Source organism: Shewanella sp. 10N.286.51.B2 (assembly GCF_041469265.1).
Taxonomy (GTDB): Bacteria; Pseudomonadota; Gammaproteobacteria; order Enterobacterales; family Shewanellaceae; genus Shewanella.
Genome location: NZ_JBFRKH010000064.1, coordinates 1 through 89,396, shown reverse-complemented (window position 1 = coordinate 89,396; position 89,396 = coordinate 1). Strand labels below are relative to the sequence as shown.

Annotated in this window: 73 protein-coding genes, 3 pseudogenes, 1 CRISPR repeat array and 1 riboswitch; of the genes and pseudogenes, 43 read left to right on the top strand and 33 right to left on the bottom strand. The window is 40.6% G+C overall.

Features of this window, described 5'->3' with window-relative positions:
- The first annotated feature begins 664 nt into the window (after positions 1–664).
- Positions 665–1,054: a hypothetical protein gene (locus AB4140_RS16820; RefSeq protein ID WP_372001852.1), complete on the top strand. Its 390-nt coding sequence runs from the start codon at positions 665–667 to the stop codon at positions 1,052–1,054.
- A 552-nt stretch (positions 1,055–1,606) separates the two neighbouring features.
- On the opposite strand, the gene AB4140_RS16815 is transcribed toward AB4140_RS16820, so the two are convergent.
- A complete protein-coding gene (locus AB4140_RS16815; protein WP_372001851.1) occupies positions 1,607–2,503 on the bottom strand; it encodes a hypothetical protein in 897 nt (298 codons plus the stop codon).
- Positions 2,504–3,280: 777 nt separating this feature from the next.
- Between AB4140_RS16815 and AB4140_RS16810 the strand changes: the two genes are divergently transcribed.
- Both AB4140_RS16810 and AB4140_RS16805 read left to right on the top strand, forming a co-directional pair.
- Entirely contained in the window at positions 3,281–3,490 is a 210-nt protein-coding gene (locus AB4140_RS16810; protein ID WP_372001849.1) for a hypothetical protein, read from the top strand.
- A gap of 491 nt (positions 3,491–3,981) precedes the next feature.
- A complete protein-coding gene (locus tag AB4140_RS16805; protein WP_372001847.1) occupies positions 3,982–4,188 on the top strand; it encodes a hypothetical protein in 207 nt (68 codons plus the stop codon).
- Positions 4,189–4,588: 400 nt separating this feature from the next.
- Here the strand turns inward: AB4140_RS16805 and AB4140_RS16800 are convergent, their stop codons facing one another.
- On the bottom strand, positions 4,589–6,256 hold the full coding sequence (locus AB4140_RS16800) for a recombinase family protein (RefSeq protein ID WP_372001845.1): 1,668 nt from the start codon (positions 6,254–6,256) through the stop codon (positions 4,589–4,591).
- A 68-nt stretch (positions 6,257–6,324) separates the two neighbouring features.
- Between AB4140_RS16800 and AB4140_RS16795 the strand changes: the two are divergent.
- The 7 genes and pseudogenes from AB4140_RS16795 to AB4140_RS16765 all read left to right on the top strand — a co-directional run.
- Positions 6,325–6,576 (top strand): annotated as a pseudogene (locus tag AB4140_RS16795) (endonuclease III); the annotation flags it as partial.
- A gap of 99 nt (positions 6,577–6,675) precedes the next feature.
- Positions 6,676–8,001, top strand: coding sequence for a tyrosine-type recombinase/integrase (locus AB4140_RS16790; RefSeq protein ID WP_372001843.1), 1,326 nt, complete (start codon positions 6,676–6,678; stop codon positions 7,999–8,001).
- Positions 7,998–9,644, top strand: a complete 1,647-nt coding sequence (locus tag AB4140_RS16785) for a hypothetical protein (RefSeq protein ID WP_372001842.1) — start codon at positions 7,998–8,000, stop codon at positions 9,642–9,644. The genes AB4140_RS16790 and AB4140_RS16785 overlap by 4 nt, the downstream gene beginning before the upstream one ends.
- Positions 9,641–11,965, top strand: coding sequence for a hypothetical protein (locus tag AB4140_RS16780; RefSeq protein WP_372001840.1), 2,325 nt, complete (start codon positions 9,641–9,643; stop codon positions 11,963–11,965). The genes AB4140_RS16785 and AB4140_RS16780 overlap by 4 nt, the downstream gene beginning before the upstream one ends.
- Before the next feature lie 10 nt (positions 11,966–11,975).
- Complete coding sequence (locus AB4140_RS16775) at positions 11,976–12,398, top strand: hypothetical protein (RefSeq protein ID WP_372001838.1); 423 nt, start codon at positions 11,976–11,978, stop codon at positions 12,396–12,398.
- A gap of 56 nt (positions 12,399–12,454) precedes the next feature.
- A complete protein-coding gene (locus AB4140_RS16770) occupies positions 12,455–12,892 on the top strand; it encodes a VPA1267 family protein (RefSeq protein ID WP_303414789.1) in 438 nt (145 codons plus the stop codon).
- Entirely contained in the window at positions 12,889–15,060 is a 2,172-nt protein-coding gene (locus AB4140_RS16765) for an AAA family ATPase (RefSeq protein ID WP_372001836.1), read from the top strand. Before AB4140_RS16770 ends, AB4140_RS16765 begins: the two co-directional genes overlap by 4 nt.
- Before the next feature lie 446 nt (positions 15,061–15,506).
- Here the strand turns inward: AB4140_RS16765 and AB4140_RS16760 are convergent, their stop codons facing one another.
- The 5 genes from AB4140_RS16760 to AB4140_RS16740 form a co-directional block, all read right to left on the bottom strand.
- Complete coding sequence (locus tag AB4140_RS16760; RefSeq protein WP_372001834.1) at positions 15,507–19,115, bottom strand: ATP-binding protein; 3,609 nt, start codon at positions 19,113–19,115, stop codon at positions 15,507–15,509.
- Between the two features lie 416 nt (positions 19,116–19,531).
- Positions 19,532–19,981, bottom strand: a complete 450-nt coding sequence (locus tag AB4140_RS16755) for a hypothetical protein (RefSeq protein WP_372001832.1) — start codon at positions 19,979–19,981, stop codon at positions 19,532–19,534.
- A 150-nt stretch (positions 19,982–20,131) separates the two neighbouring features.
- Positions 20,132–20,899, bottom strand: coding sequence for a DUF1883 domain-containing protein (locus AB4140_RS16750; protein ID WP_372001830.1), 768 nt, complete (start codon positions 20,897–20,899; stop codon positions 20,132–20,134).
- A 236-nt stretch (positions 20,900–21,135) separates the two neighbouring features.
- The gene (locus AB4140_RS16745; protein WP_372001829.1) at positions 21,136–21,960 is read right to left on the bottom strand and encodes a hypothetical protein; all 825 of its coding nucleotides are present in this window, start codon (positions 21,958–21,960) and stop codon (positions 21,136–21,138) included.
- A 292-nt stretch (positions 21,961–22,252) separates the two neighbouring features.
- Positions 22,253–24,004, bottom strand: coding sequence for a P-loop NTPase fold protein (locus AB4140_RS16740; protein WP_372001827.1), 1,752 nt, complete (start codon positions 24,002–24,004; stop codon positions 22,253–22,255).
- Positions 24,005–24,107: 103 nt separating this feature from the next.
- Here AB4140_RS16740 and AB4140_RS16735 point away from each other — a divergent pair, with 103 nt between their 5' ends.
- Both AB4140_RS16735 and AB4140_RS16730 read left to right on the top strand, forming a co-directional pair.
- Positions 24,108–24,314, top strand: coding sequence for a carbon storage regulator (locus tag AB4140_RS16735; RefSeq protein WP_372001825.1), 207 nt, complete (start codon positions 24,108–24,110; stop codon positions 24,312–24,314).
- Between the two features lie 45 nt (positions 24,315–24,359).
- On the top strand, positions 24,360–24,758 hold the full coding sequence (locus AB4140_RS16730; RefSeq protein ID WP_372001823.1) for a LexA family protein: 399 nt from the start codon (positions 24,360–24,362) through the stop codon (positions 24,756–24,758).
- Here AB4140_RS16730 and AB4140_RS16725 read toward each other — a convergent pair.
- The 3 genes and pseudogenes from AB4140_RS16725 to AB4140_RS16715 form a co-directional block, all read right to left on the bottom strand.
- Positions 24,745–24,882: pseudogene (locus tag AB4140_RS16725) on the bottom strand (site-specific integrase); the annotation flags it as partial. The gene AB4140_RS16730 and the pseudogene AB4140_RS16725 overlap by 14 nt on opposite strands.
- Positions 24,883–24,957: 75 nt before the next feature.
- Positions 24,958–26,367: a DEAD/DEAH box helicase gene (locus tag AB4140_RS16720; RefSeq protein WP_372001821.1), complete on the bottom strand. Its 1,410-nt coding sequence runs from the start codon at positions 26,365–26,367 to the stop codon at positions 24,958–24,960.
- A gap of 5 nt (positions 26,368–26,372) precedes the next feature.
- Positions 26,373–26,909, bottom strand: a complete 537-nt coding sequence (locus AB4140_RS16715; protein WP_372001819.1) for a response regulator — start codon at positions 26,907–26,909, stop codon at positions 26,373–26,375.
- A 131-nt stretch (positions 26,910–27,040) separates the two neighbouring features.
- Between AB4140_RS16715 and AB4140_RS16710 the strand changes: the two genes are divergently transcribed.
- Positions 27,041–27,247 carry a helix-turn-helix domain-containing protein gene (locus AB4140_RS16710; RefSeq protein ID WP_372001817.1) on the top strand — a complete coding sequence of 69 codons (207 nt, stop codon included), beginning with the start codon at positions 27,041–27,043 and terminating at the stop codon, positions 27,245–27,247.
- Between the two features lie 460 nt (positions 27,248–27,707).
- Positions 27,708–28,328 (top strand): DUF6988 family protein, encoded by a 621-nt coding sequence (locus AB4140_RS16705; protein WP_372001815.1) that lies wholly within the window; start codon positions 27,708–27,710, stop codon positions 28,326–28,328.
- 254 nt (positions 28,329–28,582) lie between these two features.
- On the opposite strand, the gene AB4140_RS16700 is transcribed toward AB4140_RS16705, so the two are convergent.
- Both AB4140_RS16700 and AB4140_RS16695 read right to left on the bottom strand, forming a co-directional pair.
- Positions 28,583–29,140, bottom strand: a complete 558-nt coding sequence (locus tag AB4140_RS16700) for a carboxymuconolactone decarboxylase family protein (protein WP_055024802.1) — start codon at positions 29,138–29,140, stop codon at positions 28,583–28,585.
- 18 nt (positions 29,141–29,158) lie between these two features.
- The gene (locus AB4140_RS16695; protein WP_055024801.1) at positions 29,159–29,977 is read right to left on the bottom strand and encodes a peroxiredoxin family protein; all 819 of its coding nucleotides are present in this window, start codon (positions 29,975–29,977) and stop codon (positions 29,159–29,161) included.
- 109 nt (positions 29,978–30,086) lie between these two features.
- Here AB4140_RS16695 and AB4140_RS16690 point away from each other — a divergent pair, with 109 nt between their 5' ends.
- From AB4140_RS16690 to gloA, 9 genes are all read left to right on the top strand, one after another.
- Positions 30,087–30,680 (top strand): TetR/AcrR family transcriptional regulator, encoded by a 594-nt coding sequence (locus tag AB4140_RS16690; protein WP_055024800.1) that lies wholly within the window; start codon positions 30,087–30,089, stop codon positions 30,678–30,680.
- 165 nt (positions 30,681–30,845) lie between these two features.
- Positions 30,846–31,667 carry an AraC family transcriptional regulator gene (locus AB4140_RS16685; protein WP_198589623.1) on the top strand — a complete coding sequence of 274 codons (822 nt, stop codon included), beginning with the start codon at positions 30,846–30,848 and terminating at the stop codon, positions 31,665–31,667.
- A gap of 141 nt (positions 31,668–31,808) precedes the next feature.
- Positions 31,809–32,609, top strand: a complete 801-nt coding sequence (locus AB4140_RS16680; RefSeq protein WP_055024799.1) for an SDR family oxidoreductase — start codon at positions 31,809–31,811, stop codon at positions 32,607–32,609.
- A 45-nt stretch (positions 32,610–32,654) separates the two neighbouring features.
- Positions 32,655–32,966 (top strand): EthD family reductase, encoded by a 312-nt coding sequence (locus AB4140_RS16675; protein ID WP_055024798.1) that lies wholly within the window; start codon positions 32,655–32,657, stop codon positions 32,964–32,966.
- Between the two features lie 120 nt (positions 32,967–33,086).
- The gene (locus AB4140_RS16670; RefSeq protein WP_055024797.1) at positions 33,087–33,731 is read left to right on the top strand and encodes a DsbA family oxidoreductase; all 645 of its coding nucleotides are present in this window, start codon (positions 33,087–33,089) and stop codon (positions 33,729–33,731) included.
- A 65-nt stretch (positions 33,732–33,796) separates the two neighbouring features.
- Complete coding sequence (locus AB4140_RS16665) at positions 33,797–34,240, top strand: YiiD C-terminal domain-containing protein (RefSeq protein ID WP_082419996.1); 444 nt, start codon at positions 33,797–33,799, stop codon at positions 34,238–34,240.
- A gap of 919 nt (positions 34,241–35,159) precedes the next feature.
- Positions 35,160–35,759, top strand: coding sequence for an acyltransferase family protein (locus tag AB4140_RS16660; RefSeq protein WP_372001813.1), 600 nt, complete (start codon positions 35,160–35,162; stop codon positions 35,757–35,759).
- Between the two features lie 28 nt (positions 35,760–35,787).
- Positions 35,788–36,216, top strand: a complete 429-nt coding sequence (locus AB4140_RS16655; RefSeq protein WP_372001811.1) for a hypothetical protein — start codon at positions 35,788–35,790, stop codon at positions 36,214–36,216.
- Between the two features lie 333 nt (positions 36,217–36,549).
- Positions 36,550–36,960: a lactoylglutathione lyase gene (gloA, locus tag AB4140_RS16650; protein ID WP_102437219.1), complete on the top strand. Its 411-nt coding sequence runs from the start codon at positions 36,550–36,552 to the stop codon at positions 36,958–36,960.
- A 122-nt stretch (positions 36,961–37,082) separates the two neighbouring features.
- Here gloA and AB4140_RS16645 read toward each other — a convergent pair whose 3' ends face one another.
- The 7 genes from AB4140_RS16645 to AB4140_RS16615 form a co-directional block, all read right to left on the bottom strand.
- A complete protein-coding gene (locus AB4140_RS16645; protein WP_102437217.1) occupies positions 37,083–39,596 on the bottom strand; it encodes a TonB-dependent siderophore receptor in 2,514 nt (837 codons plus the stop codon).
- 733 nt (positions 39,597–40,329) lie between these two features.
- A complete protein-coding gene (gene ruvB / locus AB4140_RS16640) occupies positions 40,330–41,337 on the bottom strand; it encodes a Holliday junction branch migration DNA helicase RuvB (RefSeq protein ID WP_076536398.1) in 1,008 nt (335 codons plus the stop codon).
- 35 nt (positions 41,338–41,372) lie between these two features.
- Entirely contained in the window at positions 41,373–41,990 is a 618-nt protein-coding gene (ruvA, locus tag AB4140_RS16635; protein WP_102437215.1) for a Holliday junction branch migration protein RuvA, read from the bottom strand.
- The gene (gene ruvC / locus AB4140_RS16630; RefSeq protein ID WP_102475520.1) at positions 41,987–42,508 is read right to left on the bottom strand and encodes a crossover junction endodeoxyribonuclease RuvC; all 522 of its coding nucleotides are present in this window, start codon (positions 42,506–42,508) and stop codon (positions 41,987–41,989) included. Before ruvC ends, ruvA begins: the two co-directional genes overlap by 4 nt.
- Before the next feature lie 15 nt (positions 42,509–42,523).
- Positions 42,524–43,270, bottom strand: coding sequence for a YebC/PmpR family DNA-binding transcriptional regulator (locus AB4140_RS16625; protein WP_372001808.1), 747 nt, complete (start codon positions 43,268–43,270; stop codon positions 42,524–42,526).
- 118 nt (positions 43,271–43,388) lie between these two features.
- Positions 43,389–45,170 (bottom strand): aspartate--tRNA ligase, encoded by a 1,782-nt coding sequence (gene aspS / locus AB4140_RS16620; RefSeq protein WP_102475518.1) that lies wholly within the window; start codon positions 45,168–45,170, stop codon positions 43,389–43,391.
- A gap of 300 nt (positions 45,171–45,470) precedes the next feature.
- Complete coding sequence (locus AB4140_RS16615; protein WP_372001806.1) at positions 45,471–48,302, bottom strand: diguanylate cyclase domain-containing protein; 2,832 nt, start codon at positions 48,300–48,302, stop codon at positions 45,471–45,473.
- A 236-nt stretch (positions 48,303–48,538) separates the two neighbouring features.
- Between AB4140_RS16615 and cmoA the strand changes: the two genes are divergently transcribed.
- From cmoA to AB4140_RS16575, 8 genes are all read left to right on the top strand, one after another.
- Positions 48,539–49,270, top strand: a complete 732-nt coding sequence (gene cmoA, locus AB4140_RS16610; protein ID WP_102437206.1) for a carboxy-S-adenosyl-L-methionine synthase CmoA — start codon at positions 48,539–48,541, stop codon at positions 49,268–49,270.
- Positions 49,267–50,259, top strand: a complete 993-nt coding sequence (gene cmoB / locus AB4140_RS16605) for a tRNA 5-methoxyuridine(34)/uridine 5-oxyacetic acid(34) synthase CmoB (protein ID WP_372001804.1) — start codon at positions 49,267–49,269, stop codon at positions 50,257–50,259. The genes cmoA and cmoB overlap by 4 nt, the downstream gene beginning before the upstream one ends.
- A gap of 29 nt (positions 50,260–50,288) precedes the next feature.
- A complete protein-coding gene (locus tag AB4140_RS16600) occupies positions 50,289–51,053 on the top strand; it encodes an ATP-dependent zinc protease (protein ID WP_102437202.1) in 765 nt (254 codons plus the stop codon).
- 8 nt (positions 51,054–51,061) lie between these two features.
- Entirely contained in the window at positions 51,062–52,567 is a 1,506-nt protein-coding gene (locus AB4140_RS16595; protein WP_102437200.1) for an inactive transglutaminase family protein, read from the top strand.
- The gene (locus AB4140_RS16590; RefSeq protein ID WP_076536381.1) at positions 52,567–53,523 is read left to right on the top strand and encodes an alpha-L-glutamate ligase-like protein; all 957 of its coding nucleotides are present in this window, start codon (positions 52,567–52,569) and stop codon (positions 53,521–53,523) included. The genes AB4140_RS16595 and AB4140_RS16590 overlap by 1 nt, the downstream gene beginning before the upstream one ends.
- Entirely contained in the window at positions 53,486–55,291 is a 1,806-nt protein-coding gene (locus AB4140_RS16585) for a hypothetical protein (RefSeq protein ID WP_102475515.1), read from the top strand. Before AB4140_RS16590 ends, AB4140_RS16585 begins: the two co-directional genes overlap by 38 nt.
- The gene (locus AB4140_RS16580) at positions 55,269–56,414 is read left to right on the top strand and encodes a DUF3541 domain-containing protein (protein WP_372001802.1); all 1,146 of its coding nucleotides are present in this window, start codon (positions 55,269–55,271) and stop codon (positions 56,412–56,414) included. Before AB4140_RS16585 ends, AB4140_RS16580 begins: the two co-directional genes overlap by 23 nt.
- Positions 56,415–56,500: 86 nt before the next feature.
- The gene (locus AB4140_RS16575) at positions 56,501–57,403 is read left to right on the top strand and encodes a LysR family transcriptional regulator (RefSeq protein ID WP_102437194.1); all 903 of its coding nucleotides are present in this window, start codon (positions 56,501–56,503) and stop codon (positions 57,401–57,403) included.
- A 69-nt stretch (positions 57,404–57,472) separates the two neighbouring features.
- Here the strand turns inward: AB4140_RS16575 and AB4140_RS16570 are convergent, their stop codons facing one another.
- The 8 genes from AB4140_RS16570 to AB4140_RS16535 form a co-directional block, all read right to left on the bottom strand.
- A complete protein-coding gene (locus tag AB4140_RS16570) occupies positions 57,473–57,733 on the bottom strand; it encodes a chemotaxis protein (RefSeq protein ID WP_372001800.1) in 261 nt (86 codons plus the stop codon).
- A gap of 81 nt (positions 57,734–57,814) precedes the next feature.
- On the bottom strand, positions 57,815–58,924 hold the full coding sequence (gene thiH / locus AB4140_RS16565; protein ID WP_102531837.1) for a 2-iminoacetate synthase ThiH: 1,110 nt from the start codon (positions 58,922–58,924) through the stop codon (positions 57,815–57,817).
- 95 nt (positions 58,925–59,019) lie between these two features.
- The gene (locus AB4140_RS16560) at positions 59,020–59,784 is read right to left on the bottom strand and encodes a thiazole synthase (RefSeq protein WP_372001798.1); all 765 of its coding nucleotides are present in this window, start codon (positions 59,782–59,784) and stop codon (positions 59,020–59,022) included.
- A 2-nt stretch (positions 59,785–59,786) separates the two neighbouring features.
- A complete protein-coding gene (gene thiS / locus AB4140_RS16555; RefSeq protein WP_102437188.1) occupies positions 59,787–59,990 on the bottom strand; it encodes a sulfur carrier protein ThiS in 204 nt (67 codons plus the stop codon).
- Between the two features lie 22 nt (positions 59,991–60,012).
- On the bottom strand, positions 60,013–60,861 hold the full coding sequence (locus AB4140_RS16550) for a HesA/MoeB/ThiF family protein (RefSeq protein ID WP_303414026.1): 849 nt from the start codon (positions 60,859–60,861) through the stop codon (positions 60,013–60,015).
- Entirely contained in the window at positions 60,858–62,663 is a 1,806-nt protein-coding gene (thiE, locus tag AB4140_RS16545) for a thiamine phosphate synthase (RefSeq protein WP_372001796.1), read from the bottom strand. Before thiE ends, AB4140_RS16550 begins: the two co-directional genes overlap by 4 nt.
- Positions 62,664–62,665: 2 nt before the next feature.
- Positions 62,666–64,732: a phosphomethylpyrimidine synthase ThiC gene (gene thiC, locus AB4140_RS16540; RefSeq protein ID WP_372001794.1), complete on the bottom strand. Its 2,067-nt coding sequence runs from the start codon at positions 64,730–64,732 to the stop codon at positions 62,666–62,668.
- 255 nt (positions 64,733–64,987) lie between these two features.
- Positions 64,988–65,087, bottom strand: a riboswitch (TPP riboswitch).
- Between the two features lie 225 nt (positions 65,088–65,312).
- A complete protein-coding gene (locus tag AB4140_RS16535; RefSeq protein WP_372001792.1) occupies positions 65,313–66,668 on the bottom strand; it encodes a hypothetical protein in 1,356 nt (451 codons plus the stop codon).
- 260 nt (positions 66,669–66,928) lie between these two features.
- Here AB4140_RS16535 and AB4140_RS16530 point away from each other — a divergent pair, with 260 nt between their 5' ends.
- From AB4140_RS16530 to AB4140_RS16520, 3 genes are all read left to right on the top strand, one after another.
- Positions 66,929–67,609: a hemolysin III family protein gene (locus AB4140_RS16530; RefSeq protein ID WP_102475510.1), complete on the top strand. Its 681-nt coding sequence runs from the start codon at positions 66,929–66,931 to the stop codon at positions 67,607–67,609.
- Between the two features lie 202 nt (positions 67,610–67,811).
- A complete protein-coding gene (locus AB4140_RS16525; RefSeq protein ID WP_102437176.1) occupies positions 67,812–68,156 on the top strand; it encodes an MGMT family protein in 345 nt (114 codons plus the stop codon).
- A 23-nt stretch (positions 68,157–68,179) separates the two neighbouring features.
- Positions 68,180–68,983 (top strand): DUF3108 domain-containing protein, encoded by an 804-nt coding sequence (locus AB4140_RS16520; RefSeq protein WP_241901099.1) that lies wholly within the window; start codon positions 68,180–68,182, stop codon positions 68,981–68,983.
- On the opposite strand, the gene AB4140_RS16515 is transcribed toward AB4140_RS16520, so the two are convergent.
- The gene (locus tag AB4140_RS16515; protein WP_102437174.1) at positions 68,966–69,745 is read right to left on the bottom strand and encodes a class II glutamine amidotransferase; all 780 of its coding nucleotides are present in this window, start codon (positions 69,743–69,745) and stop codon (positions 68,966–68,968) included. The genes AB4140_RS16520 and AB4140_RS16515 overlap by 18 nt on opposite strands.
- Before the next feature lie 240 nt (positions 69,746–69,985).
- Here AB4140_RS16515 and fadE point away from each other — a divergent pair, with 240 nt between their 5' ends.
- Positions 69,986–72,433 (top strand): acyl-CoA dehydrogenase FadE, encoded by a 2,448-nt coding sequence (fadE, locus tag AB4140_RS16510; protein ID WP_372001789.1) that lies wholly within the window; start codon positions 69,986–69,988, stop codon positions 72,431–72,433.
- A gap of 122 nt (positions 72,434–72,555) precedes the next feature.
- Here fadE and AB4140_RS16505 read toward each other — a convergent pair whose 3' ends face one another.
- The 5 genes from AB4140_RS16505 to dapA all read right to left on the bottom strand — a co-directional run bounded on the left by AB4140_RS16505 (position 72,556) and on the right by dapA (position 79,530).
- A complete protein-coding gene (locus AB4140_RS16505) occupies positions 72,556–72,891 on the bottom strand; it encodes a Fis family transcriptional regulator (protein WP_102437170.1) in 336 nt (111 codons plus the stop codon).
- A 166-nt stretch (positions 72,892–73,057) separates the two neighbouring features.
- Positions 73,058–76,150, bottom strand: a complete 3,093-nt coding sequence (locus tag AB4140_RS16500; protein ID WP_102520607.1) for an efflux RND transporter permease subunit — start codon at positions 76,148–76,150, stop codon at positions 73,058–73,060.
- Positions 76,147–77,229, bottom strand: a complete 1,083-nt coding sequence (locus tag AB4140_RS16495; RefSeq protein ID WP_102475507.1) for an efflux RND transporter periplasmic adaptor subunit — start codon at positions 77,227–77,229, stop codon at positions 76,147–76,149. The genes AB4140_RS16500 and AB4140_RS16495 overlap by 4 nt, the downstream gene beginning before the upstream one ends.
- 312 nt (positions 77,230–77,541) lie before the next feature.
- Positions 77,542–78,642, bottom strand: a complete 1,101-nt coding sequence (bamC, locus tag AB4140_RS16490) for an outer membrane protein assembly factor BamC (protein ID WP_102437164.1) — start codon at positions 78,640–78,642, stop codon at positions 77,542–77,544.
- A complete protein-coding gene (gene dapA / locus AB4140_RS16485; RefSeq protein WP_102437162.1) occupies positions 78,643–79,530 on the bottom strand; it encodes a 4-hydroxy-tetrahydrodipicolinate synthase in 888 nt (295 codons plus the stop codon).
- A gap of 353 nt (positions 79,531–79,883) precedes the next feature.
- Here dapA and AB4140_RS16480 point away from each other — a divergent pair, with 353 nt between their 5' ends.
- The 8 genes and pseudogenes from AB4140_RS16480 (at position 79,884) to AB4140_RS16445 (ending at position 88,622) form a co-directional block, all read left to right on the top strand.
- On the top strand, positions 79,884–80,411 hold the full coding sequence (locus AB4140_RS16480; protein WP_102437160.1) for a glycine cleavage system protein R: 528 nt from the start codon (positions 79,884–79,886) through the stop codon (positions 80,409–80,411).
- Between the two features lie 21 nt (positions 80,412–80,432).
- Positions 80,433–80,768, top strand: a pseudogene (gene bcp / locus AB4140_RS16475) (thioredoxin-dependent thiol peroxidase); the annotation flags it as partial.
- 90 nt (positions 80,769–80,858) lie between these two features.
- Complete coding sequence (locus AB4140_RS16470) at positions 80,859–82,256, top strand: tyrosine-type recombinase/integrase (protein WP_372001786.1); 1,398 nt, start codon at positions 80,859–80,861, stop codon at positions 82,254–82,256.
- A 1-nt stretch (position 82,257) separates the two neighbouring features.
- On the top strand, positions 82,258–84,615 hold the full coding sequence (locus AB4140_RS16465) for a hypothetical protein (protein WP_372001784.1): 2,358 nt from the start codon (positions 82,258–82,260) through the stop codon (positions 84,613–84,615).
- 13 nt (positions 84,616–84,628) lie between these two features.
- Positions 84,629–86,830 (top strand): hypothetical protein, encoded by a 2,202-nt coding sequence (locus AB4140_RS16460; RefSeq protein WP_372001782.1) that lies wholly within the window; start codon positions 84,629–84,631, stop codon positions 86,828–86,830.
- A complete protein-coding gene (locus AB4140_RS16455; RefSeq protein ID WP_372001780.1) occupies positions 86,830–87,315 on the top strand; it encodes a hypothetical protein in 486 nt (161 codons plus the stop codon). The genes AB4140_RS16460 and AB4140_RS16455 overlap by 1 nt, the downstream gene beginning before the upstream one ends.
- Positions 87,316–87,461: 146 nt before the next feature.
- Positions 87,462–87,926 carry a thioredoxin-dependent thiol peroxidase gene (gene bcp, locus AB4140_RS16450; protein WP_372001779.1) on the top strand — a complete coding sequence of 155 codons (465 nt, stop codon included), beginning with the start codon at positions 87,462–87,464 and terminating at the stop codon, positions 87,924–87,926.
- Between the two features lie 39 nt (positions 87,927–87,965).
- On the top strand, positions 87,966–88,622 hold the full coding sequence (locus AB4140_RS16445) for a recombinase family protein (protein WP_372001777.1): 657 nt from the start codon (positions 87,966–87,968) through the stop codon (positions 88,620–88,622).
- Between the two features lie 146 nt (positions 88,623–88,768).
- Positions 88,769–89,396: a CRISPR direct-repeat array (repeat unit 28 nt; unit sequence TTTCTAAGCTGCCTGTGCGGCAGTGAAC).

The following is an 89,396-nucleotide window of genomic DNA, read 5'->3' as shown; positions in this document are numbered from 1 at the left end:
AATGAGTACCTTAGAACCCAGAATGGCAAGGTGACTATTTTTGTAAAGGATTTCAGGTTAAAAAGACCATAAATATTTGCTTAAACCCCTTATGTTTACAAAACGGTATTTTTTTGTAATGAATTTTTAATAACCTAAACAAGCTAAAGCTTATCAAACCTCAGCCCTAACTCACTCACTAGGTTAATTTTTTTGGTGGATATAAGTGAATTTTGTACAGAAAAAAGATTTAAGTAATGTCGTTCAAATCCCTGCACTTCAGGCTAATAGGTACCAAGCCTTCGTTAGGTATATTAATAGAGAGTCTCATTCCTTAGGTCAAAATATCTCTGATTTTAAATGATTTAATTATGCAGATTTCAAAGAAGCATTTAGATTACTCTTTCTAGATGCTGGTTATCCTGAGCATTATAGAATTATGTCTAAAATTTGACGAGATAAGTTAGTTTTCATCCTGTGTGAAAACTAACTTAGGTTTTGTGTCGGTCATAATTTAGGCAGAGTAGCCAGCCAAATTTTTCCAAATATTTCATTAATCATCTCCTTCCATTTAGTGAATAATATTCTAGTATCCAGAACTGAACTAACCCAAGAATGCACGACATTCCATAATTCTCCCATTGAGCACCTAGTTATTAGCGAGGACAATAACTAGGAGTCAATTATGGACCAATCTCAAGTATTTCGTTTATACCCTAAATCTAGCAACCGTATCACTGAAAACTATTCTCTATTACTACTGGCAAATGTTGACAGTGATAATGGAACTGCAAAATTATGGTTTGAACGGTACATTTATCTACATTTAGATAAAGAAGGACACATGCTTGGCATCAGTATTAGTGAATCGCTCTTATATAAGCACGCCGATTTAGGCGCTCAATACTTAACAGGAGTGGATATGATAAAAATATTACTAATGTATAAAGATGAGATTACTGCCTTTTGTGAGATGTACAGCCTTGAGTTTCAGACAATGTTCGGCTTATGCCCTACAGATTATTTTGAATTCGCAGCGCCACTTTGGGTAGAATACGTTAATGCATTAAATTAATGTCATTAGCAACCAACTAGCGAACCTGTAAAGGTTCGCTTTTTTAGGGGGAAGAATTCTAAAAATATCAAAATAGACTATAAATCTTCCTCCTTTTAAGGCATGAGGAGTATTGCACACGACTTAAACGACTAACCATAAAATCACGTCAACAAAAATCATGCTCATTGCATGATTATTTACTTCACCTACCAAAATTATCCATAGTTGTTTGTATGTATATATAAGGCCCTACAACTACAGTAAAAAAGCCATAAAAACTAAAAACGCCTCGTCTCGAAGCCTAGTTATTGTTAGCTCACATGCGGAAATCAGAGAACATATCGGTATAAGAGCTATATCGTTATAAAATTTTTTCAACTAAAAATGTTTTAAATATTTGGGGTGTTAGGACCGCAACAATAACGGGAAAAAGGCATAGCGCCTTTTTTTCCGTTTAGGCGCCAAAGTAAAATGGCGTAGGTGACCATTGTATTGTGGTTTAGTGACTTAACACAGATGTGATGCTAGAAGCCTTCGTTTCAAAGGCTCCTGTCGGTGCCCTCTTTAATTTTAATGATAGAAAATCTTATCTAATTCACTGCAAAAAACCGTTCTGTATATCATTCTGCTTTGTAATAAATCGACGTCCGATTCTGTTAGTAATGGCTGGCGGGTCTTTTTATCTACTCGAGTCACCATCTCTTCGAATAGTTGGTTATGCAGTCGCTTAATATCACTGAATATCTGCTGTGATTGCGAGAACAACATCACTTTATCGTAATAGCCATGATTTAAGCCGTATAGCCATTTTAATAGAATGGTTTGCCTTGCCGCCTTGGTCTTAAATGAATGCTCCATTTCAATCGCTGTAATGCTGCCAGACACTTCAAGTACAATGCCATCCACGTTTCTCACATCATGAGACTTAAATAGCCTTTTAAACTCCGGCTCTGTCACCATAGTGTGCCAAAACACATTATCCTCGCCATCCTTACTTTTATTATGCACACCTCGAAGCTGGATATACTGCATCATCAAATCATGCATCACAGTATTTAGATTGACCCTTAATGATGCGTTCTCGCCTGAGCGAAAATACACTGCCACGGACAGTAATTCTTCAGCGTATTTTGCCCCAGCATAATCGAGTACATAGACGCGATTATCTAAAGACCGATGTGTGATAACCACATTGAGTAATTTCTCCTTGGTGAGCTTGTTCAAATGCTCTAAGGCTTGTCGTTGAGAAATACCATATAGCCAGGCAATAATCGTCGGTGACGTCACCCCAAATCTTGCCACTATTTTGATGGTGAGTTCCCGCCGAGCTTTGCCCGTTTGATTATTGTTAGCGCCGCAGAAATACCGCATAGGAATAAACAGATAAGGCTGAAACTTTTCAGCCTTATCGCCCGCCTCATAAACGCTTATGTTAATCGCATTCTGTAACGCTTGATGTGTGTGCATAGTGATATCCGTATTCTTTGAATTATTGATATCAATAAGTAGTGTCAGGCACTGCAAATTATCACCACATGTCTCGTAATTCATGCCGTTAAACTGATTTATCCCTACCTGGATGAAAATAGCGATGAACATCGCTACCAAGCCAGGCTTTGCCTGATGAGCAATTCACTCATATGCCATGAAGCGCCCGCCCACTCTGATGACTCGTCATCATCGCTGGCTTACGAACTCCGTTCTAGCACTTCAAGACATAAGCCGCGCATGCACCGAGCTACGCTCTGTACTAACCGCATTTCTGCCGCTGTCGATAGAGGGATGTGTGCCACATTTATCCCCTCATACGCCGCTTAGCTTTTCTACCGAAAAGACTTAAGGTTTAGCCATTAATTTGTCCCAAATTAACGCCTGAATTTTGCTAGGGCAAAACTAAAATACGGTTAGTACAGACCAGCTGTACATGCGCGGGCTCCTTTGAACGATGACTTCGTCAACGCCCAAATACGCGCTTTGAAAGCTTGTTATCACAAGCCGTTTTGTCGCAAAAAATCGTGCCGAGTTTTGCTGGTTAACAGCGAATTCTATCGAATAAAAGCCTTGGACTAATGAGGAGTAATTAAATTTTTTGAGCGAAAAAGTGAAGATAATAGAAAAGAAAATAAGCAGGATTTAACAAACTTTTTGTTGCTGAGCGTTGCAGTCAAACAAGTTTGCTTTTTAGCATTTTTTCATTAACTTGTATAGAGAACTAAAAATAAAATCGATGAAAAAGGATAATTCATGACTAAATTAAACTCGGCTCAACCCATTACGAATATCGACGGCACGCCAATGATTTCAGGCTCACAAGTAGATATTAATGGTAACCCATACGGCGTAACCGAAACGACAACGAGCCTCAGTTTTGATGACTCATCCTCATCCTGTGACTCTAGCTTTGAAAGTAGTTTTGATAGCAGTTGTGACTCTAGTTTCGACAATCACTTTTAAGATAGCGGGTTTTAATCATATGACTGAACAACTATTAGCGAGACTAACACCCTATTTTTTCATGTTGATCGTCTCAATCATTTGTGGCTACCTGTATTTCACACTCAATAACGGCATCTACCTTGTGCCGATAGTCGTTATGCATTTGAAATTTCAATGGGGTTTATATGTCTATGATAAGAAATACGATACCCCAACCAGCCCACCAAGCTGTTGGACTAAGTGCCAATACATATTCTTTAAATTTATCTAACCAAAAGGAGTCATGCGATGGAGTTTATCGTACCGCTAGTTTTACTGATTGTTGGCTGTATCATCATACGAAGAATATCATCAAATAGAAAAGGCAATAAAAACAATGATTAAATCACTAAACACTTTAATGAACGAACCTTAAGCTAATTAATTTAAAACAAGGCATAACCCACTATTTAAAGATTAAAATTGATTCGTGAATAATGTTGAGTACTTTAGATACAACATTGAGATTTATGATGAAAAAAATGGATACAACAAGCTCAATTATGAGTGACCAAATAAATACTGAAGACTATCGTCTAGCTATTGTCGATAAAGATGGACAAGTAATATGGCAAGGTCACGTTGTAAAACAAACAATATTTGATGCGATGACTAATCAAGTTATTAGACAATTCTGCAAGCGATTTAACGCTTTTAACAAAGAGGATTTTAGATGAGTACCAGATAACTAATAAATACACATAGGCTACCGAAAACCTATAATAAAGTGATTTTTTTATATGTTAGTCGACAACTCAATTGACTAATTGAGGAGGCACTATAACTATATCAAATCATATAGAATTAGATATGTCTGTAAATCTAAACACCAAACAACAGTTTGATCAAACTGGCAGTCTTGGGCAAGGTCATAATATCTTACTGTTTGGTTACAGACTTAATTAACTCAGTTTACTTGTGCTTTTGATTTCTTATTACTTAAACAAGCATTTCAAGTAAAATTCAGCACCTTTACGGAAATAGTTCAAGAACTACAGCAAGCTAAAAAAATAGACCCTCTACACAGCCCTGTGGAGATAGGTTACGATGTAATGAGCAAAAATTAGTTTTATTAATTCATTCCACTAAATCAACTCCTTTCATCATTTGACCAGTATGTTTATTGAAACGAATAATCCTTTTATTGTCATTATGAAATACAAAAGTCAGATCAAAACTGCTTGCAGTTTTTTCCCCAAGCAATTGATTAAAAACACTTGATAAGCCAGTTTCTTCCTGATTGGAGCTTGTATGGATCTGCATAGTAATACTTTTAAACGTATCTTTCACCAATTGACGAATAGCAAGCCTTTCTTCTCCACCAAGTTCGTTTAAATTGTCAGTTAATTTAAGCCAACGATCTGTAACTTCATCTCGAGATGAATTTGCTATTTTTAGCTGTTTATTTTTATTCTGCTGTATTTTGCTAATAATATCTTTTGATTCAGACTCTAGTTTTCTCATTGCTGGAGCAATGGAATCTGGAGATTTATCCCCAAATTTTGTTAGAACGTCTACTAGATTGTCGATTTTACTTGTAAGTTGAGAAAGTTGAGACTCTAAATTAGATCCTTCTAAGCGAATAGATTCATGGTCAGTGCTATTAAGTAATATTCGCTGCAAATTAACTTTATCTTGGCAAAATTTCACAACTGCATCTTCTACAATCTCGATCTGTAAAGTCGACGTCATAACGCAATTATTATTCCTCCTTGCCTCAACGCAACCGTAACGTTTATGACTACTTGGTACTTGGCTAAGATCCTTCTTTCGATAAATAACATGCGACCCCACTGATTTACCACAGTAACTACACTTAAAAACATCTATACCTGTTAAAATACCGACAAACTTTTGCGAATGTTTAATCGCTCCGCGCTTACTAGAATTGGCAATCAACAGATTAAATTCTTCTTCACTTATCAAGGCCGGATAATAATCTTCAAGTACATAATCAATATCACCAACTTTGACATTCAATTCACCTAGTAGAGAGCGGCGTTTTACTTCCTTATAAACATTAGCGCCAGTATGGTGAACAGTACCTTTGCCGAATTCATCATTTAGCAGTTCAGCTATTTTTAACCCTCCGAGACCTTTAATATAGAGCTCAATTTTACGGATCATGATAGCTTGTTCGAGTGTATCAAGTGTGAATTGTTTTAACTCTTCATCCCAAACACACCATTTAGGAGCCTTACCACATTTTATACGAAAGCCCCTTTTGCCTTCTAACCAATCATTACATTGTTTAGTCAAAGCTGAGCGAACGCGGATTGACTTAGTTTCACTTTCTTCATGTGCACGGATCAAAACAAGGATTATAAAAACTAAATCCATTGAATTTTCTTTAATTGTCCTCTTATTATATTCTTTGCGATCAACAGCTGTGATTACTGTGATATCCGCATTGATAATCTGGGCAATAATACCCTGACTTTCAAGAGGTGCAGCCCTAGAAAGACGATCTAGGCTTTCAATCACCAATATAGAACCCGAAGGCACAAGGCCTTGTTCAACAGCAACTAGAAAAACACCTAGGGCACCTTTTTTAATATTTGCACCATTGTAGGCACTTAACCCCATATCACGCATAGTAAGAGAATCATCAAGCTCCAAGCCTTTTTCTTTAGCAACTTCTTTGGCATAACTCACTTGACGATTAAGAGACTGACCTTTAGCCTGCTCCATAGTTGAGAAGCGTATATAACTGTACAGTAGAGGCTTTGAATGTGTATGGCTCATTATTTTTACCATGATGAAAGAGTTAACACTAGCCTATTACATTACTATAACAACGTCTAGTTTCACCGTCTTTTGGCTGGCCGACCATCGCTGTTGATACCCATATTTTTCGTATGGCAAATCGCACTAAATTTGCCATGGGTAAAAATGTCGACCAAGTAGAAGAAAAAATGCTGAAAGTCACCCCTGCCGAATTTAAAGTCGATGTACATCACTGGTTTATTTTACATGGACGCTATACCTGCATCGCCCGCAAGCCTCGCTGTGGTAGCTGTATGATAGAAGACCTTTGCGAATACTCTCCACCAAAGAAAAAGTAAAGGATTATACTCATGCGAAGTAATAGATTCCCAAGGGAATCTATTTTTTTACCTTTACAAAAGCAAAAAGGCCAATTAAGGTGTATTTATGTATAATTAATGGTTGACTTTGCAATGAATGCTTTGAGTGTTAATGTTCAAGTAAAAATATACAAGGATATAAATGGTTATTCATTTCCCGCTGTTATTAGGGATGGCTTACCTTGCTGCTTGTACTTGAATGCTTATCTTAATGGCAATCATAATTCTCCACTTTCAAAGTCAAAGTCAAAACAGTCACCGTCATTCTATACCATAAAAAAATATGCCTACGAATTGAAGTTTCTATATTGCTTCTTCATTGATAAAGGTATTGATCTCGTTGAGCGTGTTGCGAGTGGCACTTTTCTATCTATTGAAGAAATTGACAGTTATATTCGTACTTGTAAATTTTATGTGGGCACAGAATCTGATAGCGAAGACAGCACAGTAGTTACCCTTACCGATAAAAGAATCAGGGATGCAATCCATGCGACATCCAACAGTCAATCAGAAGTGTCAGCGCATACTTTTAATCAACGCCTCAATCGCCTGAAAGCCTACATTGAGTTTTTATACGTGTGCCATCACTACGATAAAGCTGAAACTAAGCAGCAAATCAGCACCGATGACCAATTTAATAAATTTAAACTCTACATAAGCACCGTAATATCTAGCTCCCGAAAGGACAATACTATTACTAAAGATGCTTTTGAATCTGCTATCCCATCCGATAAATTCTTTAATTTGTTGGATGTTATTCAAGAATGCTCTCCTGATAATCCATTCAAATCGAGTAAACTTCGAAATCAAATAATCGCCCAAATATTGATTGATTCAGGGGTACGCGTGGGTGCGGTATTGAAATTAAAGGTAAGTGATTTAATAGATGATTGGGGCAATCCTAGATTCCTACTCACCCGAACGCCCAACGACCCAACGGACACAAGACGCCTTCCCGCTGCGAATAAAACAAAAGCACTTTCTGTTCCAATCTCTCGTGATTTAATGAAGTTTATTAAGCTCTATATTGAAACCGTGCGTAAAAGCACACCAAACGCTCATGAACATGATTTTTTATTCATCTCAGAAAAAGGAAAAACCATCGGACAGCCAATGTCTTACAACGCAATCCACAAGGTAATTAAAACGTTTGGCGACTCTATTGGCATAACTCTGCACCCACATTTACTTCGCCATAAATGGAATGAAATCTTTGAAGTTAGAGCAAAAGAAAGAGGGTTTTCACCTGACCAAATCGAAGACCTTCGCAAATATGCGATGGGCTGGGTTGAAGATTCAAAAATGGCATTAATCTACAACGAGTTCATGTTGGCGGTAACTGTGGCTGAAATTTCATCGAGTAATCAGAGCCAATCAGTACCGAATCTGAGAGGTAGCAAATGAACAGCGTTGAACTTAAAAGCTTAAAAATTAGCTATAAAGGAAAACGAATTTTTCAATCAAAACAAACGGGCTACGAGTTCGATCTCTTTTCTGATGAATGGTTGCTTGGCTACAAGAAACCCCTTTACCTTAACTGGATGAATGAGCTAGATAGCGAAACCTTTCTCGACCTACGACTGACTATCGCGCACGTTGCTAAACATTATGCTTATTCAACCCTAAATGGCTATGTCAGCACCTTAAAAACCATTTGCGATTACTTAGAGCCAACGACTTTTGAGGCGTGGCGGTTAACGCTCACGGACTATAAAAAGGCTGTAAGAGATGCCCTAAACGCATTTACCAAACGAAGTCACGAGTACCGCAGCAGTCTTCTTACTCCGCTCTATGACATCGTTAAGGATGAGAATTTAGGCACACGAGGTCATCAAAAAAATATCCTTGATGAAACAACAGGCGCTTACAGTGAAATCGAGCGTGATAACCTTCTTGAAGCACTAAGAATTGAAACCTTACATGCGCTCAATAATAACAGCGCAACAACACAGAACTTCACTCGCCTTAGAACTGTTCTAGCTTGTCAGATGATGGTTGCCATCGTCAGAAGGCCTACGCAATTGGTTAAAATTAAATGGTGTGATCTCTTACGGGTAGGCCAGGCATTTACGTCGCACAAGGAAAGCAATCGAGATTGGCAACCTCTCACACAGCATCATTTTTCTGATGTAGAGCAATTGCACTTACGAACCTTTAAAGGCAAAACTGGACAGTTTAGAGTCGATGCTGAGTCACGTTCACATCGCTTAGAGCCAAACCTGTCTGAGCTGTTGCTTCAGTATTACCAAGTGTACGAAACCACCCTTTGTGCTTCATTGAGCATAAACAACATCGTACTGTCCGAAAGTGAAACCAAAGAGTTAATGCAACGGCTCCCCTTGTTTCCAGACCAAAGTCTATTTTCAGCTGAATTTGATACAAAAGAGAATCTGTTTAAATCCGTGAGCGATACATCAGAGGCTTTCCACCTCCAATCCACCTCTCTTATGGGTAATATTGCTTACCTCTTCAATAAAAAACTAGACATTAAAAGTGACCGTATAGCCCATAAGCCACTTGCCTTTAAAAATAATCGCTGGCGTCATACCCAGCTCACTCTCGCCGCTTGGATGGGATTAAGCCCTGCGCAAGTTGCTGCCATTACGGGGGTTACAATAGACGCAATACAAGCTTACCTTGATTTAAAAGCGCCTGAACGAGTCAAAATTGACGAAGCCTTTGCGGGTAACAGCGTCATACAGCGCTTTGATAGCATATCTTCGAAAAAATTACAGCAACACTCAGACTTTAAAGTTAAAAGCCCTTTTGATGAAGAGATGGGGCACAAACTTAACCCAGCCAACTGCTCAAGCTGTCAATCAAAGGGAGCCGCTCCAATGGGGTGCTATCCCTGTGATAACTTTCGACCTTTGGAAACCGCAAACCATCAGCAATATTTAGATAAGGCAGAGCGTAAACTGGCGATTAATAGTCAATCAGGCCACCCCGCCACGGTTAAACGACTGCAAACCATTATTCTTTATATCAGAGTGACAATGATGCTGTGCGAAGAACGACAAACCATGAAAGTGGGGGCGCAAAAATGAGTCAGATTAACCGCTACATTGATAATCAACGCGCTTATGTCGCCAAAAAGAAAGCACAGCCTCTGATTGGATTTACCAACGCTCAAGGTGAGCAGGCATCTTGGGAAGATATTGCTGTCACATTTACCGACAGTGACAACAGAACCCAGAATATTTACTTTTGTAATCTAAATAGAAAGAAACCCCAAATAGGTACGCGTTTCACGGATGAAGATCGTTTAGCACCCGAGGTGCATGAGTTATTATTTACCTATGCCCTTGATATATTAAAAGAAAACATATCTATAAAATATAAAGTAGGAAAACTCACAGCCGCAAGAATCTTCCTTTGTCACCTAAATGAGAATGTCGCGACCGCCACCCTTGAAAGGATTCAATCTGCCATCAACCTGATGACATACAGCACTAACTTAACATCTTTTATCAACTGGCTGCATCAACATAAAATGCTGGCGAAGAGCTGTCAGCCCTACATTAATACTACAGTTGAATCAGTTCGCAGTAAAAGTGGCGATGATGCGCTACAAGCAGAACAAAACAAGCTCCCCTCCGAAAACGCACTACTGGCGCTCGGGGCTATCTTCTATGATGTTATTCCAGCCTATCAGGGTGATGACAAGGAAAACATTAAGGCTTGGCAATCCCTTTTATTATCGAAGCAAGAGCAGCGAGACAGCTTTAGTTGTACCATGGCAGCACTTGGCATGGCTTCACCTAATCGGGTCGGCGCAGAGCAAGTACTTTTAACAGTGCAACGCATAAAGGCTCATACACAAGTTGTCGATGGACAGGAAAAAACGGTGCATTATCTCAACTGGCGAGGCTCAAAGGGGTATAAGGATAATCAAAATCACATTAATGCAGAAATGGTCGACAGCGTAGACAGAGCGTTGCACTACACCATTCTCGCTACAGAGCCTGCAAGAGCGCTGGCTCGATTCTATCAAAAGCCGAACCGCCCTCTCAAAGAAGTGCTCGGTGAATTTACGCCCAGCGATGAGAATATTGCCCTGCTTAAGCCTTCCATGAGCAAATCAATCAATCTATTACATCTTGGTTTGCTGCTGGGCTTTTTTGACGGTAGTGACAAATGTGTGCGAGTTACACCTGACACAAAAAGGGCAACCGACAAAACAGACGTACGAAACCCGCATCAGCCAAGGTTCATCAAGCCCATTGCACAGCTTGAACCCTTCGACACACTGGTGTTTAAGGGTCACTGCCCTTACGCTTTTGCGCTTACAGGAAGTTCGTGCAATTCGCAGCCTCAATACGATAACTATACAGCAGGCAAGCAAGAACCCACCGTAGCAGAGTTTCAAAATCACACCATCGAGATGAATCAATCTCACCTAAAAGGTTACAATAAACATCAAACTAAACTTGTGGATTTTGAGAAAGCATTATTTGCCTACACACAAAAGCAATTGGGTGGCAGAGTGACACACCCCTTCTTTTTAGTGGCTATCCATTCGCTAAGTAGTTACTTTTCTGACGATCTAATAAAACGCTCTAAAAGTAGGCTTACGCTCTTTGAGCGACACGGCTTCTCATCCAGCTTTTTGCTCAAGCCGCACCAACTGCGTCATTGGCAAAATGATCTTCTGGCGAAAAAAGGACTGCCTCACCACCTTATTTCTATGTTGTCAGGCCGAAAGAGCGCCGAGCAAACACTGACCTACATCCATACCACTGACGCTCAAAACGCTTCTGTCATTGGGGATATCTCTTATTCTAATGAACTAGAAAGCGATGTCGAAAATAAGATAAAGCTTCGTATTGCGACCATGGAACAATTTAATAAGGCTATCGACAATGAAACACCGACTTTTGTTCATGAAACAGGGTTTTGCGATCAAAACCTCGCCCTCTCACCCTGCACTTATATGTCGGAGTTTGAAACGCAATGTGCGTTATGCTCATCTTCTTGCCATGTGACCCATGATAGTGAGGCAATCGACTTACTCCAGAAGGATTTGAAAGTGCAAACGCACAACTTGGAGAGGGTTCAGGCGTCTATCAACTTTGAAACCAGTGAAGCGCAGCACAAGTGGTACAGAACCCATTATCGCAATACTTGTATGCTAAAAAAACTCATTGAAGTGTTGTCCGACAAGACAATAGAGGAAGGTCGTATGGTGCGATTGCTAGCTGGTTCAAACAGCATAAGAATCACCAATTTAGAGACCCAAACAGTGGAAGATACAGAGTTAGCGCTACCTGATGCCGAGCAAGCCCTGCAAGCTGCTATTGAGGCAAAAAACGACAATAACAAAGATGAAGCCACAAATAATTTTTTGGGTTTCTTGGGCTCACTCTAGGGCAATAAATATGGCAATTAAATCACTAGAAACTGAACAGCAAATCTCCATTCAAGCCCTCATCCGAAGCTGGGAGGGTAAACTAACGTGGGATTTACTAGTCACAAAAATAGAATCCAGCTTAGGTATCGCTACAACGAGACAAACGCTCGACAAGTACGCCAATATCAAGCACGAGTACAAGCAGAAAAAGCAAGTATTAAGGGGCAAGCCTGTTTCGTCTGAAAACAAGGAATTAATTGCTTACTTGCAACAAGACGTGGATTTAGCACAAAAGGTGATACAACTGGAGGCGCAACTTGCGGTAGCACAGTCAGAGATTGGTAAGCTTCAGGCTTTCATTCAAAAGTTATCCAGCATTGGCAAAACTAATCCAAGTGTCATGGATGTGTTTCAAAAAACTCTGCAAGACATTGAGCGCAGCAATTCGTAAACACCCAACAATGTCTAACGCACTCAGCCTTCAATCAAAATATAGCGAGGGGTAAAATGGCAGGTGGTCAGCAAAAGGCGCAGCAAAACCTTGAGGCATTTGAGGTTTGGAAAGCCACACAGACGGACGATGACTTTAAACAAATCGTGTTCAGAGGTCAGCTTAATCGCATTGAAGTGGCAAAAGGGATTGGCTGTGGTAAATCTGCTTTAAATCAAAACCCTGCCCTCAAAACGGCACTTAAAGCTTTAGAAGATGAACTGCGTGGTAAAGGCGTCCTGCCACCTTTAACTAACGCTGCAAAGAAGAATGCGGATAAACCCAAAGCCTACGACAATACAGCGAATCGTAAACTGCTTGATTCAAAGCGAGTGTCTTTATTAGAGTCTGAGAATATTGAATTAAAAGCTAAGGTCAAAGAGCTTGAAAAGCGACTTGAACGTTTCGGTGAACTGTCTGAAACCTTATCTGAAATGGGGTTAATGCCACGATGAATGCCGCTTTGCATGAAGACCAGATGCGTGTAACTAGTGTCCCTTTCCGCTCGACCAACATGGTGATATTCAGCGGTGTGCCGCTGGCAAAAGGCTCTTACAAAACCAATAGTGGCAAGTATTACGTCACCATCAAAGTCGACCCTGAGAGCATCCCCATACAACCTGAACTGGGTCAGCATTGGTCAGTCAAAGGTCATCGACAATTAAAAAACATCGAGACAGGCGATTATGTGATGCAGCAGCACACCTATGAATCACCAGAGTATGTTGAGTGCTCTTTGCCCGAAACAGGTGAGCAACTAATACGCTTTATCGCCAGAGAAAGCATATTCAAAGGGATTGGGGAAAGCAAAGCCAGAGCGCTTTGGCAGCTCTTAGGTAAAGACTTTCATGTCACATTAAGAAATGACACACCTGAATCCAGAAAGCGCCTGAAATCGATTGTGAATGACGATTCTGTGGAATCACTTTACAAAGGCTATGCCAAATACAAAAATTTAGCGTATTGCAACTGGATGAGTGAGCACAAAATCCCTGCCAGTGTGCAGCAACGGCTCCTTAAGCATCATGGTGAAGTCTCTATCGATGTTATCAAGGGCAATCCCTATGCACTTATTGGTTTTGGTCTTTCGTTCAGCGACATTGAAGATATTATCAAGGTAACGGATTTTAAGACCGATGTTGCAAAGGATGATCCAAGAAGACTTAGTGCAGCACTTGAAATGGCTATTCGAAAAGAAATTGAAAAGGGTCATACCTATACCACTCACACTAACGTGCGCCCTTACCTCTACAAACTCCTTAAAGACAAAATACTGATAACGCAGGCATTTCAATCGGGCCATAATAAGGCGCAGTACATTTTAAATCCTGACAAGGGAACTTATCACCCAACCGCACAACTCTTGATGGAGAGTGTCGTTGCTAAAAGACTTAACGCATTAGTCAAATGCAATGATTTGTTGGATGAACAGGCTAATGCTGCATATTGTACTGCGGTTGCCGAGCTGCCTTACGACTTAACCAGCAAGCAAACCGAAGCCGTAATAACGTGCTTAGATAGCTCGGTAAGTTGCATTACAGGCGGAGCAGGCACAGGCAAGACAACGGTACTAAGAACCGCACTTAAGGCTTATCATCAACAGGGCTTTGAAGTCCATGCCGTTGCGCTGAGTGGTCGCGCAGCGATGAGACTGCATGAGTCGATTGGCTTTGTCACTTCAACCATTGCTAAGTTTCTCCGTGAAGAGCCTATTGAACCCAGCGATAAACAAACCAATCACCTCTTAGTTATTGATGAAGCGAGCATGATTGATTTGCCGACCATGTATCGCCTTGTAAATCACATTCATCCTTCTACACGATTAATATTTACTGGCGACCCAGACCAACTTCCACCAATAGGATGCGGTAAAGTACTGGCTGATATTGTTCAAGCAAAAACGGTTGCTAACACCATGCTGGATATTGTCAAAAGGCAAGAAGGCTCAACGGGCATCCCTGAATACTCAAAGCTCATTAATCAGGGCGTGATGCCAGATCACTTAAGCACAGATGCAATACACTTTCACGAAACCAGTCAAGAAAACATTGCTCAAGTCTGCTGTCAGTTGTATCAAAAGTCTCCCGAAAATAGCCGTATTATGGCTCCTACAAAAGCCCTAGTTGCTGAAATCAATATGCTGACCCAGGAGGCCATAAATCCCAATGGTAGTAGGCTTGAATTTGAAATTAATAGTGAGAAGTTTTTTCAAAATATCCGTTTAAATGACACGATTTTGTTTACCCGTAATCATTACGATAAAGGCATACAGAATGGCTCTCTTGGTGTTCTCACAAGCGTTACGGCTAGTGGTGATAGTTATGGTGAAGTGACCCTTGATACTGGAGATAAGATTGAAATCACACAAACTGTATTGGATTGTATGGAACTGGGTTATGCAATAACCCTTCACAAAGCGCAAGGCTCCCAGTTCCCACGTATCATTATCGCCCTGAAAAAAGGCAGAATCGTAGATAGGGCTTGGCTCTATACCGCAATCACGAGGGCGGAACATGAAATACATATTGTCGGCTCAAGTGCTGAATTTAGACTTGTAACCGAAGCCCCTAGTCATTCTCACAAACGCAATAGTTATCTTGTTGAGCTTTTAACAAAACAATAATAAAACTTATGATTAAGGAGTGACTACGGGTGCAAGCGGAAATAAGCTGTGTGTTAATGCGAAGCATTATCCATAGTTTATTCTGCGCTCTTGCGAAGCTAGATGTGCCTGTAGTTGAGCGACTAATCTTGCAAATCACTTCTGCCCAGAAGTGTGTCAGGTTCTAGTATCAAAGCTGACACGTTTCTGGACATTTCCGAGTTAGGTTTTTAACTCTAATCCGTGAGTTTCGGATTAATATTTCTATGGGTTAACATCGCCGCCTTTAAAGGCTTTCCATTCCCAACAATTTGGCATTTTATTACTTTGTTCATAATTTATGGCATGTAATGCTTGTACATGAGCAAGCGAAGCCAATCCATGTTAAACAGCCACGATACTGATGTGGCTTATTACGTTATGCTATGTTAATTTTTTTAAACCACTGATTATATTGCTTATTTATATCACCTTCTATAAAGGTTCACTTTTATTTCGTCAGTGTAAAAACTATCAGTCGATGATGAAATAATGCCTTTTGAATCAAGCCATTTAACCAAAAGCTGATTCTCGGGAGTGTTTTTCAATCTCGGCGAGTTGTATCCTGTTTTTATTTCTGAAAATGGTTTAGGTAGATTGCTCAAGGCAAGGCGAACTTCGTCATTTGTCATAAGAGAATGATACTTGTTAAGTAGTGTGATTTGCGTCGTTATGGGCGAAGAATACCTTATCAGGGATTGTGCAATACTCCGATTAAGACTGGATATGTTGGCGTCGGTGTTGACAATAATTGAGCCGATAATAGCTGACCGCTTAGGAAGATCCACAAGCAATTCTAGGTCCATCAATTCAATTATCCCAAGCTTGGCTATATTATCAATTTCAGAGCGAAGAAGCTCCTCTAGAAAGTCATCGTCGAGTGCAAAGCTGTCAGAGTCCGCAAGATATGAGTCGATGTTGGCCGCTACGAATAAAATCTGCAAATCACAGTGTTCAGCGATCGCATCGAGGTTTTCCTTAGTGAATATTAACTTACCTTCACTAATCAGTATTTTAAGCTTGTTTTCTTCGATTTCTTTTGGTGGACTCTTGAACGACTTCGGCAGGGCGTGAGCATATTCTCTGTAGGCTTCATCAGACAGCGAGCCCGCATTGATGAGGAAATGGCGCAGCTTTAGTGAAGCCGGATCACTAGGTATAGGTTGTTCCAAGATAACTTTACGGACAGTATCCCGATCAAGATATCCGATTAGGCTATTTTCTTCGAACATTTTACTGTCGATGAAAGTAAGACAGTTGGCCCAGGTTGGCTCGATCCCACCTAACTCAAACAGCATCGAGTGTAACCTCTCAGGCACGACCTCTAAGGCTGGTAATAGAGTCGTTTGCCGTTCAAGAAACATCTGAATATCATCTTGTTCAAACGTATCGCATTGAATCACTTCAAGGATAGCTGAAGCATTCTCGTTAGAATTTTCTTCAAGCTCCAAAAGTATATTTGTAAAGTAGCAGTTGAAATCGCGCTTTATTCGCTTAATCAGGGTTTCATTATTCGTCGAACGTATGGCTGTGAAGTTCCTCGTTCGTAGTGGCTCAAGATCGTTCTCTCCTAAAATCGCTTGCCAAACGTATTCTAGATTCCACATATTGAGCTCAAAAAGCCCCTCTTTGAACATCATACCTACAATCTCAGAGTGTTCTTTGATGGAATCTAGATCTTTGACTTCAAAATCGAGGCATTTAAGGCGTTTAGGTGCTAGTTCAGGTAAATTCACCAAAATCTCAGGAAGATTCGCCGAAACGAAATCTGGTAACTCGTCAAAATCCATTGCGAGTGTTTTGAGCGAGGTTTCTGGTAGAATCGCGAGCAGTTGGCTGACGTGGGAGATATTGTTTGGGCTGGTTATAACTGCTGGGATAAAGCCATCCCATTCATTGGTTAATCCTGAAAGAAGTCCTGAAACATCGTTGCCGCTGTTGTAATAGGCATCGAAAAATCTCTCGCAGCTATTAAACTTCGATGAGAGGTACTGGAAAAGCTTTTTAATATGCTCATGGTAACTGTTTGGCTCACCTAGAAGAGTATCCACAATTTTGACGTTCAAGACATAGCTTTGACTGAAGTCTTCATTTCGCATAGCAGCAATAATTTCTTGTGGATTATCGAGAGGGAAATCAGGCTCTGGTGTGACAAATGCCCGTATCTGGATCAGAAACTTGTTGTCATTAGGCGACAAACGTCCCGAGTGAAATAGTGAAGTGTATTGATAATAGGTATCGTCAATATGACCTTCTAGAAGCAGAAAACGGGCAAGTTCTCCGTTTTCACCGAAGGTTGGCCAATACTCCTTAAGAATGCTGGTATTCAAACGCAGCAGCTCGTAGAGCTTGGTTTGCCGGTGTGTTGCTATTTTTGATCTAAGATCACTTATTTTAAGCAAGGTTTTATTCTTATTATCAGCCGACTTACTTTCGATTATCTCTTTGCGTTGAAGGTAAGATTTATAAGAATCCACCTCGCTTTGCAATTTCGAAATATCAACCTGATTACGATGACCTTGTTGGTTGCGGTAGTGTAGAACTGAACCTTCAAGCAGTTTATCTAATGAATCTTGCCTGACTATATCAGGAATCGAGACCCATGTTTGCTGATTAGAACTAACGCTCATAGCATTCGCTGGAAGCTTCTCAACTAAAGCCATAGCATATACTTGCTGTAACTCTCTAATGTCAGAAGGTGTCTGTTGCTCTGCAATTTTAAGCCATTCTTCAAGTTCCGTAATCTCTTTTCTATACGTCACTTCAATAGAATTAATAAGTTCGTTTTTTAAATTCAATATTCTAAATAGATTACCCGTGCCACGGTGCAGTTGTTCAAAGTCACTCGGATAAACATTTTTATAGATAAGGATCGCAAGAAGCTTGTTGGCATCGAGCAGATTCTCTTCAGCTGAGTCCAAATTAGCAGAATAAATAGCGTATTCATTAAAGATGTTTCGAATCAATCTCAGGTCGTTCAGGTAACGTGAGACCTCTCTCAGAAACTGCCGTTTTAGACGTCCGTCGAGCTCCAGTCTACTTCCTTGATCCAATACCATGTCGATCGAATTCGATGTGTTGATGATAGGTATGACGGGAATAATGAATTCAAAGAACTTAGTTCGTTCGGTGTTGACAAACATATCGTCACGCAGGGCATAGAGGAACCTAATAGTACGCTTAACACCTGCGTTTTCGTTCACGAGACTATTAATTTCACGGAGTGTGACGAAAATATCCGCATTATTAAATCGGTCTAAATCCTCAATGATTACAAGATCGTATTTAGTCGATTGGAAGAAGTAGACTATTTCGTCTAGATGACGGTTCAATATGGACGCTTGATCGTCAGATACTGGTTTAATCTCAACGTCCTTCAACGAAATGCTCTTCAGTGACAGACCGAAACTAGCCACATAAAAGTGATGCAGGACTACCCAGAGGAATACTGCCGCGAAAAAGAAAACTCCTATATTAAACCAATTGCTGAGTTCAAACGGAACCAAAAATTCACCTTTGATTATATCTACTCGTAAATGAAATACGTACCAAAGCGCAATAGCTCCAAACATGATGTAAAGAGATTTAAGAAACGACCAAACTCCTGGTGACTGAATTCTTTTGAAGCGCGAAAGAGGAAGTTTGTTTGCGTCAGCACCGTACAATATTTGCTGTAGGATGCTTCTTTCAATCTCTTGCCGACTAACATTATCCCCCCCTGTATCAGTCTCGGGAACGAAGGAGGCTAGAGATATTTGAAGCGCAGGTCGTCGATACTTCTTCAAGAAGGATTGGATGATGCTGCTCTTTCCCGAACCATAAGGGCCAGTCAGAGCAATGTTGGATACCTTGGTATTATTCGTAGCAAACAAAATAGCTTCGGTATATATACCTTCCTTGTCTGCCTGATCAGTTGGTGCGAGATCCACGAATTTAGATTGTTTTATATCCGAATGATTAGACTTTTCAAGCCATGAATCAATATAACTGAGCCAACTTAAAAGCAAATATCTAAAGGTAGTGATTATTTTTGTCATACGATACTGAACTATCTAACCTAAAAGCGATTGATTTCTAAAGACACTTTGTAATATTCCTGTATTCAGGTCAATAGTTAAACACCTGAATCAATATTAGTATCTTGTTTTTGTGAAACATTATTAAAATTAGGTCAACCGACAAACGTATGGGCAAATATTATGATTGCTCGAAACAAACTTTGGGGCAATTGCGCGTTAGCCCAAAACAGCGCAAAATTGCAGTAATTTATGCATGAACTAGACTAAGTGTAAATCTGATTCACAGATACAGTCTTACCTAGAGTGATTCACGGGCTCATTTTGGCATAAATGAGCGAGCACAACGTGCGATTCAGCATCACACCTTAATCACTAAACTAAATGTATGGTTAAAATGCACGCGTGCTGAAACCCTCTTGAACAGTTTATTATGTTTAATTTTCAAACGCTTCTTTTACTTTTTCATTGGATTCGAGTGCATATTTAAGGACAATAATTGAGCTATTTAGTAGTTCTTCACTGCGTTCGGGGGCAAACCAGTTTCCGTTAAACTTGCCTCCATGAAAAAGGTTATTTCTTACTCGACGAACGTAGAGTAACAACAAGTCCGTGCCATTTCCCGGTGTAGGTGCTGCATCAGACCACGCAATTTTCCCTTGCTCAATTACTTGCTTCTTTGGTGGATTAGAAAGAATATATTGCTTAGCCTCATTGAGTTTTTTATCTTGTATAGCTTGAAACTTAGAATCAATATCCTGAGCAAAGGTTGTCCAGTCAGGATTTGCATAACCCTCACCAGTATGGAAAGAGGCTGCTTTTAAAGAATATTCAATTCTTGAAAAGAATTTAAAAAAATCAAACGATAACTTATCTAATTTATCCACTGTAATTCCTATTTTTGGTAACACATAGACGTCAAAGAAAGCGGCAGTTATTAAGTTGCGGTTTTGTGGAATACTTTTGCGCAGCAAAACCACAAAACTACGTCTGAATAACGGTCCAGTGCACTTAGTGCGCGATGATCCAGCGACTTGTTATGCTTTTGATTTAATAAGCTCAGCAATTTCTATAGCAATCTCTTCAATGGTGTGAGTTGCCGTGCTTCGAGCAACTTTATCTGCAATCGATGGGCTAAAATCTATTACTTGTTGTTTTGTTATGCTGTGCCAAATCGGTAATAAGACTTGCTCACCTGACACTGTTCTAGTAACAATTCCATCAAGCTCATAGTTGGTCCAGCCTTTCTTTATAAATGAAGGCGATAGAACAACAAGCCCTACTTTACTATTTGCTAGACCTTTATCTATTTTTTGCCTCAGACTATCCCCAATTCTAAGTGTCATTTCGTCATACCACACATTCAGCCCTTGAACTATGAGAGCATCTGCTAGAGGGCGAACAAAATCATCTTTATCTTCAGATGCGTGTGAAATAAAAACGTCATGAGCTTCTTCACCAGATTCTGTTGGCGGTGGAATATTGTCACGAACTAAGCTCGGAACTTCCGATAGAGGTCGATCTTGAATCGTAGGTAGTGCACCTGGAAGTATTTGTACAGATGCTTTAGTGCTCCCTCTCAATCCTTGCATATCAATTGCAACATGCCAGTGACCAGAATTTGGGATTTGAAGTCTCAATGGCGATTTATTTGCTAAGCCACCTATATAGCTGTGCCGTCTTCCATTTTTATAATTGCTGAAATCAGAACTATTCATTAAGCGAACGTTAGCGCCACTAGTCAAAGTAACCTCAACAATTTCACCTGCTTTCCTTTGACCTAAATCATTATGAATGAATTGCAATTTTGATTACTCCTGATAGGACATAACATTTGATTGGTACGCATGCGCGTTTACCTCATTAAACTAGTAAAAACGCGCATAATTAATTACTTGTCATAAAAGGAACTTATCAGCTTTTTATCAAATACACCATGATGAAAAATACGCATACACATTTTCCAAACCTAGCAATCAGAAGAGATGGTCATTAGCTTTAGTGACGGAATTTTCTAGGGTTCCGGTGTAGAACCCCTGATTTAAGCTGGGAGTTTGATCAGCCGATTTATATCATGGCACCAATAGGCTGATCTGCTATCAGTGACAATTGCATAGTTCAGCATTGATATACCGTCAGCGGAAGTCGTATCAACCGGAAAATTTTCTGGCAGCAAGACAGTGCTTGGGTTGATCGGTACAAAATTAAAGCTCGGTACATCTGGAAGTGCTATTTCCAAATCAGATAAGCGGTGAACCATCCAGCGTATGTTCTTTAGCCCTAAGCTAACACATTCATAGTCACACCACACTTTGTGGCTATTAACTTCATGATCTTCTAGGGTAGGCCCCGATAGTCGGCCTCCTTTCTTCTCTATATGTTCTCGGATATATTGAGGTATATCTGCCTCTCGCTGACAAGTTTTTGCAATCCACTCTGAGATAATTTTAGGAGGGAATTGAGGTTCTGGGATACCATCAATCTTGTGAACTTTTCCGCTGCTACGGAGATAATTTGAACGAACTTTCCAAGAGGCTAGAAAATTTGAAATCGCAATACAGTCATCTTTTGATAAATGATCAACTCCAGAAGCTACACTCTTACGAACTGCATAAAACTTTGTCTCTATCGCGGTAAATATTTCTTCCATTCTGGTGTTCCATGCGCGAAGAGAGATTGCGTAATCGTCGTTCCTTTCGTATTTTATCAACTCAACATGTGCAAAGGGTTTAACTACTCTGTATATCTTGTTTTCTTTAGTTGAAAAATGCTTCATCAAGCCATTTGGCAAAAAATGTTGCCTGAAGGTTATCTTAAATGGATTGCCTTTAATTATTCCAAAATCATGAGCTTTTGTCTTTCCCATTATATCTCTCTAGAATTGAACTGAACCTGCGATATACTACACTTTGTGTCATTACTAAAATTAGGTCAACTTAGCAAAGCTTAACGGTTCAATCAGTTACGTTCAAAATCGTTTTGGGGCAATTCCGAGTTACGATGAACAAGTGCAGCTGAATTTTCTGATAACTTATTCTATGCCAAACACAACAATTGACTACAAAGTCGTGGCCAGTTTTGCTGAACCACTACACTAGGTTGGATGCTAGCTTGGTGCTGCATCCAACTGATAGTGTCATAAAGTAGAAGTTAGAGTTTTACCCCGTCACATTTTCGTCATGAATCTCGTCTTCTCCCATCCAATCAAGAGGGGAAGCCAATTCGACAAAATCTTTATACGCCTCCATATCAATTGACTCAAAATTACTCTTTATATAAATAAATTTTATCCAATTTATAGATGAATATATAAAAATGTTTGTATCAGTTGATCGGTTACACGCCCCATATGCTGTCACAAGCTGTGAACCTATCTTTTGTAGGGGAGTTTGCTTGTCCCTTGAGGCTCTTTCGTTGCCAAGAGATAACAAAAATGCTTTGTTCATTTTTGTTTGCGAGTTAAAATGGGGCGAAAAAATACTCGTTAGGTACTCAATTAATTCGAAGTAATAGGTGCCTTCAAGGTATCTATTCGGCTGAGGTGCTCTTTCAAGTACATCAAATTGAGGATGATAGTCTCGTGGTGTGAATGTCATCTCTAATTTTTGATGATGGAATTTTTCAGGCAAATAATCTCGCAGGAACTGTGGTAATGTTTGCGATGCATTTTTACCGTCAACCACTATTGCTCTTTCAAATCCACCTTCAACTATTTCATCAAAAAGTGCTGAATCATTTTCTTTAATACAGAGTAAGGTAGTTAGCATTAGGATATCAATCTTAGACCCTTTTGGAAGGTTCGCGATTGTTATAATGACTCTATCTGTAATTTGGATGGCTGTACGAACTGATACCTGAAACGCTTCGAGAATAACAGAGATATTTTTTAAGGTAATTGAGCCATCTTTATTAAAGGGGAGTACATTAATACCCAATTTTTTAAAGTAATCTTTAGAGAGCTTTCCAATATCACAATGGACCTCTAGGAAATTTTCTAAGTTAGGTGCTTTAAGGCTGTAGCGGCTATTAAAAAAGCGCCCAAGGTAAATTTTAGCGTCAAATCCTTCACCGTAAATCGCTTTTACAGCATGTTGCAGTTGCTCTGTATCTGTCGCCACTACAAAAACAACGCCTTTAATGTCAAATATGTGCTTAATGGTTTCAAGCATTTCTACTGCATAACTCGGCCTGCAACGATCTAATTCATCAATAAATATGAATGCTGGGAGTGATTTTTGTTTTAGGCCAACAACCGCATTTACCCACTCTAGTACGCTTTCTTTTAAGCTTTCAATAGCTTTGCTTTTTGCATCATGTTCATCGATCAAGTACTTAACCATTTGAGATGCTGCAAAGCTCATATCAATTGGTTGGCCATCAGCGTCTGTAACATCTCCGCCGTCTTCATCTTTAATATTCCCGATGCTTTCATTATCGTCTTCTGCATTCATGATATCTACAGGGTCTATCCCTACATATCGTTTAAATAACCCCCTACCTATACCTGGTGCAGCGGCTTTTAGTAAACCAATAAGTTTACGAGGGACTTTAAACTCCTTTGCATCTTCATCTTTCCCTGCTTGAGTTCTTAATTGTGAGATGATGGCAGATATTACAGTCATTAACGGGTCGTCAGAATAGTCTTTTTTCCAAGCATCAACATAAACAACTGGATAGTGTTCTTTAATATCTTCGGACCAGCGTTTAAGAAAATATGTTTTACCAGCGCCCCACTCAGCATTAAGGTTTAGGACATAATTTTTATGACCACCGTTACTGTCTTCTGCTTGAGATGCTAAAACCTTGGTAAGAAACGTGGCGTATTTTGCTCTTCCTAGCCTATCTTCTGGGAATGCATCACCATCAATTGTTGAACTTTCTGACCAGTTAAGTTCAATTTGCTTAACCATTTAACATCCTTATTATTTATAGCGTTAGGCTTTTATCTATTGTATTCGTAATAACTAAAAATGGTCTACACTTTATCGACATATTAAAAACAAGGAATGTTTTATGTTGTATTTAACCCGCCTGAAAGATGAATCTGTCGTGCTCTCTGGGGTGCATGATGCCCATGGCAATCTATTAGATGATATTGAAATCGTGATATTGCCTAATGATAAAGTGGGTATTAGTGCCGATAAAAAAATTACCATTCTGCGAAAAGAGCTAGTGCAGCGATACTTCCAAGATGGTACTCAGAAAGCCTTGCAAAAATAATAGAATTAACTAACATGGCTGTATATAAATACAGTGGTGTTGGTTATGAAAATTATTCCTATATACGCAAGTGCTGGTATTACAGGCTTTGAAAGCCCTGCGGCAGAATATAAGCAATCACCCTTATGCCTTGATGATTTACTAATAGAGCACCCAAGCGCGACGTTTATAGGTCAAGCTAAGGGCGACTCGATGCAGGGAGTCGGCATCTTTGATGGCGATATTCTTGTGGTTGATAGGCAGTTAACCGTTAAAAATAACGATGTGATCGTCGGGTGTTATAACGGTGAATTTGTTTGCAAAATTATTGATACTCATAATCAACTGCTGCTGTCAGCTAATACTGATTATGAGCCTGCCTTAATAACGGCCAGTGAAATGTTTACGATCGAAGGGGTGGTATCACGTTCAATAAGATGCCACCGACCGGCTAAGTTTCTATAGAATCTTTGTCATGTAAACGTTTTGGGTAAAGCTCAGTATAAACTTGCCATAGCGTATTAATGTTTCTATGGCCTGTCACTTGTTCTACTTCATCAATGGTGTAGTCTTTTTCAAATAACCGGCTGTGTAGTGGTCAAGAAATATTGGCCACAGTCAAAGAGTTTTTTAAAATGGTGGCACCATAAATAAGGTTTCCGCATCAAAAAGGTGAGTTGAACGTAGATACCACCTTTTCTCTAAAGCCACCTAAAATCTCAAAAGATGGCGATTGCCCCCAACTGAGGTCTCGATTGTTAAGTGGCATTAAAATTGGAGATTGAGATTCATTTTCGTGTGGTGTGCTAAACCTAACTTTATGCTCAGCTTGAAATGAGGTGCTCGCTCGTATTATCTCGCTTCTCCCCTGCTCTGCGGAGACCGAAACAGTTTCGGATTCCCTGAATATGACGGGTACATCTGGTATTTCTTCAGCGATGCGATTTGCAAATTCTACAAGCTTTGGTGCTGCAAAAGTATATAGCCAAGCCTCCTGATTGATAGCCTTGTTTACTCGTAATATCCTACCGAGAACTTGCCTAAAATAGAGTTCAGTTTTCACTCTGCTTAGGTGGCAACACACCTGCAAACGCGGGATGTCTGTACCTTCGCTGATCATACCTACGCTGACTATCCAGTTCGTTGTGCTATTCCTGAATTCGTTAATTTTATGCGAAGGCTGTTCTTCTTTATAAGTAACTATTTCGGCAGTTTGCCCGTATTCACTTCTGAGCATATTTAGAATATATGCGGCGTGCTCTATAGATGATGCAACAACAAGTCCTGCAGCATTCGGGTTTTGAAGTCTTATGTCGTCGAGCTTGTTAGTCGCCAACGTTAAGGCATGCCGAATGGCTATATCATTTTTAATAACCGATTGGTAAGTAACTAATGAACCTTTGAATAGAGCTTCTAGGCTATTGAACGTCTTGGTTTCATTTTCTTCGTCAGTAACCGAAATTCTTTCATTATCGATTAATACAATCTTTGGGCTTCGGCATACACCATCAGCAACAGCGTCCCTTAAACCGTAGATATAATCACACTGTATTTGATTGTCTGGGTCTGTATAACGAGATAAAGCTATCGGTGCTTGATCTGAGCGCCATGGAGTGCCAGTTAACGCTAAAGTATATTCGGCTTGGCTTTGAATATTCAATAAGATCTCTTCCCCCCAGGCGTTAGCATCTTCAAGAGAACTGCCAGAGCAATGATGGATCTCATCAAATATCACGAGTACCCGATTTTGTTTTAACAGTTGCCAGAAATCCTCTTTGAAAGACAGCATGCTTTGATAAGTATAAGAGCAACCAACGGCACCTATGACACCATCAAAACGACACTCTAACAGCCTAGAGAAAGTATGCTTAATACCTTGCGAAATATTTATCGAAGGTGAAAAGCAAAGTACAAAATCGATCAGGTCTTGCTCAAGCAGCTGAGCTGCGACTTCTGAAGCCATAATCGTCTTACCAGCGCCTGGAGTTGCCAAACAAAGGAAATGTTTATGTTTGGCACTAAAGTGCTCTAGAGCACCATTGACGCACTCTGATTGCCACTGTCTTAATTTCATTAAGGTTACTTTTGTTGATGAGCTAGGACGGATTTAATCGCTTTAATTTGACCGAGTAGTTTTGAGCTGTTTTCACGGGCTTGTAAATACTGGGATTCAAGGTGCGCTTTCATCTCTGGGAAGGATTGATACAACCTCATATATTCTTCTGACTCACCAATGCTAGTGAGTAAATCAACTTCAGATTCTTTAAGGCGATTTTCAAGCTGCTGCACAGCGAGACGAGTACTTGCATTAGTCAACTCGGGTTTATTAACCTTTCTTTCAGTTCTTTCAGAGATAAAACTCGCTTCATGAAACAAATCCGACTTCTGATACGTAATTCTTTTAGAGTTTTTCGTTCCTTTTTTTAACAATAGCCCTTTCTTAACTAGCCTCAAAATTTGTCTGTAAACATACTTGCGAACCTCTACAGAATCCTTATTAGTAGGAGATATAGCTAAATATGCATCACGCAATTGAGATACACGGAAATTGTTAAAGCTCTCATCCTGGAGAATAGTATGCAACCTTGTGCATATTTTCATTGAAATTTTCGACATTACTTTCTCGCAAGAGGTAGTGGTTCACTGTCTTAAGCTCTTTGTAATGAGCATTAAACTAAATACGGATTATAATCCGTGGCTTTATAAGCCGCAACTTTGGATAGTCTTTATCTTTAACGAGATGAAAAATGAAAGACTTAGCTATCCAATTTGGAACAAAATTGCGCGATAAGCGCAAAACACTAGGCATTTCTCAGGATAAATTGGCATTACTAGCAGAGATTGATCGCAGTTATGCAGGACGAATCGAGCGCGGTGAAGTCAATATCACGCTCGAAAAAGCCTATCAGTTAGCAGAGGTTTTGGGGTGTGATGTAAGGGAGCTGCTTCCTTAGTTCAAAAAACAATTTGTGTAACGTATTAAAATTACAATAGTTGTCATTATGGAAGTTTTTACTCTAATTGTGGCATAGTGATTTTAGGTACTGATTTGTTGTTGAACGCATTTTTTATCGTGATAATTATCTGAAATATTTCACGATGAGTCACACTGATTAAATCGTTTTGCCCCTTTCATTAGTTGGGGCTGACAGGCTACACAGGTGTTCAGCCTCCTAATTACCTAGTTTTATTAATCCATAAATGTCGCTTAATTCTATTTTTAACACGACATCGATATTAATAAGCACTTTTAGATTAGGAATATTCGTTCTTTTAACATTATTTTGATAGAGTTCTGATTAATTAATAGCTTTGCTTAATCAAGGCTTGAATAATAGCCAATTTGTTAGATGTGTATGATCGTTTTGAAAAATAATCGCGCAACACATAAATACTAAGACCTTAAATGTAAATATGAATAATCTACCTAAATATATCGAAACTCTTAATATTATTGAAAGAGATATTGTTGGGATTAAAATTGAGACTTCAAAGGTTTCTGTTAAGGCAGCTGCAACTTTATTCGCTGTAACGCTGGATCACTCACAAGGAATAAAAAATTGCCTTATTGGAGAAGCATATCCGCCAGCTTTTTCCTTGTTAAGGGTATTGTTCGAAACATATATTCGCGCAATGTGGTTAGAGAAGTGTGCAGATGAAAAACAGTTGGAAAAATTCATCAATGAAGATGAAGTTGTATCAAAGAAAAACAAAAAACTATATTTCAAGGACATGATTCTAGAGGTAGAGTCACTCCATGAGTTCCCCGCATATTTTTCTGAAATTGCAAAATATACGTGGAATGGCCTGAATAGCTTCACCCACTCTGGCAGCATACAGCTCCACAATAATTTCAATGGTAGTACCATACAGAGTCGCTATGACGATGAACACATTAATGAGGCTTTAGAGTTTTCAGCAATGATCTCTTGTATGGCTTATGCTGGATTATGTGATTTGGCTACAAGTTCTAATGCAGGGAACGAGTCTGAAAAACTTATGACGTTTGTGCAATCCTGGGCATGTAACAAATAACAGCTCCTGCCCATACAGCTACAGCGCATGGGTAGGAGGGCTAATCTAAACCCCCTCAGTTCCAAAATTGTTTATGCCCCATAACAAGCTAGAGCAGGAATGAGGCTATACTAAAGATTCGTAATTTGACTTACTTTTCTTTATGCCTAGAGTTCTGACTATGTGGCCAAATTTACTAATCCACAACACATATACTTATGAAAATACACGGCCATTAAAAGAGAGTATCAGTAGATACTCTCTTCAGATTGATCTTACCTCTCTGAAGGGTGAGTCCAGTCAAAAGCCTTTAATGGGGCATCAACTGGTGTATGAGATAATGCATTGGTGAAATTTGAAATGAGTTTGCAAGCTAAGCCTGTCAACACTTCAAGTGCATGCCGCTCAGTGTATCCTACCGTTAGAAAGTTCTGCAACTTTTCATCACCTATATGACCACGATTATCTAGTAGCTCTTTAGTAAAGACATGCAACGCTTGTAGTTTGACATCAGGTAACTCATTTCCTTCCCGTAGTGCTTCAATAATGCTTTCTGGCATATTAGCTGATTTCATGATCCACGTATGACCAGGAACGCAATAGTGACAGTTGTTTTCAAAGTTTGAGGTCATCAGAACCACTTGAGCTTCGAGTGGACTGAATAGTGTACTTTGCGTGAATAACTCATAAGTCTTCAAATAAGCTTGATAAGTTGCGGGAGCATCTGCTAGCACTTTATGTAAATTTGGAATTAAACCAAGTGATTTTTTAGATTGCTCCATCATTTGCTTTGAAGCTTCTGGTGCTGTTTCAATATTGTGGTAGTTAAACATAATAATTCTCTCGGTTTATTATTTATTAATGGTGAAAGCGTTACGTAAGGCTTGAGTTAATCGTTCTTCGCTTGCTCTTAGTCGATAGTCTTCAGACTGATCTATCCATTGGATGACACCATGTTCATCAATTAAGACCGATGTTGGGATAGACATTGATTTGTATTCAAATGAAGTAGGAAATGGCAGCCCTAATACTGTTTTTGTTTTAGACGAGTCAGCCCCTAAAGCCTTGTGGTGTTCAACGCCGTATTGTTTAACTACTTTGAGTTCTGGGTCTGACAAAAGAAGAAAATCTAAACTATCTCGTTCGATGTGCATTTTTGCTTGTTCTGCCGTATCTCCCGACAACGCAACGACCTTAACGCCATATCGATCTAGGGTCGGTTTCATATCGTTAAACATTTTTAATTCAGCACTACAGTATGGACACCAAGCACCTCGGTAAAACTTGAGTAGAACGCGTTGATTTTTTATGTCATCAGCCGAATAAATCTCGTTGTCATATGTTGTTGATTCGAATTGTGGGAACTTATCTCCAATTACAACTTTAATATCACCTAGAGGAGTATCTTTTTGACTGAATACCCAAATGAATTTACCACCAAGAAATATGGAAAAGCTGGACATTAAGACAACGAAAACAAAGCTCCAATGCATATTTATAATCCCACTGATAATTGCACCTAGCCCCAAAAGGACACCTGCCGCAAGTGCTAGCATAAGGATGATAGGATTTTTGGGAGGCTTGTTCTTTTTTACTTTTAGAAAGTAATGCAAACTTCCAATCACCGTTGAGGCAAATCCAAGTAGTGATAGTGCTATAGCTGAAAACATCGTTTGTTCCTCATTGTTTTGTTTAATTGTACCAGTTAGTACATTTGCAATTAATGTACTAACTAGTACAATAGGTGTCAATAAGAATTTTATGTAGTTGTATAGATAAATGGCAAAGAAAAGACAGTTTGACGAGATAGAAGTGCTTGGAGTTATGGCCAAATATTTTTGGCAGCATGGTTATGCGTCGACTAAGGTGGATCAATTATCGACCGTTACAGGATTAACTAAAACCAGTATTTACAACGCGTTTGGCAACAAAGAAACCGTGTTTAAATGTATAGTAGATTTCTATGTTGAGCATCACATGTCTGTGGTACTCAGGAAACTCGACTCAGATAAATTAATATCAGAGAATCTTCAATATTTATTTGATAGTGAGTTCTTAAATCCAGAGAATGATCTACTCACTTACGGCTGCTTAATTACAAACAGTATTGTTGAATTAAAATCAAACGAACCAGCCCTCTATGAGTATGTTATTAAGAAGTTTGAACAAGGTCGTATTGCAACACTGGCATTTTTTACTCAATATGAGAAAACAGAACGACTTATTGATGGTATAGATGCGGAGCATTTGACCGACTATTTCCTTACGTTTCGTCAAGGACTCAAAGTTCAATCAAGAGGGCAAAGACCACATGAATCTCTCGCTCGATCTATACACGTATTCATGCTTGTATTGAGTACATTTGAAAAATAGATTATGCGTAGGCTATTCTCGAGCTTTAGTTTTGTTGTCGAGTTTTAGATGTCTAATGATTATGAATGCAGCACCGTAGCAACACGATTCTAGTTGAGCCAATTAGTTAATCGAGCAGGTAGACTGCTTTATCCTTATCGCAATACTATTGAATGGTGCCTTTAAATGAAAACAATAAAATATAATGGACGTATTGTTTTTCAAAAACAAGATATACCCAGTTTCAAACGTATGCCGCGCGTATTTGTAGACAGTGAAGCGTGTTTTGCGTTTGTCACAAATGGCGATTTTAACGTCAGGGAACAGACAGAATCTGCTTCATTGAACAAAAACTGCGGAATACTGGCAAAATGCACTAACTACTTTTATGAAAACACTAGCTATCATAATGATGAAGGTGCAGGTGAAGCGATTGGTATCCTTCTCTATCCTGAAATATTTCAGTCACTGTTTAACTTTGATATTAGCCAGTCAAAATACAGGGTCGATTATAATATTTTGCAGGTTGAAGTGGACAAATTGCTAGAGCACTATCGTGATAGCATCAGTATATTGCTGGATTCTCCAGAGTTGGCGGATGATTTGCTTATCGAGAGCAAACTACGTGAATTTGTCATTCTTATGGCGAAAAGAACCGGCGCACCTTCTGAACTCGATTTTCTTGCTTCTATGTTTAAACCTAACTTTGCCAAATTTGAAGATATTATCCAAAGTAATCTGTATGCGGATCTGAGTGTGGATGAGTTGGCAGCACTGTGTCATATGAGTGTTTCTACTTTTAAACGTAAGTTTAAAGAGGTGTATTCAGAACCCCCAATAAAATACATTAGCAAATTAAAAATCAACAAAGCTAAAGTGTTACTGAAAGATAATAGCTTACGTATCTCCGACATCGTTTTTGAAACGGGTTTCGAGTCGGTTTCCACGTTTAACCGTGCCTTTAAAGGACAAACAGGCCTATCCCCTTCTCAATTTCGTTTAACTTGACACCACCGCATTTTAACCTTTCTATTCAGGTTGGCTCGTTTGAACTAATGTGAGCAATTTTTGAACTTTTATGGAGAGCTCTGTACCTCCAAATTCCATATAGTTACCCCATCAACTAAACACAGAGAAAGGTAACGAATTATGGGTATCAGCTTTAAAGAAAAATATGGTGATTGGGCACTTATCACAGGGGCAACATCAGGCATTGGCGCAGAAATGGCAAGCCAGATTGCGGCAAAAGGATTGAACGTTGTTTTGGTCGCTCGTCGAGAAAAAGAGCTTGAAGAGCAAGCTACGTTGCTTACGGAACGCTACGGAATTAAAGCAATGACAGTTTCTGCTGACTTAAGTACGTCAGAAGGCGTCGAAAAAGTTAAGCAAATTGACAAAAGTATTGGGCTACTTGTACTAGCCGCTGGTATTGAAGTTAATGGTTCGTTTGCTAAATCATCTCTAGAGCAAGAGTTGAAGATGATACAGCTTAACGTTACCTCTGTATTGCAACTGACTCACCACTTTACACCAGCGATGATCGAAAGAAAAAGAGGCGGTATTTTAATGGTATCAAGTCTTTCTGGTCATATGGTTTCCCCATATTTTTCAAATTATGCAGGTACCAAAGCCTATGTTCTTCAGCTAGGTGCATCTCTTCATGGCGAACTTAAACCCAAAGGTATTGATGTAACGGTTCTTTCTCCTGGGTTAACAACTACACCGATGACTGCTGATAATGGTGTTGACTGGTCAAAACTACCTATGGTTGCAAAAGATCCTGCGGAAGTAGCAGAAATAGCTATCAATGGTTTGGGTAGAAAAGCAGTTGTGGTTCCAGGTAAACGTAATCGAATGACCGCTATTCTTTCTGGGATCATCTCCCACCAAAAGCAGGCAATAATGGGTGAATCAATGATTGGAAAAGCAATGCCCAAGAACAAAATGTAACCCCCAACAGTTTAAAACTTTAGTGAAAGAAAAAGGGAAAAAGCAATGATTAAAGTATACGTAATATACCCAAATAACGATGATGTGATTTTTGATTTTGATTACTACTGCAACAAACATGTTCCTATGATAGGAGAGCTTCTGGGAGACGCACTAAAAGGGGCGACAGTAGATGCAGGGCTAACAAGTGTTGTTCCTGGTGAAGCAGCGGCATATGTGGCGATTAGTACAATTTCATTTGAATCTATAGAGTCATTTCAAACGGCATTTGGCCCAAATGCAGAGAAGATAAAAGCTGATGTACCGAACTTCACTAATACCGTTCCAACAATTCAGCTTTGTGAGCAAAAAATATAGAACCGCAACTCTCTACGGTGAAAATGAGCAGGATACCGAATAATAAACAATTTGGATTCAGCTTAGTGTTATTTAATGAAATAAAATTGAAGCTAAACGCTTGATAAAAAAGAGTTAAATATGAATAAGAAAATCAAATTGGATATAGTGTCAGATGTGATTTGTCCTTGGTGTATTATCGGTTATAAGCGTTTAAATACCGCGATAAAAGAGCTTGGGATAGAAGATCGCATTGAGATTGAGTGGCAACCTTTTCAGTTAAATCCAGATATGCCGCTTGAAGGTGAAGACCTACGTGCCCACCTTAAAAGGAAGTACGGTACTACATTAGAAGATAGCATTCGTTTCAGAAAAGAGATGACAGAGCTTGGAGAAGACGTTGGGTTTAAATTCGACTACTTTGACGGGCTAAAAGCTGTAAATACCCTTGATGCTCATATTCTTCTGGAGCATGCAAAAAGTGTAGGCAAGCAAACCGAGCTTAAAAACCGGTTATTTGCTTCGTTTTATAGCGAGCAAAAAGATATATCCAGCAAGAGTACCCTCGAGCAAGAGTTGCAAAGTCTTGGTATTAATGTTGACGAAGCAATGCAATGCCTAGATGACGATAATATGCGAAGTCATGTCCAGTCGCTGGAACAGAAATGGAAACAAGCGGGTATATCAGGTGTTCCAACAGTTGTATTCAATCGCGAGAGCGCTATTTCTGGAGCCCAATCAGTGGATACGTATAAGCAAGTATTAACTGAATTAGCTAAAATGTAATTCCTGCATCCCTCTAAAACGGACTTTTGCAATATTTTGGCGGTCTAAAAAAGGCAACGGTCTATATGAAACATAGAGAGCTTGAAGTCTACCTTCATCATCATATACCAGTATCAAAGTCTCTCGGTATCGGTGTGAATACTTGTAGCAGCAAAAATATCGAGATTACTGCACCATTGAGAATGAATACAAACCACATGAATACGGTGTTTGGCGGCAGCTTGTCTGTTGTTGGTATTTTGGCAGGTTGGTCTTTAGTTTATGCCCAGCTGGAGGGTAAAAAACATCAAATTGTTATTCAAAAAAATAGCATTCGATACTTGAAACCCGCCAGCAAAGATGTAACAGCAGTATGTAAATATGACAACCTTACGGCGTGGTCTCGGTTTCATCGTGCGTTTCAACGCAAGGGAAAAGGTCGTGTTCAAATAGCCTGCAATCTATTTTGTGCGGATGAGTTGGTTGCTACTTTTGAGGGAGTATACGTCGTTTTTAATAAAGAGTTATAAGGTCAAAATGCAATGAAGGCTACAAAGTACTTGAATAAATTGAGCTTAGACATGGTTGACTTGGTTTGTTATCAAAAAGAAGTATAAGATAAAAAACTTAGCACAAGGTAAAGCTTCGTGATCTTGCCCTGTACTCTTCGGCTACCGTTCACCGCTCGTTTTGTAGATAAAGAGGGTGAAACTAATTATAGATCTTTGATAATTTCGGATACTTTTTCTAATCAATATTAGTCGACGTAGACAGAGTACTCTAAATGATTTCTGTCCAAAAACGAGTTACGAAGGTACTTTTACCTTACCATCATTACTCAGGATACTTTGGCAAAGTGATGGTTTCAGGCATTGAGGCCATCGCCTTACAAAGCCTACAGAAAAGAAATTTGATATAGCAGTCATTTTAAATTTGATACTATTTTGTAAAGAATAACTGGTGTGAATTTATATGAATTTCAGCTAACAAAGCACTACGTTTACAAATCTTACTCTTTTCGTAAAGTAAAATTTGGAAGATAAAGCGTTGTAAACCACGGCCCGCGGTCAATTACACTCACTCACCCACTGAGTTGAATTTATTTTTGGTAAATATAAAGATAATACAAAGATAAGGTTTACCCAGAAGATTAATCATCTAATGCTATCTTTTTAGTACTTTTTATTAGAGCATCTCTACGAACCATTGCCTTCCAATTGGCAATGGTTAAACTGTTAAATACCATCCTGTAAATACAATCCCGCGCCCAAATCAGTTAATACTTTTGCATTAATAAAATGTTAATACTGTGATCTATTTTGCTATCATTATAAGCTAATGATACTTGCAGCTATCCGTCATAACCTTTACAGCTAATTCATCTAAATACTCAATGCGTAGCAAGAATTATTTGTGGTTTGAAGCACAACATTTAGAAAAGGACATTTCGTGACACAGAAAGACACAGCTTGGGTTGAATACGCTAAAGCAATAGGCATTATGTTAGTGGTGTATGGACATGTAGCCCGTGGCATTTATCATTCGGGCATAGACTTACCCGTTCCTTTTTACAAACTTGCTGATAGCCTAGTTTATAGTTTTCACATGCCGCTTTTTTTCTTTTTATCAGGGTTATTCTTTGTTACATCATTACAAAAAAGAGGACCGAAAAAATTAGTTTTCAGTAAAATTGATACTATCTTTTACCCCTACTTATTGTGGTCAATGTTACAAGGTTCATTAGAAGTACTTTTACCTAGCTACACCAATGGAAGTCCCTCTTTTACTGACGTCCTTTCACTGTTGTGGGCCCCTAGAGCACATTTTTGGTTCTTATATGCTTTATTGTTAATCTTTGCATTATCGACGCTAGCATATCGTTTATTACCACAACGCTTCAGCGCTGTATTTGGCATTTTCAGCATTATAATGTACTTAACTAGCTCGATGATTTCAGATGATATAATAATCAATTATATTACTGAAAACACAGCTTTTTTCGCTCTAGGAATTATTTTTTTCACTGCATATAAAAACGCAGTGGCTTGATAGCAAATTAGCCCTTGTCGGATTATTTTTGGCTTTCATATTAGGGCAATGGATATTTCACGGTTATCTGTCATTAGAATATCGTGATAGAGGTATACAGTCTTTGTTACTGGCTATAATTTCAATTGGTTTTATCGTTTCTTTATCTATTCATCTGGCAAAATTTAACCTAAGTTTTTTTGCTTATTTAGGTCGCTGTTCAATGGCAATATATCTAATGCATGTTGTTGCGGGCGGAGCCGCTAGAGCACTACTAAGTCAACTAGGCATACACTCTTTTATCGAACAGCTTGTTATCGGTTTTATCTTTGCCCTGTTAGCACCGCTGGCTGTTTTAGTGCTGATTAATAAACTAAAAATACCTTATATGTTTTCAGCACCATTGTGTTCTTGCTTAGCTAACATATTTGCTAAAGCTGCAAAATTTACCCATAAAAAGAAGCAAACAGGTACTTAGTTTGACCAAGTCAAATTTAAGGCACAAAAAAACCGCTATAAGCGGTTTTTTGTGAATATTTTCAGCAAGTTTTAAAACATTGATACAAAAAATGCGCTGAAACATACTGCGATTACTACTGAGGTACCAAGAGCCATTTTTAGTTCTGTTGTCATTATCTTGTCTCCAAATGAATATAAGTTAATTTTAGCTTTTAATAATTATTTTCCTATTGTTTAACAACAAAACTGTGAACTAAAACGTAAATTTTAACCTGAAATCAATTTTATATCTCAGATGAAAATTTGTTATGCTTGAACAGTTACTTACATACATTCAATTATAGAGAATATTATGTCACAACTTCTTCATACCATGATCCGTGTCGGCAACCTTGACCGTAGCATTGAGTTTTATACCCAAGTTATGGGGATGAAATTATTACGAAAATCAGAAAACAAGCAATATCAATATACCCTCGCCTTTGTCGGTTATGGGGATGAGTCAACTGGACAAGCTGTAGTTGAATTAACTTATAACTGGGGTACTGAGAGCTACGATTTGGGTACAGGTTTTGGGCATTTAGCTATTGGCGAAGAAGACATATACGCCCGCTGTGAAGCCATTGCAGCTGCTGGCGCCAATATCACTCGCGCACCAGGCCCTGTTGCAGGTGGAAGCACCGAAATTGCCTTTGTAGAAGACCCAGATGGTTACAAAATAGAACTCATCCAAATGAAGTCAGCGACTCAGGGCTTAGGTTAAAAATCAGCAAAAAATTAGCTTAATGGTTAGAATAACTATCTAACTAAGATTGTCACTTGGTGACAATACAAAAAAGCCAGCGTTAGCTGGCTTTTTATTGGATTCATATAAGTTTTAATTGCTTAGAACTTAAATGATACACCTGCGTAGATTTGACGACCAATGGTGTCATACACTTCAGGAACTGTACCTGCATCGTTTTCACTTGGGATCATCAGTGGCTCTTCATCGGTTAAGTTTTTCACACCAATGTTAGCTGAGACTGCGTCGCTGAAGAAATACGTTGCCGAAACATTGTGGTAAAGAATTGAATCAATCGGAGCATCCGTGTTGATGTCATTCATTTCGCCAATATAACGGTTCGAATACATTACACTCCAATCACCTTGTCTAGCACTTATGTTGAAGTTGTTTTTGTATTCAGCGTAACCACCGAACATACCACCAATTGTACCAGTGTAATTTTGGCCATCTTGCTCAAACTTAATCAAGTGAGTCAGATCGTTATTGATTTTCCAATCCAAACCAAATGCTTCAAAGCTGTATGCTAAGTTAAAATCAATACCTGATGTATCTTGATAACCAACGTTCGTTAGTGGGTTACTTAGGTCAGATAAATCACCATTAGCGCCAATATTAAAAGTTTCACAAGCACTTACATCACCAGCAAAACAGTTATTTAGACCTGCTTGAACGTCTAAACGAGAAATCGCGTTATCAATCTTAAATCTCCACCAGTCAAGTGTGATAGATAGACCATCAACATAGCTTGGTGAGTAAACTAAACCAGCAGTATAGGATTCTGACGACTCAGCATCTAAGTTTTCATCTGAGGTGTAGTTAACTAAAATTTGGTCATCTAACTCATTACCCCAAGGATCATCTAGGTAGTCGAATGAACCTGAGTTACCACCAAATAATTCGCTGACACTTGGCGCACGGAAACCAGTAGCAGCTACTGTACGAAGCATTAAATCATCGGTCGCCTCATAAGTTAAGCCCACTTTCCAAGTTGCAGCACTACCAAAAGTAGAGTAATCATCATAACGAAGTGCAAACTCACCAGTTAATTTTTCAGTGAAAGGAACACTGACTTCTTGGTAAACAGAGAATACATCAAAGCTGCCATCAGTTGGATCTTGCTGCGCTGCAGTACCTTCACCAGCAATAATTACTGGATCTGGATTGTAATAACCACTTTCATGACGGTACTCTACACCGATTGCGAAAGCCACTGCACCAGCATCTAAATCAAATGCTTCACCGCTGATCACACCAGCAATAACATGTTGATCGTTACCGCCATCAGTTTGCTCTGTGTAGCTAACGGCATCAATCATCTCTTGGCTCATAGGATCGCCACCAAACCATGCATCTTGATTCGCATTGATTGATTTTATCATGTTGCCTTGGTGAATTGAATTATGTACCCAAGTATCAGCTTTGTTACTGCCGTAGGTATAAGACACATCCCAGTCCATACCGGTATTAATATCTAAATAACCGGCTAGACCAGCAGATACACGTAGGGTATCTGTTTCTTGTTCATAAACACGATTACCAACATCATTCATACGTTTACGGTAGTTGATCATGCCGTCTTCATCAGCAGCAACGCCACCAGCAATCATTGCATCGTCTAATGTAATACAGTCATCTTGCTTAATATTGCCTTCACAAACTTTTAAATCTAAGTTAGCTGGTTGAGCTGCCATCATTTGATTAGATTTACGTTTAGTGTAGAGGATATCACCGCTTAAAATCATGTCATTTGAGAATTCGTGATTACCATTAGCAAAAAAACTGTAACGTTTATTTGGCGTTTGTAACCAGCTATCTTGGGTGAAATCGTATCCGTATTCACGATCGCCCCATTCGCCAGTCTCAGGGTTAATTTGTTTGCCACCTAAAGTGCCTTCAGGAATAAAAGAGCTATCACCCTTAGCAACCCAATCACGATCGCCCTGCATTACACCTTTACGCTCTGAGTAAGCTAAACCAAAAGTCACGTTACCTTTGCCGGTATCAAAACCATATAATGCACTTAGCTCTAGGTTCTCGCCATCACCTTTGTCAGTTGCACCGCCATTGATATCAAACTGGAAACCTTCAAAGTCTTTTTTAGTAATGATGTTAACAACACCAGCAATAGCATCTGAACCATATACTGCTGATGCGCCATCTTTTAAGATTTCAACACGAGCAATCATTGCAACTGGAATAGTGTTCAAATCGACTGCACTGTCTGCGCCAGATCCTGAGTTCACCATACGACGACCATTTAACAGTACTAATGTTCTGTTTGAACCCATACCACGTAAATCAACTTGCGCTACACCATCAGATCCGTTGTTGGTGGTCGCACCTGCAGCCATACCGGCCATAGCAGGTTGAGATTGTAGAATTTCATCTACAGAGTTATAACCTTCCGCTTTGATAGCACTGGCGTCAATCGTGGTGACAGGCGATGCTGTTTCCATATCTTGACGTTGAATACGGGAGCCCGTTACTGCAATTCTTTCTACGTTAGCAGATTCTTCTGCTGCGTAAGCACTTACCGAAACGGCTGAAGCAGCTGAAACTGACGCTAATAACGCGACGTTTACGCTGTTTGATAATTTAGATCTTTTAAGCATTTGTAGCTCCCTGGTGATATCTTTTCTTATTCTATGTACGCAATTAAATAAGTATTTAAATTTGCGTTGAACTAGATACTGTATAACCAGAGATATTTCGTCAAACCACTAACCTTTAACTTTTGACCGTTATCTTGTTAATAACTTACAAGTACAAGTGTTAACACTAATAAGTAGCTATCGCGCTAAAATAGAATTTATTTTACTTAGCAGTGAATAACACTGCCAATAACCATCAAATAAAGTGTTATCATCTAGTGCAAAAATAACATTTTTAATACTTATCAAAACGAATATATGTGACAATGATCACACAATATTATTGAAGCTTGCGCCATATAAAATTTATTTAGTCAGTTTTTATTCAGTTTAAGATCTGTTTAGGATCTAAAACACTGTAACCCGCACCAGTACTGGGTCTTTATAGAATTATTAACCGTGGTTATTATTTAAACAAGTATATTTATAACAATGAAAGGTAATTTTATCTGTAGGATTGTTTGTATGGCTCAATTAAATAGCATTAGGTTTTAACAAGTACAACACAAGCAGGTGTTAGGTTATTACAATTTAACAATTGAGTATTATGCCATCCGGTATGTTTTATTTTTAATCATTTATAAATGTTACAATTCGTCGATAAGTTAATAATGAATATTTATTCAATACTGCACCATTATTTATAAGTAAAAAAAAAGGAAAGCCTTAGCTTTCCATTTTTTATTACAACAAATTAAACTGCTGGTTTTATGATATCAAAGTGCAGATATGCTCTATCTGTTGCAATTCGGCCACGTGGTGTTCTTTGTATAAAGCCTTGTTGGATTAAAAATGGCTCTAATACATCCTCAATGGTTTCTCTGTCCTCACCAATAGCTGCGGCAAGGTTATCTAAACCCACTGGCCCGCCCATGAACTTATCAATGATGGCTAATAATAATTTTCTGTCTAGATAATCAAAGCCTTCTAAATCAACATCAAGTAAATCCAGCGCTTTTTGTGCGACCTCTGCAGTTACAAAGCCATCATGCTTTACTTCAGCGTAATCGCGAACACGTCTTAACAAACGATTAGCGATACGAGGTGTTCCCCTTGAGCGTTTTGCAATTTCAAAGGCGCCCTGCTCATCGATGGGTAATTCCATGACTTTGGCTGAGCGAGTCACAATGGTACAAAGATCTTTTACGTTATAAAACTCAAGACGCAGTGGAATACCAAAACGGGCGCGCAAAGGCGACGTTAACGCCCCTGCTCGGGTGGTGGCGCCAATTAGAGTAAAGGGTGGTAAATCCAGTTTAATGGAACGTGCAGCAGGTCCTTCACCAATCATAATATCTAATTGATAATCTTCCATTGCAGGATAGAGAATTTCTTCCACTACTGGGCTTAAGCGGTGTATTTCATCGATAAATAGCACATCACCATGTTCAAGGTTTGTCAGTAGTGCAGCGAGATCGCCCGCTTTTTCAAGTACAGGTCCTGAAGTAGACTTAATATTTACACCCATTTCATTGGCAACAATCATCGCCAGCGTAGTTTTACCTAAACCTGGAGGGCCAAAAATCAACATATGATCTAAGGCCTCTTCACGTTTAAGCGCTGCCTCTATAAACACTTTAAGCTGGGCGCGAGTATCATCTTGACCTGTATAGTCTTCAAGCATTTTAGGGCGCATCGCCCTATCAATATGTACTTCTTGCTCAAATTCTTGTGGTTGTATTAAGCGATCTGCTTCTATCATTTATATCTCTTTAATTAAGCAATTAAATACCGGAGTTAAAGCATCGATTTTAGCGCGGCTTTAATTAATACTTCGCTGGTCATGCCGTCTGAATAAGCTGTTATAACCGCTTTACTCGCTTGCGCGGGTTTGTAGCCTAATGATACTAGTGCGGCAATAGCATCTTCTTCGGCATTGTTTTCAACCACTGCAGGTTGATAGTTAGTTTGCAATGCAAACTCACGCTCGGAGCCAACGGAAGCTTCGAGTAAACTTTTCAGTTTATCGCGCATTTCAATAACTAAGCGTTCTGCAGTTTTTTTACCGACACCGGGAAGTTTTACTAAGGTCACGATATCATCACGCTCAACACAATTAACAAACTCGCCAGCGGTCATACCTGACAAAATGGTAAGCGCCAGTTTAGGGCCGACACCATTGGTTTTTATTAATAAGCGAAATAACGCCCGCTCTTGCTTAGTAATAAAACCATAAAGTAATTGCGCATCCTCACGTACCACAAAGTGGGTGTATAGCATTGCGGTATGGTTTAATTCCGGTAACTCGTAAAAACTGGTCATTGGTACCTGTAACTCGTAACCAACGCCATTAACATCAAGTACAATTTCTGGGGCCTGTTTCTCAACCACCAATCCGCATAATCTTCCAATCATTTGTATCTTCCATATGTGCGGCTTTGAGCTTTTCCACCCAGCGCAATTAAACTTTGATAAGTGTGGTAGTGACAAATAGCAACGCCAAGTGCATCAGCAGCATCAGCTTGAGGCGCAGCAGGCAATTTAAAAATTTGCTGGATCATATGCTGAACTTGCGCTTTTTGCGCGCGCCCCGTCCCCACAACAGCACTTTTAATTTGGGTTGCACTGTATTCAGCAACCGGCAAATTAGCATTCATGGCCGCCACAATGGCGGCGCCGCGTGCTTGCCCAAGCTTTAGAGCCGAATCGGCATTTTTTGCCATAAAAACCCGTTCAATGGCAAATTGATCCGGCTGGTATTGCTTGATGATTTCTGTAATGCCATCAAAAACTTGTTTTAATCGAGTCGGCAAATCATCTGCTGAAGTTCGAATACAGCCACTGCCTAAATACAGTTGTTGTCTGCCTTGGCACTTGATGACGCCGTATCCGGTAATTCGTGAACCAGGATCAATGCCTAATATTGTTGTCACGGTTTTAAGGTTTCCTTAACCTAGACTTTCCATTACTTCGTCTGATATTTCAGCGTTATGATAAACCTCTTGAACATCATCATGATCTTCTAAATTATCGATCAAGCGCATAAATTTAGCTGCGGTATCAGCATCTAAATCGGCTTTAGTACCGGCAATCATGGTGACTTCGGCATTTACGGCTTCAAAACCAGCAGCATCTAGGGCATCTTTAACACTGCCAAATGCATCAGGCGTGGTGAGTACATCAAATGCACCATTATCATGGGAAACCACATCATCTGCACCCGCTTCTAAGGCGGCGTCCATCAGTTGATCTTCATCGACAGTATTTGGATATGAAATGACCCCAGATTTTGTAAACATATAAGCGACAGAACCATCGGTGCCTAGGTTACCACCTGACTTACTGAATGCATTGCGTACGCCAGAGACAGTTCGGTTTTTGTTGTCGGTCATGGTTTCAACCATCACTGCGGTGCCACCTGGGCCGTACCCTTCATAAATAATGGTATCAAGCTGCTGACCATCAAGCTCGCCGGCACCACGTTTTACTGCGCGCTCTACCGTGTCTCGGGTCATATTATTTGATAAAGCTTTGTCTATTGCGGCGCGTAGACGCGGGTTAGCACCTGGATCTGATCCGCCTTCTCGTGCTGAAACGGTTAACTCACGAATAAATTTACTGAATAATTTGCCACGCTTGGCATCTTGGGCCGCTTTACGATGCTTAATATTGTCCCATTTACTGTGTCCAGCCATGGTAAGTCCTTTAAATTTCCGGTCTCAATACCTGTTAGATTACACACTTAGGTATTATAAAAACAGACCGAGGCATATGCCTCGGTTTGTTATTTTATCAATGTAGCCAAACTTTAGATTACTCTTCAGTAGCGGGCTTCTCTTGCGGAATAACATTGATACCTAATTCAACTAACTGCTGCGGGTTAGCAAAACCTGGGGCATTAGTTAACGGACATGCCGCAGTGGTTGTTTTAGGGAATGCCATTACATCACGTATTGAGCTTGCACCTGTCATTAACATGATAATGCGATCTAAACCAAAGGCTAAACCTGCATGAGGTGGTGTACCATAACGTAATGCTTCAAGTAAGAAGCCAAACTTCTCGTTGGCTTCTTCATCTGAAATACCTAAGATACGGAATACCGCGCTTTGCATCTCTGCATTATGAATACGCACTGAACCGCCGCCTAATTCACAGCCATTTAATACCATATCGTATGCATCTGAAATCGCAGCGGCTGGATCCGCTTCTAATTGCTCCGGGGTAACATCACATGCTGCGGTAAACGGATGGTGAACAGCGTGGAAACCACCATTAATTTTCTCAAACATTGGGAAGTCAACAACCCACAATGGACGCCATTCACCTTCAAGTAGGTCAAAATCTTCACCGGCTTTAAGACGTAGTGCTCCCATTGCTTCAGCAACAACATTGGCTTTATCAGCGCCAAATAACACGATGTCACCAGTTTGCGCACCTGTGCGACTGATAATTTCGTTAACGATTTCTTCGTTTAAGAATTTAAGTACTGGTGATTGAATACCTTCAATGCCAGCAGATAAGTCGTTAATCTTCATCCACGCTAGGCCTTTAGCACCATAGATGCCAGCGTACTTAGTGTAGTTGTCAATTTGTTTGCGAGACAAAGATGCGCCTGCTGGAATGCGTAATGCCGCAACACGACCTTCGACATCGTTAGCTGGACCACTGAATACTGCAAATTCTACGTCTTTAACCAAATCAGCGATGTCCACTAACTCTAGTGGGTTACGTAAATCAGGCTTGTCTGAACCAAAACGTGCCATGGCTTCTGCATATGGCATACGTGGAAATTCACCTAAATCGACATTTAATAAGTCGTTAAATAAACCACGAACCATTTCTTCAGTTTTCGCCATCACTTGATCTGACGACATGAAAGAAGTTTCGATATCTATTTGAGTAAATTCTGGTTGGCGATCTGCACGTAAATCTTCATCACGGAAACACTTTACGATCTGGTAATAACGGTCAAAACCAGACATCATTAACAATTGCTTAAACAACTGTGGTGACTGAGGTAAGGCAAAGAATTGACCTTTATAGGTCCGGCTTGGAACTAGATAATCACGAGCCCCTTCTGGTGTAGCTTTGGTTAAGATTGGCGTTTCAATATCTAAAAAACCGCTGTCATCAAGGAAACGACGCACAGCACTAGTCACTTTAGAGCGAAATACGATTCTGTCAGCCATTTCTGGGCGACGTAAATCTAAGTAGCGGTATTTTAAACGCTGCTCTTCACTATTGTTTTGGTAGTTATCCATGCTTAGTGGTAACGGCGCAGAAGCATTGATAATAACTAAGTCTTTACCTAATACTTCAATTTCACCGGTTTTCATTTGTGCATTAATTTGGCTTTCTGGTCTTGCACGCACCACGCCTTTTACTTGTACACAAAATTCACCACGTAAACTACTGGCAACCTTGAAAACATCTTCTAAATCCGGATCATAAACAACTTGTACAATCCCTTCTCTGTCACGAAGATCTAAAAAAATCACGCCACCTAAATCACGGCTACGGTTTACCCAACCTACTAAGGTGACTTCTTGACCAAGATGAGACTTATTGACGTCTCCACAATATTGACTGCGCATTTAACTCTACCCTTAATTCGGTAATAGGTTCTAAAAAAAATTCTGTTAAACATTAGATAAATAATGCTAGCAACTATAGTACTTAAACAACGTCAATGACGTGATAAATAAATCCGAACATTATTTTACTACAAGCTTTGAAATAGTTTACTGCAATTAACGCGGCTTTAGGAAAAAGTTAGCACAATAAACGTGCAAAAAAGCATCATCCAATGCTTTTTTTGTGGATCTGCTGCATTTTTGGTTAACCGCTGCCAAGCCTTAAGTTTATTTGTTAGAAATTAATCAAGACTATTCAGCTTATTGGTAACCTAAGTTGTTAGCGCTTTTCTTGTTGCGGTACATATTTTTATCAGCACACTTTAACAATGCAATGGCGTTATCACCATCATCAGGATAAATCGCCATACCGATACTGGCAGTAAGCGTTAGACTGATACCATCAATCCTCAAAGGCTCTGTTAGGTTAGCAGTAATGGTTTCAGCCACCTTAATTGCACTTTCTGCGTTATCGATATTATTCAGTAGTATGACAAATTCATCACCACCAAATCGAGAAACTGTATCTGATTTTCTAACCGCTTTTTTCAAGCTATTTGCTATAGCAACTAATGCTTGATCACCAACATGATGGCCATAGGTGTCATTAACTGCTTTAAACTTATCGATATCAATAAATAAAATGGCAAATTTATGTTGTTCTCTTAGATGAGCGGTGACGGCGCAAGCTAATCTATCATCAAGTAAACACCGATTAGGTAAATGAGTCACAGGATCATGCTCAGCTGCAAATTTACTTTCTAATTGTGCTTGTTTACGAAGCTCCACTTCTGCCTTCAGCCGCCTGTTACCCCAAATAACCAACAATGTAATAGCGCTAACAATAACTAACCCTATCAACAGCATCTTAAACCAATGTTGATATTTATCCGCTTCGCTACTTAAGTCAATGGCCACCCATTGCTGATACATTTGCTGCTGCTTTGTTTCATCAATAGTTTCTAAGGCACGATTAATTAGTGGGATGAGCTTTTTAAGTTCTGAATAGACGCCAATATGACTTTTTTGCTCTGCTAAATCCGCTACCAGTGCTATTTTTAAATCAGGGAAACCACCTTCATTAAGTGCATAAGCCAAGGTAACCACTTGCTCAATAAATAAATCAGCTTGACCTGTAGATACGGCTTTTAAACCACTTTTGACATCTGCCACAGGCATGATCTTTAAGCCTGGAAATTGTTGCCTTAATTGATTATTGATGCTGTACCCTTTGACCACAGCAATCCGTTTACTTGTGTATTGACTTAAATTAAATAGTGGTTGCTCAGTGAGTGAGGTGGCAATGGCCCAAGGAGATGGCCAGTAACCATCGGTAAATTCGAGCGTAGGCTGCTGCAATTTACTCTTGGCCATACTAGCGACCATGTGTATGGTTCCTGATTTAATATCATTGTTAAGGCTATCCCAATCTTGATAAGCAACTGGAATAATATCAATTCCTAATTGATTAGAGATAATGTCAGTGACGTCGCTGTTAACGCCAGAAAACTCACCCTGTTCATTTTGATATTCCATTGGTGCCCAGTCGTCTAAATAGCCCAATTTTAATGCACCTAAGGAGTCCAAATATTTTTGCTCGTTATGACTTAAAAATATTTGCTTATCACGGCTAATAAAAGTGCGGTCGTCATTATTAACCAGCCATTTACGCTCTATTTTATTTAGTTCATGCAAACTAATCAGCTTGAAACCATTGGTGATACGCTCAGCAAGCTCTGTGTTTTCAACATTGGTGAGGTTATAAATCTGGGTGCTAAATTCAGTTGAAGTGAGCTGATTGAAATCTGCCCATTTTTTATTATTAAGTAAGTAATGTGACGTAGTCGCACTCGATGCAACAAAGCCGACAATATCGCCGTCTTGGCTCGCTTTGACCATTTGAGCCATAGAATCGTAATACCGCAGCTGCGCATTAGGCAATAATGTTCTCAGTTCAACAATATAAGGAGATGTGGCAAAAATACCAATGCGTTTACCATCAACTTGACTAATATTGGTTAATTCTTTTTGGTAACTAAAAAAACGACTTTTAACCGTGTATAAATGATTTGCTCGATTTAACCCAGTGTTCATCGTGTCACTTTCAGGATAACCAATATGAACATCGGCAAGCCCTTTCTTAACCATGTTAATGCTACCGTTCATATCGCTAGAAATGAAATTAATATTGATGCCCGTTTTTTCAGACCATAACTGCCAAATATCGACAAATAAACCATGGGGTTGACCTTCAGGGTTTATATCAACAAACGGCTCAATTTCAACTTGCATAGCGATCATTAAGCCGCCTGATTCACGTCTCAGGCCAAACCAGCGTTTCTCAATATCATCAACCACCTTCGCTGATATTTGCGCAAAACCTTGGTTAATTTCAGCAACCCAATGACTGTGCCGTTTGGCAACCGCTGGCGCTAAATTAACTGTATTAACTGAGATCCTAGCGGAAGTTTGATACTTATTGGCCAAATCAAAATTAACCGGAATCCCTTGATAATAACCTTGAATAGCAGCAAAAGCATATAGCTCGCCATCAATTACCGCGTCCACGAGTTCACGTTTAGTTTTGAAGGTTTTAAATGTGAGACTAGGTTCAATGGCTAATAAATCATCGAGATGAGATGTGCCTTCGATAACCCCTATTTTAAAAGGTTTTAAATCTGTGATGCTTTTCTTAGTGGCGATATCATTATGAAGGTAAACGTAATTATTTAATGTTGTTATTTGATTGGCATAAGCAAATTTTGTCTTTCTTTTCGCGTTTACTACCATTCCTATATGGGCATCGACCTTACCTTCTTCAACAGCAGAGAGTGACTCCTTCCATGGCATGGGCTTAAAAATCACTTTAATGCCACTCTTAACTGACCATTCGTGCCATAAATCGACCATCAAACCCGAAGGGTTACCATTTTGATCAACAAATTGATAAGGGTAAGCGTCTTCACTCATTGAAATAGATATTGTTTTCGGTAGTGAGCTTACTAGTATCTCATCTGAGGAGGTATTAGCCCAAGTAGCAGTGGTGAGCACTAAACTGACTATGATGACAAATATAAATTGAGTGAACTTCAAGCGCTATCCCTTGTGCAAGATGTATTTTCTCTGAAGAAAAAGGTTATGTGTTTGTTGGTTATTTTTAATTACTGTACATCATACCGTTTTATATCGACTAATTGTCTAACAAGGTGAATAATTTACCGAGAAAATAGCCAATAAACAAAATAATTTACAAAAATTCCAATGGGATACTTGCTGCTATTTGTTAGGATTAGCTAGAATGACAATATAATACTCCTAAGTTACTGCAGATGAACTCTCAACAAGACACAATTTACGCCACAGCAACTGACAAAATATCAGATTTTCAATTTGATAATCGCGTCGCTGGTGTGTTCAACGATATGATCAGACGTTCTGTACCTGGTTATGCACAAATCATTAATACGATAGGTGATTTTGCTGATAGGTATGTAACGCCAAATTCTAATATTTATGATTTAGGCAGCTCCTTAGGCTCTGCTACCTTAAGTATTCGTCGTCAAATTGAACAACGCCAATGCCGTATTATCGCAGTAGATAATAGCGAGTCTATGGTTTCTCGATGTCAGGAAAATCTCGCGGCTTATGTCAGTGATACTGAGGTTGAGTTAATTTGTGGTGACATTAGAGATGTAGAAATCACCAATGCATCGATGGTGGTGTTAAATTTCACCTTACAGTTTTTACCGGTGCAAGATAGAGATAGCCTGATCAAAAAAATATTTCAAGGCTTATTGCCTGGCGGCATTTTAGTGATCTCAGAAAAGCTCTGCTTTGAAGATGATGTGATTCAATCATTGCTGTATGAACAACACCTCGATTTTAAACGTGCTAATGGCTACAGTGAGTTAGAAATCAGCCAAAAACGCAGCGCACTTGAAAATGTGATGCGCCCAGACAGTTTAACAATCCACCAACAACGCTTTACTGATAATGGCTTTAGTCATTCAACTGTATGGTTCCAATGTTTTAATTTCGCATCTATGGTGGCTATCAAGTGATTAGTTTCAGCTCTTTTTATCAACAAATTGCCGACTCATCGTTACAACACTGGTTGGAAGAATTACCGGCTATTTTAGGAAAGTGGCAACGTGAACATAAACACGGCAATTTACCTAAATGGGAAAAAGTCCTTAACAAACTTAATTACCCTACTCCAACAAGCATCGATTTATTCAATGGTGTCAAAATTGGCGATGGCAGCCAATTAACTGCAGGTCAAACTGAAAAACTTGAAAACCTTTTAGGCTTGTTTCAACCTTGGCGTAAAGGTCCTTTTAATATTCATGGTATTGATATCGATACCGAATGGCGCAGTGACTGGAAATGGGATCGAGTAAAACCACATATTTCACCGTTAGAGAATCGCACCGTGCTAGATGTAGGTTGTGGTAGCGGCTACCATATGTGGCGCATGCTAGGGGCTGGCGCAAAACGTGTCGTGGGTATTGACCCTTCGCCGTTATTTTTATGCCAATTTGAAGCCGTTAAGCGTTTAGCGGGTAATCAGCATCCTGTTCATTTATTGCCATTAGGAATTGAAGAACTGCCAGCACTTGATGCGTTTGATACAGTGTTTTCTATGGGAGTGTTATATCACCGCCGCTCACCTATCGACCATCTAATGCAGTTACGTGATCAACTGCGTATGGGCGGCGAATTGGTATTAGAAACTTTAGTTATCGATGGTGATGAAAATGCGGTTTTAATGCCAGAAGACAGATACGGCAAAATGAACAACGTATGGTTTTTACCCTCCGTTGATGCGTTAATGTTATGGCTTAAAAAATGCGATTTTACCGATATCCGTTGTGTCGATGTTGATGTCACCTCTATGGCAGAACAGCGCTCAACTAAATGGATGAAAAACGAGTCGTTAGTGGATTATCTTGATCCAAATGATGTTAGTTTAACGGTAGAAGGTTACCCTGCACCCAAACGTGCAACGATTATTGCAATAAAGAACCAACCTAATCACGACTTAATTTAACCTAGATTATTAAAATAACAGGAATTATCATGTTAAAGCAGGTATTTATTTTATCTTGTACAGCCGCGTTAATCACCGGCTGTGCTTCAACAGAAAAAGTAACTCCGGTTGGTAGTGAAGAGTTTACTTCAAATTTAGCCAGTTCTCAGGCCGCTATTATTGAAGCGATTAATAGCCAATGTATTAGCGCCACACCTGAAATTGTTGCCTTAAACGAAGAAGTACAACAATTAAGGTTACAAATCACCGATACTCTTACCAAACAATCTGAAAAAATGGATGCTGATGCCGTTGCATTAGCGCAATTAAATGAACCACCTCAGTGTCCTGAGTCAGCAATAACCGATAAGTTTGTTCTGGGTGAAGTAGAAAGTGTTTTTATTGACGAATTAAAAGCCGCTTTTGCAACGCGTATTGATACTGGCGCTGAATCGTCATCATTAGATGCCCGCAATATTGTGTTATTTGAACGTAATGGCGTTCAATGGGTTCGCTTCGATGTAATGATCAATGGAGAGGATCAACCTGGGGATACTTTTGAACATAAAGTTGAACGTTTTGTGCGCATTAAACAAGATGCAGAACAACCTGATGATCGCCGCCCCGTTATTCATGCCCACCTGCAAATTGGTAAATACGCCGCTGAAACTGACTTAAACTTAACCGATCGTAGCCATTTAGATTATCCCTTACTACTTGGTCGTAAATTTATGAAAGATATTGCTGTAGTCGATGTCGGCCAGAGCTATATTCATGGAAAAAAAGACAAACAAATAACGACAAAAGTTAAATAGGACTTCTAATGCATTCACGTAAACCGTTTTTTATCTTCGTCGCGTTATTATTTATATTCGGTACTGCAGCCAGTATTTATCGCAGCGTTGAACACAACGTCCCTTTCCTTCCTGGTCAGCAGGTTCAAAGCTGGTCAGTGGAAGCAAAAGTGATGTTTAATGGTAATAATAACCCAACCGAAGTATCACTCTCTTTGCCACAAGATCCTGCATTTGATGTACTTTCAGAAAATGCTACCTCACCGGGATATGGTCTAAATATCTCAGAAGGGGCTGACAGAAGAGCAGTTTGGTCAATTCGTGAATCCTCTGGACGTCAATCCTTATATTACCGTGTAACACTGGTACCGACAGGTCAACTTGACGTCACCCAAGATGAAGTACCTGAAACACCAGAACCCTTTTTATGGCAAGTCACTGAAAAAGGCGCCGCTGACCAAATCATGAACGATGTATGGCAGCGCAGTGCTAATAACCTTTCTTACGCACAGCAGTTAATGTCAGTGATTAACGACACTAATCAATCGCAGAATTTAGCACTGTTATTATCAGTTAACACTCGTACCCAGTTGTTTTTGCAAATGCTGCACTCTAAAGGCGTTCCTGCAAAACAAGTGAGTGGTCTAATGCTAGAAGACCAACGTCGTCGTCAGCAACTCAATCCTTATGTGCAGGTTTATCATAATGGTGAATGGGTTTTATTTGATGTTGAAGGCAACAAACAAGGCCGTCCTGATAACTTGGTTTTATGGCAACACAATAACCAATCGGTGTTAGATGTTGTTGGTGGCAGTAACTCGCAAGTTAACTTTTCAATGTTGCAAGAAACACGCTCAGCACTGGCAACCTCTATCGATATGATGAAAAACTCAGATGCACTGGATTTTTCTTTGTACCAATTACCACTAGAAGAACAAAGTACCTTCAAAGGGATTTTATTGATCCCAATTGGCGTGCTTGTGGTGGTGTTCTTAAGAGTGATTATCGGTATCAAGACATCAGGTACCTTTATGCCGGTACTGATTGCATTAGCCTTTATTCAAACCACATTATTGACCGGCTTAATTGGCTTCTTGTTAATTGTCGCCTTTGGTTTGATGATCCGCTCCTATTTATCGCAACTTAACTTATTGCTCATATCCCGAATATCCGCGGTCATTATTGTAGTGATATTTATAATTGGCTTGTTTACGCTTATTTCCTATAAAGTGGGATTAAGTGAAGGCTTAACCATTACCTTCTTCCCGATGATCATTTTGGCATGGACCATTGAACGTATGTCAATTTTATGGGAAGAAGAAGGCCCTAAAGCGGTAGTGATGGCCGGCGGTGGTAGCTTGTTTGTCGCCACTTTAGCCTACCTTGCTATGAGTAACAGTTGGATCCAATATTGGGTATTTAACTTCTTAGGTATTCACTTAGTGATTTTAGCAATGGTGTTAGTGATGGGCCAATACACTGGCTACCGTCTCACAGAGCTTAAACGCTTTAAACCTTTGGCTGGAGATCAGTAATGAACTTTGCCTGGCCTTGGGAGCTGCGCCGCAAAGGCGTATTAAATATGAATAAGCGTAATATCGATTACATTGGAAAATATAATCCTCGTAAATATTACAAACGCGTGGATGACAAGCTGATTACCAAGCAATTAGCTTTAGCCAATGGTATTGCCGTACCTGACTTGATTGGTGTTGTTGAAGAGCAGCACAAAATCAATGATATTCCGCAAATGGTCATCGACCGTACTGGCTTTGTGATAAAGCCAGCAAAAGGTTCTGGCGGTAAAGGGATTTTGGTGATCACTAAAGTGGAAGGCGGTCGCTATTATAAACCTAATGGCGATGAAGTGACGCCGACTGAAGTTTATCGCCATGTCTCCAACATCTTAAGTGGGTTGTTTTCTTTAGGCGGCACCCCTGATGTCGCCATTGTTGAAGGCTTGATTGAGTTCGATCCGGTTTTTGATGGTTTTAGTTACGAAGGCGTGCCTGATATCCGCTTAATCGTGTTTAAAGGCTATCCAGTAATGGGCATGCTACGCTGCTCAACAGCTGCTTCTGATGGCAAAGCTAATTTGCACCAAGGCGCTGTCGGTGTCGGTTTAGATATTGCTACAGGCAAAAGTTTGTTTGCTGTTCAATTTGATGAACCTGTTTTAAAGCATCCTGATACTCAATTTGAATTGTCACAAATTCAAGTCCCAAACTGGGACACCCTGCTTCATACCGCATCCAGTGCCTATGAAATGTGTGAACTGGGTTATTTAGGAACCGATATGGTTTTGGATAAGCAGCGAGGTCCATTACTACTGGAGCTAAATGCTCGACCAGGACTTGCAATTCAAACCGCAAACGGTAGAGGGATTTTACAACGCTTGCAACATGTTGAGTCTATCAAAGGCCCTGCCGTTTCAGTGGAAGAACGTGTGGCTTATGCCAAAAAGCATTTCTGTAGTAATCCTAACTTTTAGTTTATTGGCAACTGCGCAAGCAGTTGCCAATCCTCTTCAGCTGTTTGTGCAACAATGTTTGCAATACAAACCGTCTTTAGCATCCCTAGATTTAAAGCAAACAACCCCTTACCAAACATTACAGTTTGAGCAATTAACCTTAGGCTTTAACAATTTTAACGACCGTTTAAATTACTACCGCCACTTAGCCACTCATAACCAGCGTGAAGGGCTATTAATGTGCCAATTACATTTAGCTGATGAATTATCAGCATTGTTAACAGCGCCTCAATTATCCAGTTTTATCGCTGAGCTTGAAGATAGCCACATGCCCTACTCTTTATTAGCCAATAAAATTAACGCGATTACACTAGCCCAACTTGATATCGATACCAAATCACAGTTACACAATGCACAGGCAACGATAAGACGAAACCTTAGTAATAGTAATTTGAAATTGGTATTTAATAACGCACAATGCCAGTTAGATACCAACCGCGATGATACAAACTCTGCTTTTGAGATCAGTTTAGCCAAATACTTACTTTTACAACCAGATGAGCAATGCCGAAAAACCACTTGGCAGGCCTATCAAGCACGGGCAAAAAGTAAAAATCAGCAGTTATTAGCGACAATTAAAACCATTAAGCAGCAAGTTTCAGCGCCTGAGCCCAGCATTGCTTCAGCTGAAGCCCAAAGCGCGCCATTACAGGCAACCCAATCATTATCAACAAAGCCGTTATTAACAAATCAGCTGTTATTATCCTTCTTAGAAAGCCAAACCAATAATATTAATACAGCGCCTTGGAATATCGGTAAAACCCTTAGTCAGATAAAAAATACCCCTTATCTTGGCCCCAAAAACAGTAGTGATTTATTTCAGCAAGTTGTCGATGTATTAACGCCTCTGGGGCTTGAATTCGAAGCGATTCCCCTCCAAGTGCAAGCTGATATGTCGTCCACTAATGAAACCAATACCACCGCAAGTACTGGCAATGGCACTGCAACGGTCAATGAACCATCAGAACCAATTACAACTTATCGCTTGTGGCATCAGCAGCGTTTAGTTGGTGAACTCTATATCCATACAAGTAAGCATTCGATGGCGAATATCATTAGGTATCCGGTGATCGGTCAGCAATTTGCCCAAGCGAGCGTGGTTTTTCCAAAATATTTATCTAATCGGCGCCAAGCAATGCAACTGGTGAAAAGCCTCAGCGAGGCCATTACTGCTATGACTCGAGGCAGCCAATTCTATTTGGTAAATAAGCTTGGAGTATCAACAGATAATTATTTATTAGGTTATTATTGGTTAAGCAGTCATCTACAACACCAATTAGCCTATTTAACCCCTTCAGCGAGAGAGCAATTTGCTGAGTCTTATCGACAGCAACTTAGGGTATTTCGCAGCAAAGTCGCTTGGTATTATTTAAACTCTGAGCAGCAAGGGGATGATATAAATAATCAACAACTAAATAGCGCCATCAATCAGGCTTTTCAGGCGAGTTTTAATCAACAATGGCCGGATGCAAAAAATATGGCCTATAGCTTTAACGGCATAGCTAATGAAGGGCTCGATTACTATCACCCACTTTGGCAACAAAATTTAGTTAATTTGATTAATACAGACACTAACGCTTCAATAACAAATCGCCAAGTTTTTGATATTTTGGTAGTTAATGAAGATAATTTATCCCTAATCCAACAAATGAGCATTATACTTAATCCACCGACTGATCCATCATCAATCATCAGGAGAGCCTTTAATGTTGGCAATTCGAAAATTTAAATCCTTAACCAGTTTAATCAGCTTTTCGTTGCTACTTACTTGTGCCAGCAGCTTTGCTGAAACCAGAGATAACCATCAATTAACTCACCAGCAAGTTCGAAGCGCAATTCAGCTTAACCTTGAACAAAATATGTATTCCTTGCCACCTCGAATTCAAGGGCATTATGGTTTACGTATGTATCGCATGACTGGTGATGAAAAGTACGCTAATGCCGCTTTAATTGATTTGATCACCATTACAGAAAGACAAAACTACTTTGCCTGTAATATGGATAAACCTAATTTTATTGAAGATGAAGCCGAACAAGCTATTAGCGTGTTAGGTAAGGGTCCTCGTGCTAAAGCGCGTAAAAAAGCCCTTAAGCCGTTTCCAGAGTTTATTTTCTATAGCGATATTTTATTGCGCTATGCCAGTCGCACCGATGAACTGGGTTTCATGGGGCCATGTCATGAGCAAATGATTAAAGGCTTAAAAGCCTATGATTTAACCCCAGCTTTGACTGATCCTAAAATGATCACATCATGGGCCGCGCAGTTAGTGAATTATGTTTACTGGGCTAAACAGCTAAATGTGGGGGATTATGTCGAGGTATATAAACAAGCGTTCATCGAGACTTATCCTGACGATAAAGACAACAATCTTGATAAAAAGCAGTACCGAAACAAGCTATATGGTATGACACACTTTATTTTTGCCTCTAGTGGTTATTACCAAGAGCAAGTTAACGCCAAAGATTATCAATGGATTTTAGATTTCTTTAATAACAACATTGATAGGATCTTAACTGATGCAACCGATGACATTATTTCAGAAGTCGGCATTAGCTTTTTATTAGCGGGTCAGCCAAACCATCCTGTGGTTAAAAAGACTCAAAACCATATTGCGGCGTCATTTATCCCTGAGTATCAACTGATCCCGTCACCTCGTGGTAATCCCAATATGGTGTCAGGCGAACACCGCAATGTATTGGCGATGATGCTTCTTGATTGGCCAGAGAAGCTGCATAAAGGCCCTTACCTTGCTGAAATAAAAGCGACGAAAAAGTATTTGCCGGTGCAAGTGACGCCTAAAGATCTCAGTAAAACTAACAGCAATACAAAAGAGAAACCTAGCGCTAAGTAATTAAGCGCGTTCTCGATTGCCTTCAAGAGCGTATCACTGTGTGATACGCTCTTTTTAATATTGACCTGTAAACTAATGAGTTTTGTATGAATAGAGCAAAATCCACACTTGAGCAATGGCGAATTATTCAATCTGTAGTGGACTTTGGTGGTTACGCCCAAGCAGCAGAAAAGCTGAATAAAAGCCAATCTTCGCTCAATCACGCTGTGGCTAAACTACAAAACCAACTTGGGATTCAATTACTTGAAGTAAAGGGACGCAAAGCTTACCTAACGCAGCAAGGTGAAGTACTACTCAGGCGCTCACGTCACTTAACCCAAACCGTTGATGAACTTGAGCAACTTGCGAGCAATTTAGGACAAGGCTGGGAGCCCAACTTGACCATTGCCCGCGAAATCATCTATCCAATGCAATTTCTTGTGGACGCCTTAAAAGCCTTTTGGCCCGATAGCCGTGGGACCCGAGTGACTGTCATTGACTCGGTGATCACAGGCACACAAGAATTAATTGACAATAACATCGCCGATATCGCTATTTGCGGTATTCCTGCAAAAGGCCATATTGCCGAGTTCCTGTGTGAGTCAGACTTATACCTTGTATGCAGTCCGACTCATCCATTAACCCAGTGCGGTATTGTTGCCGATGAAACAGAGCTGGCGCAGCACTTACAAGTGGTCATTAAAGACACTGCAACTGAAAAATCAGTAGATACTGGTTGGTTAAAGTCAGAGCAGCGCTGGACAGTATCAAACTTTCACGAAGCAAAAAACGTGTTACAAAGTGGCATTGGCTTTTGTTGGGCGCCCGCTTATTTGGTCGAGGATGATATTCGCCAAGGTAAGCTCGCCAGGCTTATTCTTAAAGGCAGTAAAAGTCGTAAAATTGCATTAACTTTGGTTATCCCTAACCGAGATAATCAGGGGCCTGCCAGTAAATTGTTAGAATCTTTAATTTTATTACAGCACGATATTGACCAAAACAAGCCTTGATAGATATCTGATTTATTTAGCTTTAATGATACTCAAAGTCATTAATGCCAGCTCAAGTTACATTGAGTTCTACACTGAGACATCGATTATGGTGCCAATGTTTTCAGACCAGACATTTATCACATCTACTGCAACCTCGGCGTGAGAAATAGCTTGCTGAGCATCAATCAGGGCCGCTGCTTGCGAGCTAAGCGTGACGCTATCTGCAGTTATTAGTGAGGCAGAACTTAGCGTTTCTGGGATGGCTACCGCCGTGGTCGCCTGCGCTAAATCATTGTGCGCCTGTTGCAGTCCTTGAACACCGAGGGTAAAACTTGATGCTATTTCCATGATACAACTCCTTTTGAAACAACCTAATAGCAAGTTATATCACATTGAATAGTCGTGATAAAATGCATACCAATTTAAAAACTAATACCAGTTTGTCTCCCAATCTTTCCATACTGGGTTAAGCCCTGACTTTTGTATTTGCTGCACCATTTGCACCGCGCTGCGCTCATCTGAGATTTCAAATTGATCCAACTGGGTGTTGGGATTTTGATAACCACCAGGTTGGGTTGAGCTCCCAGCGCTGATATGAGTCACCCCTAAAGGCAATAAGTTGTTACGTAACTGCTGGGTTTCTCTGGTAGATAAACTAATTTCAAGCTGGGGGTTAAACAATCGAAACGCACAGATCAATTGCACTAAGCCCACATCAGTTAATTCGACTTTAGGACTAATTCCACCGGTACACGGTCTTAATCTCGGTAAAGAAATACTGTAACGACTGCGCCAGTGATGTTTTTCTAAATAGGCCAAATGATAGCCCATTAATAACGCATCTACGCGCCAACTGTCTAATCCGAGCAATACCCCTAATCCCACTTTATCAACCCCAGCCGCCGCGACCCTTTCTGGTGTAGTGAGCCGATAAGTAAAGTCTTGTTTTTTACCTCTGGTATGATGCTTGGCATAGGTTTGGCGATGATAAGTTTCTTGATATACCATCACAGCATCGAGCCCTAACCCCACCAGCTGGGCGTATTCATCTTGCGCCAAAGGCTGTACTTCGATTGCTACATAACTGAAATGCTGTTTTACCAGTGGCAAGATGGTTTTAAAGTATTCAATGCCTACTTTGGTTTCATGTTCTCCAGAAACCAGTAATATTGAATCAAAACCTCGCTGTTTAATGATTTGAATTTCAGCTAATAATTCGGTCTCTGTTAAGGTTTTTCGTTTGAGTTTATTACTCATAGAAAAACCGCAATAGTCACACTCATTTGCGCACAAGTTAGATAAATACAATGGCAGGTATAAACCAATATTAGCCCCAAAGCGTTGCCGGGTTATCTGATATGCCCGCTGCGCCATCGTTTCTAAAAAAGGTAATGCAGCAGGCGATAAAAGCGCGGTTAAACTGTCAATATGACCTTGGGGACGCTGTAATGCTTGTTGCACATCAGCTTCAGTGCTGCTATTAATCCGCATTGATAAATCGATTAAATCTAGCTGTTTAAATTGCTCGACAAAACTCATGGTGCGCCACTCTATTAACTTAATTTGTTGAACCAACCGCATTCAAAGTTAAATTACTCAAACCAAATCATTCACCAGTAAGGGAATAATCTGGCTTACAGATGTAAAAATTGCGTCAGCGGGCTAGTATGTTCTGCCTGTTTGGTAACACTGCCAAGTCCGGCGGTATAGGCATCACGACCGGTTCTAACCGCAAAATCAAAACACCGCGCCATCACTATGGGAGATTGACTACTGGCAATCGCAGTATTGACTAGCACGGCATCTGCGCCCAGCTCCATTGCTCGGCTAGCTTGCGAAGGTGCGCCAATCCCAGCATCAACAACCACCGGCACATTAGCTTGCTCAATGATCATCTCTAAAAAAGGCTCAGTGGCTAAACCTTGATTACTGCCGATAGGACTGCCTAACGGCATCACAGCGGCGCAGCCCACTTCCTCTAGCCGGTAACACAGCACAGGATCTGCATGAACATAAGGCAACACAATAAAGCCTTTTTTACACAAGACTTCGGCAGCTTTAAGGGTTTCAATAGCATCTGGCATCAAGTATTTCGGATCTGGATGGATTTCAAGTTTGATCCACTTTGTGCCAAGCATTTCACTGGCAAGTTCTGCTGCAAAAATAGCTTCTTTAGCGGTTCTTGCCCCTGCAGTATTGGGTAATAACTTAACTCCCATTTGCTGTAATGGCGTCAACAAGTCATCATAGTCTTTACTATGATCAATACGCTTCATTGCGAGGGTCACTAATTGTGAGTTAGAGGCCTCAATGGCAGCTAGCATAGTGTTAGCATCGCTAAACTTTCCTGTACCTGTAAATAAACGAGACTCAAATTGATGTCCGGCTATGGCTAACATAATCACCCCCCTGCTACAGCTGAAAAGACGTCTACTTTATCATTAGGCTGGCATTGAATGGCCTGCCAGCGACTTCTTGGTACAACTTGTTGATTGAGCACTAATGCCAGTGCTTTGGGATTAAGTTGTTTAGACTCTATTAGCGCTAATAAGCTTGGCGCTTGTTGCAACTGCTCTGGTTGGCCATTAAATTCAATTTCAATCATGTTTAATCCTTTTGCGGTAAAGTTATCTGCATGAGTTGACGTCATTTGTTGACGCTGTAATAGCTGCGCTACAACAACTACATTTAGGGTCTTGATTCATTTGTATAATCTGCCATTGCAAGCTTTTAGCATTAAACACATGTAACTTACCCGCTAGCTGGCCTTTGCCTAAGTCATCGGCTGTTAACCAATTTAGCCCCAATAAACTTTGCATTGATGCAACCGTTTGAACAGCAGCAGTGTTAACCCCCATTGATACACATGTTTGTGAAACATGAGTATCTTGTGGGTACAGGCATTGATAACAGCCCCTTTGCGGATAGTCAGTTGAGCTGCAAAATAATTGCCCATCATTAGCGGAAATCGCTGCGCTAATTAGCCCTGTAGCGTGACGAACACAAACTTCATTAATCATTAAGCGGCTAGTAAAGTTGTCAGTGCAATCAAACACCAGATCGACAGATTCAACTAATTTTGCACCATCTGTATCAGCGCCTTCCGTATGAGCACCAAAGGCCTGCTCAATTGCCATGATATTTACGTCTTCATAGGCTGCTGCTAACTTATCTTTGGCAAGTAGCGCTTTGCTTAAACCAATATCTTGTTCGTTAAAAAGTAATTGCCGCGACAGATTTGAAAGCTCCACCTTGTCATGATCCATCAATATCAGTTCTCCAACTCCCGCGGCGGCCAATTGCTGGGCAACACTGTGACCTAAACCACCGATTCCGATGATCAGTAGCCGGCTATTAAGTAATTTAAGCTGACCAAGCTCACCCATATCAGTCAGTAAAATATGACTGGCATACTTGATAAACTGCTTGGAAGTGAGCCCACTCTTATTAGCTTGACGCTGTTGTGTAATCGTCATGACACTGGCTCACACTGCTGTAGTTTCACTGATGGCTTGTGGGATTTTACATGTGATTGCCTTGGCTGTTGCTGAGGTTGTTGCTGAGGTTGTTGTGCAGCCGCTAGATGCCATTGCTGCTCTAACAATGAATAAGCCTTGGCAGGGTTTTCTGCTTCAGTAATGGCTCTTACCACGGCAAAACTATCAACCCCAGTGGCTTTGATATCCGTTATAACACTTGCATCAATACCACCGATGGCCACGGTTGGGCATACGTTGTTAAGTAATGCACTGTAGCGTGCTAATTTTGCTAAGCCTTGAGGCTTTGACGGCATCACCTTAGTGGTCGTTGGGAAAATATGCCCTAAGGCGATATAGGATGGATTTAATTGCTGAGCTAATAGAATTTCAAATACGCTGTGGCTAGATAACCCAAGGGCTAGCCCTGCCGCTGAAATTTCATTTAAGTCAGCTAACTCAAGGTCTTCTTGACCTAAATGAACCCCGAATGCACCAAGCTGTATTGCCAGTTGCCAATGATCGTTAATAAACACTTGGGCGTTATATTGCTTACCCAGAGCTATTGCGCGGCTAATATCTTGTACTAGTTTGGTTTGCTGAGCATCATTAGAGACCTCATTGACAGCATTAGCTTTAATTCGCAGCTGCACTGTGGTGCAATTGGCTTCTAACACACTTTGCAGCATAGTCACGTCATCCACAACCGGATAAACACCAATGCCCTTATGCAGCGCAGGAAAGCGGCAATCTAGGTAGCCCTGAGCTGTATTTATTAATCCATTGCTAAACTTTCCACCAGCAGCTAATTCTTGCTGTGTTTTGCCTAAATTGTTAATTTCAGCGCCACTTACGGCAGTAATTTCAGGGTAGTATTGTATTTCATCAGGCCAAGCGGTTTTTGCCACTGGCCCTGCGCCTTTACCAAATGATTCACTGCACACTAATCCCTTGAGTACATATGCTTTTGCCATCACAACGGCATCATGAAGTACATAGTTATGGGCTAAAAAGCATGCTATCGCAGTGGATAAGGTGCAACCTGTGCCATGGTTATTACTTGTATTAACTCGCTCGCTATTAAGCCAATAAGCTTGATATTGATGGGCGTCACTCACGCCGTGAACTTTACGGCAAATGAACAAATCATTGGCTTTGGTTTGTTGCCATACTGCATCACCGCCTTTGGCGAGCACATGACAATGAAGCTGTTTAACCAGTTGCACTGCCGCACTATAAAAACCATCACTTGAGTCTAGGCTTTGGCTTTTAATTGTGCACTGAGGTTCAAATGCCACGCTGTTAGTATCAGTCAGCGTGTGTAACTCCCTAACATTAGGGGTAATTAAGCTAATTAGACCTTTAAAAGGGCTAAAATCTAACGGCTTTTTTGCGCGCTCATTTAAGCTATCACCACTACTGGCAACCATGACAGGATCTAAAATAATCGGGATCAGCTGGTTAGCTAAACTCTGACTTTTAAATGTCTTTAACCAATTAGCAATGAGTACCAATTGTTGTTGATTGGCAATTAAGCCAATTTTTATGGCTGCTGGCGCTAAATCGCTAGCAAGTGTATTTAGCTGAGCCAATAAGATGGATTCTGACACAGCCTCGACTAGTGTTACAGCCACCGAATTTTGCGCAGTAACAGTGGTAATTGTGCTGCAGCCAAAACACTGTAAGTCATTTATAGTTGCTAAATCTGCCTGTATGCCGGCGCCGCCACCACTATCTGAACCGGCAATAGTCCAGACGATGGGCGACATGGTTTCTAAGCTATGTGGTTGTGAAACATTCATGGTTAAGCCTCTAATTCAGCAGTGGTCTTAACAGCTAAATCTGCGCTTGTTGCTGTGTCTGGCTTAGAGGATAACGGATGAGAAATAGCATAGCCTGTGGCTTTAAATTCAGCTGACTTTTGTGCCATGGCTGATTGAATATCTACACCGCTACTAACGCTTATATCTGCACTTGCGTCTACGGAATTAACATTGTGATTAGAGTGTGCCTGCAGGTGTTTAAATTCGCTAGCGTCAAGCACGTTCACCTTTTGTAACTGATCACGCGCTTGCTTTGCAGCGTATTCACGCACTTCTTGAGTGATTTTCATTGAGCAAAACTTTGGCCCACACATAGAACAAAAATGCGCGACTTTGGCAGACTCTTGGGGTAACGACTCATCGTGATAAGCCCTTGCGGTATCTGGGTCTAAGCCTAAGTTATATTGATCTTCCCAGCGAAATTCGAACCTTGCTTTTGATAAGGCATTATCACGAATTTGCGCACCAGGGTGACCTTTAGCCACATCGGCAGCATGAGCTGCAATTTTATAAGCGATAAGTCCTTGTTTAACGTCTTCTTTATTCGGTAAACCCAAATGCTCTTTAGGAGTGACATAGCACAGCATGGCCACGCCATACCAAGCCATCATGGCCGCCCCAATCCCTGAGGTGAAGTGATCATAACCTGGCGCAATATCGGTGGTTTGTGGGCCAAGTGTGTAAAAAGGCGCTTCATCACAATGGGCAAGCTGCTTTTCCATATTCACTTTAATGAGCTGCATCGGTACATGGCCTGGGCCTTCAATGATGGTTTGCACATCATTTTCCCAAGCAATGTTAACCAGCTCGCCTAAGGTTTCTAATTCAGCAAATTGCGCTTCATCATTGGCATCGGCAATACTGCCGGGCCGCATACCATCGCCTAATGACAATGACACATCGTAGGCAGCGCAGATTTCGCAAATCTCTCTAAAGTGCTCATACAAAAAACTTTCTTTATGGTGACTTAAACACCACTTTGCCATGATGGAACCACCACGAGAAACGATGCCAGTAAGACGTTTTGCCGTCATTGGTACATAACGCAGCAGTACCCCAGCATGGATGGTAAAGTAATCGACGCCCTGCTCTGCCTGTTCAATCAAGGTATCTTTGAAAATGTCCCAATTTAGGTCTTCAGCGACACCATTTACTTTTTCTAACGCTTGATAGATGGGCACTGTACCAATGGGGACAGGAGAGTTTCGAATGACCCATTCACGGGTTTCATGGATATAGCGCCCCGTAGACAAATCCATTACAGTGTCAGCGCCCCACCTCGTTGACCAGACCAGCTTTTCAACTTCTTCTTCAATTGAAGACGTCACAGCAGAATTACCAATATTGGCATTAACTTTGACTAAAAAGTTACGCCCAATGATCATTGGCTCAGCTTCTGGATGATTAATGTTTAACGGGATAATGGCGCGGCCGCGGGCAACTTCATCACGGACAAATTCAGCGGTAATAGGCTGGCCAATGTGAGCGCCAAAAGCTTCACCGGGGGCTTTTTGAGTCAAAATCTCATCAGTGACTTGCTCTCTAGCCATATTCTCGCGAATGGCAATATATTCCATCTCAGGTGTGATAATGCCTTTACGAGCGTAATGCATTTGAGTAACGCGGCGGCCTGACTTGGCTTTTTTAGGGCGAACAAGGGCTTCAAAACGCAAATGATCTAAACCGTCGTCAACCAAACGCTGTTGGGTAAAGTCAGAGCTAACTCCATCAAGTTGCTCTGTATCTTCGCGCTCTTCAATCCAAGCTTGGCGAAACTTGTTTAAGCCTAAACGGACATTAATTTCAGCATCAGGATCTGAATAGGCACCGGCGCAATCATAAACTTTAATGGCTGGGTTGGCTTCAGTCACGGGCGCATCTTCACTACCGCCAAGGATAGTATCGCTTTGATGAATTTGACGCATGCCCACTAACAGATCGGGGCGGGATCCGCTCAGATAGATCTTTTCAGAATTTGGGTGCTGTAAAGGTTTTAGGGTTTCAATAAAATTTTGCGCTTGAGCGCGGGTTTCACGACGATTTGACATAAGCAACCTCAAAATAAAAAAATAGAGTTGCTTGCCTGGAGAATTGTTGATGACGAGCGAGTTAACATTAACTCTGTAATTGACTTGAATTTACACCTTAACTTTGGACCTTAAATATCGGCAAATGGCGGGTTAAATTAACTTCAGCAATAACTCTGCTTTAATTAATTCTATCTTTTATTTTGCACTAATATTTATGATCTAGCCACGCAGCCATTCACTATAAAATTGCTGCTGACTGTAGGGTAAAAATAAGCAAATTAACTGCTTGTTTCCTTCGCAGGTTCTAGCCTGATCAGGTTCAACGGATCCCGAATAAACGGTCTCAGCCATAAAGGCACTCCGACAAGATGGCTGCAGTATAGTCAGCTTATTTAATAAAATACAAGTCTTTGACAATTTTCGAATTGGAATATGAGTTAAATTATTTCACTAGTTAAAATACTGTTATATATGGATTTAATTTACAACCAAGCGATTAAGACCCAATTAACACAGAAATAATTTGATAAATAAATTTGATAAATATTATTCATTTTTGATGTTGTTGAAATAAATCTTTTGTGAAAGTCTGATCAGTTCAAGGTAATTTAAGTTTCGATAAGCGTTGTTGAATGGCGTTATCTAGTGCTTTTTTTGTTTTGCCTCCTTCACATGGGTGTCCTAAATCTAAGCCTTCGGCATAAGGGTTAATTTGGGTTGGTAATGCCACCAATCGATGGCAAGTTTCACCAATCTTAACAATTCTATTTGGATCTAAACGATGATTGAGGGTAGTTGGTTGGCGCTTATCTTCTATTACTATTAACTCTATATCATCCATTTCAGGGGTTAACTCACTGGTGCTGGCACCACTAACAGAAGTCGCTAAATGGGCTTGCTGACTTATTTGCTGATTAACTTGTTGTTGATTGAGTTTATTTATAAAGGAATGGCTAGCTTGATTGATGGCCGATAAATTGTCGCTTGTTATGGTATTGGCCTCTGAGATGGTTTCATTAAACAATTGTGGCTTAAATAGATGTTCGTTACTGCTATCTTTTTGCTGCTGCAGATACATGCTATCAACTGAAGACCAATCGAACTGGTGCGTTTCGGCTTGCACTGCTTCTGCTATTGGCAATTTTTCAATTATGGGCTTGTAGTCAATGGGCTTTTGGTTAACAGCTTTTTGGTCAATATCTTTTTGGTCAATAGGCTTTGGGGAAATTGCCTTTTGATTGACAGTATCTTTTGGGCTAGTTGCAACTGCAGGCGCTATTGAGCTTGTATCGACAACCTTATTAGTACTTTGTTTGTTCGATATAGTTTGATCGATTATTTCTTCATTGGTAATGACTTCACTGACGACCTCTTCAATCAAGGCTTGTTCACTTGGCAGGGTCTTAGCTAGCTGGGTAATTTGCTCAGCCGTTAAAAAGTAGGCTTTTATTTCTTGGTTGTTACTTTCAAATGTCGCAGCTTTAACGGCTTGTTCACGGCTGATCTCGACAAAATGGCTAATGGTGTTATCAGCTAAGGAAAATAGCATAAACACCAGCACAACATGTAGCCCTGCTACAATAATGCTCGATGGTGATGTCAGTATCTTTTTAAACTCGTTATCAGAATTTTGTTTTAAAAAGCGACCTTGATTATTTTGATTGTCGATCAGCCCACAGATCAGCGGTAATGTTTGGGCTTTAATTACATCAGTGCTCATTATTTCAGTGCTAGTTACTTCAGTGCTAGTTGCATTCACCGTTTGTAACATCACAACATGATCACAGAAATCTATCACTTCAACCGCAGATTCTTGGCGGCTTGCATTTATGTAAAGCTGTCCATGTGAAACTTGTGTGCCATTTAAGCCTGTCGAATTTCCACTAGCACCCGGTTCAAAATTAGTGTTTGCTGCCAATCCTTGTGTTAAATGTTTATCACCACCTTGGTTCATTACTCGCGCCTCCTGTCGCTTTTGAATCACTGGATATAAATCGTGCTAGATCAGACTTCAACCACAAGCTGACCATAAACTAGATGATAAAAAAGCCATTAAGTTCATTTAATTTATGTCGATGACACACGACTCCCCACAAAATCAGACAGTTATCATAGCGTCAAACTTAAGCTTACACGTGTACGCTAAAGTCATGGCCTATTATGAATATTGCTGGTAGACTCAATGTAAATTGCTTAACAAGGTTGTATGCAACTATGTCACTTGAGTTAGATGCTAATCAAACATTAGCACCAACACCTACATCAAAGTCAGACTATGGTGTGATTGAGGAATTAGCTAACAGTATCACCCATGGTATAGGGGTACTTGCGGGTATCGCCGCGCTAATTGCAATGCTAATAAAAGCGAATGGCCAACTTAATATCGCTGACACTATCGGGATCACTGTGTATGGATTAAGTATTATTATGCTTTTTCTGGCCTCAACCTTATACCATTCCAGTAAAAGCCCCTTATGGCGTAAACGCTTTAAAATGGCTGATCACTGTGCAATCTATTTGCTTATTGCTGGTACATACACACCTTTAATGTCAATTAGCCTTCAAAATGATAGTGCTACGCTAATACTAACTGCAATATGGTTATTAGCCTTAGGCGGTATTATTTTTAAAACCTTATTTATTGGCCGCTTCAAAGGGCTAAGTGTTATTTTGTATCTTGTTATGGGCTGGCTTTGTGTCACCATCATGGGAGATTTAATCAAAGGCATGTCAGATTTAGGCTTTAACCTATTACTTGCAGGTGGGGCTTTTTATAGCATCGGGGTTATTTTTTATGTCAATAAGCGTATTCCTTATAATCATGCTATTTGGCATTTATTTGTACTTGCAGGCGCCTTGTCTCATTTCTTGTGTATTTATTTAACAGTCATATAAACCTGCTTTATATCCACAGTATTAACCCTGTCAGTATTTCGTCTCACTGTTATAAACTCACTCAAAAAGTATCGCTCATCAACCATGAGCGATAACCAACACTCATAAGCTGGCTATTGAATACTTACTATTGTCTACTTAACTCGCAACACCAAAGCGGGTTACAATAAATTATCATCCCATACCTGATCAAAAGCCATCAATGGAAAACCTTAGCCCAAAGCAAAGAATTTGGTTTATTGTAAATATGATCCCCACAGGTCATGTTTTAGCTTATGGTAAAGTGGCTGACTTAGCTGGGCTACCAGGTAGAGCCAGGTATGTGTCTAAAGCACTCAAAGACGCCCCCGATAACCTAAACTTACCTTGGTATAGAGTGATTAACAGCCAAGGAAAAATTTCTTTTAAAGTCAATTCTATTCATTTCCAAAATCAGCAACAGCGACTAAGATCAGATGGAGTAGAAGTGAACCAAGGCAAGGTTTCATTGTCAAAATATGAATGGCGCCCTGACATTGCAACCCTTGTCATGTCGTTACCTTTTTAAATATTGCATGGGTAGGTATTACTTTGATTAGAAAATTCACCGCTTTATTAGCCAATATTATTGTCATTACATTGTCTCAGGCCCCTAATGCTGTCGCTTCTGATGACAAGGAAAACCTCGAGTACCTCAAAGCATTAACCCCTCACTCTGCTGAATATCGGGTGTTCTATGGCAGTATCGAACTCGGTAAAGCTCGCTACCAGTTGCCTGAAAGTGATAATGGCTACTATAACTATCGCTTTGATAGCGATATCAGCTTATTAATGCTATCGGATGTGCGTAACCTTAATAGTGAGTTCAAACTCGAAGATGGCAAGGTTAAGCCCATCCGCTATATGAGTAAACGTAGCGGCACCGGATCTGACTACACAGAGCAAACCGCCTTTGCTGCTGGACAAGGCGTTATCCACACCATATATAAAGACGAAAGAGAGAAATTACCCTTTGCCGAGGATATCTACGATCCCTTGGTATCTCAATTAATATTTAGAATGGATATGTACCGCCAACCCGAATTGCTTAAATACAAAATGGTCAAAGAAAAAGAGTTTGATGATTATGAATTTAAAATTGTCGGCAAAGAACAAGTGATATTAGACAGTGGCACTTATCAAACCGTAAAAATAGAAGTGGTACGAAAAAGTAAAAAGCGCCAAACCTTTTTTTGGATGGCGCCAGAATTAAACTACTTACCCGTGCGTTTAAGTCATTTTTCTAAAGGTAGTAAGCAGCTTGATATTCAGTTAGATAATTATCAAATTCAGCAAGCAATAGAATCCGATACAGCTGTTACTAAAGCAAACGCTGGATTAACTGTTAATCAGTAATTCGCCTTGCCTAAATAACTTCCATTCGCCAGGCTGTAAAATATGCCACTGTTCGTTTTTTGTCAGCGGACGAGTAGCAATCACAGTAACGACATCATTGGGTGTCGTTTCTTTATTAAAATCAATAACCACATCAGTATCGATTAATTTGGCTTTGCCAAAAGGCGCACGGCGGGTAATGAAGCACAAATTATTAGTGCAATAACTCATTAAATCGACACCATCACTTAGGATCATATTAAAAACACCTAAAGCTCGAATGTCATCAGCCAGCGTTGCTACAAATTCAAACACCTGTTTCATGTCATCGGGTGGCGTATGACCAAACTCACCTAACACCTGTTCCATAATCCAGCAAAATGCCAGCTCACTGTCGGTGTCCCCAACAGGCTGAAAATGATTTACTTGAAACTTATTTTGGTAGTCTGATAACTGTCCATTATGGGCATAAGTCCAATATCGGCCCCATAACTCGCGGGTGAAAGGATGGGTATTTTCCAGCGCAACACAGCCACGGTTTGCTTGACGAATATGACTGACGACAATCTCACTTTTGATTGGATAAGATTTAATGAGCTGAGCGACATGGGATTCACTGCTAGGACGAGCATCTTTAAAGGTGCGGCTGCCCTTGCCTTCATAAAAAGTGATCCCCCAACCATCAACATGTGGCCCAGTAACACCACCTCTTTCAGCTAAGCCTGTGAAACTAAATACAATATCCGTTGGGACATTAGCGCTCATCGCTAGTAACTCACACATGAAACACGCCTTAAAAATATAATTAACTCAAAATATTATGTAATTTATATTGTACCTAGTGCAGAAAAAAATTGGCATTTTTATTAAACAAAATATTTTAAACAATTGTTTGAAATAACTTGTAATCAGCACCAGTTAGGTTTAATTTTATGTGATACAGGTCAGACCACGGTCAGTTCTGTGAATAGGATCATTAATTTGTAGGTGTTTAAATATTAAACACTTTTAAGGAGAAAGACAGTGGAGACACTTATTTGGATCATCGCCATGATCGCGGTACTCGGCGCAGCAACTTACTTGCGGGTGTCGTTATTAACAGCAACAATTGCAGCAGCAGTTGTAATGTTAATTGGTAGTGTATTAGATATTGTTGGCAGTCTAGCTTGGGTTGTCTATATAGTTTTAGCATTACCTTTAAATGTTAAATCATTTCGTCAGAATTTCATCTCACGTCCACTGCTTAAAGTATATCAAGGCATCATGCCTGAAATGTCTACCACTGAAAAAGAAGCCATTGAAGCAGGTACAACCTGGTGGGAAGCTGACTTATTCGCTGGTAACCCTAACTGGAATAAATTACATAACTACCCTAAAGCGCGTTTAACTGCTGAAGAGCAAGCGTTTTTAGATGGCCCAGTTGAAACTGTGTGTAAAATGGTTAACCAACATCAGGTTTCACATGAGCTAGCTGACCTTCCACAAGAAGTTTGGCAATACTTAAAAGACGAAGGCTTCTTCGCCATGATCATCAAAAAGAAATACGGTGGTCTTGAATACTCAGCTTATGCTCAGTCACGTGTATTGCAAAAATTAGCTGGCGTGAGTAGTGAACTTGCATCAACGGTTGGGGTACCAAACTCTCTAGGCCCTGGTGAGTTACTGCAACACTATGGTACGACTGAACAACAAGATCATTATTTACCGCGTTTAGCTAAAGGTCTTGAAGTGCCTTGTTTTGCACTTACTAGCCCAGAAGCTGGTAGTGATGCTGGCGCGATCCCTGATTTTGGTATCGTCTGTAAAGGTGAATGGGAAGGCGAAGAAGTGTTAGGTATGAAACTAACATGGAACAAACGCTACATTACCTTAGCACCAGTGGCGACAGTATTAGGTTTGGCATTTAAATTACGCGACCCTGACAGCTTATTAGGTGATACCGAAGATTTAGGTATTACTTGTGCCCTTATCCCTACTGATATTCAAGGGGTTGAAACCGGTCGTCGTCACTTCCCATTGAACTGTATGTTCCAAAATGGTCCAACTCGTGGCAACGAAGTATTCGTGCCACTGAGCTTTATCATTGGTGGCCCTGAAATGGCCGGTCAAGGCTGGCGCATGCTAGTTGAATGTCTCTCTGTAGGCCGTGGTATTACCCTGCCGTCAAACTCTGCTGGTGGCGTTAAAACAGCTGCATTAGCTACAGGTGCTTACGCTCGAATTCGTCGTCAGTTCAAACTACCTATCGGTAAATTAGAAGGTATTGAAGAGCCAATGGCACGTATTGGCGGTAATGCTTACTTGATGGATGCTGTAAGTTCATTAACTACTGTGGGGATTGGTCTAGGTGAAAAGCCATCAGTTATCTCTGCCATCGTTAAATTCCATTTAACCGATAGAATGCAAAAGTGTGTTATCGACGCCATGGATATTCACGGCGGTAAAGGTGTATGTCTAGGTCCAAATAACTATTTGGGTCGTGGTTATCAAGCAGCGCCGATTGCAATTACCGTTGAAGGTGCCAACATTTTAACCCGTTCTATGATTATTTATGGACAAGGCGCTATTCGCTGTCATCCATATGTATTAGCTGAAATGGAATCTGCTTTTGATACCACATCGGGTCAAGGCTTAAGTAACTTCGATGCTGCCATCTTCGGTCATATTGGCTTTGCGATGTCTAATTTTGTAAGAAGTTTCTGGATGGGCGTTACTTCTAGCCGCTTCACCAAATCACCTTATAATGATAAAACGAAACGTTATTATCAGCAGATGAATCGTTTCAGTGCTAACTTAGCCCTGCTTTCGGATTTAGCGATGGCAACACTTGGCGGTAACCTTAAGCGTAAAGAACGTATTTCAGCACGCTTAGGTGATTTATTAAGTCAGCTATATTTAGCGTCTGCAACGCTTAAGCGTTATGAAGATGATGGTCGTTTAACTGAAGATTTACCGTTAGTTCAATGGGCTGTAGAAGATTCACTACATAAACTACAAACATCTTTAGATGACTTACTGGATAACTTCCCTATGGGTCTTGGCATTGCACTTCGCGCTGTTATCTTCCCATTTGGTCGCCCACTAAAACGTCCTAGCGATGTATTAGACCATAAAGTGTCTAAAATTATGCAAACGCCATGTGCCAGTCGTGACCGTTTAGGCCAAGGCCAATTCTGGACAGCTTCAGAGCACAATGCGGTAGGTATTCAAGAGCAAACTTTATTAGATATTTTAGCTTCAGAGCCTTTATACGACAAAGTCTGTAAAGCTGCCGGTAAACGCCTACCATTTATGTGGTTAGATAAAGTCGCTGCACAAGGTAAAGCCTTAGGTGTGTTAAGTGATACTGAAGTGGCCTTACTTGAAAGAGCTGAAATTGGTCGTATGAAGTCAATCAATGTTGATGACTTTGACCCTGAAGAGCTTGAAGCAAAGGTTGTTAGTGAAGCCAAGCAAATTAAAGCGGCTTAACTCACTTTTTAAAGCTAACTAAAAATACCAAAAGGGAAAGCATTGCTTTCCCTTTTTTATTTGCTGTAAACCCAAGTTAAGCTGCGCTAATTACCCTAGTGTTAAGCAAAAATAATAATGACTTAAGTTAAACGCTTTGCCCAATTACCCTCATGTTGACTATCACATGCCGCTTCACTGTCTAATACAATCTGCCCAGCAGTTATCTCCACAGAAACAGCCTGTAAATAATGGCTTATCATCTGCACAATAAACGCATCTTGCTTGGCTAATTTGACCTTGGTTATTTGCGCCTCATTACTAAATACACAAATCACTTTTAACGATTTAGGAAAAGCGGTGTAGTTTACCGAATGCGTGAGCCATTGAAAGCCCTCACACTCTGACATTAATAAATCACACACCAGTGTTAACTGCTGACGAATTTGGTTATCACGTTTCTTGTCGGATTTTTTCATCGTTAACCTTCGATTAGCTGTGAATTATAGGGTTGTCACTGAGTTGTCACTGAGTTGTCACTATACAGACATAAAAAAGCCAGTTGTGACTATTCACAACTGGCTTTTTGAAGTGCTTAAGTCAACATAGCGTTTATAACAGCTAATTCACTTAAGCAGATTGTCACTAAGTCGTTAACTCTTGTTCTAGTTGCTTGGCAATCGCTTCAGGCGAGCTACTGTTTCGGGCAAAGATACTGTAAGCCACCGGGATCACTAACAAGGTGAAGAAGGTTGCTAACAAAATACCTGATAACACTACCACGCCAATCACAAAACGTGTTTCAGAGCCCGCACCACTTGATAGCACCAATGGAATAGCACCAGCTGCAGTGGTAATACCGGTCATGAGGATCGGTCTTAAACGTTGGGATGAGGCTTGAATGACTGCTTGTTCAAACTCAATGCCTTTGTCACGCAATTGGTTGGCAAATTCAACAATCAAAATACCATTTTTAGCCGCTAGCCCCACCAGCATAATAATACCAATTTGACTGTAAATATTGATACTTTGTCCGGTAAACCATAGGCCAATTAATGCGCCTAGCGTAGCCAGAGGTACTGTAAGCATAATCACCATAGGATGCACATAACTTTCAAATTGCGCCGCCAATACTAAGAACACAATACCTAACGCTAGGATAAACACAAAGTACATGGAGTTGCCTGAACTTTGATAATCCAGCGATTGCCCTTTATAACTAATCACCGCTTCAGCAGGCAAATAGGTATAGGATAAATCATTAAGATAATCTAACGCTTCACCTAGACTATAGCCATCAGCCAAGTTTGCTTCGATAGTGATCGCCCGCATGCGGTTATAGCGATTTAAAGAGCTGGCATCAGCATACTCTTCTACAGTGACAATATTCGATAGTGGCACTAACTCGCCGGTTCGATCAGATCTCACGTAGATATTTTCTAAATCCGTAGCAGTATTTTGATTTTCACGATTACCTTCAATGATCACATCATATTCTTCCCCTTCTCGCATGAAGGTCGTCACTAAACGTGAGCCCAGCATCGATTCTAAGGTTCTGCCCACATGTGATATTGACACCCCTAAATCAGCAGCCCTGTCTTTATCAATTGACACTCTAAGTTGAGGTTTGGTTTCTTTATAATCATGATCAAGCCCGGTTAACATCGGATTTTCTTTAGCTTTTTCCATGATGATGTCTCGCCATAAAGCTAACTCTTCATAACTTGGACCACCTAATACAAACTGCACAGGCTTACCGACACCACGGCCAAAGGCTTGACGCATAATGGGAAATGCCCTGACCCCTGCTAAGTCCGAAATTCGAGCACGAATATCAGTAATAATTTCACTGGCAGGACGTCGCTCGGCCCAATCTTCTAAAACGATAATCGCCATGCCGTTTGAAAAGTTTGCTGAGCGACCAAAACCACGAGGAGCGCGGATCAATAAGCGTTTCACATCACCCGATTCAACTAATGGCATTAAACGGCCTTCAATTTCATCCATGTACTTTTCAATGTACTCAAAGCTTGCTCCTTCAGGGCCATTAACCACCAAAAACATTGAGCCTCTATCTTCGCGAGGGGCAAATTCCTGAGGTACTTGTTTAAGCAAGTAGCCACTTAACGCAAAAGCCACCACGACAATTACGCCGATAAGATAGGGCTTTTTAATCGCACTCACCAAATGCGATTGATAAATAGCAGATAACTTATCCATCACGTCATCGACTTTACGTACTAACCAAGTGCTTTCACCGGCGGGTTTAAGCAACTTAGAGCACATCATTGGGCTTAGAGTTAATGCGACTAAGCTTGAGAAAATCACTGCGGCGCTCATGGTAACTGCAAACTCTTTAAACAGCTTACCTAAATCACCTTCTAAAAACGTGATCGGCATAAACACGGCAATTAATACCAATGTTGTCGCAACTACCGCAAAAGCAACTTCACGGCCACCTAAATAGGCCGCTTTAAGCGGTGAGTCACCTTGCTCAATACGGCGATGAATATTTTCTAACATCACAATGGCATCATCAACCACCATACCAATGGCAAGGATCATCGCCAGCAAAGTCAGTAAGTTAATGGTATAACCTAATGAATATAAAACAATAAAAGTCCCCATTAACGACACTGGAACAGTCAACGCTGGAATTAACATCGCGCGCACACTGCCTAGGAACAGATAAATCACCACTATCACTAATAGCATCGCGATAAATAAGGTTTGGTACACCTCTTTAATTGACGCTTCAATGAATACTGAGCTGTCGTATGAGCGCTTAATCTCCATTCCTGCTGGTAATGTCGGATTAATAACATCGACTAACGCATTGGCAGCACGGGCGACTTCTAAGGTGTTTGAGGTTGATTGTTTAGATACCCCTAAGCCAATCATTGATTCAGTATTACCGCGGAACATTATCCGCTCTTCTTCTGAGCCAATTTGCACTTTAGCCACATCACCAAGCTTCACTAAATAGCCATCATCACCTTGGGTAATAACAAGGCTGGCAAAGTCTTCAGCGGTTCTAAAGCTTCTATCAACCCTGACAGTAAAATGGCGCTCTTTTGACTCAATAGAACCCGCCGGAAGCTCAACGTTTTCTGAGCGCAGCGCAGATTCCACATCCGCTACGGTCAGTTTACGCGCTGCTAAAGCTTGTCTGTCTATCCACACTCGCATGGCATAAACTTTACCGCCACCTAAACGGATGTTGGCAACACCGTCGACAACTGAAAATCGATCGACTAAATAGCGTCGGGCATAGTCTGTTAGCTGTAATGTGTTCATTTGATCAGACACTAAGTTAAGCCACATGATCACTTCATCACCACCATTGGACTTTTCTACTTCTGGTGGGTCTGCCTCTTCTGGTAAGTTATCCAGTAACCCTGAAATTCTATCTCGAACATCATTGGTCGCCGCTTCAATATCACGGTTGATATTAAACTCTAAGGTAATAGAAGAGCGTCCATCACGGCTACTTGAGGTAATTTGTTTGATCCCTTCAACGCCGCTAATTCTGTCTTCAATTAATTGGGTAATGCGACTTTCAACCACTGAAGCACTCGCGCCGCGATAATTGGTATCAATCGATACTACCGGTGGATCAATGTTGGGGTATTCTCTAAGAGGTAACTTATCAAATGACACCATGCCAAGAATAATAATTAAAATACTAATAACAGAAGCAAATACCGGCCTCTTTACGGAAATGTCAGTGAGGATCATGCCGCATTCTCCACATCAGCGACATTGGCAAAGTTAAACGCTTCTGCAGCCTGAGTGGTGACTTCATCTCCCGGTCTTACTTTTAATAACCCGCGGATAATGACCGATTGACCAATTCCGACACCATCAAGAATTTCAACCCAACCTCGATTACGAATGCCTATTGTGACTTCTTTTCGCTCGACAATATTCTCTTCGTTAACTGTGTATACATAGTGTTTTGATTGAATAGGAATGATGGCAGACTCTGGTAATAATAAGGTTTCACGATTTTGTTTAATCAGTTTAACTTTCATCAACATGCCGGGTAATAACGCTGCATCGTCATTGGCAATAATAGCGCGAACTACCACAGCACGTGTTGTTGGGTTTACCCTTGTATCAATAGATGTGACCACACCTTTAAATATACGATCTGGATAAGCAATCGCTTTCGCTTCAACGGTTTTACCTAATTTGAGTTGTTGGATAAAACGCTCTGGCACTGAGAAATCAAGTTTAATTTTACTGACATCATCTAAGGTCGATATTTGGGTACCTGGTGACACTAAACTGCCGACACTGACAAGCTTTAGTCCCAAGCGACCACTAAATGGTGCATGAATGGCGCGATCACCCAAAGCAGCTTTAGCTTGCTCAAGCTCAGCGCGGGTCGTATCGATTAAGGTTTGTAATCTATCTCGCTCAAGTTCTGCTACCGTTTTACTGGTAACCAAACTACGAATTCTGTCGAGTTCACGTAAATTATCGCTGACTTTAAACTCAGCGGCTTTAACTTTGGCTAGCTGCTCGCGGTTACGTAATTGAACCAGCAAATCGCCTTTTTTAACCACATCTCCATCGTTAAATTTAATGTCTGCGATTTTCTCAGTGATTTTTGGTGTAATAGTAATAGACTCAAACGCTTTGTTGGTTCCTATTGCCTCAACCTCATCTCTTACTGGCAACATCGCCACTTTAGCAACAACAACGTTTGGGATAGGTTTAGCACGCACCTTGGCCTCTTCAGTAGGCTTCATAGATTGGTATGTAAACCAGCCTATCAGTAACGCAACGAGGAGAATTATTATTTTTTTCATCGGGATTCCATTCATCAAACTCAAAAACGATATGTTATGGGATTTAGCCAACCGCTAGTGTACTCAGCATCATACTGGTATCAAGGTGTTTTACCTTTTCTTACAATTAACACACCTAGGAAACATTTGCGGAATATACGGGATCGGGGTTAACTAAGATCAATCTTAGCTTTTTAATTGGTAAACAATCGATATAGAAGGTTAAATGACTATTTTTACTGTTTTTAAAGCATAAAAAAAGAGACAGTAAATACTGTCTCTTTTTTTTGATAGCCTAAAATACGAACAATTAGGTAATGTTAATTTAACGCATTATCGTACTTTACGATCTTCTTTCATTGCTTCGCTGACTACGCGATAGATTTCAGTAATCGTTTCATTTTCTAATGGCTCACCTGCGGCATCTTTAATAAAGATTTCAGTTTGATCTTTATCATCAGTTTCAACAAGCTCAATTCGATAGTTACCTTTTTCAAGTGATAACTTATCTTCGCCCCATAATGAACTCCAGAACCCGCCAGTTTCTTCCAAGACAATATAATACAAACCTTTGGCGCTGTTCATATCAACAATATCGAAACCTAGCTCAGGCAATACAATACGTAATCGATCCCAGGTTTTATTGAAATCAACTTCTGAAATGTAATAAGCGCCAGTGGTTTCTGTTTCAGCCACTAGATCAACGTTAATACCTTTACTTTGTTGAATACGGTCAGCTTTAATTTGCTTGTCACGTTTTAAGCTGATGTAAGCAATAGTGTTATTGAGCATATCAACGGTGTAACGGCGTTTATCTTCTGCCGTTAATAGCACTTGCTGATCATCACCATTGTAGCTTTCTTCATGCTCAATGAGATCAATACCCATGCTGCCTGAGCGACCATGAGGACTCACATCGACCTCATAACGGTAACGTTGACGCAGTAAATACACTTTGTCTTCACCGAACCAGCTTGTTTCTATGACGTCTTGCGTGTCTATCCAACCTGTTTCGATAAAACCTTCGTCATAATTTTCGTTTTCGATAGGTACTTCATGTTTTGCTAAGAAACCATGTAAATTATCAAAAACTTCTTGTTTTAGATCTTTTGTGGTCGTAATTGATTCGACAATAATTTTAATATTGTCACTGCCTTCTTCAATACGCGTACCTTCAGACATAGGCAAGACCAGTAAAGGAGGACGAATATCCAGACGTTTTCCAACTAAGTCTTTATCAACTTTGTTACCCACTTTAGGAATGTCGTATTCACGGCCATAAGTTGGCTCAGTCAAGCCTTCTGGAATAACTAATAGTGGGACTTCTTTGGCGTTAACATATTCATCATTGCCATTGGCAACGCGACGATCTGTCGGTGAACTACAAGCAGAAACTGCTGCTATAAGTAAAATTGGAGTGACTTGCTTCAACATTTATTGTGTTACCTCTATCTCGGCTTGTTTCATCGCTTCTAACAACTGACCATGAAACTGCTCAGAAAGTTCAGTTAAAGGTAAACGAATATGTCCTTGGCTAATTAAACCCATTTGATGCGCAGCCCATTTAACAGGGATTGGGTTAGCTTCGCAGAATAAATGCTCATATAAACCTTTCAGTGGTAGGTTTAGTTTTTCGGATAAAGCATGGTCACCTGCTAATGCTGCATCACACAGTTGTTTAAATGCTTTTGGAACAATATTATTAGCAACCGAAATAACACCATCACCGCCAAGTAATAAAAAGTCTCTCGCAGTGGCATCATCGCCGCTATAAAGTTTGAAATCCTGACCGCAAAGCTCGCGTAATCGAGCAACACGGGTTAAATCGCCAGTGGCTTCTTTAACACCGATAATATTTTCCACCGCTACTAATTCAGCCACGGTTTCAGGCAACATATCCACTGAAGTACGTCCAGGGACGTTATAAAGAATTTGAGGGATATCAGTACTTGCTGCAACAGCTTTATAATGTGCAATTAAGCCCTTAGGTGAAGGCTTATTGTAATAAGGCGTGACCCCAAGCATGGCAACAATGCCAGAATCAGCCATTGATTGGGTAAGTTCTATCGCTTCGGCAGTGGCGTTAGCGCCATTACCACCAATGACGGGTATACGACCTGCGGCAAATTTAACAGTTTGCGACACAACTTGTGCATGTTCTTTAATGGGTAAAGTAGCAGACTCACCTGTTGTACCGACTGCAACGATCGCATCAGTCCCCTGCTCTATATGAAACTCTACCAGTCTTTCAAGACTTTTATAATCTACTGTGCCATCACTATTCATAGGAGTGATTAAGGCAACGATGCTTCCGTTTATCATCTAAATTCCCCAAGGTTTCAGGATTCGCTATGTTACTGATGCCTACAACTAATGACAAGCATTAACGGGGGCTCTCAAATGCATTTTTACTAAAGCACAAATTTACATCGTCAGATGATTGTTTAATGGCTAAGCATATTTTTTATATCATGACGTTAGGTACTTTATTTCATTGAAATCAATCTTACACCTAAGTTGTTATGCCAAGAAGTAAATTTTTAATATGAATTAACTTTCATAGTGACATACTTATGTGGTTTTACATTAGTTATGGTAGCATTAGTGCCCGCAAAAAAACTTTGCGTTAGCTCGCTAGTTTACGCTCCATGATATCGAAAAAGTGAGGAAAATCCATGACCAACTATCTGGTCGTTACTGCTATGGGTGCTGATCGCCCTGGTTTAGTAAGTCGTCTAGCCCGTTTAGCAAGTGAATGTGACTGTGACATCGTCGATAGCCGTATGGCACTTTTTGGTAATGAATTTACCTTAATTATGATGATTTCAGGCTCTTGGGCAGCAATAACAAAGATAGAAACCCAGTTACCCAGCTTAAGTGTACAGCTTGAATTACTCATGGTAATGAAACGTACTTCCAAGCATACACCACAAAATTACGTGTCGCGTATCGAGGTCAATGTTAACGGTCAAGATCAACGTGGCACCATGAAGCGAATAACCGAATTCTTAGCGGATCGTTCCCTTGATCTTGCTGCGGTGCGCTCTCACGCTGACGACGATAATTTAACGCAGCATATTTTATTTACTATCAATGTGCCGGAAAAAATTGATCTTATAAAGCTTGAAAAAAGTATTCATGAACTGGCAAAAGAACTATCACTTGAGTGCTCTATCAATCATATGCAAAACAGTGACAAATAGAATATAAAATAAGGACATAAAATGAATACCTTAACCCTTGGTGATTTAGCACCACAATTTACCCTACAAAATCAATTTGACCAATCAGTCTCTCTCACTGAAGCTTTAAAAACCGGCCCTGTGTTAGTTTATTTTTACCCTAAAGCATCAACACCTGGTTGCACAGTGCAAGCTCAAGGCTTGCGTGATAGCAAAGACCAGTTAGCAAATCATAATGTCACAGTATTGGGTTTAAGCCCTGACCCAGTTGCTAAACTGCTTAAGTTCAATGACAAGCAAGAGTTAAACTTTGCCTTACTCAGTGATGAAGATCATGCCGTTGCTGATGCCTTTGGCGTGTGGGGCGAGAAGCAATTCACCCCTAGAAATTTTTTATGACAAAAACCCTTGACAATTTTTTATGACAATCTACCTTTGATATGTGGGTAACATATTGAGGGTTGTTTTGTGATAGAAAAACATGACGAAAATGATGTTTATGATGACTACCGATTGCTCTCCATAGAGGTAGATACATTAGCTAAATTGAGAATCTCACAGGTCATCGATACTGACTCTGGAGAAGTGACACACTCACCCTACCTTTCCCCATCCAAATTACAGTCTCGCATAAAGAAGACCGATATTATCGTTGCACCAGATGGACGTGTTGTTTATCCACAATCTCTTTATCTTGTGTCAAAACTCAGCGGTAAAGGAAAAATTCAAGACACCAAATCAATAGCAAAAGGCTTATTGGCCTTTACTCGATATTTAGACTCTACTCACTACCCTCAAGTTGATGATGAAGGGAATGTGATACCACCTCAATACCTAACCTATAAAACACTCACGAAACATGAAGAAGAAGGCGCACCTTGGCAATTTGCAGAACACCTTTTAGCAAACTGTCGATCTCGGAAGGAGGCAACTGGTGACGAAGCGTACTCGCTTAACTCAGCAAGAAGCTATATGGGTGCTGTTATTGGGTTTTATAAGTGGATGCAGAGACACGGTTACCTCAAAAATGATGATGAACACGTCGTAACACACTTCACCGAGGTTGAGGTTAACCTTGGGGGCACCAACCAGCATGACATGCTTGCCCATACTAAGTCTGGCGCAAACCGGGGCTATGAGACATCAAACATCATGAAGATGTTCCCAAAAATCGATAAAACGCCTGCTCATCAAAAATTGAAGCCTATGACGTTCGAGCATAAAGAACTGTTCTATAAACACATTCATACATTGCCAAAAGCTGCTTTCCTGATACTAAGACTATGTGAAGAGGCAGGACTTAGGATTGATGAAGCGACTCACTTTCCTGCTCGTGGTATTGGTGATAAGGATTTTAGTGGATTAGATGTCGTGCCATTGAACATTACACATACCAAGGGCAGTAAGCAGCGCACGATTGAAATCCCTATCGCACTGTATGAGGAATTAGAGGAATTCAAGGAATGTAGTCAGCGACAAAAGAACCTAACTCGCCGAAAGGGTCTTATTAATTCCAAAGAAGAACTGGATACCACTGAGTACCTTTTTCTTTCCGATAAAGGTCGGCCTTACAAAGTAAACACTCTAGAGGCACATTTCAGCGAACTGCGACAACGCATCCGGACTATAGAACCTGACTGGTATTACCGAATCCATGACCTTCGCTCAACTTATGCCACGCATTGGCTTTGGTGTGAGTCTAGGCAGCGGCAGGTTGCCTATGTGTACCTTATGGATGAGTTAGCCTCGCTAATGGGACATGAAAGCACCGTAACGACGGAAAAGTACATTGTGTTCATGAATAAGTTTAATGAGCAGTTACGGGTTGCTGAGAGCAAAAACAACAAGATTAACAAGGGATGGTAGCATGGGAAAAAGCCCACTCGCGAAGAACTCAAAACCGGTTAACCACGTCAGAAACAATAAGAATGTGGTTCCGTTGCACCTTACCATTCCCTGCAAGAAAAGCAACAGCAGGAAGGCAACCGAGTTTGATATATCACTCCTGTTACACCTTGGCGCAGACAGTAATAATGTCAAAATAAACAGCCGTACCCCTTTTTTAAGCAGCTTTTGTAAAAAAACCAACCAGTATGTTGATTATGGCAGGTCGGCAGCAACCGTCTCGTCCTTATACGATGCATTAAGAGCCTTCATTGTCTTTAGTGACGCTGTAAACGTTGACCCCTTTTCTGAAGCTGGCTATTTAAAATACACAGGAAACGATGGTGAGTTACGACATCGCATTAAAATGTATAACCCATCAAAAAAATTATGGGCAATGAGTGACGGTGATGAATTAGGTATCAAGGAGAATACCGCAGGTACTATTACTTCATATCTTCGCACCGCCCTTTCATGGTGTGGATTACCCGCTGACACATGGGTAACCCATCACAGAGGGTTTACTGGCGAATGTAAACCATATAAGGGGTACTCTGACGCTGAAGAAGAGGTGCTTGTTGCTCGGTTGAGTGAGCTATTTTTCACCCTAGCCCCACAGCTCATTGCGGCAAAAAAACAAAACCTTGTCCTGCCTATCGAGCTGCCAGTCGTTATTGACTTAGGTGGCCACCAAGAAATCATTTCAATTAAAACGTCTCTCAAAGCCCAAACCCATGGGAAGAGTAAAACGGGCACATCCGTAAAATCTGCCGCTGCGTTTAACATGGCGATGGGGGCGGCTTATCACTTAATGTGCTTTTTTACCTCATTAAACGATGGCGACGTACAAAGCATCGCTCATCCAATCACGATTCATACTGATGAGCGGGATAAAAGCTTACAAGTGGTTAAGATATCGAGCTTTAAGGCACGCGCAAATAAAGAGGTAGACGCTGTACTTACCAGCCAGAGCTTCGATGTTGATAAACGCGATGGAGTGAAATTTATTAAAACCCTTGAAACACTTTCAGCACTCTACGGCGGTGGCGAAAAAGGCTCAGAGTTACTGTTTACGCTGAATAACCAAGGGGAGAAAAGTAGCACGTTCTATTTGATGGAAATAAATAAGCACCTGGTGGTAGAGTTAAGCCTACTCTCACCCACTCGTGCATCTTGCCTGCCATGGTTTAAGGAACTGTTTTACAGCTATCGAAACCAGCATATTATCGAGTTAAAAAAACAGACGAATACACTTGGCCGAACTGTCGTAAGTAAAGTAACTCGCCCTTGCTCAAAAGTGGCAGCCACTCAAGGCGCAACAAATAGCGCTTACTGCATCTTATCGTGTTACACAGACTTACCCCTCAAGGGCATCTTACTGCCGCTGACTTATTCGGATAAAGACGCTGAGGGCAACATCAGTGTGTCGTTCAAATACCGCAATCGCGAGAGCCATCACTTCTCTGTTCCTGCTGCTGACAAGGCGTTAATCGAAGATATAGAACAATTCGCCACAGAGTTAGCCGATAAACAAGCCTCTAAAAACTATGAGCGGTTGCTGCTCAAACGAGGTCATCACCATGAAGCCCCTAGAGACTGGGATGGAATAAGCCCTTTCAGCTCTAGTCTAATGAGCAGATGGTCAATTGAACCCAACGAATACTTCATATCGCTTCAATCAAGCCGCTGGCGAGAAATGACCAGTAACCAAGTGTACTCCGTAAGTGGCGCTGGCGGTGTTCAAAGTCTCCTGCAAAACCTTCTTCAAACCATTGATAAGCACTATGCCAATGGCGACCCAAGACTCAACAAAATCATCATCTCACAAGCTCTACAAGTGATGGAGCTATTGGATGAAGACACGGGTTTAGAACAAGCAAAAGAGATTGTTGCAGCCAAACTTGGTATCACAATGCTGACGCATGATGAATGGAAAAAGAAGCAAGAGGAAGAAAGGGCAAAAACCAATCCCAATGGCATTCATTGCAATGGGCAACAAAGCATTGCAGGTGGAAAAAACACCCAGCGTGAAACCAATAACGCCATGGCGCTACAACTACATTGTGCTGAATACGACATGTGCCATAAATGCCAATCAGCCAAAGCCGTTGATGAGACTCAATCCATCTATAAACTTATCTCTTTTATTGATGTGCTGAAAGAGGCAGTAAACCTGTACCCTAACGCGCAACAGGAAGTCCATGAAAGAATCGCCGCTTTTGAGGTTACTCTCGATAGTGCCAGCAAGGATGTGCACGACAATGCGATTGCATTATTTAACAAAAACGGGCGTCACCCTCGGGTATCTATGGATCACGCCATTTTAGCCCTACACCGTTAATTGGGAGCCAATCATGATAAAGCTACCTAAGTACAATATTGGCCAACAAGATGCCCTGTTAAGCGCACAAAATCACGTTGGAAGCTACACTAATTACCTGAAGGATGTGTTAGAGCCTGCTATTAAATCGGGCGAGTGGGATGACTTTGAGGCGCTAGATATTGGTTTTGGCGTCACTGGTGAGTCACTGGGTAAAATTGGAGACAACAACGCTTGGCGTCAGCTCCAACCGTTCTTTGAGCCTAATGCTACCAAAACGGATACTCTAGATTTCTTTCTAGACGGAAAGGTGATGGAGCGCAACCTGACAAACCAATTGAGAGCACTGGCTTTGAGTATGATGTGGCTCTCGCCCAAAGATTATTCATTTGGGAGCATTGTGGGTACTATCACTGGGTTAAAGAAAGTCGCCACCGCACTACTAAATGAAGGCCACAATAGCTTTGAGTTATTAAGTTTTGAGCAGTTAGAGACTTGGGCATTAGGTGATGTTACCGATTTGGACTTCGAACGAGAACAAACCTATATACCACTCAACAAACTGTTCACAGAGGCAACACGACTACCGTTCAAGGTTAACCTTACCAAAGCGTTATCTGCCTCGGATTTTGGTTTAACCATTAACGAGCCAGAGCAGTACACGGTTATCCCTCAGCGACTGTACTATTTGGGATTTCAACAATCTGAGGCATTAGTTAACGAGCTGTACCCCATTCGTGACGAACTAAGCAAACTATCTGATTACATAGCTACCTACTCTGATAAAACCTATATAGGATATTCAAACTATATTATTAGCGATGAGGCACTGTTAAAAAATGGCGTGGTGAAGTGGAATTTTAGTACAGAATATAAAGGGTCTAAAGAAAAGAATTTAGCCTTTCAATCAGCTTTTCTCGCGCTCAATAACCCGACACAAGAATCGACCCTCGAACTACTCGACAAACACAAGCCTGAGTTAAATCATCAATACGTCAACAAATTCCACCCTGAGCACACATTGATGGTTGGCAATAGGAAGATAAACGGGCTTAAAAAGGCCCAATCATTATTTAAAGAACTCAATGGTGGCTGCCTCTGGGCCTTAATGTCCCGCACAGGTATGCGATCTGATGAAACCTTTCACCTTCATACCGCAAATGGGTGCACAACAGAAACCATATCAGGGCAAAACATTCACGTTATTCATGCAGACCTCTCTAAAACCACCAAAGGCTCTCAGTCAAAGCAGGATGAGTTTGTCACCACAGAGGTCGGCAAAAAGGCATACGAGTTACTGCAAGCGCTGCATTCGCCACTTAGACAGCGTCACTCCGATAGCCAAGCATTTTTCCACAAGACAAAAGAGGATTGTGGTGCTATCGTCAAAGGTAACCTTACTAGGCATATAGCGAAGTGGTTTGAAGGCGCACTAGGAGAAAAGCTAGCGCTAACCAATGACGATGTCATCGATTTGAAGGTTTCTGACCCCAACCGTTCTTTCAATGTCGGTGATTACTATAAATTCTCAGGACATCAGCTCCGTCGGTCTTTTGCCTACTACCTTATCGGCCTCGAGCTTTGTGCGTACCCCCAGCTCAAGCAGCAGTTCAGTCATATATCGATGGCAATGACACGCCATTATGCTAAGAACGCCAGTAAATTCCAGAAATTCAGAAAGCAAAAACAAAGTTTAGCTCACGCCATTGATGGAGAAAGGATTGATCAAAAAGCGCTGGTGTACCTAAACATTTACAAGAAACTGGCGAACAAAGAACGTGTCGCTGGCGGCAAGGGCAAAGAGTTTGCCAAAAACATGATGAAGGCTGAGCATAACCTATTTAAAGATAAAGTCGATAACGACATGCTCTCGCTCAACTACTGGCAAAAGCAAATCCGAGATCAGAAGCGCCACATCCACGCCGTCGCCCCTGGTGTTTACTGTACTTCAACAGGTTGTAGCCTACGTACACAAGTTAACCTATTAGAATGTGTAGACTGTAAGAACGACTATATTGTCGATGCCGTTTTTGCCGAAGCGAAGCGCAAGGAAGCTGAAATTCATATGCTATGGGACATTGAGAATAATGAATTATCGCCTCAAACAGCGTCAGAAGTGTATATCAAAATCACGGCTGCTGAACGCATTATGAAAGACCTAGATATCAGCTATGAACCCGTTTTAATACCTCAAAAAGTTCAAGACCTGCTGATACCCTGCGGAGTGACAGTGTAATGACACAAGCAACTAAGAATAAGCTCATAAATGCCCTGGAGCGCCTGTTAGAGGGGAAACCAGAAAACCGAGAACTAAGGAAGAAAGCCCGAGAAGGTAAGCTAAAAATCAACAATATTAGCGTTGAGAAAGAAGCGGGGCTTTCTGTTGGGGCACTTCGCAGGCATGAAGATATCCAAATAATGGTGAAGAATAAGTCACTTGAAGCTCGTGTAGCACAAGATGATTTAAGTCACTCACCTGTTGATGTTTTACAGGCTGAAGTGAAACAGCTAAAACACGACAAGACTCAAGCTAATAAGAAAAAAAAGGAGTACCTCGACATCGCTAGAAGCCATGAACAAGCACTAGCCAAACAAGCAGCAAGCCATATAAAAATGGTTCAGGAACTCATGGCGATGCTGCATGAAAGTCAGCGAGAGAGGGCAATGGATAAGGTCATCAAAGCAAGGCCAGATAACCTTATCAAAGGCGATTTTAGATAAAAGCATCCTGTTTAGTGTAATCACTAGACAGGACACTGAATTAACGTTAAAAATGTAAACTCTAACGTAATATAAATGCACTAAATAGGACGTAGTGAACAAAGCAACGCCACATACCATTAATTGAGACAGTAAGGACAAAACCAATGGCAATCGAAGCCGGACAAATCGCACCAGATTTTACTTTAAATGACCAAGACAATAACCCTGTCACGCTCTCTGAGCTGAAAGGAAAGAAGGTCCTGCTCTACTTCTACCCACGCGCATCAACACCGGGCTGCACAGTTCAGGCTCAAGGGTTGCGTGACACTAAAGCTGAGTTAGATGCTCACAACGTGGTTGTTCTTGGTTTAAGCCCTGACACCCCGAAAAAGCTGACGAACTTTATCAACAAGCAAGAGCTGAACTTCACTCTGCTAGCCGATGAAGATCACGAAGTATGTGAAAAATACGGAGTTTGGCAACTCAAAAAATTTATGGGCAAAGAGAATATGGGCGTAGTTAGAACAAGCTTCTTAGTCAATGAGTCTGGCCATATTGAGCATGTATTCAACAAGTTCAAAACAAAAGACCACCATGAAGTTGTATTGGACTACCTAAACAGCAAATAACCGTCCATAAGCAATTAACTCTTCAACTTGGGGGCAGGCATGATTGGCTACATTCGAGTATCAGATCCTCAAAGAGCCGATGGCGAATCACAAAGAGAAGCTATCAAGGCGTATGCCGCTAAACGTGGCATACAAATATCGGATTGGATAGAAGAACATGTGTCTGCCACCAAGACAGCACTTAGTGAGCGGAAGTTATCTTCCCTCATTACCTCTCAACAAAGCATCATTGTATCGGACATCACTCGCCTAGGTCGCCACAAGGTTATGGAGTTGGTCGGTGCTATCGGCCAGATAGCCTCATACGGTGAGCTGCATTTGGCATACAGCGACACCATAATTAACTCTGATAACGTTGATAATGCTGAAATCATTTTTACAGTTATTGGGCAGTCTTTTGCCAGCGCTGTAGAGGCTCAGAAACGCTCTGAACGAGCCAAAGCAGGTCACGCTAAACGAAAGGCCAAAGGGCTATCGTCTGGCCGCCAGAAAGGACAGAAGGTTAAGTCCAGGCTTGATGAACATACGGCGTTTATATTGAACCTCCTCGACACCAAGACCTCCAAAGCTGAAATCCTAAGAAAACTAAACGAACGCGGTGTTTCGATTACTAGAAGTAGATTTTACTCGTGGTTGGAAGACCGTGGACTTCATAATAAGAAGGCTGAATTCCAGGCCGATATGTTCCAAGTATAAAACTAACTAACTTCAAGCCCCCCCGCTAATCACTAACTCGTGTTTGGACAGAAATGGCTTAGAGTATTCACTCCCAGTTGATTGGTCTTGATTAGAAAAAGTATCTCAATCTCCCTAATTCACTCCGCCCCTTTATTACACTACCCTTTCTGAGCTGCCTGTGCGGCAGTGAACACTGATCGGTATATGACTGTTCGTGACATATCTTTCTAAGCTGCCTGTGCGGCAGTGAACATGAGAGTAGTAACTAAAGTTGATTGCTTTATTTTCTAAGCTGCCTGTGCGGCAGTGAACAAAACCACCGTTATCAATTATATCCAGTAGCATTTCTAAGCTGCCTGTGCGGCAGTGAACTGAAGTCTCAATCTTCAAAGCGTCACTTTTACTTTCTAAGCTGCCTGTGCGGCAGTGAACACAGATATAGGCACTGAGCCACCTCGAGGCGATTTCTAAGCTGCCTGTGCGGCAGTGAACCAAATAGGATCTTGTTACGGATCTGGTTCTGTTTTCTAAGCTGCCTGTGCGGCAGTGAACTTACATTGCTCAAAGCGCCTACTAGCCTCTAATTTCTAAGCTGCCTGTGCGGCAGTGAACCAAATAGGATCTTGTTACGGATCTAATCCTGTTTTCTAAGCTGCCTGTGCGGCAGTGAACCTTTTTAGATCGGTAAGGTAAAATAAACTAATTTTCTAAGCTGCCTGTGCGGCAGTGAACTTGTCCTGTGCGCAATTGCATATCTAAATAGATTTCTAAGCTGCCTGTGCGGCAGTGAAC

What these genes read in the sequence shown, in the direction of transcription:
- AB4140_RS16820 (WP_372001852.1), top strand. Translation starts at nt 665, where the DNA reads ATGGACCAATCTCAAGTATTTCGTTTATACCCTAAATCTAGCAACCGT.
- AB4140_RS16815 (WP_372001851.1), bottom strand. Translation starts at nt 2,503, where the DNA reads ATGCACACACATCAAGCGTTACAGAATGCGATTAACATAAGCGTTTAT.
- AB4140_RS16810 (WP_372001849.1), top strand. Translation starts at nt 3,281, where the DNA reads ATGACTAAATTAAACTCGGCTCAACCCATTACGAATATCGACGGCACG.
- AB4140_RS16805 (WP_372001847.1), top strand. Translation starts at nt 3,982, where the DNA reads ATGATGAAAAAAATGGATACAACAAGCTCAATTATGAGTGACCAAATA.
- AB4140_RS16800 (WP_372001845.1), bottom strand. Translation starts at nt 6,256, where the DNA reads ATGAGCCATACACATTCAAAGCCTCTACTGTACAGTTATATACGCTTC.
- AB4140_RS16790 (WP_372001843.1), top strand. Translation starts at nt 6,676, where the DNA reads ATGGTTGACTTTGCAATGAATGCTTTGAGTGTTAATGTTCAAGTAAAA.
- AB4140_RS16785 (WP_372001842.1), top strand. Translation starts at nt 7,998, where the DNA reads ATGAACAGCGTTGAACTTAAAAGCTTAAAAATTAGCTATAAAGGAAAA.
- AB4140_RS16780 (WP_372001840.1), top strand. Translation starts at nt 9,641, where the DNA reads ATGAGTCAGATTAACCGCTACATTGATAATCAACGCGCTTATGTCGCC.
- AB4140_RS16775 (WP_372001838.1), top strand. Translation starts at nt 11,976, where the DNA reads ATGGCAATTAAATCACTAGAAACTGAACAGCAAATCTCCATTCAAGCC.
- AB4140_RS16770 (WP_303414789.1), top strand. Translation starts at nt 12,455, where the DNA reads ATGGCAGGTGGTCAGCAAAAGGCGCAGCAAAACCTTGAGGCATTTGAG.
- AB4140_RS16765 (WP_372001836.1), top strand. Translation starts at nt 12,889, where the DNA reads ATGAATGCCGCTTTGCATGAAGACCAGATGCGTGTAACTAGTGTCCCT.
- AB4140_RS16760 (WP_372001834.1), bottom strand. Translation starts at nt 19,115, where the DNA reads ATGACAAAAATAATCACTACCTTTAGATATTTGCTTTTAAGTTGGCTC.
- AB4140_RS16745 (WP_372001829.1), bottom strand. Translation starts at nt 21,960, where the DNA reads ATGGGAAAGACAAAAGCTCATGATTTTGGAATAATTAAAGGCAATCCA.
- AB4140_RS16740 (WP_372001827.1), bottom strand. Translation starts at nt 24,004, where the DNA reads ATGGTTAAGCAAATTGAACTTAACTGGTCAGAAAGTTCAACAATTGAT.
- AB4140_RS16735 (WP_372001825.1), top strand. Translation starts at nt 24,108, where the DNA reads ATGTTGTATTTAACCCGCCTGAAAGATGAATCTGTCGTGCTCTCTGGG.
- AB4140_RS16730 (WP_372001823.1), top strand. Translation starts at nt 24,360, where the DNA reads ATGAAAATTATTCCTATATACGCAAGTGCTGGTATTACAGGCTTTGAA.
- AB4140_RS16720 (WP_372001821.1), bottom strand. Translation starts at nt 26,367, where the DNA reads ATGAAATTAAGACAGTGGCAATCAGAGTGCGTCAATGGTGCTCTAGAG.
- AB4140_RS16715 (WP_372001819.1), bottom strand. Translation starts at nt 26,909, where the DNA reads ATGTCGAAAATTTCAATGAAAATATGCACAAGGTTGCATACTATTCTC.
- AB4140_RS16710 (WP_372001817.1), top strand. Translation starts at nt 27,041, where the DNA reads ATGAAAGACTTAGCTATCCAATTTGGAACAAAATTGCGCGATAAGCGC.
- AB4140_RS16705 (WP_372001815.1), top strand. Translation starts at nt 27,708, where the DNA reads ATGAATAATCTACCTAAATATATCGAAACTCTTAATATTATTGAAAGA.
- AB4140_RS16700 (WP_055024802.1), bottom strand. Translation starts at nt 29,140, where the DNA reads ATGTTTAACTACCACAATATTGAAACAGCACCAGAAGCTTCAAAGCAA.
- AB4140_RS16695 (WP_055024801.1), bottom strand. Translation starts at nt 29,977, where the DNA reads ATGTTTTCAGCTATAGCACTATCACTACTTGGATTTGCCTCAACGGTG.
- AB4140_RS16690 (WP_055024800.1), top strand. Translation starts at nt 30,087, where the DNA reads ATGGCAAAGAAAAGACAGTTTGACGAGATAGAAGTGCTTGGAGTTATG.
- AB4140_RS16685 (WP_198589623.1), top strand. Translation starts at nt 30,846, where the DNA reads ATGAAAACAATAAAATATAATGGACGTATTGTTTTTCAAAAACAAGAT.
- AB4140_RS16680 (WP_055024799.1), top strand. Translation starts at nt 31,809, where the DNA reads ATGGGTATCAGCTTTAAAGAAAAATATGGTGATTGGGCACTTATCACA.
- AB4140_RS16675 (WP_055024798.1), top strand. Translation starts at nt 32,655, where the DNA reads ATGATTAAAGTATACGTAATATACCCAAATAACGATGATGTGATTTTT.
- AB4140_RS16670 (WP_055024797.1), top strand. Translation starts at nt 33,087, where the DNA reads ATGAATAAGAAAATCAAATTGGATATAGTGTCAGATGTGATTTGTCCT.
- AB4140_RS16665 (WP_082419996.1), top strand. Translation starts at nt 33,797, where the DNA reads ATGAAACATAGAGAGCTTGAAGTCTACCTTCATCATCATATACCAGTA.
- gloA (WP_102437219.1), top strand. Translation starts at nt 36,550, where the DNA reads ATGTCACAACTTCTTCATACCATGATCCGTGTCGGCAACCTTGACCGT.
- AB4140_RS16645 (WP_102437217.1), bottom strand. Translation starts at nt 39,596, where the DNA reads ATGCTTAAAAGATCTAAATTATCAAACAGCGTAAACGTCGCGTTATTA.
- ruvB (WP_076536398.1), bottom strand. Translation starts at nt 41,337, where the DNA reads ATGATAGAAGCAGATCGCTTAATACAACCACAAGAATTTGAGCAAGAA.
- ruvA (WP_102437215.1), bottom strand. Translation starts at nt 41,990, where the DNA reads ATGATTGGAAGATTATGCGGATTGGTGGTTGAGAAACAGGCCCCAGAA.
- AB4140_RS16625 (WP_372001808.1), bottom strand. Translation starts at nt 43,270, where the DNA reads ATGGCTGGACACAGTAAATGGGACAATATTAAGCATCGTAAAGCGGCC.
- aspS (WP_102475518.1), bottom strand. Translation starts at nt 45,170, where the DNA reads ATGCGCAGTCAATATTGTGGAGACGTCAATAAGTCTCATCTTGGTCAA.
- cmoA (WP_102437206.1), top strand. Translation starts at nt 48,539, where the DNA reads ATGAACTCTCAACAAGACACAATTTACGCCACAGCAACTGACAAAATA.
- AB4140_RS16600 (WP_102437202.1), top strand. Translation starts at nt 50,289, where the DNA reads ATGTTAAAGCAGGTATTTATTTTATCTTGTACAGCCGCGTTAATCACC.
- AB4140_RS16595 (WP_102437200.1), top strand. Translation starts at nt 51,062, where the DNA reads ATGCATTCACGTAAACCGTTTTTTATCTTCGTCGCGTTATTATTTATA.
- AB4140_RS16590 (WP_076536381.1), top strand. Translation starts at nt 52,567, where the DNA reads ATGAACTTTGCCTGGCCTTGGGAGCTGCGCCGCAAAGGCGTATTAAAT.
- AB4140_RS16585 (WP_102475515.1), top strand. Translation starts at nt 53,486, where the DNA reads ATGCCAAAAAGCATTTCTGTAGTAATCCTAACTTTTAGTTTATTGGCA.
- AB4140_RS16580 (WP_372001802.1), top strand. Translation starts at nt 55,269, where the DNA reads ATGTTGGCAATTCGAAAATTTAAATCCTTAACCAGTTTAATCAGCTTT.
- AB4140_RS16575 (WP_102437194.1), top strand. Translation starts at nt 56,501, where the DNA reads ATGAATAGAGCAAAATCCACACTTGAGCAATGGCGAATTATTCAATCT.
- AB4140_RS16570 (WP_372001800.1), bottom strand. Translation starts at nt 57,733, where the DNA reads ATGGAAATAGCATCAAGTTTTACCCTCGGTGTTCAAGGACTGCAACAG.
- thiH (WP_102531837.1), bottom strand. Translation starts at nt 58,924, where the DNA reads ATGAGTTTTGTCGAGCAATTTAAACAGCTAGATTTAATCGATTTATCA.
- AB4140_RS16560 (WP_372001798.1), bottom strand. Translation starts at nt 59,784, where the DNA reads ATGTTAGCCATAGCCGGACATCAATTTGAGTCTCGTTTATTTACAGGT.
- thiS (WP_102437188.1), bottom strand. Translation starts at nt 59,990, where the DNA reads ATGATTGAAATTGAATTTAATGGCCAACCAGAGCAGTTGCAACAAGCG.
- AB4140_RS16550 (WP_303414026.1), bottom strand. Translation starts at nt 60,861, where the DNA reads ATGACGATTACACAACAGCGTCAAGCTAATAAGAGTGGGCTCACTTCC.
- thiE (WP_372001796.1), bottom strand. Translation starts at nt 62,663, where the DNA reads ATGAATGTTTCACAACCACATAGCTTAGAAACCATGTCGCCCATCGTC.
- thiC (WP_372001794.1), bottom strand. Translation starts at nt 64,732, where the DNA reads ATGTCAAATCGTCGTGAAACCCGCGCTCAAGCGCAAAATTTTATTGAA.
- AB4140_RS16535 (WP_372001792.1), bottom strand. Translation starts at nt 66,668, where the DNA reads ATGAACCAAGGTGGTGATAAACATTTAACACAAGGATTGGCAGCAAAC.
- AB4140_RS16530 (WP_102475510.1), top strand. Translation starts at nt 66,929, where the DNA reads ATGTCACTTGAGTTAGATGCTAATCAAACATTAGCACCAACACCTACA.
- AB4140_RS16525 (WP_102437176.1), top strand. Translation starts at nt 67,812, where the DNA reads ATGGAAAACCTTAGCCCAAAGCAAAGAATTTGGTTTATTGTAAATATG.
- AB4140_RS16515 (WP_102437174.1), bottom strand. Translation starts at nt 69,745, where the DNA reads ATGTGTGAGTTACTAGCGATGAGCGCTAATGTCCCAACGGATATTGTA.
- AB4140_RS16505 (WP_102437170.1), bottom strand. Translation starts at nt 72,891, where the DNA reads ATGAAAAAATCCGACAAGAAACGTGATAACCAAATTCGTCAGCAGTTA.
- AB4140_RS16500 (WP_102520607.1), bottom strand. Translation starts at nt 76,150, where the DNA reads ATGATCCTCACTGACATTTCCGTAAAGAGGCCGGTATTTGCTTCTGTT.
- AB4140_RS16495 (WP_102475507.1), bottom strand. Translation starts at nt 77,229, where the DNA reads ATGAAAAAAATAATAATTCTCCTCGTTGCGTTACTGATAGGCTGGTTT.
- bamC (WP_102437164.1), bottom strand. Translation starts at nt 78,642, where the DNA reads ATGTTGAAGCAAGTCACTCCAATTTTACTTATAGCAGCAGTTTCTGCT.
- dapA (WP_102437162.1), bottom strand. Translation starts at nt 79,530, where the DNA reads ATGATAAACGGAAGCATCGTTGCCTTAATCACTCCTATGAATAGTGAT.
- AB4140_RS16480 (WP_102437160.1), top strand. Translation starts at nt 79,884, where the DNA reads ATGACCAACTATCTGGTCGTTACTGCTATGGGTGCTGATCGCCCTGGT.
- AB4140_RS16465 (WP_372001784.1), top strand. Translation starts at nt 82,258, where the DNA reads ATGGGAAAAAGCCCACTCGCGAAGAACTCAAAACCGGTTAACCACGTC.
- AB4140_RS16460 (WP_372001782.1), top strand. Translation starts at nt 84,629, where the DNA reads ATGATAAAGCTACCTAAGTACAATATTGGCCAACAAGATGCCCTGTTA.
- AB4140_RS16455 (WP_372001780.1), top strand. Translation starts at nt 86,830, where the DNA reads ATGACACAAGCAACTAAGAATAAGCTCATAAATGCCCTGGAGCGCCTG.
- bcp (WP_372001779.1), top strand. Translation starts at nt 87,462, where the DNA reads ATGGCAATCGAAGCCGGACAAATCGCACCAGATTTTACTTTAAATGAC.
- AB4140_RS16445 (WP_372001777.1), top strand. Translation starts at nt 87,966, where the DNA reads ATGATTGGCTACATTCGAGTATCAGATCCTCAAAGAGCCGATGGCGAA.